101 protein-coding genes and 1 pseudogene (2 of these 102 cut by a window edge) are annotated in these 112,681 nt (G+C 70.6%); 46 read left to right on the top strand and 56 right to left on the bottom strand.

Annotated elements, in window-relative coordinates; genetic code table 11:
- A protein-coding gene (locus tag LXT12_RS18055; protein ID WP_233393677.1) for a malate synthase G crosses the window boundary here: on the bottom strand, positions 1-1,021 show its beginning. The gene continues 1,160 nt to the left of window position 1, outside the view; only the first 1,021 of its 2,181 coding nucleotides appear in the window; the start codon lies at positions 1,019-1,021; its stop codon lies off the left edge, out of view.
- A 153-nt stretch (positions 1,022-1,174) separates the two neighbouring features.
- Here LXT12_RS18055 and LXT12_RS18050 point away from each other — a divergent pair, with 153 nt between their 5' ends.
- Positions 1,175-2,083, top strand: coding sequence for a LysR family transcriptional regulator (locus LXT12_RS18050; RefSeq protein WP_233393676.1), 909 nt, complete (start codon positions 1,175-1,177; stop codon positions 2,081-2,083).
- Between the two features lie 148 nt (positions 2,084-2,231).
- Here LXT12_RS18050 and LXT12_RS18045 read toward each other — a convergent pair whose 3' ends face one another.
- The 6 genes from LXT12_RS18045 to LXT12_RS18020 all read right to left on the bottom strand — a co-directional run bounded on the left by LXT12_RS18045 (position 2,232) and on the right by LXT12_RS18020 (position 12,058).
- Complete coding sequence (locus LXT12_RS18045) at positions 2,232-3,926, bottom strand: AMP-binding protein (RefSeq protein WP_233393675.1); 1,695 nt, start codon at positions 3,924-3,926, stop codon at positions 2,232-2,234.
- A 141-nt stretch (positions 3,927-4,067) separates the two neighbouring features.
- Positions 4,068-6,833: a protein kinase domain-containing protein gene (locus LXT12_RS18040; protein ID WP_233393674.1), complete on the bottom strand. Its 2,766-nt coding sequence runs from the start codon at positions 6,831-6,833 to the stop codon at positions 4,068-4,070.
- A gap of 270 nt (positions 6,834-7,103) precedes the next feature.
- A complete protein-coding gene (locus LXT12_RS18035; protein ID WP_233393673.1) occupies positions 7,104-7,697 on the bottom strand; it encodes an ECF-type sigma factor in 594 nt (197 codons plus the stop codon).
- 5 nt (positions 7,698-7,702) lie between these two features.
- Positions 7,703-8,986: a tryptophan--tRNA ligase gene (locus LXT12_RS18030; RefSeq protein ID WP_233393672.1), complete on the bottom strand. Its 1,284-nt coding sequence runs from the start codon at positions 8,984-8,986 to the stop codon at positions 7,703-7,705.
- A gap of 38 nt (positions 8,987-9,024) precedes the next feature.
- The gene (locus tag LXT12_RS18025; protein WP_233393671.1) at positions 9,025-10,047 is read right to left on the bottom strand and encodes a LacI family DNA-binding transcriptional regulator; all 1,023 of its coding nucleotides are present in this window, start codon (positions 10,045-10,047) and stop codon (positions 9,025-9,027) included.
- A gap of 43 nt (positions 10,048-10,090) precedes the next feature.
- Entirely contained in the window at positions 10,091-12,058 is a 1,968-nt protein-coding gene (locus tag LXT12_RS18020) for a glycoside hydrolase family 3 protein (protein ID WP_233393670.1), read from the bottom strand.
- 207 nt (positions 12,059-12,265) lie between these two features.
- Between LXT12_RS18020 and LXT12_RS18015 the strand changes: the two genes are divergently transcribed.
- From LXT12_RS18015 to LXT12_RS17975, 9 genes are all read left to right on the top strand, one after another.
- Positions 12,266-15,115, top strand: a complete 2,850-nt coding sequence (locus LXT12_RS18015) for a TonB-dependent receptor (protein ID WP_233393669.1) — start codon at positions 12,266-12,268, stop codon at positions 15,113-15,115.
- Between the two features lie 6 nt (positions 15,116-15,121).
- On the top strand, positions 15,122-16,627 hold the full coding sequence (locus LXT12_RS18010; RefSeq protein ID WP_349255036.1) for a tryptophan halogenase family protein: 1,506 nt from the start codon (positions 15,122-15,124) through the stop codon (positions 16,625-16,627).
- Positions 16,624-17,970: a GH1 family beta-glucosidase gene (locus tag LXT12_RS18005; RefSeq protein ID WP_233393667.1), complete on the top strand. Its 1,347-nt coding sequence runs from the start codon at positions 16,624-16,626 to the stop codon at positions 17,968-17,970. The genes LXT12_RS18010 and LXT12_RS18005 overlap by 4 nt, the downstream gene beginning before the upstream one ends.
- Positions 17,971-18,102: 132 nt before the next feature.
- A complete protein-coding gene (locus LXT12_RS18000) occupies positions 18,103-19,332 on the top strand; it encodes an ABC transporter substrate-binding protein (protein WP_233393666.1) in 1,230 nt (409 codons plus the stop codon).
- Positions 19,332-20,207 carry a carbohydrate ABC transporter permease gene (locus LXT12_RS17995; protein ID WP_233393665.1) on the top strand — a complete coding sequence of 292 codons (876 nt, stop codon included), beginning with the start codon at positions 19,332-19,334 and terminating at the stop codon, positions 20,205-20,207. Before LXT12_RS18000 ends, LXT12_RS17995 begins: the two co-directional genes overlap by 1 nt.
- A 114-nt stretch (positions 20,208-20,321) precedes the next feature.
- On the top strand, positions 20,322-21,188 hold the full coding sequence (locus LXT12_RS17990; protein WP_233393664.1) for a carbohydrate ABC transporter permease: 867 nt from the start codon (positions 20,322-20,324) through the stop codon (positions 21,186-21,188).
- Positions 21,185-22,237, top strand: coding sequence for an ABC transporter ATP-binding protein (locus LXT12_RS17985; protein ID WP_233393663.1), 1,053 nt, complete (start codon positions 21,185-21,187; stop codon positions 22,235-22,237). Before LXT12_RS17990 ends, LXT12_RS17985 begins: the two co-directional genes overlap by 4 nt.
- The gene (locus tag LXT12_RS17980) at positions 22,234-23,739 is read left to right on the top strand and encodes a tryptophan halogenase family protein (protein ID WP_233393662.1); all 1,506 of its coding nucleotides are present in this window, start codon (positions 22,234-22,236) and stop codon (positions 23,737-23,739) included. Before LXT12_RS17985 ends, LXT12_RS17980 begins: the two co-directional genes overlap by 4 nt.
- Before the next feature lie 9 nt (positions 23,740-23,748).
- Complete coding sequence (locus LXT12_RS17975; protein WP_233393661.1) at positions 23,749-25,143, top strand: glycoside hydrolase family 30 protein; 1,395 nt, start codon at positions 23,749-23,751, stop codon at positions 25,141-25,143.
- A 21-nt stretch (positions 25,144-25,164) separates the two neighbouring features.
- Here LXT12_RS17975 and asd read toward each other — a convergent pair whose 3' ends face one another.
- Positions 25,165-26,001, bottom strand: coding sequence for an archaetidylserine decarboxylase (gene asd / locus LXT12_RS17970; RefSeq protein WP_233393660.1), 837 nt, complete (start codon positions 25,999-26,001; stop codon positions 25,165-25,167).
- A gap of 35 nt (positions 26,002-26,036) precedes the next feature.
- Here asd and trhO point away from each other — a divergent pair, with 35 nt between their 5' ends.
- The 6 genes from trhO to LXT12_RS17940 all read left to right on the top strand — a co-directional run bounded on the left by trhO (position 26,037) and on the right by LXT12_RS17940 (position 32,316).
- On the top strand, positions 26,037-26,834 hold the full coding sequence (trhO, locus tag LXT12_RS17965) for an oxygen-dependent tRNA uridine(34) hydroxylase TrhO (RefSeq protein WP_233393659.1): 798 nt from the start codon (positions 26,037-26,039) through the stop codon (positions 26,832-26,834).
- A 106-nt stretch (positions 26,835-26,940) separates the two neighbouring features.
- Positions 26,941-28,242: a UDP-N-acetylglucosamine 1-carboxyvinyltransferase gene (locus LXT12_RS17960; protein WP_233393658.1), complete on the top strand. Its 1,302-nt coding sequence runs from the start codon at positions 26,941-26,943 to the stop codon at positions 28,240-28,242.
- Between the two features lie 44 nt (positions 28,243-28,286).
- Positions 28,287-29,195: a pseudouridine synthase gene (locus tag LXT12_RS17955; RefSeq protein WP_233393657.1), complete on the top strand. Its 909-nt coding sequence runs from the start codon at positions 28,287-28,289 to the stop codon at positions 29,193-29,195.
- Positions 29,192-30,289, top strand: a complete 1,098-nt coding sequence (locus LXT12_RS17950) for a GGDEF domain-containing protein (RefSeq protein WP_233393656.1) — start codon at positions 29,192-29,194, stop codon at positions 30,287-30,289. The genes LXT12_RS17955 and LXT12_RS17950 overlap by 4 nt, the downstream gene beginning before the upstream one ends.
- Positions 30,290-30,345: 56 nt before the next feature.
- Positions 30,346-31,233: an amino acid ABC transporter substrate-binding protein gene (locus tag LXT12_RS17945; RefSeq protein WP_233393655.1), complete on the top strand. Its 888-nt coding sequence runs from the start codon at positions 30,346-30,348 to the stop codon at positions 31,231-31,233.
- 99 nt (positions 31,234-31,332) lie between these two features.
- A complete protein-coding gene (locus tag LXT12_RS17940) occupies positions 31,333-32,316 on the top strand; it encodes a GGDEF domain-containing protein (RefSeq protein WP_233393654.1) in 984 nt (327 codons plus the stop codon).
- A 153-nt stretch (positions 32,317-32,469) separates the two neighbouring features.
- On the opposite strand, the gene LXT12_RS17935 is transcribed toward LXT12_RS17940, so the two are convergent.
- Together LXT12_RS17935 and LXT12_RS17930 are read right to left on the bottom strand one after the other, a co-directional pair.
- Positions 32,470-33,288 (bottom strand): HDOD domain-containing protein, encoded by an 819-nt coding sequence (locus tag LXT12_RS17935; RefSeq protein ID WP_233393653.1) that lies wholly within the window; start codon positions 33,286-33,288, stop codon positions 32,470-32,472.
- 41 nt (positions 33,289-33,329) lie between these two features.
- Complete coding sequence (locus tag LXT12_RS17930; protein WP_233393652.1) at positions 33,330-34,091, bottom strand: sulfite exporter TauE/SafE family protein; 762 nt, start codon at positions 34,089-34,091, stop codon at positions 33,330-33,332.
- A 286-nt stretch (positions 34,092-34,377) separates the two neighbouring features.
- On the opposite strand from LXT12_RS17930, the gene LXT12_RS17925 reads away from it, so the two are divergent.
- Positions 34,378-34,995 (top strand): TetR/AcrR family transcriptional regulator, encoded by a 618-nt coding sequence (locus LXT12_RS17925; RefSeq protein ID WP_233393651.1) that lies wholly within the window; start codon positions 34,378-34,380, stop codon positions 34,993-34,995.
- An 89-nt stretch (positions 34,996-35,084) separates the two neighbouring features.
- Here LXT12_RS17925 and LXT12_RS17920 read toward each other — a convergent pair whose 3' ends face one another.
- The gene (locus LXT12_RS17920; RefSeq protein WP_233393650.1) at positions 35,085-35,699 is read right to left on the bottom strand and encodes a hypothetical protein; all 615 of its coding nucleotides are present in this window, start codon (positions 35,697-35,699) and stop codon (positions 35,085-35,087) included.
- A 58-nt stretch (positions 35,700-35,757) separates the two neighbouring features.
- The gene (locus tag LXT12_RS17915) at positions 35,758-36,789 is read right to left on the bottom strand and encodes a hypothetical protein (RefSeq protein WP_233393649.1); all 1,032 of its coding nucleotides are present in this window, start codon (positions 36,787-36,789) and stop codon (positions 35,758-35,760) included.
- Positions 36,790-37,584: 795 nt separating this feature from the next.
- Between LXT12_RS17915 and LXT12_RS17910 the strand changes: the two genes are divergently transcribed.
- Entirely contained in the window at positions 37,585-38,811 is a 1,227-nt protein-coding gene (locus LXT12_RS17910) for a TIGR03790 family protein (RefSeq protein ID WP_233393648.1), read from the top strand.
- An 80-nt stretch (positions 38,812-38,891) separates the two neighbouring features.
- Here LXT12_RS17910 and LXT12_RS17905 read toward each other — a convergent pair whose 3' ends face one another.
- From LXT12_RS17905 to LXT12_RS17895, 3 genes are all read right to left on the bottom strand, one after another.
- Positions 38,892-41,666 (bottom strand): M4 family metallopeptidase, encoded by a 2,775-nt coding sequence (locus LXT12_RS17905; RefSeq protein WP_233393647.1) that lies wholly within the window; start codon positions 41,664-41,666, stop codon positions 38,892-38,894.
- A 100-nt stretch (positions 41,667-41,766) separates the two neighbouring features.
- A complete protein-coding gene (locus LXT12_RS17900) occupies positions 41,767-42,375 on the bottom strand; it encodes a PEP-CTERM sorting domain-containing protein (RefSeq protein ID WP_233393646.1) in 609 nt (202 codons plus the stop codon).
- A gap of 297 nt (positions 42,376-42,672) precedes the next feature.
- Positions 42,673-43,419 (bottom strand): hypothetical protein, encoded by a 747-nt coding sequence (locus tag LXT12_RS17895; protein ID WP_233393645.1) that lies wholly within the window; start codon positions 43,417-43,419, stop codon positions 42,673-42,675.
- 93 nt (positions 43,420-43,512) lie between these two features.
- Between LXT12_RS17895 and LXT12_RS17890 the strand changes: the two genes are divergently transcribed.
- Complete coding sequence (locus LXT12_RS17890) at positions 43,513-44,019, top strand: CAP domain-containing protein (RefSeq protein WP_233393644.1); 507 nt, start codon at positions 43,513-43,515, stop codon at positions 44,017-44,019.
- On the opposite strand, the gene LXT12_RS17885 is transcribed toward LXT12_RS17890, so the two are convergent.
- Genes LXT12_RS17885 through LXT12_RS17870 form a run of 4 tightly spaced genes read right to left on the bottom strand, consistent with a single transcriptional unit; the run spans position 43,991 to position 47,551 of the window.
- On the bottom strand, positions 43,991-44,656 hold the full coding sequence (locus LXT12_RS17885; RefSeq protein ID WP_233393643.1) for a response regulator: 666 nt from the start codon (positions 44,654-44,656) through the stop codon (positions 43,991-43,993). The genes LXT12_RS17890 and LXT12_RS17885 overlap by 29 nt on opposite strands.
- Positions 44,647-45,867, bottom strand: a complete 1,221-nt coding sequence (locus LXT12_RS17880; protein WP_233393642.1) for a sensor histidine kinase — start codon at positions 45,865-45,867, stop codon at positions 44,647-44,649. Before LXT12_RS17880 ends, LXT12_RS17885 begins: the two co-directional genes overlap by 10 nt.
- Entirely contained in the window at positions 45,864-47,006 is a 1,143-nt protein-coding gene (mnmA, locus tag LXT12_RS17875; protein WP_233393641.1) for a tRNA 2-thiouridine(34) synthase MnmA, read from the bottom strand. The genes LXT12_RS17880 and mnmA overlap by 4 nt, the downstream gene beginning before the upstream one ends.
- A 47-nt stretch (positions 47,007-47,053) precedes the next feature.
- Positions 47,054-47,551: an NUDIX hydrolase gene (locus LXT12_RS17870; protein WP_233393640.1), complete on the bottom strand. Its 498-nt coding sequence runs from the start codon at positions 47,549-47,551 to the stop codon at positions 47,054-47,056.
- 83 nt (positions 47,552-47,634) lie between these two features.
- Here LXT12_RS17870 and LXT12_RS17865 point away from each other — a divergent pair, with 83 nt between their 5' ends.
- From LXT12_RS17865 to LXT12_RS17830, 8 genes are all read left to right on the top strand, one after another.
- Positions 47,635-48,750 carry a Re/Si-specific NAD(P)(+) transhydrogenase subunit alpha gene (locus tag LXT12_RS17865; RefSeq protein ID WP_233393639.1) on the top strand — a complete coding sequence of 372 codons (1,116 nt, stop codon included), beginning with the start codon at positions 47,635-47,637 and terminating at the stop codon, positions 48,748-48,750.
- Positions 48,751-48,752: 2 nt separating this feature from the next.
- Entirely contained in the window at positions 48,753-49,064 is a 312-nt protein-coding gene (locus tag LXT12_RS17860) for an NAD(P) transhydrogenase subunit alpha part 2 (RefSeq protein WP_233393638.1), read from the top strand.
- 117 nt (positions 49,065-49,181) lie between these two features.
- Positions 49,182-50,657 (top strand): NAD(P)(+) transhydrogenase (Re/Si-specific) subunit beta, encoded by a 1,476-nt coding sequence (locus LXT12_RS17855; protein ID WP_233393637.1) that lies wholly within the window; start codon positions 49,182-49,184, stop codon positions 50,655-50,657.
- Between the two features lie 111 nt (positions 50,658-50,768).
- Positions 50,769-51,983 (top strand): Fic family protein, encoded by a 1,215-nt coding sequence (locus tag LXT12_RS17850; protein ID WP_233393636.1) that lies wholly within the window; start codon positions 50,769-50,771, stop codon positions 51,981-51,983.
- Positions 51,984-52,053: 70 nt separating this feature from the next.
- Positions 52,054-53,727 carry a long-chain-fatty-acid--CoA ligase gene (locus LXT12_RS17845; RefSeq protein ID WP_233393635.1) on the top strand — a complete coding sequence of 558 codons (1,674 nt, stop codon included), beginning with the start codon at positions 52,054-52,056 and terminating at the stop codon, positions 53,725-53,727.
- A gap of 75 nt (positions 53,728-53,802) precedes the next feature.
- A complete protein-coding gene (locus LXT12_RS17840) occupies positions 53,803-54,330 on the top strand; it encodes a hypothetical protein (protein WP_233393634.1) in 528 nt (175 codons plus the stop codon).
- 41 nt (positions 54,331-54,371) lie between these two features.
- Positions 54,372-55,091 carry a 16S rRNA (uracil(1498)-N(3))-methyltransferase gene (locus LXT12_RS17835; RefSeq protein WP_233393633.1) on the top strand — a complete coding sequence of 240 codons (720 nt, stop codon included), beginning with the start codon at positions 54,372-54,374 and terminating at the stop codon, positions 55,089-55,091.
- Positions 55,088-56,251, top strand: a complete 1,164-nt coding sequence (locus tag LXT12_RS17830; protein WP_233393632.1) for an MFS transporter — start codon at positions 55,088-55,090, stop codon at positions 56,249-56,251. Before LXT12_RS17835 ends, LXT12_RS17830 begins: the two co-directional genes overlap by 4 nt.
- Here LXT12_RS17830 and LXT12_RS17825 read toward each other — a convergent pair.
- Together LXT12_RS17825 and LXT12_RS17820 are read right to left on the bottom strand one after the other, a co-directional pair.
- Complete coding sequence (locus tag LXT12_RS17825; protein WP_233393631.1) at positions 56,233-56,742, bottom strand: hypothetical protein; 510 nt, start codon at positions 56,740-56,742, stop codon at positions 56,233-56,235. The two genes, LXT12_RS17830 and LXT12_RS17825, sit on opposite strands and share 19 nt — an antisense overlap.
- Positions 56,732-58,012, bottom strand: a complete 1,281-nt coding sequence (locus tag LXT12_RS17820) for a THUMP domain-containing class I SAM-dependent RNA methyltransferase (protein ID WP_233393630.1) — start codon at positions 58,010-58,012, stop codon at positions 56,732-56,734. The genes LXT12_RS17825 and LXT12_RS17820 overlap by 11 nt, the downstream gene beginning before the upstream one ends.
- A gap of 145 nt (positions 58,013-58,157) precedes the next feature.
- On the opposite strand from LXT12_RS17820, the gene LXT12_RS17815 reads away from it, so the two are divergent.
- Positions 58,158-58,427 (top strand): GlsB/YeaQ/YmgE family stress response membrane protein, encoded by a 270-nt coding sequence (locus LXT12_RS17815; protein ID WP_233393629.1) that lies wholly within the window; start codon positions 58,158-58,160, stop codon positions 58,425-58,427.
- Positions 58,428-58,585: 158 nt separating this feature from the next.
- Here LXT12_RS17815 and LXT12_RS17810 read toward each other — a convergent pair whose 3' ends face one another.
- Positions 58,586-59,524, bottom strand: coding sequence for an alpha/beta fold hydrolase (locus LXT12_RS17810; RefSeq protein ID WP_233393628.1), 939 nt, complete (start codon positions 59,522-59,524; stop codon positions 58,586-58,588).
- 111 nt (positions 59,525-59,635) lie between these two features.
- Here LXT12_RS17810 and LXT12_RS17805 point away from each other — a divergent pair, with 111 nt between their 5' ends.
- Positions 59,636-60,469: an AraC family transcriptional regulator gene (locus tag LXT12_RS17805; RefSeq protein ID WP_233393627.1), complete on the top strand. Its 834-nt coding sequence runs from the start codon at positions 59,636-59,638 to the stop codon at positions 60,467-60,469.
- 6 nt (positions 60,470-60,475) lie between these two features.
- On the opposite strand, the gene LXT12_RS17800 is transcribed toward LXT12_RS17805, so the two are convergent.
- The 8 genes from LXT12_RS17800 to LXT12_RS17765 form a co-directional block, all read right to left on the bottom strand.
- On the bottom strand, positions 60,476-61,990 hold the full coding sequence (locus LXT12_RS17800) for an RNA polymerase factor sigma-54 (RefSeq protein ID WP_233393626.1): 1,515 nt from the start codon (positions 61,988-61,990) through the stop codon (positions 60,476-60,478).
- 8 nt (positions 61,991-61,998) lie between these two features.
- The gene (gene lptB, locus LXT12_RS17795; protein WP_233393625.1) at positions 61,999-62,781 is read right to left on the bottom strand and encodes an LPS export ABC transporter ATP-binding protein; all 783 of its coding nucleotides are present in this window, start codon (positions 62,779-62,781) and stop codon (positions 61,999-62,001) included.
- Entirely contained in the window at positions 62,778-63,419 is a 642-nt protein-coding gene (gene lptA, locus LXT12_RS17790) for a lipopolysaccharide transport periplasmic protein LptA (protein ID WP_233393624.1), read from the bottom strand. The genes lptB and lptA overlap by 4 nt, the downstream gene beginning before the upstream one ends.
- A gap of 21 nt (positions 63,420-63,440) precedes the next feature.
- Entirely contained in the window at positions 63,441-64,094 is a 654-nt protein-coding gene (locus LXT12_RS17785; RefSeq protein ID WP_233393623.1) for a thiol:disulfide interchange protein DsbA/DsbL, read from the bottom strand.
- The gene (locus tag LXT12_RS17780) at positions 64,091-64,744 is read right to left on the bottom strand and encodes a thiol:disulfide interchange protein DsbA/DsbL (RefSeq protein ID WP_233393622.1); all 654 of its coding nucleotides are present in this window, start codon (positions 64,742-64,744) and stop codon (positions 64,091-64,093) included. Before LXT12_RS17780 ends, LXT12_RS17785 begins: the two co-directional genes overlap by 4 nt.
- A 27-nt stretch (positions 64,745-64,771) precedes the next feature.
- A complete protein-coding gene (locus LXT12_RS17775) occupies positions 64,772-65,455 on the bottom strand; it encodes an SPOR domain-containing protein (protein ID WP_233393621.1) in 684 nt (227 codons plus the stop codon).
- Positions 65,452-67,158 (bottom strand): arginine--tRNA ligase, encoded by a 1,707-nt coding sequence (gene argS, locus LXT12_RS17770; RefSeq protein ID WP_233393620.1) that lies wholly within the window; start codon positions 67,156-67,158, stop codon positions 65,452-65,454. Before argS ends, LXT12_RS17775 begins: the two co-directional genes overlap by 4 nt.
- 64 nt (positions 67,159-67,222) lie before the next feature.
- Complete coding sequence (locus tag LXT12_RS17765; protein ID WP_233393619.1) at positions 67,223-67,618, bottom strand: VOC family protein; 396 nt, start codon at positions 67,616-67,618, stop codon at positions 67,223-67,225.
- A gap of 30 nt (positions 67,619-67,648) precedes the next feature.
- Between LXT12_RS17765 and LXT12_RS17760 the strand changes: the two genes are divergently transcribed.
- The 3 genes from LXT12_RS17760 to LXT12_RS17750 all read left to right on the top strand — a co-directional run bounded on the left by LXT12_RS17760 (position 67,649) and on the right by LXT12_RS17750 (position 69,821).
- On the top strand, positions 67,649-68,995 hold the full coding sequence (locus tag LXT12_RS17760; RefSeq protein ID WP_414708811.1) for a serine/threonine-protein kinase: 1,347 nt from the start codon (positions 67,649-67,651) through the stop codon (positions 68,993-68,995).
- Between the two features lie 94 nt (positions 68,996-69,089).
- Positions 69,090-69,392 carry a PsiF family protein gene (locus LXT12_RS17755; RefSeq protein ID WP_233393617.1) on the top strand — a complete coding sequence of 101 codons (303 nt, stop codon included), beginning with the start codon at positions 69,090-69,092 and terminating at the stop codon, positions 69,390-69,392.
- A gap of 174 nt (positions 69,393-69,566) precedes the next feature.
- A complete protein-coding gene (locus LXT12_RS17750; protein WP_233393616.1) occupies positions 69,567-69,821 on the top strand; it encodes a glycine zipper domain-containing protein in 255 nt (84 codons plus the stop codon).
- A gap of 50 nt (positions 69,822-69,871) precedes the next feature.
- On the opposite strand, the gene LXT12_RS17745 is transcribed toward LXT12_RS17750, so the two are convergent.
- The 6 genes from LXT12_RS17745 to LXT12_RS17720 all read right to left on the bottom strand — a co-directional run bounded on the left by LXT12_RS17745 (position 69,872) and on the right by LXT12_RS17720 (position 78,630).
- A complete protein-coding gene (locus LXT12_RS17745) occupies positions 69,872-72,877 on the bottom strand; it encodes a TonB-dependent receptor (protein ID WP_233393615.1) in 3,006 nt (1,001 codons plus the stop codon).
- A gap of 352 nt (positions 72,878-73,229) precedes the next feature.
- Complete coding sequence (locus LXT12_RS17740) at positions 73,230-74,189, bottom strand: peptide ABC transporter ATP-binding protein (RefSeq protein ID WP_233393614.1); 960 nt, start codon at positions 74,187-74,189, stop codon at positions 73,230-73,232.
- Positions 74,182-75,132 carry an ABC transporter ATP-binding protein gene (locus LXT12_RS17735; protein ID WP_233393613.1) on the bottom strand — a complete coding sequence of 317 codons (951 nt, stop codon included), beginning with the start codon at positions 75,130-75,132 and terminating at the stop codon, positions 74,182-74,184. The genes LXT12_RS17740 and LXT12_RS17735 overlap by 8 nt, the downstream gene beginning before the upstream one ends.
- 652 nt (positions 75,133-75,784) lie before the next feature.
- The gene (locus tag LXT12_RS17730; RefSeq protein ID WP_233393612.1) at positions 75,785-76,678 is read right to left on the bottom strand and encodes an ABC transporter permease subunit; all 894 of its coding nucleotides are present in this window, start codon (positions 76,676-76,678) and stop codon (positions 75,785-75,787) included.
- Complete coding sequence (locus tag LXT12_RS17725; RefSeq protein ID WP_233393611.1) at positions 76,675-77,688, bottom strand: ABC transporter permease; 1,014 nt, start codon at positions 77,686-77,688, stop codon at positions 76,675-76,677. The genes LXT12_RS17730 and LXT12_RS17725 overlap by 4 nt, the downstream gene beginning before the upstream one ends.
- Before the next feature lie 9 nt (positions 77,689-77,697).
- Entirely contained in the window at positions 77,698-78,630 is a 933-nt protein-coding gene (locus LXT12_RS17720) for an N-acetylmuramoyl-L-alanine amidase (RefSeq protein WP_233393610.1), read from the bottom strand.
- Between the two features lie 171 nt (positions 78,631-78,801).
- Here LXT12_RS17720 and LXT12_RS17715 point away from each other — a divergent pair, with 171 nt between their 5' ends.
- On the top strand, positions 78,802-79,503 hold the full coding sequence (locus tag LXT12_RS17715; RefSeq protein WP_233393609.1) for a creatininase family protein: 702 nt from the start codon (positions 78,802-78,804) through the stop codon (positions 79,501-79,503).
- Here the strand turns inward: LXT12_RS17715 and LXT12_RS17710 are convergent.
- The 6 genes from LXT12_RS17710 to LXT12_RS17685 form a co-directional block, all read right to left on the bottom strand.
- Positions 79,480-80,418 (bottom strand): hypothetical protein, encoded by a 939-nt coding sequence (locus LXT12_RS17710; protein WP_233393608.1) that lies wholly within the window; start codon positions 80,416-80,418, stop codon positions 79,480-79,482. The two genes, LXT12_RS17715 and LXT12_RS17710, sit on opposite strands and share 24 nt — an antisense overlap.
- Positions 80,418-81,263 carry a pectate lyase gene (locus LXT12_RS17705; RefSeq protein WP_233393607.1) on the bottom strand — a complete coding sequence of 282 codons (846 nt, stop codon included), beginning with the start codon at positions 81,261-81,263 and terminating at the stop codon, positions 80,418-80,420. Before LXT12_RS17705 ends, LXT12_RS17710 begins: the two co-directional genes overlap by 1 nt.
- 278 nt (positions 81,264-81,541) lie before the next feature.
- Entirely contained in the window at positions 81,542-82,099 is a 558-nt protein-coding gene (locus LXT12_RS17700; RefSeq protein WP_233393606.1) for a DUF2894 domain-containing protein, read from the bottom strand.
- Entirely contained in the window at positions 82,096-82,758 is a 663-nt protein-coding gene (locus tag LXT12_RS17695) for an OmpA family protein (RefSeq protein ID WP_233393605.1), read from the bottom strand. Before LXT12_RS17695 ends, LXT12_RS17700 begins: the two co-directional genes overlap by 4 nt.
- The gene (locus LXT12_RS17690) at positions 82,751-85,243 is read right to left on the bottom strand and encodes a hypothetical protein (protein ID WP_233393604.1); all 2,493 of its coding nucleotides are present in this window, start codon (positions 85,241-85,243) and stop codon (positions 82,751-82,753) included. Before LXT12_RS17690 ends, LXT12_RS17695 begins: the two co-directional genes overlap by 8 nt.
- Positions 85,240-85,929: a DUF3348 family protein gene (locus LXT12_RS17685; protein WP_233393603.1), complete on the bottom strand. Its 690-nt coding sequence runs from the start codon at positions 85,927-85,929 to the stop codon at positions 85,240-85,242. Before LXT12_RS17685 ends, LXT12_RS17690 begins: the two co-directional genes overlap by 4 nt.
- Before the next feature lie 126 nt (positions 85,930-86,055).
- Between LXT12_RS17685 and dmeF the strand changes: the two genes are divergently transcribed.
- Complete coding sequence (gene dmeF, locus LXT12_RS17680) at positions 86,056-87,012, top strand: CDF family Co(II)/Ni(II) efflux transporter DmeF (RefSeq protein ID WP_233393602.1); 957 nt, start codon at positions 86,056-86,058, stop codon at positions 87,010-87,012.
- Between the two features lie 15 nt (positions 87,013-87,027).
- On the opposite strand, the gene LXT12_RS17675 is transcribed toward dmeF, so the two are convergent.
- The 5 genes and pseudogenes from LXT12_RS17675 to LXT12_RS17655 form a co-directional block, all read right to left on the bottom strand.
- Entirely contained in the window at positions 87,028-89,136 is a 2,109-nt protein-coding gene (locus LXT12_RS17675) for a phosphocholine-specific phospholipase C (protein ID WP_233393601.1), read from the bottom strand.
- A gap of 72 nt (positions 89,137-89,208) precedes the next feature.
- Positions 89,209-90,798 (bottom strand): annotated as a pseudogene (locus tag LXT12_RS17670) (oleate hydratase).
- A gap of 111 nt (positions 90,799-90,909) precedes the next feature.
- Positions 90,910-91,167 (bottom strand): translation initiation factor IF-1, encoded by a 258-nt coding sequence (gene infA, locus LXT12_RS17665; RefSeq protein WP_233393600.1) that lies wholly within the window; start codon positions 91,165-91,167, stop codon positions 90,910-90,912.
- Positions 91,168-91,215: 48 nt separating this feature from the next.
- Complete coding sequence (locus LXT12_RS17660; protein ID WP_233393599.1) at positions 91,216-91,452, bottom strand: hypothetical protein; 237 nt, start codon at positions 91,450-91,452, stop codon at positions 91,216-91,218.
- Positions 91,453-91,489: 37 nt separating this feature from the next.
- On the bottom strand, positions 91,490-91,702 hold the full coding sequence (locus LXT12_RS17655) for a cold-shock protein (RefSeq protein ID WP_255763669.1): 213 nt from the start codon (positions 91,700-91,702) through the stop codon (positions 91,490-91,492).
- 372 nt (positions 91,703-92,074) lie between these two features.
- Here LXT12_RS17655 and LXT12_RS17650 point away from each other — a divergent pair, with 372 nt between their 5' ends.
- Positions 92,075-93,721 carry an acyl-CoA synthetase gene (locus LXT12_RS17650; RefSeq protein WP_233393598.1) on the top strand — a complete coding sequence of 549 codons (1,647 nt, stop codon included), beginning with the start codon at positions 92,075-92,077 and terminating at the stop codon, positions 93,719-93,721.
- Between the two features lie 13 nt (positions 93,722-93,734).
- On the opposite strand, the gene trhA is transcribed toward LXT12_RS17650, so the two are convergent.
- Positions 93,735-94,406 (bottom strand): PAQR family membrane homeostasis protein TrhA, encoded by a 672-nt coding sequence (gene trhA / locus LXT12_RS17645; protein ID WP_233393698.1) that lies wholly within the window; start codon positions 94,404-94,406, stop codon positions 93,735-93,737.
- 158 nt (positions 94,407-94,564) lie between these two features.
- Between trhA and LXT12_RS17640 the strand changes: the two genes are divergently transcribed.
- Together LXT12_RS17640 and LXT12_RS17635 are read left to right on the top strand one after the other, a co-directional pair.
- Positions 94,565-94,816, top strand: coding sequence for a hypothetical protein (locus LXT12_RS17640; RefSeq protein WP_233393597.1), 252 nt, complete (start codon positions 94,565-94,567; stop codon positions 94,814-94,816).
- Positions 94,817-95,074: 258 nt separating this feature from the next.
- Positions 95,075-95,635, top strand: coding sequence for a cytochrome b (locus tag LXT12_RS17635; RefSeq protein ID WP_233393596.1), 561 nt, complete (start codon positions 95,075-95,077; stop codon positions 95,633-95,635).
- A 33-nt stretch (positions 95,636-95,668) separates the two neighbouring features.
- Here the strand turns inward: LXT12_RS17635 and LXT12_RS17630 are convergent, their stop codons facing one another.
- The 6 genes from LXT12_RS17630 to pedF form a co-directional block, all read right to left on the bottom strand.
- Positions 95,669-96,802 carry a porin gene (locus LXT12_RS17630; protein ID WP_233393595.1) on the bottom strand — a complete coding sequence of 378 codons (1,134 nt, stop codon included), beginning with the start codon at positions 96,800-96,802 and terminating at the stop codon, positions 95,669-95,671.
- A 510-nt stretch (positions 96,803-97,312) separates the two neighbouring features.
- The gene (locus LXT12_RS17625; RefSeq protein WP_233393594.1) at positions 97,313-99,703 is read right to left on the bottom strand and encodes a TonB-dependent receptor; all 2,391 of its coding nucleotides are present in this window, start codon (positions 99,701-99,703) and stop codon (positions 97,313-97,315) included.
- Positions 99,704-99,828: 125 nt separating this feature from the next.
- On the bottom strand, positions 99,829-100,770 hold the full coding sequence (locus LXT12_RS17620) for a beta-propeller fold lactonase family protein (protein ID WP_233393593.1): 942 nt from the start codon (positions 100,768-100,770) through the stop codon (positions 99,829-99,831).
- 114 nt (positions 100,771-100,884) lie between these two features.
- Positions 100,885-103,005, bottom strand: coding sequence for a TonB-dependent receptor family protein (locus tag LXT12_RS17615; RefSeq protein WP_233393592.1), 2,121 nt, complete (start codon positions 103,003-103,005; stop codon positions 100,885-100,887).
- A gap of 26 nt (positions 103,006-103,031) precedes the next feature.
- The gene (locus LXT12_RS17610) at positions 103,032-103,844 is read right to left on the bottom strand and encodes a substrate-binding periplasmic protein (protein WP_233393591.1); all 813 of its coding nucleotides are present in this window, start codon (positions 103,842-103,844) and stop codon (positions 103,032-103,034) included.
- Complete coding sequence (pedF, locus tag LXT12_RS17605) at positions 103,841-104,314, bottom strand: cytochrome c-550 PedF (RefSeq protein WP_233393590.1); 474 nt, start codon at positions 104,312-104,314, stop codon at positions 103,841-103,843. The genes LXT12_RS17610 and pedF overlap by 4 nt, the downstream gene beginning before the upstream one ends.
- Positions 104,315-104,549: 235 nt before the next feature.
- On the opposite strand from pedF, the gene LXT12_RS17600 reads away from it, so the two are divergent.
- The 6 genes from LXT12_RS17600 (at position 104,550) to LXT12_RS17575 (ending at position 110,386) form a co-directional block, all read left to right on the top strand.
- A complete protein-coding gene (locus tag LXT12_RS17600; protein ID WP_233393589.1) occupies positions 104,550-106,667 on the top strand; it encodes a sigma-54-dependent Fis family transcriptional regulator in 2,118 nt (705 codons plus the stop codon).
- Positions 106,668-106,852: 185 nt separating this feature from the next.
- Positions 106,853-107,797 (top strand): pyrroloquinoline quinone biosynthesis protein PqqB, encoded by a 945-nt coding sequence (gene pqqB / locus LXT12_RS17595; RefSeq protein WP_233393588.1) that lies wholly within the window; start codon positions 106,853-106,855, stop codon positions 107,795-107,797.
- Positions 107,794-108,570: a hypothetical protein gene (locus LXT12_RS17590; protein WP_233393587.1), complete on the top strand. Its 777-nt coding sequence runs from the start codon at positions 107,794-107,796 to the stop codon at positions 108,568-108,570. Before pqqB ends, LXT12_RS17590 begins: the two co-directional genes overlap by 4 nt.
- A complete protein-coding gene (locus LXT12_RS17585) occupies positions 108,567-109,172 on the top strand; it encodes a hypothetical protein (protein WP_233393586.1) in 606 nt (201 codons plus the stop codon). Before LXT12_RS17590 ends, LXT12_RS17585 begins: the two co-directional genes overlap by 4 nt.
- Before the next feature lie 6 nt (positions 109,173-109,178).
- A complete protein-coding gene (locus tag LXT12_RS17580) occupies positions 109,179-109,670 on the top strand; it encodes a hypothetical protein (RefSeq protein ID WP_233393585.1) in 492 nt (163 codons plus the stop codon).
- Positions 109,671-109,672: 2 nt separating this feature from the next.
- Positions 109,673-110,386: a hypothetical protein gene (locus LXT12_RS17575; protein ID WP_233393584.1), complete on the top strand. Its 714-nt coding sequence runs from the start codon at positions 109,673-109,675 to the stop codon at positions 110,384-110,386.
- Positions 110,387-110,517: 131 nt separating this feature from the next.
- Here LXT12_RS17575 and LXT12_RS17570 read toward each other — a convergent pair whose 3' ends face one another.
- Both LXT12_RS17570 and LXT12_RS17565 read right to left on the bottom strand, forming a co-directional pair.
- Positions 110,518-110,949, bottom strand: coding sequence for a TA system VapC family ribonuclease toxin (locus LXT12_RS17570; RefSeq protein ID WP_233393583.1), 432 nt, complete (start codon positions 110,947-110,949; stop codon positions 110,518-110,520).
- A complete protein-coding gene (locus tag LXT12_RS17565) occupies positions 110,946-111,179 on the bottom strand; it encodes a ribbon-helix-helix protein, CopG family (RefSeq protein ID WP_233393582.1) in 234 nt (77 codons plus the stop codon). The genes LXT12_RS17570 and LXT12_RS17565 overlap by 4 nt, the downstream gene beginning before the upstream one ends.
- Before the next feature lie 340 nt (positions 111,180-111,519).
- Between LXT12_RS17565 and LXT12_RS17560 the strand changes: the two genes are divergently transcribed.
- The 3 genes from LXT12_RS17560 to LXT12_RS17550 form a co-directional block, all read left to right on the top strand.
- Positions 111,520-111,777, top strand: coding sequence for a hypothetical protein (locus tag LXT12_RS17560; RefSeq protein WP_233393581.1), 258 nt, complete (start codon positions 111,520-111,522; stop codon positions 111,775-111,777).
- Positions 111,778-111,955: 178 nt separating this feature from the next.
- Positions 111,956-112,417 carry a DUF4259 domain-containing protein gene (locus tag LXT12_RS17555; RefSeq protein ID WP_233393580.1) on the top strand — a complete coding sequence of 154 codons (462 nt, stop codon included), beginning with the start codon at positions 111,956-111,958 and terminating at the stop codon, positions 112,415-112,417.
- A 103-nt stretch (positions 112,418-112,520) separates the two neighbouring features.
- Positions 112,521-112,681, top strand: partial view of a hypothetical protein gene (locus tag LXT12_RS17550; protein ID WP_233393579.1) — the 5' end (the start) only. Its footprint extends 577 nt past the window's final position; the window shows 161 of its 738 coding nt (coding positions 1-161); its start codon is at positions 112,521-112,523; the stop codon falls past the right edge of the window.

The raw sequence follows: 112,681 nt of genomic DNA, 5'->3' as shown, positions 1-112,681 counted from the left end.
CGAACATCAGCGAGCGGCCATGCAGCGTCAGCGTGCCGCCGTCGGGCGCCGTGTAGACGCGGTCGGCGTTGAGCCGGCGCGTGAAGGTCTTGCCGCCCTTGGCGACCTCTTCCGTCAGGGTGCCGAGCTGGATGCCCAGCCAGTTGCGGTAGGCCAGCAGTTTGTCCTCGGCGTCCACGGCGGCGACGGAGTCCTCCAGGTCGAGGATGGTGGACAGGGCCGCCTCCAGCACCACGTCGGCGATGCCGGCGGCGTCGCTCTTGCCGATGGGCGTGCTGCGGTCGATGCGCACGTCCAGGTGCAGCCCGTGGTGCACGAGCAGCACACTGCTCGGTGCCGCGGCGTCGCCCTGGTAGCCGGCAAAGGCGGCCGGGTCGGCCAGGCCGGTCGTGGCGCTGGAGGCCAGCGCGACGACCAGGCGGCCCGCCTCCACGCGGTAGCCGGTGGCGTCGGCATGCGAACCGCTGGCCAGCGGCGCGGCCTGGTCCAGCACGCGGCGGGCGAAGGCGATGACCTTGGCGCCGCGCAGCGGGTTGTAGGCCCCTTCGCGGGTGGCGCCGTCGGTCTCGGGAATGGCGTCGGTGCCGTAGAGGGCGTCGTAGAGCGAGCCCCAGCGGGCGTTCGCGGCGTTCAGCGCATAACGCGCGTTCAGGATGGGCACCACCAGCTGCGGGCCAGCCTGCACGGCCAGTTCGGCGTCGACGTTGGCGGTCGTGGCCTTGGCCCCGGACGGCGCTTCGACGAGGTAGCCGATGCGGCCGAGGAAGTCTCGGTAGGCGGGCATGTCCTGGATGGGGCCGGGGTGGGCCTCGTGCCAGGCATCCAGCTCGGCCTGCAGCCGGTCGCGCTCCGCGAGCAAGGCGCGGTTGCGCGGCGCCAGCTCGTGGGCCAGGCGGCTGAAGCCGGCCCAGAAGGCCTCGCGCTCGACCCCGGTGCCGGGCAGCACCTCGGTGTCGATGAAGCGGGCGAGGTCGGCGTCGACCTGCAGGCGGTGAAGCGGCGTGCGTGGGCGGTTGGACATGGCAGTCTCCAGGAGCATGGAAGGGATTGCCGCCATCTTGCCCCCGCGCGAGGCCATGATTCGCCATCGCCGACGCAATGAATCTGTGACTGGAACGCAAAGATCCCGTTTGAAACCGCTCCCTTTGCGTCGGTGGGCCAGCACAATCCCGGCATGGACAAGCTCAAGCAGATCGAGTCCTTCATCCTCGTCGCCGCCAAGGGCAGCCTGACGGCGGCGGCCCAGGCCGAAGGCGTGGCTCCGGCCGTGATGGGCCGGCGGCTGGATGGGCTGGAAGCCCGCCTGGGCGTCAAGCTGATGCTGCGCACGACGCGCCGGCTCTCGCTCACGCCCGAGGGCCAGGCCTTCCTGGAGGACTGCCAGCGCCTCGTTGCCGCCCTGGCCGACGCCGAGGCGGCCGTCAGCGCCGGTGGGCTCAAGGCCACGGGCCACCTGCGCGTCACCGCTCCCGCGGGCTTCGGCCGCCGCCACGTGGCGCCGTTGGTGCCGGGCTTCCTGGCCGAGCATGCCGACCTCAGCCTGTCCCTCAACCTCAGCGACCGCATCGTCGACATCGTCCACGAGGGCTTCGACTGCGCCGTGCGCGTGGGCGACCTGCCCGACTCCAGCCTCGTCAGCACGCGGCTGGCCGACAACCGCCGGCTGTGCGTGGCGGCGCCGGCCTACCTCAAGCGGGCGGGCGTGCCCAGGCATCCCGACGAGCTCGGCCGCCACGCCTGCCTGACCCTCAGTTCAGAGGCCAGCCAGACGCGCGGCTGGGCCTTCCGGATCGACGGCGCCGTGCAGCACCTGCGGCCGGCCGGCCGGCTGGACTGCAGCGACGGCCAGGTGCTGCACGACTGGTGCGTTGAAGGCCTGGGCCTGGCCTGGCGCAGCACCTGGGAGGTGGAGGCCGACCTCGCTGCGGGCCGCCTGGTCAGCGTGCTGGACGAGTTCGCCGCGCCGCCCAACGGCATCTATGCCGTCTTCCCGCAGTCGCGCCACCTGCCGCTGCGCACGCGGCTGTGGGTGGAGCACCTGCGCGCCCACTACGGGCGGGCGGACTATTGGCGCGGGGGCTGACGCCGCTTCTGCGGGCCGAGCGCCGGGCCGCCCCAAGCCGGCCCGCGTGTCGCGATGTGCTCGCCGGTCGATCCGGCGAGCGTCGCGGTCCCCGCGGGGGACCGACCAGAACCGGCTGCGTTCAGCAGGCCGGGCTGGGCGAGGGGCTTCAGTCCCCGAACATCACCTTGCTGCGCTTGCCCACCCAGGCGTCGAACTTGCCTGCGTAGACCTCCTCGATGCGGTTGCGCTTGACCTTGAAGGTAGGCGTGATGAAGCCGTTGTCCACGGTCCAGGGTGTCTTCATGACGACCAGCGTGTCCAGCTGCTCGTGCGGGTCCAGCCGGGCGTTGACGTCGTCGAGGTGGCGGCCGAGTTCGGCCAGCAGGGCGGCGGAATCGCTGCCGGCCTGTTGCAGGCCCTGCGGCGACAGCATGGCGATGCCCAGGGGCTGGCCCATGTTGGCGCCGGCCACGCAGACGGCTTCGATGTAGGGATTCATGCCGAGGCGGTCCTCGATGGGCGCCGGGGCGACGTACTTGCCCTTGCTGGTCTTGAACAGATCCTTCACGCGGCCGGTGATGCGCACGCAGCCGTCGGCGTCCTGGCTGGCCTTGTCGCCGGTGCGCAGCCAGCCGTCCTCGGTGAAGGCGTCGCGAGTCTGCTCGGGTGCCTTGAAGTAACCCAGCATCACGGCAGGGCTGCGCATCTGCAGCTCGCCGGAGACGGGGTCGATGCGCACCTGCACGCCTTCGTAGGCGGGCCCGACGGTGCCGCGCTGGTTCTTGCCGGGCAGGGTGAGGTGGGAAAGGGCCAGGTTCTCGGTCATGCCGTAGCCCTCGTTGATGTGCAGCCCGAGGGCGGCGTACCACTCCAGCAGGGCCACGGGCATGGGCGCGGCGCCGCCGGCGGCGAACTTGCAGTGGTTCAGGCCCAGGGCCTTGAGCACCTTCTTGCGCACCAGGCCGCCGATGATGGGCAGGCGCAGCAGCCGGGCGAGCTTCTCCTGCGGCATCTTGGCCTGGATGCCCTGCTGGAACTTGACCCACAGCCGCGGCACCGAGAAGAAGATGGTGGGCAAGGCGCGCTGCAGGTCGGCCGCGAAGGTGTCGAGCGACTCGGCGAAGAACACGCGGATGCCCCGGGCCAGCCAGCCGTGCTCCACCAGCGTGCGCTCCACCACGTGGGCCAGCGGCAGGTAGGACAGCATGCGGTCCGAGCCGGTCATCGGGATGCGCTTGAGGCCGGCGTCCACCGCCCAGGCGAAGGCGCCGAAGCTGTGCATCACGCCCTTGGGCAGGCCCGTGGTGCCCGAGGTGTAGATCAGCGTGCAGAGCTCGTCGGCGTCGCGCACCACCTCGCCCGGCATGGGAGCCGTGCGGGCGCAGATGGCATCCCAGCCTTCGTAGTCCTGCTGCACGTCGGCGGGAGACAGCGCATAGCTCGCGCCCGGCAGCCCGGCCGGCACGCCCGGCTTCATGCCTTCCCAGCCGTCGAGCTTGCCGATGAAGATGAAGCGCGATTCGCTGTGCGCGAGGATCTGCGAGATGGTCTCGGCCGCCAGCGTCGGGTACAGCGGCACCGAGACGTAGCCGGCCATCCAGATGGCCAGATCGCTCATCAGCCACCAGGCGCAGTTCTTGGACAGGATGGCCACCTTGGCGTCCGCCGGCCAGCCTTCGGCCTGGCCCTTGGCCTTCAGGAAGGCGGCCATGCGGCGCACCTGGTCGGCCACCTGGGCCCAGGTGTAGTCCTTGACCGCGCCGCCGCCCATGGGCTGGGTCAGCGTGACCGTGGCTGCGGCCGTGCGCTCCCAGTGGTAGAGGCGTTGCAGGGCGAGCTGGTCGGTGGCGATCGTGGCCATGGGGTGGTCTCCTCGGGGGTTCTTGTTGGAGCCTGGAAGTTAACCGCACGCCCACGGCGACCCGCTCCGGGTAAACGCGCTGCGGCTAGGGGCTTGCCTCTAGTCCACTGCGTCGAGGTGCCATTTCCCCGACGCAGTGGACTAGAACCGGCCGTCCCAGGCGCCCGGTGCGGCGGGCTGTTCCAGTTCGCGGCGCAGGCCGTCCAGCGGATGCGCCGGCAGCCAGGCGGGGCGCAGCGCGTCGGCGCGGGCCAGGGCCTCGGCCACGGGCTGGCCGGCGCGGCGCAGGCTCAGCGCGAGGTCGAGCTGTGCGGCCCAGTGCGGCAGGCCCTGCGGCTGCGGGAGGCTGTCGAGGTAGGCCTCGCGACGGCGCAGCGGCTCCAGGCTGGACAGCGCCGCGCCGCGCTGGCGGGCCAGCTCGCCCTGCCATTGCGCGATCTGGCTTTGCAGCGCCGCATGGCGCTGCAGCCAGGGCTGGGCCTCCAGGTCCTGCAGCGGCGCCAGCGCGGCGCCGGCGAGATCGGGCCGCTGCAGCGCCAGGGCCGCACGCACCACCCGGCCGGTGGCCTCCACCCAGTTGGGCCCGGTCAGCAGCGGCGAAGGCCGCAGGGCCTCGGTCAGGCGCTGGACTTCGGCGGCGGCCCCCTGTGTCTGCCCGGCCAGGACGCGCGCCAGCAGGGCGGCGGCGTCCAGGGGCAGGCGCAGCCCGGGCGGATCGCCCGCATGCACGTGGGCGGCGAGGGCCTCGTGCACCGCCAGGGCCTCGCCCCACTGGCCCCGCTCGGCGAGCTGGCGGGCCAGGTCGAAGCGCATGCGCTGGGCGGTCACGTTGCCCGGGCCGAGCAGGGCCTCGGCGTCGGCGACGATGGCCTGCGCCGCCGCGGCGGTCGCCGCCGGCCGGCCCAGCCGCGCCTGCACGTTCCACAGGTGGCGGCGCAGCTGCAGCACGAAGCGCGCGCGTTGCGGGGGCGCATTGGCGATGGCCGGGCCCAGGTCCAGCATCAGCTTCTCGGCATCGGCCAGCCGCCCCTGGGCCACGCGCAGGTGATAGACGTAGGTGTTGAAGTACTGCGCGTCGAAGGAGGTCGCCGGGAAGAGCTTGAGCACCAGCGGCCAGGCCTCGGCCCGCACGCGCTCCGCGTCGTCGACGCGGCCGGCCTGGGCGTAGGCGACGATGAGCTGGTAGAGCAGCTCCAGCCGGTCGCTGAGGTCGGCGCCCTGGCGCTCCAGCGCGGCCAGCAGCGGCTCGCCGCGCGCGATGACGCCCAGGGGCGAACTCAGCGACGTGTCCAGCCGCAGGCGCAGGCGCAGCGCGCGCAGCGTGGCCGGGTCGTCGTCGCCCCAGAGGCGCTGTGTCAGCCCCACCAGCTCCTCGGCCAGGGGGATGGCGATGTCGAAGCGGTTCATGTCCGCATAGGTGTCGCCCATCACCTCCAGCACGCGGGCATGGGTGACCGGGTCGTCCGCGAAGCGCTGGGGCAGCTCGGCGCGGCTGCGCTCCAGCAGCTCCAGCACGTTGGGAATGTGGCCGCCGTGCTTGTCGGGGTTGGCGCTGGACAGCAGCTCGGTGAGAAAGCGCGTCACCGCCTCGCTCTGGCGTGCCGCGGCCTGGGCCTGGCTGCGCTGCCACAGGCTGACGGCCAGGCCCGCGGTCAGCGCCACGAACACCAGGGCGGTGCCGGCGGCCAGGGCGGCATTGCGGCGCAGCCACAGGCGCACCCGGTGCCGCCAGTCCTCCGCGCGCACGCTGACGGGGCGCTGGCTCAGCCAGTGCTCCAGGTCGTCGATGAAGGCGCCGACGGTCGCATAGCGCTCCGCGGGGTTCTTGCGCAGGGCCTTGGCGGCCACGGCCTCCAGGTCGCCGGCGGCGCGGTCGGCGTCGTGCGGGCGGCCGGGGCCGGCATCGGTCTCGGGGCCGTCGCCGCTGCCGGTGGTGCGCGTGATGCGCCTGGCCTGGCCGTGCAGTACCGCATGCTCGAGCGCGGTGCGGCTCAGGCCCCGCTTGCCGAAGGGCAGCTCGCCGCTGGCCAGCTCGTAGAGCATGACGCCGAGCGAGTAGATGTCGCTGGCCACGCCCACCGCCTCGCCGGTGATCTGCTCGGGGGCGGCATAGGCGGGCGTCAGGCGCCGGCCGGTGATCTGCGTGAGCTGGTGGTCGGCCTGGTGGCCGGAGTCGTCCAGCAGGCCGGCGATGCCGAAGTCCAGCAGCTTGGCCCGCCCTCGCTCGTCGACCATGACGTTGCCGGGCTTGAGGTCGCGGTGGACGATGAGCTGGGCATGCGCATGCTCCACGGCGCGCGCCACCTCCAGCAGCAGCTGCACGCGCTCGACGAGGCCGAGGTCGTGCTCGCGGACGTGCTCGGACAGCGTGCGGCCGGGCACGTACTCCAGCACGAGATAGGCGCGGCCGTCCTGCTCGCCGGCGTCCAGCATGCGGGCGATGCCCGGGTGGGTCAGGCGGCCGAGCAGGGCGCGCTCGCGGGCGAAGCGCGCCCCGAGGCCCGGCCCGGCGCGGTCGCCGCGCAGCAGCTTGATGGCCGCCTCGCCCTGGTAGAGGCCGTCGGCCCGCTCGGCGCGCCAGACTTGGCCCATGCCGCCTTCGCCGAGCAGTTCGGCCAGGCACCAGGCGCCCAGCCGGTCGCCAGGCTGGGGCGGTGTCGTGGCCGACAGCGTGGGCTCGCTCAGCGCGGCGACGAGGCGGGTGTTGTAGCCCGGCACGTCCACCAGCACCGTGGCGTCTTCGTCTTCCTCGGGCAGGGAGGCCAGCATGCGGGCCAGGCGCGCCGCGAGCTCGGGCGGCTGCAGGGCGGCCAGGCGCTCGGCGCGCACGGCGGCCGGCAGCTCGACCAGCTCGTCGAAGAGGGCCGACAGCTGCTGCCAGTCCGCGGCCTGCAAGCCGGGCTTCACCGGTTGTCCATGGTGCTTCGCACCGCCCGCGGCGCATGAAACGAGGGTCTTGCGGGCCGAGCGCTGGGCTGCCAAGGGCCAGAGGCCCTTGGCCTGTCGTAGGCACAAGCAGTCCGCAGGGACTGCTTGTGTCCGACTCCAGTTCGCCGAGCCGGCCCGCGCTGGCGATGTGCTTGCGGCTCGATGCCGCAAGCATCGCCGCCCCCTCGGGGGGCGGACCAGACACGCGCCGCGTTCAGCGCGCGGGGTTGGGCCGGGGGCAGTTCCATCTCAGTAAGTGGAGTTCGGCGGGTCGCCGAGCAGCTCCTGCAGCAGCGCCCTCGCCTTGAGCAGCTCGCGGTTGATGCTGCGGGTGGACAGGCCGCGGAGCTCCGCCACCTCGGCGATGGACAGGCCCGCGAAGCCCACCATCTCGATCAGCTCGTACAGGCCCGGGTCGAGGGCGCGCATGCGCTCCAGCGCCTGGTCCAGGCCGATCATGTCCACCGCCTGGCTCTGCACCGCGGCCACGTCGCTGGCGGCCGACAGCGTCACGAGGATGGCGTCGCCGCCGCGCTTGTCGCGGGTCTCGGTGCGCAGGTGGTCGATGACGACCGAGCGCAGCACGCGGCCGACGTAGGCGAAGAACTGGCCGCGCGTCTCGCCCTGCAGGCCCTGCTGGTCGGCCATACGCAGGAAGCCCTCGTGCACGAGGGCGGTGGTGTCCAGCCCCGCCACGCGGCCGTTGGGGCCGCTCTGGGCCAGCCGCACGCGGGCGACGCGCTTGATCTCCGGGTAGAGCACGGCATAGAGCTGCTGCAGCGAGGCGCCGTCGCCGCGCGCGGTGCCGGCGAGCAGTTCGGTGATGGCAGGCTGCTGGCTCATCCGCGTCACTCGTCCTGGAAGGCGGCGAGGGCCGCGGCGATGGCGGCTTCGTCGGTCTCGCGCTGCACGGGCGCACCGGCCACCAGGCCCTCGCGCTTGAGCCGCGCCACCCACTGGCCCGCTTCTCGGCCCTGGTCGAAGCCCTCGCTCTGCAGCAGCAGCTCGCCGCCGGCCGACAGCAGCTTGAAATAGAACTTGCCGTCCGCCTCGCGGTACTGCTTGAACACCGGCAGCGCGGCCTTGGCGGTCTTGGCGACGGCCGTCGCGGCGGTGGAGGTGTAGGGCCGCAGGCCCACGGCCGCGCGCAGCCGCTGCAGGAAGGGCCCGGCGATGGCGCGTGCCCGTGCAGCGCCGGCCTGCAGGATGGCTTCGAGCTGCTCCGGATGGGCCATCAGCTCGTCGTAGCGGGCGCGCATTGGGCCGATCTGCCCTTCGATCTGCGCCACCAGCTGCTGCTTGGCCTCGCCCCAGCCCAGGCCGCCGCGCAGGGCCGCACGGAAGGCCGCGCGCTGCTCGGGCGTGGCGAAGGCGTCGTAGAGGGTGACCAGGGCCTGGCCCTCGGGCTCCTTGGGTTCGCCCGGCAGGCGCGAGTCCGTCACGATGCGGGCGACGGCGTCCTTCAGCGCCTGGGCGCCGCCTTCGAAGAGCGGGATGACGTTGTCGTAGCTCTTGCTCATCTTGCGGCCGTCCAGGCCGGGCAGCAGCTCCATCTCGGCGTCCACCTGCGCCTCGGGCAGGGTGAACAGCGCCTCGCCCTGGCCGAAGAGGTGGTTGAAGCGCTGGGCGATGTCGCGCGTCATCTCGATGTGCTGGACCTGATCCTTGCCGACCGGCACCCGGTGGGCGTTGAACATCAGGATGTCCGCCGCCATCAGCACCGGGTAGCTGAACAGGCCCATGGTGACGTTGGCATCGGGCTCCTCGCCGGCGGCCACGGCCGCGTCCACCGCAGCCTTGTAGGCGTGGGCGCGATTCATCTGACCCTTGGCGGTGACGCAGTTCAGCAGCCAGGTCAGCTCGGGGATCTCGGGGATGTCGCTCTGGCGGTAGAAGGTGACGCGCTGCGGGTCCAGCCCGGCGGCCAGCCAGGTGGCGGCGATGGCGCGGCTGGAACGGGCGATGCGGTCTGGCTCGTCGCACTTGATCAGCGCGTGGAAGTCGGCCATGAAGAAGAAGCTCTCCACGCCGGGGGCGCGGCTGGCCTCGATGGCTGGGCGGATGGCGCCGACGTAATTGCCCAGGTGCAGGGTGCCGGTCGTGGTGATGCCGGTCAGGACGCGGTGAGACATGGAAGGCCGAAACAGGAAGTCCAGCCCGGATTGTGGCCTCAGCCGCGGCGTCGCGAGGGGGGTGACGTCACGGAGGCGCGCCAGGTCACCGACATGTCGAACTGGCGCGAGACCGGCAGGCCGATGTCGTAGCAGCGGTTGAGCAGCCAGTTCAGGCCGGCGAGCGTGACCTCGCGGGTGGGAACGTGCACCGAGGTGAGGCGCGGCGCGGCGAATTCGGCGCTGGGCGAGTCGTCGTAGCCCAGCACCGACACGTCGCGCGGCACCGACACCCCGCGCTCCTGGAAGTGCGACAGCAGGCCGATGGCCATCTCGTCGTTGGCGCAGAACACGGCGGTGGGCAGCCGCTTGCGCTCCAGCAGCGCGCCGGCGGCGTCCCAGCCGGCCTGGTTGGAGAAGTCGCCGGGCACGGTGGTGACCTTGGCCATGTCCAGGCCGGCGCGGGCCAGCTCGCCGGTGAAGCCGGCCAGGCGGGCGATGTTGTCGGGCGAGGTCGTCGGCCCCGAGACGATGGCGATGTCCTTGTGCTTGTGCTGCAGCAGCGCGCGGGCGGCCTGCACGCCGCCTTGCACGTGGTCGGCGGTGAAGCACTGTTCCTTGAAGCGGTCGAAATTGCGGTTGAGCACCACGACCTGGCGCTGCGCTGGGCCGAGGGCCCGGATGTCCTCGTCCTGCATGGCGTTGGACAGCACGATGAGGCCGTCGCAGTCGCGGTCCAGCAGGAAGCGCATGCCGTCGTTGGTCTCGACGCGCTCGTCCTCGATACCCTCGCCGAAGGCCACGACCATATGCAGGCCCTTGCTGCGCAGGACCAGGTCGATGACCTGCAGGATGGGCGTGTAGTAGGTGCCGCGCAGGAAGGGGATGTAGACGCCGATCAGCTTGGAGGTGCCGTTGCCCAGCGAGCGCGCGGCATGCGAGGGCCGGAACTTCAGCTGGGCGATGACCTTGCGCACGCGCTCGGCCGTGGCCGGCGCGACGGAACCGTTTCCACTGATGACGCGCGACGCGGTGCCGACACCCACGCCGGCCAGCCGCGCCACATCCTTGATCGTTGCCATTGGCCCTCTGCTTCAGACGCGGCGCATTGGAGCACAGCAGCGCTCAAAGCGGGCAGATGGGCTGGGGATCGGCGGGCTCGGGCAGGGGCTTGGCGTCGACGCGCGCCTCCTTGCCGCTCAGGCCGCCGCCCACCGGCCACCAGGGGTGGCGTTCATGGCTGCTGAACTGGCAGGGGCCGGCCGGCCAGGGAAAGGACAGCCGGCCCGTGAAGCCCGGCCAGGCCGGCTCGCCGGCGGCGGGGGCCACGAGCAGGTCGGCCATGCCCGCGCCCTCGGTGCCCGGCTGCCAGGCGGCGATGAAGGCGTCGCTGCGGTTGGCCAGGTCGTTCACGTACAGCGGCCGGCCGGAGTACAGCAGCGTGACGACCGGCTTGCCCCGCCCCGACACGCGCTGCAGCACGGCCAGGTCCCGCGGCTGGCGCCGGCTGTGGCGCAGGTTCTCGGTGATGCGCACGTCGCCCTCGCCTTCGGCATAGGGCGTCTCGGCCAGCACGGCGACGATGGCGTCGAATTGCTTCGGGTCCTGGTGGCTGGCATCGGCGTCGAAGACGACATGGTCGGCGCCCAGGCGCTGGCGCAGCGCGGCCAGCAGCGTCGTGCCCTGGGGGTAGTCGGCATTGGTGGTGTCGCGGCCCTGCCAGGTCACGCTCCAGCCGCCCGCCTGGTGGGGCAGGCTGTCGGCCGCCGCGCCGACGACCAGGACCCGCGCGCTACGCGGCAGCGGCAGCAGGCCCGGCTTGTTCTTCAGCAGCACCAGCGACTCGCGCACCGCGCGACGGGCGAGTTCGGGCGCCTGCATCGCCTCGACGGTCGGCGGCACCGCGCTCGCGGTGGCGAGGCTGAACTTCACGCGCAGGATGCGCCGCACCGCGTCGTCGATGCGGGCCATGGGAATGCGGCCCTGCTCCACGGCTCGCACCGTGTTCTCGATGAAGGGCTTCCAGTGGAAGGGCACCATGATGACGTCGATGCCGGCGTTGATGGCCGCCGGGCAGTCCTCCCGTGTGCAGCCCGGCACCTGGCCGATGCCGTCCCAGTCGCTGACGACGAGGCCGTCGAAGCCCAGCCTTTCCTTCAGCACGCCGGTCAGCAGCGTCGCGTTGCCGTGCATCTTGCCGTGCTCGACGTAGGCTGCGCTGTCGGTCCAGCTGCTGAAGGAGGCCATCACGGTGAGCACGCCGGCATCCAGGGCGCCGAGGTAGCCGGCGCCGTGCACCTGGGCCAGCTCCGACGGCGTGGCGGGGCTCACGCCCTGGTCGATGCCGCGGCGCGTGCCGCCGTCGGCGACGAAATGCTTGGCCGTGGCCAGCACGCCGCGGCCGTCCTTCAGCCCCTCCTGCAGGCCTTCCACCTCGGCCCGGCCGAGCCGGCGCACGAGGGCGGGATCGGCGCCATAGCTTTCGTAGGTGCGGCCCCAGCGCACGTCCTGCACGACAGCCAGCGTCGGGGCGAAGGCCCAGTGCAGGCCGCTGGCGCGCACGGCGCGCGCGGTGGCGCGGCTGATGTCGCGCACGAGGTCGGCGTCCCGCGTGGCGCCCAGGGCGATGTGGTGCGGGAAGAGCGTGGCCCCGCGCACGTTGTTGTGGCCGTGGACGGCGTCGGTGCCCCACAGCAGCGGGATGCCCGGCGTGGCCTGCAGGGCCGCCGCCTGGAACTGCTCGGACAGGGCGCGCCACTGCGCCGGCGTGGCAGCGCGGTCCTGCCCCGGCCAGCCGCCGCCGCCGTTGAGCACCGTGCCGATGGCGTGCTCCCGGACCTCGTCGGGCGTGATGGCGCGGATCTCCGGCTGGGTCATCTGGCCGATCTTCTGGCGCAGGGTCAGCGTCTTCAGGGCCGCCTCGACGCGCGCCTCCAGCGCCGCATCCCGAATAGTCGGGCGGGCCGGCCAGGCCTGCACGATGGAATCGGTTTCAACGGCCTGGGCCGCCGCGGTGCCGGTCAGCAGGGCCGCAGCGAGGCCGGGGCCCAGGAGCGGAAGAAGAAGCGAGGTGGGCGAGGTGGAGCGGCGCATCGTGGGGTTCCAATCGGGGCCGCGACGGTAGTGGGTGAGACAAAAAAACGTCAATCCCTGGGACCGCGTCGATTGACAAGCCACTCAGCAAGACATTAGATTTGCGCGGCGTTTGGAACCGGTTCCAATTCCATCGCCCCGGGGTCTACAAGCGGGGGCGGGAGGGCCGGCCAGGCAGCGAACAAGACGAACCAGGAGACTCACAAGATGACAGCCCATGCCTTGCGCGCCACGGTGCGCGCTTCCCGGTCCATTTCACGGAGCCGGTCGCTCCGGCTCACGCCGATCGCTACCGTCTGTGCCGGGCTCTTGAGCGTACCGCTGCTTTCGGCGGCACAGACGGCGCCGACCAAGGACGAGAAGCTGGAGACGGTGACGGTCACGGGCTTTCGGGCCAGTCTCGAATCCTCGATCAGCGCCAAGCGCCTGTCGGACTCGATCGTGGAGGCCGTTTCGGCCGAGGACATTGGCAAGCTGCCGGACGCCAGCATCGCCGATTCGATCGCGCGGCTGCCGGGTCTTGCTGCCCAACGCATCGACGGCCGGCCTTCGGCGATCTCGATCCGCGGCCTGGGTCCGGACTATTCGGTCGGCTTGCTGAATGGCCGGCAGGTGGTCAGTTCAGGTGACGGCCGCGCCGCCGAATACGACCAATTCCCGTCCGAGTTGGTCGGGCAGGTGCTGGTCTACAAGACGCCCGATGCCGCGGTGATCGGCCAAGGCCTCGCGGGCACCATCGACATCCGCCCCGTCATGCCGTTGAGCCTCGGCTCGCGCCAGATGGCCGTCGGCGCACGCATGGAGCGCAACTCCAACGGCGGCCTGTCGTCGACGGGCAAGGGCGCCAACGGCAACCGGCTGAGCTTTTCCTACATCGACCAGTTCGCCGATCGCACCGTCGGTCTGTCGCTGGGCTACGCCCACCTGGATTCGCCGGGCCAGGAGAAGAAGTACGAGGTCTGGCGCTACGGCGACTACGTCAGCAAGTGGGGCGCCGGGGCGCAGGGCGTGCCCGCCGTCGGCACGGCCGGCGATCGTGCGCAGTTCGCCCAGGGTTTCGAGACCAGCGTCACCTCCAGCAAGCAGGTGCGCGATGGCTTCATGGGCGTCCTGGAGTTCAAGCCGAACGCCAACTTCCACAGCGTGGCCGACCTCTATTACTCGAAGTTTGAGCAGGACCGCGTCGCGCATCACTGGGTCGGCGACATCGGCCTTTGGAGCAGCCCCGCCGCGGCCTTCTCCAACACCGGCACTGCCGTGGTCAATGGCAACACCCTCATCGCCAGCGGCTCGGTCGCGAACGGCCACAGCCTGGTCTACAACAAGAACTTCAAGCGCACGGACGAGATCACCTCGCTGGGCTGGAAGAACGAGCTGAAGCTGAGCGACAAGTTCAGCATCGATGGCGACATCGGCTACTCCCGTTCCGTCCGCAACGAGAACTACATCCAGTCCGTCGCGCGGCCGGTAACCAACGTGGGCTTCAGCTTCTCGGGCCTGGATGCCACGGGTCAGCAAAGTTGGTCGACCACCCAGGATCTCACGTCATCGTCGGTGGTCAAGTTGACGAATGACCCAGATTGGGCCGAGCAGCGGACGCCGCACTACCGCGACGAAATCAAGTCCCTGAAGCTGGCTGGCAAATACGCCTTGGACTGGGGTCCGCTGTCGGGGCTGGAGTTCGGCCTGGCCCACAACCAGCGCGACAAGACCGTCCAGTCCGACGCCTTCCGGTTGCAGCTGGCGAGCACGAATGTCGACATTCCCACCGCAGCCCTGCGCGGCCCGGTGTCCATCGACTTCGGCAACATCCATCAAAGCATCCTGTCCTGGGATGTGCCGAGCGTGATGGGCCTCTACACCGCCGTGGCCAAGGACCCCTGGTCGGCCAAGGACAACAAGTACGCCGTCCATGAAAAGGTCACCACGGCCTTTGCCAAGCTCGATATCGACACCAAGCTGGGCAGCGTTCCACTGCGGGGCAACGTCGGCCTCCAGGCGGTGCGCACGCAGCAGAATTCGGACGGTGTCGCCTGGAACGACGGCAGCTCCGGCGCCTCGACGGGCACCGTCATCCCGGTCAGCGGAGGCACGAGCTATACCGACTATCTCCCCAGCCTGAACCTGATCTTCAACTTCACGCCCAACCTGGTGTATCGCCTTGGCTTGGCCAAGACGATGGCCCGGCCGCGGATGGATGACATGCGCGCTGGAGCCGACCAGCCCAAGCTGGTCGCCAACTCGGTCGCGGTTGACGAGAAGTATGGTCACTGGACTGCCGGTAACGGCGGCAAGCCCGATCTGCAGCCGTGGCGCGCCCAGTCGGTGGACATGTCGATTGAGCAGTACCTCGGCAAGCGCAGCTACGTCGCGTTGGCGAGCTTCTACAAGAAGCTGAACAGCTTCGTCTACCAGCAGACGACGACGCGGGATTTCAGCGGCTTCCCGAACTACTCCAAGACGCTGGTTCCCGGCTGCTCGGCGGCCAAGCCCGATTGCAACCCCAATCTCGGCGACATCACGACGCAGGCCAACGGTGAGGGGGGCAGCGTCTACGGCTTCGAGTTCAGCACCAGCCTGGATGCCGGCTGGCTCACGCCGGCGCTCGACGGCTTCGGTATCGTGGCCAGCGAGTCGCTGACCCGCAACCGGCTGCCGAAGGACAACAACGGCAACCCGATCAACCTCGACGGTTTCTCCGGCATCGTCAACAGCCTGGCGCTGTACTACGAGAAGAACGGCATCTCGGCCCGCATCGGCCAGCGTTACCGCTCGTCTTTCACAGCCAGTACGCGCAGCGTCTTGCTCGGTACCGAAACGAACACGCAGATTGGCGCTGAAAAGCAAATCGACCTGCAACTCGGCTACGCGTTCGAGACGGGCGATCTCAAGGGCTTGTCGTTGACGCTGCAGATCAACAACCTCACCAACGCATCGGCCGTGCAGACGCGTGGGCCCGAGGTGGTTGGATCGGCGGGCAATTCCAAGGGGCTGCTGCCCTGGAAGGTCGACAACTTTGGTCGCGTGCTCCTGCTCGGGGCCTCGTACAAGTTCTAGCCTCGCGTGATCCGTCGATGCGTCATCGTTGGTGGAGGGACGGCGGGCTGGATGACTGCGGCCGCGCTGTCCAAGCATCTGCGCGGGCAGGTGGAGATCACGCTCGTCGAATCTGACGAGATTGGCATCATCGGCGTGGGGGAGGCCACCATCCCCCACATCGCCACCTTCAACGCCATGCTCGGTGTCGACGAAGACGAGTTCCTGCGGGAGACCCGCGGGACCTTCAAGCTCGGCATTGAATTTGTCGACTGGCTCGCACCGGGGGAGCGCTACATCCATGGGTTCGGCAAGCTCGGGCCTGAGCTGGATGGCTTGCCCTTCCACCACTTCTGGCTGCGCGCCCAGGCTCTGGGAGAGTCGGTGCCGCTCGCCGACTGCTCCATCAATACCGTCGCGCCTCGTGCCGCCAAGTTCATGCGACCCGAGCGCGGCATGCAGAACTCGCCGCTCAGCGAGATCGTGCATGCCTATCACTTCGATGCCGGCCTCTATGCCCGCTTCCTGCGCGGCCGCAGCGAACGCCAAGGCGTGCAGCGCATCGAAGGCAAGATCGTCGAGGTACGCCAACAGGAAGATGGCGCCATTGCTGGCGTGGTGCTGGAGGACGGGCGCTGCGTCGAGGGCGACTTCTTCGTCGACTGCTCGGGGATGCGGGCGCTGCTCATCGAGCAGACGCTGAAGACCGGCTACGAGGACTGGTCCCGCTGGCTGATGTGCGACCGGGCCGTCGCCGTGCCCAGCGAGGCCGTCGCGCCCCTGCTGCCCATCACAAGGGCCACCGCCCGGCCGGCTGGGTGGCAATGGCGCATCCCGCTCCAACACCGCATCGGCAACGGGCATGTCTACTCCAGCCGCTTCATGGACCAGGCCGAGGCCACCGCCATCCTGCTCAAGGGCCTGGATGGTGCTCCGCTGGCCGAGCCTCGCCACGTCACCTACGTGCCCGGAAGACGGCGCAAGGTATGGAGCAGGAACTGCGTCGCCATCGGCCTTGCGGCCGGTTTCTTCGAGCCCATCGAGTCTACCAACATCCACCTGATCCAGACGGCGATCTTCCGGCTGATGAATCTGTTTCCGCGCGGTGCCGACTCGGCTGCCGAGGCGGATGAGGCCAACCGCCAGGCCCGCATCGAGTACGAGCGCGTGCGCGACTTCATCGTGCTGCATTACAAGGCGACGCGGCGCGATGACTCGCCGTTCTGGCGCCAATGCCGGGACATGGACATCCCGGACAGCTTGCAGCACAAGATCGACCTCTACCGCAGCAGCGCGCGCTTCTTCCGCGACGACAACGAGCTCTTCGGTGAGCTGAGCTGGGTCCAGGTGATGGAGGGGCAGGGCATCCATGCCCAAGGCCACCACCCCTTTGTCTTGCTACGCCCCGCCGACGAAGTGCTGGCGTTCGTGCGCAATACCCGCGACGTGATCGCGCGTTGCGTGGACGTGATGCCCAGCCACGCGGACTACATCGCCGCCCATTGCGCTGCTCCCAACCTGAACTCTCGATGACCGATTCCGCCGCGCTCCGCCGCTCCGCCTTCCCCGCCGACTTCCGCTGGGGCGTCTCCACCTCCTCCTTCCAGATCGAGGGCGCAGGCCGGGAGGATGGCCGGGGCGAGTCCATCTGGGACCGCTTCTGCAGCGAGCCCGGCCGCATCCGCGATGGCTCCAACGGCCTGGTCGCCTGCGATCACTATCACCTCTGGCCGCAGGACCTCGACATGGCCAGGGCGCTGGGCGTCAACGCCTATCGTTTCTCCATCGCCTGGCCCCGCATCCTGCCCAACGGCCGCGGCCCGGTGAACGAGGCGGGCCTGGCCTTCTACGACCGGCTGGTCGACGGCATGCTGGAGCGCGGCCTCGACCCCTGGGCCACCCTTTATCACTGGGACCTCCCCCAGGCGCTGCAGGATCGCGGCGGCTGGACCTCGCGCGATACGGTCGCCGCCTTCCTCGAATACACCGACGTCGTCACCCGCCGCCTGGGTGACCGCGTCAAGCACTGGATCACGCACAACGAGCCCTGGTGCTCCTGCATGATGAGCTACTGGGAAGGCGTGCACGCCCCCGGTGGCCGCAGCCTGCCCGACGCCCTGCAGGCCTGCCACCACGTGCTCCTCTCCCACGGTCAGGCCATTCCTCTCATCCGCCGCAACTCGGCCGGTGCCGATGTGGGCATCACGCTCAGCCTGCATCCCATCGCGCCCGCGAGCAGCCGGGACGAGGACGCCGCCGCCGTGCGCCGCCACGACGGCCTGCGCAACCGCTGGTTCCTCGACCCCCTCTTCGGCCGCGGCTACCCGCAAGACACGCTGGCCTTGCTCGGCGCCGCCGCGCCCCGCGTGGAACCCGGCGACCTCGATGCCATCGCGACGGCGACCGACTTCCTCGGCGTGAACTACTACTTCCCCGAGGTCGTCAGGGACGACCCGGCCGGCGGCCCCATGGGCACCGCCCTGGTCGAGCGCGAGGGCGTCGAGCGCACGGCCTTCGGCTGGGAGGTCTCGCCGCAGGGCCTCGTCGAGCTGCTGACCCGCATCCAGCGCGACTACGCGCCCGCCGTCATCCAGCTGACGGAGAACGGCTCCACCTTCGAAGACGTGCTGACGGCCGACGGCCGCGTGCACGACGCCCAGCGCCTGTCCTATCTCCAACGCCACCTCGCCGCGCTCAAGCAGGCCATCGATGCCGGCGTGCCGGTCAAGGGCTACTTCGCCTGGAGCCTGCTGGACAACTTCGAATGGGCCGAGGGCTATCTGCGCCGCTTCGGCCTGGCCTATGTCGACTACGCGACGCAGCGGCGCATCCTCAAGGACAGCGGTCTGTGGTACGGCCGGTTCTTGAACGAATGATTAACGCGGCAAGGCCGGCGATTCCTGGGGTACATGCGGTTTCTAAATGAAAGATTACAGGGTCCTCCCTCAGGACGGAAAGCGCTTTCCCGGGTGACACTGCGCCCGCCGTCCAACAGATTCGGAGACAAGATGAAGTACGCCCGCCATGCCCTGGCCGCCGTCGCCCTCGCGGCCACGGCCCTTCCCGCCGCCGCCCAGCTCAAGGCCGAAGTCATCCACTGGTGGACCTCCGGCGGCGAGTCCGCAGCCGTCAAGACGCTAGCCGAGGCCTACCGCGCCCAGGGCGGCGTCTGGGTGGACACGGCGGTGGCGCTGGGTGAGCAGGCGCGTTCCGTGGCCATCAACCGCATCGCCGGCGGCAACCCGCCCACGGCCGCGCAGTTCAACACCACCCAGCAGTTCCGCGACATCGTCGACCAGGGCCTGCTGAACAACGTCGACGCCGTGGCCCAGCGCGACGGCTGGGACAAGTTCCTGCCCGAGACCGTGCTCCAGGCCATCAAGGTCAAGGGGCACTACTACGCCGCGCCGGTGGACATCCACAACATGGCCTGGTTCTGGTACTCCAAGGCCGCGTTCAAGAAAGCCGGCATCGCCGAGGAGCCCAAGACCTTCGACGAGCTCTTCGCCGCGCTGGACAAGCTCAAGGCCGCCGGCCTCGTGCCCCTGGCCCACGGCGGCCAGCCCTGGCAGGACGGCATCGTCTTCACCGCGACGCTGGCCCACTACGGTGGCCGCGACCTCTACCTGAAGATCTTCCGCGACCGCGACCCCAAGGCCATCATGGGCGAGGACTTCAAAAAGGTGCTGCTCGCCTTCAAGCGCCTGCAGAGCTATACCGACAAGGGCTCGCCCGGTCGCAACTGGAACGACGCCACCGCCATGCTGATCAGCGGCCGGGCCGGCGTGCAGATCATGGGCGACTGGGCCAAGGGCGAGTTCGCCCAGGCGCGCCAGGAGGCCGGCAAGGACTACGGCTGCAGCCCCGGCTTCGGTCCCCATGCCCCCTACATCATCCAGGGCGACGTGATGGTCTTCCCCAAGACCGACAAGCCCGACCAGGTCAAGGCCCAGCAACTGCTCGCCAGCGTCATCACCCAGCCGGCGACACAGGTGGCCTTCAGCATCAAGAAGGGCTCCATCCCCATCCGCACCGACGTCGACGCCAGCAAGATGGACGCCTGCGCCCAGCTCGGCATCGCCGCGATGAAGGACAAGTCGCGCCACCTCGGCAACGGCGAGATCTACATCACGCCCGACCAGAACGGCGCCCTGCAGGACGTCCTCACCGGCTACTGGAACCGCAACATCCCGGTGGAAAAGGTCCAGAAGGACATCGTCTCGGCGTTGAGGTCCTGATGAAGCGTCGCTCCCTCGCGGCCTGGACGGCACTGCTGCCCCTGGCTGTCATTGTCCTGGTCGGTTATGTCGGTACGGTGCTCTGGACGGTGCGCACGTCCATGTCCAGCTCGCGCACCTTCCCGAGCAGCGACTTCGTCGGCCTGCAGCAGTTCGAGCGCCTGCTCGACAACGAGCGCTGGCAGCACGCCATCCACAACCTGGCCGTCTACGGCGTGCTCTACATCGCCGCCGCCATGGTGCTGGGCTTCCTGCTGGCCGTCTTCATCGACCAGAAGGTGCGTGGCGAAGGCGTGCTGCGCACGGCCTTCCTCTATCCCTACGCGATGTCCTTCGTCGCCACGGGCCTGGTCTGGCAGTGGGTGCTCAACCCCGACAGCGGCCTGCAGAACGCCCTGCAGCAGATGGGCTGGACGAACTTCCAGTTCGACTGGATCGTCGACCAGGACATGGTCATCTACACCGTCGTCATCGCCGGCACCTGGCAGGGCGCGGGTCTCGTGATGGCGCTGATGCTCGCCGGCCTGCGCGGCATCGACGAGGAGATCTGGAAGGCCGCCCGCCTGGACGGCATCCCGACCTGGCGGGTCTACCTCTCCGTGGTGCTGCCGATGATGGGCCCGACGCTGGCCACCGTCTTCACGCTGCTGGCCACCGGCGTGGTCAAGGTCTTCGACACCGTCGTCGCCATGACCCAGGGCGGCCCCGGCACCGCCAGCGACGTGCCGGCCAAGTTCATCATGGACCACCTCTTCGGCCGCGCCAACCTCGCGCTCGCGTCGGCCGGCGCGGTGATGCTGCTGATCACGGTGCTGGCGCTGATCGCGCCGCTGGCCTATGCCCGCAGCCGTCAAAAGGCGCAGGGAGGCCACTGACATGAAATTCAAGCAAAGCCACAGAGGCACAGAGGCACAGAGGCAGCGGGATGAAAGTCTCTCTGTGTCTCTGTGCCTCTGTGGCCGTGTTCAGCTCTGCAGGGGTGCGCAGACATGACTCAGCCACGCAAGGCCAGCAAGACCTGGGCGCGCCTTGGCGTCTACGCCTTCCTCCTCTTCGCCGCGGCCTTCTTCCTGCTGCCGCTGTACGTGATGCTGACGACCTCCTTCAAGAGCATGGAGGAGATCCGCCTCGGCCAGATCTTCGCGCTGCCGTCGGCGCCCAGCTTCGATGCCTGGCGGGCCGCCTGGAGCGAAGCCTGCACCGGCGTCAACTGCGAAGGCGTGCGTGGCGGCTTCTGGAACTCCGTCGCCATCGCCGTGCCCTCGGTCATCCTGCCCATCCTGCTCGGCGCCCTCAACGGCTACGCGCTGTCGTGGTGGAAGCCCAAGGGCGGCGAGTGGCTCTTCGGCACGCTGATGCTCGGCGCCTTCATCCCCATCCAGGTGATGATCTACCCGCTCGTCAAGCTGGAAGCCGCCATCGGCATCTACAGCAGCCTGCCCGGCATCGTCGTCGTGCACGTCGTCTTCGCGATGCCCATCATGACCCTGCTCTTCCGCAACTACTACGCGGGCCTGCCGGGCGAGCTCTTCAAGGCGGCGCGGGTCGATGGCGGCGGCTTCTGGCGCATCTTCGTTCAGCTGGTGCTGCCGATGTCCACGCCCATGCTGATCGTCGCGGCCATCATGCAGATCACCGGCGTGTGGAACGACTACATCCTGGGCCTCACCTTCGCCGGCCGCGACAACCTGCCGATGACCGTGCAGCTCAACAACGTCATCAACACGACGACGGGCGAGCGCCTCTACAACCTCAACATGGCGGCGACCATCCTCACGTCGGCGGTGCCCCTGTTGGTCTATCTGATTTCCGGCCGCTGGTTCGTCCGCGGCATCGCAGCGGGAGCCGTCAAGTGAGTGGCGTGAACATCCAGGGCCTGAGCATCAAGTTCGGCCACAACGAAGTCATCAAGGGCCTGGACCTGCAGGTCCACGAAGGCGAATTCCTCGTGCTGCTCGGCCCCTCGGGCTGCGGCAAGTCCACACTGCTGCACAGCATCGCCGGCCTCATCGACGTGAGCGGCGGCAGCATCCACATCGGTGGGCAGGACATGACCCATGCCGAGCCCGCCGAGCGCGGCATCGGCATGGTCTTCCAGAGCTATGCCCTCTACCCGACCATGACGGTCGAGAAGAACATGAGCTTCGGCCTGCGCGTGGCCCGCGTGCCCAAGGCCGAGATCGCGCGGCGCGTCGACAAGGCCGCGCAGATGCTGCAGCTCACGCCCTTGCTCGACCGCAAGCCGGCCCAGCTCTCCGGCGGCCAGCGCCAGCGCGTGGCCATCGGCCGGGCCCTGGTGCGCGAGGCCGGCGTCTTCCTCTTCGACGAACCCCTGTCCAACCTCGACGCCAAGCTGCGCGCGGAACTGCGCCGCGAGCTCAAGCTGCTGCACCAGACCCTGGGCAGCACCATGGTCTACGTCACCCACGACCAGGTCGAGGCCATGACCCTGGCCACGCGCATCGTGGTCATGAAGAGCGGCGTCATCCAGCAGATCGGCACGCCGGCCGAGGTCTACGAGCGCCCGGCCAACCTCTTCGTCGCGGGCTTCCTCGGCGCACCGGCCATCAACCTCGTGCCGGCCCGCGTCGCCGCGGACGGCGTCTCGCTCGAAGGCGCCCTGCCGCTGCGGCTGGCCGCCGGCCGGGTGAAGCCGGGCCAGGACCTGGTGCTGGGCGTGCGGCCCGAGCACCTGCGCCTGCAGGACGACGGCCGCTGGCGCGCCACGGTGCAGCTCGTGGAGCCCATGGGCAACCACCAGGTGGTGTGGATGCAGCTGGGCGAGCAGGCCCTGTCCGTCCTCGTCCACGATGGCCGGCGCATCGCCATGGGCGACGTGCTGGGCTTCGACGTCGACGAAAGCCAGCTCGGCGTCTTCGACGCGGCGTCCGAGCAAAGGCTATGAGAGAGATCCGCCGCATCGTCATCGTGGGCGGGGGTACCGCCGGCTGGATGACCGCGGCGGCGCTGGCTTTGCGCCTGCTCGGCAAGGACGGTGAGGCGCGCTGGAGCCTGCAGCTCATCGAGTCCGACGAGATCGGCATCGTCGGCGTCGGCGAGGCCACCATTCCGCCCATCCGCAATTTCAATGCCTTCATCGGCCTGGACGAGGACGAGTTCCTGCGCGAGACCGGCGGCAGCTTCAAGCTCGGCATCGAATTCGTCGACTGGGGCGAGCGCGGCGAGCGCTACATGCATGCCTTCGGCGACGTCGGCCGGCCGCTGGACGCGCTGCCCTTCCATCAGCATTGGCTGCGCCTGGGCGCGCCCGGTTCGCTGGCGGACTATTCGCTGAACAACCAGGCCGCCCTCGCCGGCCGCTTCATGCGGCCCCGCCCCGAGATGGCCGGCTCGCCCCTGGCCGGCATCGCCTATGCCTTCCACTTCGACGCCTCGCGCTATGCCGCCCTGCTGCGCCGCCATGCCGAAGCGGCGGGCGTGCAGCGCACTGAAGGGCGCATCGCGCGGGTGGAGCGCGACGACGGCAGTGGCCACATCCGGCGCCTGGTGTTGCAGGGCGGCCAGGTGGTCGACGGCGACTTCTTCATCGACTGCTCCGGCCTGCACGCGCTGCTGATCGACAAGGCCCTGGGCGTCCCGTTCGAGGATTGGTCCCATTGGCTGCCCTGCGACCGGGCCTGGGCCGTGCCGACGGCATCGTGCGGGCCATTGCTGCCATTCACCCGGGCCACGGCGCAGGAGTCGGGGTGGCAATGGCGCATCCCGCTGCAACACCGCACCGGCAATGGCCACGTCTTCGCCAGCGCCTTCGTCGACGAAGCGACGGCACGCGAAACCCTGCTGAGCCAGCTCGAGGGCGAAGCGCTTGCCGAGCCCAGGATCATCCGCTTCCGCACCGGACGCCGCCGCGAGGCCTGGGTCGGCAACTGCGTGGCCATCGGCCTGTCCAGCGGCTTCCTGGAACCGCTGGAGTCCACCAGCATCCACCTGATCCAGAGCGCCATCCTGCGCCTGATCGAGCTCCTGCCCGACACCGAATTCGCCTCTGCCAATGCCGCCGAGTACAACCGTCAGTTCGCCGCGGAGATGGAGTCCGTGCGGGACTTCATCATCCTGCACTACAAGCTGACCCGCCGCGGCGACTCGCCGTTCTGGCGCCACTGCCGGGACATGGCCGTGCCGGAGTCGCTGTGGGCTCGCATGGACCTCTTCGCCGCCGCCGGCCATCTCGACCGCCGCGGCCAGGAGCTCTTCTCCGAGCCGAGTTGGCTGCAAGTCTTCGTCGGCCAGGGCCTGCGGCCCCGCGGCCACCATCCGCTGGCCGAGCTGAGTGCCCGCCCCCGTGCACAGGCCTTCGTGGACGACGTCCGCACGGTCGTGCGCCGCTGCGTGGAGGTCATGCCCTCGCACGCCGATTTCATCGCCGCCCACTGCGCGGCTCCGTGACCCTTCCTCATGAAGACCATCCTCCTCACCCTGACGGCCGCGCTCGCCGGCCTCGCTAACGCCGCGCCTGTGCGGGCCTTCCTGACCACGGCCGACCAGCAGCACCTGCTCGCGGCCAGCGCCGTGGCCGAGCCCGCCGCCAAGGCCGACGCCGTCATCCGCATCGACACCCGCCACCGGCACCAGCGCATCGCCGGCTTCGGCGCCTCCATCACCGAAGGCTCGGCCTGGCTGATCCGCCACGGGCTCAAGGACGCGCAGCGCGGCGCCCTGATGCGCGAGCTCTTCACCCGCGAGGACGGTGGCCTGGGCTTCGAGCTCACGCGGCTGACCATCGGCGCCTCGGACTTCTCGCGCCGCCACTACAGCCTGGACGACATGCCCTCCGGCCAGGCCGACCCCGAGTTGAAGCATTTCTCGCTCGATCCCGAGCGGGCCGACGTCGTCCCGCTGACCAGGCAGGCCCTGGCCCTCAATCCCGCCCTCCAGGTCATGGCCTCGCCCTGGAGTGCACCGGGCTGGATGAAGACGACCGACAGCCTCGTCAAGGGTCAGCTCAAGCCCGAGTTCCACGGCGCCTTCGCCCGCTACCTGGTGCGTTACGTCGACGCCATGCAGGCCGAGGGCGTGCCCATCTTCGCGCTGACGCTGCAGAACGAACCCCACTTCGAGCCCAACGACTATCCCGGCATGCGCATGCCGCCGGCCACGCGCGCGGCCGTCGTCGGCGAACACCTCGGGCCGCTGCTGAAGGCCAGGGGCCTGAAGACTCAGATCCTGGAGTGGGACCACAACTGGGACCAGGCCTGGAGCCCGCTGTCCATGCTGGCCGACGCGAAGGCGCGCCAGTACGTGTCCGGTGTCGCCTGGCATTGCTACGAGGGCGACGTGTCGGCCCAGAGCGAGGTGGCCCGGCACTTCCCCAAGCTGGACGTCTGGCTGACCGAATGCTCGGGCGGCGAGTGGAAGCCGCACTGGGCCGAGACCCTGCCCTGGATGATGCGCAACCTCGTCATCGGCGGCACTCGCAACGGCGCCCGCGGCGTGCTGATGTGGAACCTCGCGCTGGACCCGGCCTACGGCCCCCACCTCGGCGGCTGCACCGACTGCCGCGGCATGGTCACCATCGACCCCGCCACCGGCCAGGTCACCCGCAACATGGAGTACTACGCCTTCGGCCACGCCAGCCGCTTCGTGCGGCAGGGCGCCTGGCGCGTCGACTCCGAGACCGCCGCGGGCGGCAAGCCGGGCCTGGACCACGTCGCTTTCACCAACCCCGACGGCAGCACCGTGCTCATCGTCTCCAACTCGGCCGCCGCGCCGCGGCGCTTCACCGTGCAGGCGCCGGGCCGGCGCTTCGCCTACGAACTGCCCGCCAGCGGCGTGGCGACCTTCGTCTGGTGATCGCTCCCGCCGAGCGGCCGATCAGGCCGCCATCGGCTCGCCCATGCGGATGGTGCCGCCCGGCTTCCATGCCGGGTTGAACCTGAGCCCGCTCTTCTCGAACAGCATGACTACCGTGGAGCCGAGCAGGAAGCGGCCCATCTCCTCGCCCTGGGCCAAGGCCACCTGACCGGTCGGGTAGTCCCACTCGCGCACCGGACCCTTGCGCGCGATGACGCCATGCCAGACGGTGGCCATGCTGCCCACGATGGTGGCTCCCACCAGCACCAGTACCCAGCGGCCGAGGGTGTCGTTGTCGAACACGCAGACGACGCGTTCGTTGCGCGCGAACAGGCCCGGCACGCCGCGCGCCGTCGTCGGGTTGACGGAGAACAGCTCGCCCGGCACGTGCACCATGCGCACGAGGCGGCCGGCGGCGGGCATGTGGATGCGGTGGTAGTCCTTGGGGCTGAGGTAGAGGTTGGCGAAGAGGCCGTCCTCGAAGCGCGCCGCCAGCGCCGCGTCGCCCCCGACGAGGGCCGTCGTCGAGAACTTGCGGCCCTTGGCCTGGAAGACCTGGCTGCCCTCGATGCGGCCGACCTGGCTGATGGTGCCGTCCACGGGGCAGACCAGGGGCGCGTCGGCGATGGGCCTCGCGCCGGGCTTGAGGGCCCGCGTGAAGAAGTCGTTGAAGGTGGCGTAGGCGGCGATGTCGGGCTCGGCCGCCTCGGCCATGTTCACTCCGTAGCGGGCGACGAAGCGGCGGATGGTCGAGGTCGTCAGCCCGCCCAGCGGCTTGGATGCATAGCGCCCCGCCAGGCGCGTCATCGCGCCCTTGGGCATCAGGTATTGGGGCAGGACTTTGAGGCGGTCGGACATGGCTCGGCCAGTGTACGGGTCGACAATCCGCAGCCATGGCCATCGTCCACAGCTCCTTCTACCGTTTTACCCCGATGCCTGATCCGACCGGCTTCGCGGACTGGTTGCGTGAGCGCGGCGCAGCGCTCGCCCTCGGCGGCGTGGTGCTCGTCGCGGAGGAGGGGCTGAGTGCCGCCATCGCGGGCGAGGCGTCGGCCGTGCAGACCCTGGAAGCGGAACTGCAGGCGATGCCCGGCCTGGACGGCCTGCACTTCAAGCACAACGCCTGCGAGCGCCGGCCCTTCAGCCGCTTCAAGGTCTCGGTCAAGCGCGAGATCGTGGCCTTCGGCGTGCCGGGCGTGCGGGGCGATGCCACCGACAGCCACGTCAGCCCGCAGCGCTGGCGCGAGCTGCTGGACGACCCGGGCACCGTCGTCATCGACAACCGCAACAGCTTCGAGTTCAAGCTCGGGCGCTTCCGCGGCGCCGTCGACCCGGGCGTTGCCCACTTCCGTGACTTCCCGGCCTACGTGCTGGCCCGTCGCGACGAATGGCGGGACCGCACCGTGGCGATGTACTGCACCGGCGGCATCCGCTGCGAGAAGACGGCGGCGTGGATGCAGGCCCAGGGCCTGCGGGTGGCTCAGCTCGACGGCGGCATCCTGAACTACCTCGAGACCTTCCCTGACGCCGCGGTCGACTGGCAGGGCGAGTGCTACGTCTTCGACAAGCGCATCGCCATCGACGCCGCCGGGCGCGAGACGGGTACCACGGCTGAGCAGGTCTTCACCGATCCGGCCGACGCCTGGCGGCTGGCAAGGGCCAGGCGCCTGGACCCGGCCGCGGAGGATTGATGCCCCTTGCCCGGAACAAAGCTTCCGGGCCGCGATGCTTGGCTGGGGCCGCAAACGCCGACAATGCGACCGCGCGCCGCTTGCGCGCACCGCAAACTGTCATTCGATGTCTCACCTGATCGTCCACGGCGGCACGCCCCTCTCGGGCCGCATCGTCCCCTCGGCCAACAAGAACGCCGTCCTGCCCATCCTCTGCGCCACGCTGCTGACCCGGCAGCCCGTGCGCCTGCGCGGCGTGCCGGAGATCACCGACGTGAAGAAGATCGTCGAGGTCTTCCGCAAGCTCGGCTCCAAGGTGGAGCTGGACTTCAAGACCGGCATCCTCGACGTCCACCACGAGCACACGCACTTCGACCCCAACGTCGACCGCCTGCCCGAGGAGATGCGCTCTTCCATCATGCTGGTGCCCGGGCTGATGGCGCGCTTCGGCGCCGCCCGCATCGAGGACGACGTCAAGGGCTGCACCCTGGGCGCGCGCGAGATCGACCCGCACGTGGAGGTGTTCGAGCGCTTCGGCGCCCAGGTCGAGCGCCTGCCCGACGGCCTCATCCTGCGCGTGCACCGGCCGCTCACCGCCAACGCCCACTGGACGGACTACGCCTCGGTCACGACGACCGAGAACTTCGTGCTGTGCGCGGCCCTGGCTGACGGCGTGTCCACGCTGACCAACGCCGCCAGCGAGCCGCACGTGCAGGAGTTCTGCAACTTCATGTCCATGCTGGGCGCCCGGATCGAGGGCCACGGCACGTCCAAGCTGAAGATCACCGGCGTCGACGAGCTCGGCGGCGCCGACTACACCTTCACGGAAGACTTCCACGAGATCGTCACCTTCCTGGCGCTGGGCGCCATCACCGGCGGCGACGTGCAGGTCAAGAACGGTGCGCCGGAGATGTTCCCGCTGCTGGACCGCACCTTCGCCAAGTTCGGCGTACAGATCGTGCACGAGGGCGGCTGGAGCCGCTGCGTCACCAACGGCCCGCTCAAGGTGAAGGAGCCCTTCACGCGCAACATCCTGCAGAAGGTCGAAGCCGCGCCCTGGCCCTATGTGCCGGTGGACCTGCTGCCCATCTTCGTGGCGCTGGGCGTCAAGGCCGAGGGCAGCGTGATGTTCTGGAACAAGGTCTACGACGGCGCCATGGGCTGGACGAGCGAGCTGGCCAAGTTCGGCGGCCACGCCTTCCTCAGCGACCCGCATCGCATGATCACCTTCGGCGGCAAGCCGCTGAGCCCGGCCGAGGTCGAGAGCCCCTACATCATCCGCGTGGCCATCGCGCTGCTGATGGTGGCGGCCAGCATCCCGGGCAAGAGCGTGATCCGCAACGCCACGCCCATCCGCCGCGCCCACCCCAACTTCGTCGAGCACATCGGCGAGCTGGGCGCGCGCATGGAGTGGGTCGAGGGAGATTGAGGATGAAGCCCCGAGGCAACCGCCCACCCTCGCGCCGCTGAACAGTGGCTCGGCCCGCCAAGCCGGCCTTGCCGCTGCGCCAGGGCGTGGCGGCCAGCGCGGTGTTCTGCGCCGCCGGCCCGTGGCCGACGCTGACCGCCTTCCTCGCCGAGCGGCTGCCGCGCGTGGACGACTGGGCCGAGCGCGTGGCCGGGGGCGACGTGGTCGACGACGCCGGCCATCCCGTTCCCGATTCGCCCTACCGCCCCGGCCGGCGCGTCTACTACTGGCGCTACCGGGCCGACGAGCCCGTGGTGCCCTTCCTGGAGCGCATCGTCTTCCAGGACGAGCACCTGCTCGTGGCCGACAAGCCCCACTTCCTGCCCGTCACGCCGAGCGGCCTGTATGCGCGCGAGACGCTGATGGCGCGGCTGCGCCACCGCACCGGGCTGGCCGACCTCATCCCCGTGCATCGCCTGGACCGCGAGACGGCCGGCTTGGTGGTCTTCAGCGTCCGGCCGCAGGACCGCGATGCCTACCACCAGCTCTTTCGCGAACGTGTCGTCGACAAGGTCTACGACGCCGTCGCGCCGCGGGGCGAGGGGCCCTGGCCGCGCGTGGTGCGCCACCGGCTGGCGGAGCCCGAGGACGAGGGCTTCATGCAGATGCAGGTCGTCGACGGCGAGCCCAACGCCGAGACGCGCATCGACGTCGCCGAGCTGCTGCCCGGTGGCCTCGCGCGCTATGAGCTGCGGCCCCGCACCGGCGTGCGCCACCAGCTGCGCGCCCAGATGAACGCCCTGGGCCTGCCCATCGTCGGCGACCGCATCTACCCGGTGCTCCAGCCGCACGAGAACCCGCCGCGCTTCGACGCGCCACTGCAACTCGTGGCGCGCGAGATTTCGTTCACGGACCCGGTCACCGGCGCATTGCGCCGCTTTTCACGCCAGGCCGCGACAATCGCGCCGCCATGACCTCTTCCGACCCCCAAGCCCAGGTCCAGGAGCTGCGCCGACAGCTGCAGTCCCTGCTGGAGGCCGCCAAGGCCAACGAACGCAAGCTGGACCGCTTCGACGCGCTGGAGCGGCGGCTGGTCGCCGTGGGGTCGATGGAGGAGCTGGTCAACCTGCTGCTGGTGGACTGCCGGGCCGATTTCAACCTCGACGCCGCGGAACTCTGGCTGCTGGACCCGGACGAGGAGCTGCGCCGCGCCCTGCCGGCCCTGCCCATGGTCAAGGCGCCGCAGCTGCTGGACAACCACGCGCCGCTGAAGGCCCTGTTCGGCGCCGCGCGCACCACCCGCCTCGTCGGCGCGGCCGACGCGCCGCTGCTGGCCCAGGCCTTCGGCGAGGGCTCGCCGGTGCGTTCCGCGGCCCTGCTGCCCCTGATCCGCCAGGGCCTGCTGATCGGCAGCCTGCACTTCGGCTCGCGCGACCCCGAGCGCTACGACGCCGAATCGGGCACCAAGTTCCTCGACCGCCTGTCGGCCATCGCCGCCATCGCCATCGAGAGCATGCTCAACCGCGAGCGCCTGCGCCGCGCCGGCATGACGGACGGACTCACCGGCGTGCACAACCGCCGCTATTTCGACCACCGCAGCCTGATCGAATTCAGCCAGGCCGTGCGCCACCGCTACCCGCTGGCCTGCCTGTTCCTGGACATCGACCACTTCAAGGCCATCAACGACCGCCACGGCCACCCCGCAGGCGACGAAGTGCTGCGCCAGGTGGGCGGCCTCATCCAGCGCTCGCTGCGCACCGGCGACCTGGCCGCGCGCTACGGCGGCGAGGAGTTCGTCGTGCTGCTGCCGCGCACCGACCTGGCCGGTGCCTGCGAGGTGGCCGAACGCATCCGCCTGATGGTGCAGGAAGCGCCCTTCGTGACGCCCGAGGGCGGCACGTTGAGCGCGACGCTGTCGGTGGGCCTGGCCATGCTGCCGGCGCAGGCCACGAGCTTTGCCGAGCTGCTCGGCGCCGCCGACCGCGCCCTCTACGACGCCAAGCGCGGCGGGCGCAACCGCACGGTGGCCGACGAGGCCGCGGGCGACGCGGCGGCCGCTTCACCGTGACCTGTGCGCACTGATGCCGTCACGGGGCTGGCCTCACGCCTCACAATGGGCCGGCCATGAAAACCCTGCTGTCCACCCTCTGCCTCGGCCTGGCCCTGGCATGCGCGGCCCCGGCCGATGCCGGCCCGGCCCTGGAGCGCATCCAGTCCAGTGGCCGCATCGTGCTCGCCCACCGCGAGTCCTCCGTGCCGTTCAGCTACCTGCTGCCCGATGGCCGGCCCGTCGGCTATGCGATGGACCTCTGCCTGAAGCTGGCCGAGGCCGTGCGCAAGAAGCTGAAGATGAACACGCTGAACCCGCAGTTCCTGCTGGTCACGCCGGCCAACCGCATCCAGACGGTGGTGGACGGCAAGGCCGACATGGAATGCGGCTCGACGACCAACAACGCCGAGCGACGCGAGAAGGTGGCCTTCACCGTGCCCCACTACATCACCGGGGCGCGCTATCTGGTCAAGGCCGACAGCGGCATCACCGACCTGGCCCAGTTCGAGGGCCGGACCCTGGTCTCCACCAAGGGCACGACGCCGCTGACCTCCATCACCCAGGCCAACGCGGAACGGGCCCTGCACATCCGCATCGTCGAGGCGCCCGACCACGCCAAGGCCATGGAGATGCTGGCCGCCGGTCAGGCCGACGGCTTCGTCATGGACGACGTGCTGCTCTACGGCCTGGTTGCCGCGCGGCCGGATGCCGCCAAGTACCGCGTCGTCGGCAAGTTCCTGACCATCGAGCCGCTGGCCATCGTGCTGCCGAAGAACGACCCGGAACTCAAGACCATCGTCGACGACGAGATGAAGCGCCTCATCGCCAGCCACGAGGCCCAGGCCCTCTACGAGCGCTGGTTCATGAAGCCCATCCCGCCCAAGAACACGGCGCTCAACCTGCCGATGAACTACCTGCTCAAGGACTTCTGGAAGTACCCGTCCGACCAGGTTCCTTATTGAGCCGCCGCCGCGGGCCGCGGCGCCCGTCGTTCAGACAAACCCCGAGCGTCGACCCGGCGCCAACCGTGACAATTTGTGGCGCCATTGCTGTCGCCACCGATGAGACCTGATTCCCCTGACCAACCCCTGGAGCGCGTCACGCCGCGCCGGCTGGGATCGCTGCGGCTGCGGCTCACGGTCGGGGTGCCCCTGCTGACGGCCTTGATCGTCGGTCTCGTCGAGTGGGGCCACGAGGCCGCCGCATCAACCGAGGTCCTCTCGCACGCCGCCTGGCTGGTGCTGGGCCTGAGCGCGGCCCTGCTGCTGCTGGTTGAGGTGCTGATGCTGCGCCCCCTGCGCCAACTGGCGGCGGGCTGCGAGGCGATGGAGTCGGCGCCGCTGCCCCTGACGCCCGAGTTCGCGGCGCCCGCGCCGGGCCGGGCGGCCGAGCTGGATCGCATCGGGCATGCGATGCGGCGGGTGCAGGGGTCGCTGTGGCAGCAGGAGCAGGATGCCCGCGAACTGCGCCGTGAGCTGGCGCAGCAGCGGCAGCAGCTGGAGCAGGCGCGGGCCGCACTGGAAACCCACCAGCGCGAACTCGCCAACCTGGCGCGCACGGACATCCTCACCGGCATCGCCAACCAGCGCGTGTTCGAGGAAACGCTGCGGCGCGAGTTCAAACGCGCCCAGCGCCAGCGCGGCCTGCTCGCCGTCGCGGTGCTGGACCTTGATCAATTCAAGCAGTTCAACCTCACGCACGGGACGGGCGTCGGCGACCAGGCCCTGCAGCGCGTGGCGGCCCTGCTCACGGAGCGCTTCAAGCGCGACACCGACCTCGTGGCCCGCCTGGGTGGGGAGGAGTTCGCCGCCCTGCTGCCGGGCCTGGGCATGGCCGAGGCGCAAGGGGTGCTCGAATCGGTACGGGAGGAGCTGCGCGCCCTGCACCTGCCCGACGGCCGGGGCGACCTGACGCTGAGCATCGGCCTGGCCGCCGCCAGCCCGGCCCACCCCTACCTGAGCGCCCAGGCGCTGCTGCAGGCGGCCGACGAGGCGCTCTACATCGCCAAGCACGCGGGGCGGGATCGCCTCAGCCTGGCTGCTTGAGGCCCCTCGCCCAGTCTCGCGGCGCTGAACGCGCACGAGCCTGACCGGTCCCCCGGGGGGACGACGATGCTTGCGGCATTGAGCCGCAAGCACATCGCCTGCGGGCCGGCTTGGGGCGGCCCGGCGCCGCCCCGCAGTTTCAAAAGCCCGGAATCAGCGGCCGTGTTCCTGGGCGGCGAGCAACTGCTCGTTGACGCGGCGCGCGGCGCGCAGCACCAGGGTCTCGTCCAGTTGGGCCTGGGGCGCGATCTGGCTGGCCACGTCGTCGAGCTGGTCGGGGTGGTTGAGCAGGGCCCAGGCCACCGCCGAGATGGCGGCGACGCTGCGGCGGGCCAGGCTCTCGGGCATGGTCAGCGTGGACTGGATCTCGACGTGGTAGCGCACGCTCGCCACCGCCGCCGGCGCCAGGCCCCAGCTCTCGCACAGGGCGGCGCCCAGGGCGTCGTGGCTGACGCCAAAGGCCGTCTTCTCGAGCTCCACCAGGTCGGCATCGCGCGTGGCGGCGCGCAGCATGGCGGGATAGTGCGTCGGCGCGTGGCGGTACAGCACCGCCTTGCCGCATTCCTCGAACAGCCCGGCCGAATGCGCCGCCCACGGGTCCACGCCCAGCATCTGGCCCATGCGGCCCATCAGCAGGCCGCGCTGCGAGGCGCGCGACCACACGGACTCCAGCTCCGCCGCGGCCGGGAAGGCGGCGCGCAGGCCCATCTCGAAGGTGATGGCCGCGACCTCGCGCATGCCGAGGTAGGTGAGGGCCTGGTGCACCGTCTGCACCCGCCCGCGCAGGCCGTAGAGGGAGGAGTTGACGGCCTTCATCACGGCGGCGGCCAGGGCCATGTCGGTCTCGACCAGGGCGGACATGGCCTGCAGGTCGATGTCCTCGGCTGCCATCAGCAGCGAGAGCTTGACCAGGACCTCCGGCTGGGTCGGGATCTCGATGTCCAGATTGCGCAGTTGAGGATCGACGGGCATGGTGAGTGACGGCGCTTTGCGTGGAATGTCCTGATCGTAGATCAGCGGGAGAAGGCGTCCCAGGCTGTTTTGAGGATGAGGGCGCCAACGACGATCACGAAGACGCCCCGCACGAAGCCCGCGCCGTGCTTGAGGGCAAGGCGGGTGCCGAGCAGGCTGCCGGCGACATTGGTCACCGCCATGACCGCCGCGACATGCCACCAGATGTGCCCCTTGCTGACGAACAGCGCGATGGCGAACGCGTTGGTCAGCAGGTTCATGAGCTTGGCCGTGGCCGAAGCGTGCAGGAAGTCGTAACCCAGCAGCCGCACGAACAGGAAGACGAAGAAGCTGCCCGTGCCCGGGCCGAAGAAGCCGTCGTAGAAACCCACCGCCAGCGCGATGCCGGCAGCCGCGGCGGCCTCGGCCCGGCCCGTGAAGCGGGGCCGGTGCTCGCGTCCGAGATCCTTGCGCGCCAGCGTGTAGACGAGCACGGCCAGCAGCACCAGGGGCAGGGCCTTGCGCAGGCCGTCCGGGCTGACGAGGGTCAGCGCCCAGGCGCCGGCGAAGCTGCCCAGGCCGGCCAGCACGGCGGCCGGCATCAGCCGCCGCCAGGGCAGGTCCACGCGCTTGACGTATTGCAGCGTCGCCCAGCCGGTCCCCCAGACCGATGCGCCCTTGTTCGTGCCCAGCAGCGTGGCTGGCACGGCGTTCGGATAGGTGCTGAACAAGGCGGGTACGAGGATGAGGCCGCCGCCACCGGCGACGGCGTCGATGAAGCCGGCGAGCAGGGAGGCGGCAGCGACGGTGAAGAGTTCGAGCATGTCCCGGGTTCTATCAGCGCGAGCGACGCGGCGGCTCTGCCTCCGTCGGTCCGCTTGCAAGCCGGCTCATCCAGCGAGCTGCCGGTGGCGAGATGCGGTGTGCGCCGTTCCGACGGGAGGGGGGCACAAGAGAGAGGTTTTTCATTCGTTCGCGATGGGCTCAAGCGCCGATTGCCAACGCCAGGTGCGCGCTGGCAGGACGGGGTCACTTGGCAAGCAGGGCAGAATTCGGGCAATTCTGCACATGGATGTTCAATCCCTCAGGCCACGATACAGGAGGTCCGCGATGTCTGCCACATCCGCCCAGCAGCGTATCCACCGCGCCGCGCTGCAACTGTTCGCCGAGCGCGGCGTGATGCAGCTTAATGTCAGCGAGCTGGCCGAAGCGGCCGGCGTGGCCCGCGGCACGATCTACAACAACCTCAAGGAGCCGGAGGCCTTGTTTGAACGTGTAGCTGTGGAGCTCGCGTTTGAAATGGACCAGCGCGTGCAGGAATTCTTCGCGCTTGCCGCGCTTGAGGATCCCGCAGCCCGGCTGGCTTCCGGCATCCGGCTGTGGATACGGCATGCGCACATCGACCCCCATTGGGGCCGCTTCATCGCTCGCTTCTCCTTCTCGAACGCGGCGCTGCAGGCCATGTGGAACGGCCCCCCGCTGGCGGATGTGAAGAAGGGGATGGACGTAGGGCGATATGCCGTTCGACAGGAACAGCTCAGCGCTGTCGCGGCGATGGCGGCCGGCACGGTGATCGGATCGATCGTCTTGGTGCTGGAGGGCCACCGGACCTGGCGTGATGCCGGCACCGATGCCGCGGAATTGGTGCTGGCGGCATTGGGAGTGCCGCGGGAGGAGGCGCGGGCCCTCGCCACGGCGGAGTTTCCCAGCGCCATCAACGCCTTCTGACGCCGCCCTGACCTCCCCGGCGCTCCGAGATACCGGGAGCGCCTGCCGTGCCAGCCGGGCTGGCCTTGGAAGGCAGGGCGATGGACGGTTCAGAACAGATAGCTGGCACCGACGCTCGCCTGCGGTACGAGACGCGCGTGCCGACGCCAGCCGTCCAGTTCGTTCTCGAAATCCTGCTGCCCGAGCGGTGAGGACAGTGCCGGCCCCCTGGCTTGGCCGGTGACCCTGGCCCTTCCTATCGAGGCACCGAGGTCCACGAGGAGTCCCCAACCGGGCCCGGCCGGCCTATGTCCCCAGCCGATCCCGAGGTAGGGGGTGACGCAGGGGAACCGGGCCTTGATCTCAAAGCGGTCCGCGGGAGTCAGCAGGTAGAGGTTCCGGCCGACGGTGACCAGCGATCCATTACCGAGGCCGCTGAGGTCCAGACGCATGCGATTGAAGGTCACGCCGCCGCTTAGTCGAAAGCTCCATTCGGCGACAGGAAACCATTCGGCGTATAGGCCCGCCCGCACGAGCTTGGCGGTGCCCGTGTAGTCGACGCCACCGCGCTGGCCGCTGCGGTCGACGGCCAATGCCGAGACATCGGCCCGCAGCGCAATGTCGTCGGACACGGCCTGCGCGTAGCCAAGCATGACGCCGGGAAGACCGATGCCGGCGTAAAGCTCCCCCGCCTGAGCGGAGCCCAGCAGGGTCAGGGCCAGCATCGCCAGGAGATTGCGCAGGTGGCTGGATGAAGTTCGAGACATGTCGACCCCTTGATGCTCAGCCTGCGGAGGATCCCCATTGCGGGAGAGTCAACGTCCAGGAGTGGTCCGTCGTGCCGTCGTTGCCGTCGTCCACATCGATGGTGACCTGGTTGCTGGAAACCGACGTCTTCACCGTCGCCTTGGAATCCTTGGAGGTCCAACTCCCCGAGGAGGGCGTGCCGTCGCTATTGAATTCCACCCCGCCGCTGATCGCCACGGTATCGCTCAGTGTGACGTCGTTCACCGTCCCGCTAACGGTGTACCGCCCGGACAGGGACGAGGTCGTCGGCACGCTGCCGCTCCAGGTGGTCGACCAGGACAGGTCGGCATCGCTCAGCACGAGGGTCGCCGCTCGACTGTTCCAAGCCGTGACCAGCGTCAACTTGGTGGCCTTGATCTCTGCCGTGGTGGTCGTGCTGCCGTTGGAGGTCGTCTTTGTCCCCTGCAGCCGGGCGTCACCGTCCAGCGTCGTGGAGTTGCCCCCGGTCGTGGCCTTGAGCGACGTAAAGCTCATCTGCACCGCTGTGCCGGTCGTATCGGCCGACTGCACGTCCATCGCGACTGTGCCGTCGAGCTGGACTGCACCTCCCTGGACCTTGCATGCCGAGAAGACGGCTTGATAACGCTCTCCAGCGTCCAGTTGTCCGTTCAGGCGGGTGTCCAGCGTACCGCCGGAGATGGTGATGGTCGCGGTACCGCCCTGGTCACAGTTCAACGTGAAGCTCGTTGAGTCTGAGGCCGCCAGTGCGGAGCGATGGCCCGCCGTTGCCGCGTAGGCATGCGCCCCCCCTTGGGCACCTGCGACCGCGTTGTAGACCGAATCGACGGCCGAAGCCGTGGCGTGGCCGCTGAGCAGCGTCGTGGAGGACGTGGACGACGCGGAGGTCGCAGACATCGTCGTCCGCTGCGTAGCGCTGGAACTGCTTTGCGACGTTGCCGTGCCCTCCGAAGACGATCCTCCGCCGCCACAGGCGGACAGCAGGGCCAGCAACAGGGGTGCAACACTTTGGCGCGGCAGGGTGGCACAGAAAGGCGAGAGACGGTGCATGACGACGCTCCTGAGTAAAGAAGGTGCAAATTTGAACATATATGTTCAAATATGAACGATCTTGAAGTGAGCACTATTCATCAATTTCGAACGTCGCTGATCAGTTCTTCCTTTCGTGGATTCTTTATGCGTCAGGCCGCGGACGCGGACGGCCGGCGCCTGCCACGGCGAGGGGCTCGCAAGGGGATCAGGTGGGCCGGCCAGGGCTGGCCGATGCCGATGCCGATGCCGCGCAGCCGCCCGAGTGGCTGCACACGGTCAGCGCAGGCGGCTCTTCCGCTGCCACCGCGATGCTGGGGACTGGGCGAGCACCGCAACTCCTCAAGAGAGCGCAGGGCGTTGGCGGCACCCCGGCTCGAAGAGCCAAATAAAACGGCCACCAAGGGGTGCCTTGGTGGCCGGTGGGATTGTCTTCGGGGTTACGAAGCAACCAGCTTGTCTTGTCTCCTCACAACCCGCCCGGCGGCCCTGGGCAGGAGCCCGGAACCGCGTCGAGTGAAGGGAATGTATTGCCCCTCCACGGTGCATGAAACTGGGGTATGCCCGGGTTCGCTGGTTGCGAAAGGTGCCCGACAGCACCAAAAGCGTGCCGATCAGAGCCGCCGGCCGGCAGGGGAGAATCGTGGAATGCGCCCGTCCATGCCCCGGTTTTCACTCTGTGTCCTGGCCTTGCTGAGCGGCTGCGGCGGTGGTGGCGGGGGCGCCGGCTCGGCGGCGGGCGGTGGGTCAGCCACCGGCTCCACCGACGGTGGCGGCAGCGGGCAAAGCCTGACACTGTCGCTTCCGACCAACGGTTTGGGTCCGTCCGATCTCGCCGTCATCGTCGCGGAGGGGGATGCGCTCTCCGAGGCCATGGGTGCCGCCTACGTGGCGGCGCGCGGCGTACCGGCCGCCAATCTCATCCGCGTCAAGGTCAACACGGCGAGCGACACGCTGAGCGCCGCCGATTTCGCGACCCTCAAGGCCGATCTCGACGCCAGGCTCCCGGCGGGCGTCCAGGCCACGCTGCTGGCCTGGGCGGCGCCCAGCCGTGTCGTCGGGGCCTGCAGCATGGGCATCACCAGCGCCATGGCCCTGGGCTTCGACAGCCGCTACTGCAACCCGACGCCGGCCAACGGTTGCGCGTTGACGGCCGCTTCGCCGCTGTACGACAGCGAGTCGCGCCGGCCACAGTCCGAGCTGCAGCTGCGGCCGTCCATGCTGCTGGGCACGCGCACGCTGGCCGCCGCGCAAGCCCTCATCGACCGCGGCGTGGCGGCCGACGCCACGCGCCCGGCCGGCGACGGCTGGCTGGTGCGCACGACGGACACGGACCGCAGCGTGCGCTGGACCGACTTCTCGCCCCTGCCGGCCGCCTGGAGCGGCGCCCTGGCGCTGAACTACGTGGACAACAGCGCCGGCCCGGCCACGGCCGATGCGCTGTCCGGCAAGGGCAACGTGCTCTTCTACCTGACCGGCCTGGCTAGCGTGCCCAAGCTGTCGACGCTGCAGTTCCGCCCGGGCGCCCTCGCCGACAGCCTGACCTCCACGGGCGGCCTGCTGCCCGGCGCGGCGGGGCAGATGCCGGTGACCGCCTGGCTGGACGCGGGCGTGACCGCAACCTACGGCACCGTCGAGGAGCCCTGCAACTACCCGCAGAAGTTCTCGCGCGCCTCGGTCCTCGTTGACCAGTACTGGCGCGGCGCGACCGCCATCGAGGCCTACTGGAAGGCCGTGCAGTGGCCCGGGCAGGGCCTCTTCGTCGGCGAGCCGCTGGCCCAGCCCTTCCGCGACACGCCCAGCTTCGCCATCGTCGCGGGCGAATACCAGATCAGGACGCGCAGCCTGCGGCCGGGCGCCGTCTACAGCCTGCAGTACCTGCAGGGCTCGACGTGGACGACGCTGGCGACCTTCAGCGGCGTGCGCGGCCAGGCGCTGGACGGCCGCGCGCCCCTGCCGCCGGCCGCCGCCACGCGCATCCGCTGGCAAGGGCCTTGCCCGGTTGACGCCGCCGCGACCTGCACCCTGGCGCAGTCGCCCTGAGTGGTACCCATGAAAAAGGGGCGCCCGTCGAGCGCCCCTTTTCGCTGGCGGGCCCGATGGGGCCCGTGCCGGTCACGCCATCAGGGCGTGCAGCGGTAGACCATGAAGTCGTCCAGGTACCAGCCGAAGGTGCCGCCGCAGCCGTCGTTGCCCAGCTCGAAGCGCAGCTTGACCTTGTCGTTGGCCTTGGCATAGGGCGCCAGGTTCACGATCGAACGGCCCCACGACCCGCTGACGCCGCCGGCATCGCTGCCGGAGAAGCCGGGTTCGCCGGCCAGCGGGCTGGTGTTGCCCGCGGCCGCCGTGGCCATCGTCGTGTTGTACGGGTTGTAGACGAAGTCCGCCGCCTTCACGAGCTGCCAGGCGCCACCGTTGACGCTGATCTTCAGGTTGCCGCCATCCCAGCCGGCTTCCGTGGCCACCCAGTGGTCGAAGGTCAGGCGCGGCGAGCTGGCGTCGGCCGGGATGGTGATCTCCGGAGACTCCAGGCGCTGCAGGCCCGACTCGTCGCCGCCCGGGGCGCAGGTGCCGCCCTGGATGTCCTTGGCGAACATGGCATAGCCCGAGCGCTGGCCCGGCAGCCCGGTGACCACGCCCCAGTCACGTGCCGTGAAGTCCGGCGTGCCGGCATGGGTCATGACCCACTTCAGGCCACCGCGACGGCCGCCGTCGAAGTTGTCGGCGGCGATGGAGGCCACGGTGCCGCTGGGGCACAGGGCCGGCGGGTTCTTGGCCAGCAGGGGGGTGAAGTTGCACTGGCTCGGCGGTGTGCGCAGCTCGACGGCCAGGGCCATCTTGGCGACCTGGGCGCAATCGCTGGACGTGATCACCTCGCCGGAGATGGCACCGGTCTTGAGGTCGTTCAGGTTCATGCCGGTCAGGTCGCGGCAGGATTGCTCCAGCGCATCCGCATGCTCGGGGAAACCGCTGAAGGGGCCCTGGTAGATCGTCTGCGCACGGTAGTAGATGTGCGCCGCCTTGGTCAGGCCGATGCCGGTGATGATCTGGCCGTTGTAGCTGCCGCCGTCGACCAGCAGCGCATAGCCGTGGTTGGGCACGCCGGAGTTGTTGTGCACGCCGCCCCAGTCCGCGGCGCGGGTGTCGGGTCCGCAGGTGTACTGCTTGTCCGACACCTTGCCGGGGTTGCCGTAGCAGGTGGGCGTGTACATGTCGCGCAGGGCGCCGTTGAAGGCGGTGGAGTCCTCGCCCATCAGCCAGCGCACGGAGCTGTCCGTGCCGGTGCCGCCGCGGGACAGGGTCAGCGTGACGGGCGTGTTGGCGGTCAGCGCGGCCTTGATGGCCGTGCCGTCGTTCTGGCTCACCGACAGCGACGGGATCGTCGGGCCGCTGCCCGACATGTTGATCACTGCGGTGCCGCCCTGGTTGTTGCCGATGACCACGCCGATGGCACCGGCATTCTGGGCGTTCTGCACCTTGATGCTGAAGGCGCAGCTGCCGCGGTCGATGAAGGCGATCTTGCCGGCCAGCGAGTCGGCAGGCAGTGCGGCGCAGGCGGCGCTCGTCGAGCCGACCTGCACGCCCGCCAGCGTGCCGGGGACGGAGAAGGACTGCGGGCCCCAGCTCGCCCCGCCGGCATCCTTGACGCCCGCGAGGTTGGCGGGCGCCGAGATCGTCACCCGCGGCGGCAGGGCCGTGAAGGTGGTGCAGGCGCCGTTGCTGCGGGCCGTGTCGGGCGTGTCGCCGCCGCGGCCGTTGATGCGGTCGACGGTCTCGCCCCAGATGTCGGAATAGGCCTCGTTCAGGGCGCCGGGCTGCCAGTGGTAGACCAGGGCGTGCGTGTACTCGGTGTAGGCGTGGCCCCACTCGTGCGCCGTCACGTCGTCGGTCGTTGTGCCCGGGCAGAACGAGATGAAGGTGCCGTTCCAGGAGGCGTTGGGGCAGCCGTCACCGCGGTTGAAGATGGAGTCCATCGTCGCGCCGTGGCCGTCGAAGGAGTCGCGCCCGAAGGCCTTCTTGAACAGGTCGTAGATGTCGGAGGAGGCGGCGATCATGTTGTCCGCCTCGGCAACGCCGGTGGGGAAGGCCTGGCCTTCGACCCAGAACGGGTTGTTCGGGTAGTTCGGGCCCGGAGCCGGGTCGATGCCCAGGCCGTCGTAGGCACGGCGGTTCTTGGCGTGGAAGATGCCGGTGGTCTTCTGGATGATCTTGCCCGTGTGGGCATCGACGTAGACGAACTCGCGCACGTCGACGCCGTTGCCGACGACGACTTCCCAGGCCAGGTGGTTGGGGCCTTCAACGCCCTGGGCCAGGCCTTCGCGGTAGATCATCAGCGTGGGCTTGGACGCGTTGAGCTTGGCGGGCCGGCCGAGGTCGGTGACCACGCTGGTCATGGCGATGCGGGTGGCGTCCTCCGCCGAGCGCTTGGGCGTGGTGTCGACGTCGATGCCGGGCACGAAGGTGCCGTTGGCGACCACCAGGTTGTCGGAGGCGTCGTAGTGCGTCTTCACCTCGCCGCCGAACACGGGCAGGCCGCGGTAGAACTGCTTGTGGGTGATGTGCGTGCCACCCTGGCGGTCCTTGGTGATGCGGGCGGCACCGAGTTCCTCGTTGGCGTTGCTGATGCCGAACATGCCGCCGTAGTTCTTCAGGAACTGCACCGAACCGTCTTGCCGCGCGGCGTCGGTCATGGGGCGGGCGCGGCGCTGGGCGGCCATCTTGGCCACGCCGGCGGCGCGCGGCAGGCGCACGAAGCGCGCCGCGCCGGTGGCGCTGTGGACGGTCACCTCGGGCGTGGTGCCCGAGTCGGCGGCGAGGCGGTTGATGGCTTCGCTCTGGCCGCGCAGACCGGACTGGGCCTGGGCCGCGAAGGCCAGGCCGACCGCTGCGGTCAGCAATGAAAGACGCAATGAATTCCGAGTCATAAACGCTCCTGCATGCGGCGGGTAGCCGCTCAACGGGGGGAGGGGAAACCGGGGGATCGCCCCGGCCGGTCCATCAGAGGGAGTTGCGGCGGCGGCGGGCGGCGGCCAGGCCGGCCAGGGCCACGCCGGCCAGGGCCAGGCTGGCAGGCTCGGGGACGGTGCCGACCGTCAGGTTGTCCAGGGCGGCGTAGAACGACTGGTTCAGGCCGTCGCTGCCGTGGATGTTCAGCGACGTGATGGCCTCGCCGGAGATGAAGCCGCGGAAGCTGCCACCGAAGGACGCGGGCGTGAAGCTCTCGACCGTGCCATCGCTCAGGGTGAGCGTGATCATGATCGACTGGAAGGCGCCCTGGAAGTCGACGCCGAAGAAGTTGCCGCCGACGGCATAGACGTTGTTGCTGGTGAAGTCGATGGTCAGGTCGTCCATGATCTGGCTCGTCGACATCGTGTCGCCATCGGCATAGGTGTCCTGAGGCGCCGAGATCGTGTACGAGAACGCGCCACCGCTGAAGGGGACGGCGCCCGGCGGCGTGTTGCTCAGCCCGTTGAAGTTCTCCGTGTAGGCCCCCGGCAGGAGCTTGGACAGGAAGTCCGAAGAGGAGGTGTAGACGGTGGCGGCGGAGGCGGCCGTCGATAGAGCTGCGATGGCCAGCGCGGTGGCGAGGCGGTGAACGGGCTTCATTCGATTTCCTTCGTGAGGGAAAAAACAGTGAACCCAGGTTGGATTCGGGTAGCGCATCGTTCCATGACATATCTCACAACTGCACCCCTGATCCACGGGAAGGGAAAGTCACTAGCGGGCGTGCGAGGCGCCGCCATGCGCGCTCGCCACTGCGGTGGCGGGAGGGCGGCGCAGGCCGGGCGCTCTTCCGCTCAGTCGTCTAAGGTATTTGCCTGATGGCCGTGCAAGCGGAGCCTCGCTAGGCAGGCGCCGGATTGCCGCCCGGACTGACGGTCAGGCGGGGTGGCCGCCGGCGGCTCAGCGCTCGGCCTTGCCCGCGGCGCCGTCGCCAAGGCGCAGGGTCGCCTCGTAGGCGCGGCGATCCGTCGCCTTGCCGGTGACGGGTTCGGGGGTGAGGCTCAACAGGACGAGATCGAGTTCGCCGACCGGCGCCGAGCGCTGGGCGCGGGCGTCGGTGTGCAGTTCCAGCGCCTGGCGCGGGCCGCCCTCGTGCTGCCACCACAGCCGCACGGTGGCGTCGCCCGCGACGATGCATTGCTCGCCCTTGGGGCAGCGCGAGTCGGCCGTCACGCCGTCGAAGCCGATGCGCAGGCCCTGGGCGGGCAAGCGCACGGAGGCGCCCGCGCGCAGGCTGAAGGGCTTGCCGGCCTGAGCGTCAGGACCTGCCGCCCCGGCGAGCTGGCAGCGCCCAGCCACGCAGGCCGCGCCGGGGTCGGTGGCCACCGCGCAGTTGGAGCGCAGGCCGCTGGCTTCGAGCTCACGCCGCTGCGCCGCCGACTGCCGCGCCGCCAGTTCGGCCAGCGCCCGGGCGTCCGTGCCCTGGACGGACCAGGCGACATAGCCGGCCGGCCCGCCGCAGGCCTTGGCGCCCACGGCCTGGGTTCGGCACTGGCTGTCCGACGTGCAGGCCGCCGGGCCGATCAGTGCCTGCAGCTCCTTGGCGAGGCGGGCCGACTCCGGCTGGGCGGCGGTGGGCGGTGTCTGGGCGCAGCTGGCGAGGGCGGCACAGGCAAGGAGGGCAACGAGCGGTCGGGCGGGCTTCATGTCGGCATGGTGGCCGGGCTCGGGCCGCTTGGCAACAGCCAGCCTGTCACATCCCGAAAGGCCGGTCCTCGCATGGTGGCCCTAGGATGGGCCATGCGTTCTTCACTGCTGCTGTGCCTGGCCCTTGCCGCCCCGGCGTCCGTCGGCGCGGCAGAGGGCTGCACGGTGGAGCCGGAGGCGGCCGTGCGAGCCGTGAATGCGCTGCGGGCCGAGGGGCGCCGCTGTGGCCCGCGGTGGTGGCCGGCGGCGCCGGCCTTGCACTGGCAGGCGCAGCTGGCCGAGTCGACGCGCCGTTATGCCGAGGAGCTCGCGCAGCACGACCGGCTCGACCACGTCGGCGAGGGCGGCGCCACCTTGCGGACGCGGCTGCTCGAGGCCGGCTATGCCATGCGCGTGGCGGGGGAGAACCTCTCGGGCGGGCCGCAGGCGCTGGACGAGGCCCTGGCCGACTGGCTGGCCAGCCCGCCGCACTGCGAGAACCTGATGGCGCCGGACTTCGAGGAGTTCGGCTTGGCCTGCGTCGGTGGCCCGGGCCGGCTGCAGCGCTACTGGGTGCTGCAGCTGGCGGCGCCTAGATCCAACCCAGGTCGATCGCCCTGAGCACCGCCTGCGTGCGGTCGCGCACGCCCATCTTGGAGAAGATGGCCGAGCAGTGGTTCTTGATGACGCCTTCGCTGTTGCCCAGCAGGCTGGCGATCTCGGTGTTGGAGCGTCCGCTGGCCACCAGGCGCAACACCTGCAGCTCCTTGGGCGAGAGGGGGTCGGGATGGTCGGCGGCCGTGAAGGCGCGCTCGCCGCCCTTGGCCTCCATGCGGGTCGTCAGCGAGGGGCGGAGCGCCGTGCCGCCGGCGTGCACGTCGCGCAGGGCCTGCAGCAGGGTGTCGGGGCTGATGGCCTTGAGCAGGAAGCCCTTGGCGCCGGCGCGCGCCGCCTCGTCGAAGGCCGCGGTGTCGTCGAAGGTGGTGAGGAGGATGACCGGCAGGCGCAGGGCGCGCGCGGCCAGGGCGCGGATGAGGCCGACGCCGTCCAGGCGGGGCATGCGCATGTCGGAGAGGATGACGTCGGGCATGGACTCGGCCACCTCGTCGGCCGGGATGGCGGCGAGCCATTCCAGCGCCTCGGCGCCGTCGCTGGCCTCGCCGACGACCTTGAGCTCGTCGTGCAGCGCCAGCAGCCCCTTCAGGCCCTCGCGCACCAGTTGCTGGTCCTCCACCAGCAGGATCTTGATCACACCCATCGCGGACATCTCAGCTCGATTCGAAACCCCGGGCTCGTGCGCGTCACGCGCATGGTGCCCCCCAGTTCGGCCATGCGCTCCGTCATGCCGGCCAGGCCATTGCCGGCCCGGCCCTCGTGCCAGTTCGGCGCGCCCCGCCCATCATCGTCGATGCTGACGCCGACCTCATCCCCCGCTTCCCCTAGGCCGCGCAGTTCGACCCTCACCCGGCGGGCGCCGGCGTGGCGCACGCTGTTGGTCACGCCTTCCTGCACGCAACGCAGCAGGGCGTGGGCCGCGCGGGGGCCGAGGTCGCGGGCGGCGTCGTCCAGGGACAGCTCGATGCGCGTGCTGGCGATGCCTTCGGCCAAGGCCTGCAGGGCCGTGGACAGGTCGATGCGCTGGGAGCTGCGCTGCTGCGACACGGCCTCGCGCACGTCGGCCAGCAGCTGGGCGGCCACGCCCTGGGCGCGGTCCAGGGCCTGACCGGCGCCCGGCGCGTCGGCCCGCGCGAGCAGGGCGCCGCCGAGCTGCAGTTGCAGGTTCAGGGCCGTCAGGTGGTGGCCCATCAGGTCGTGCAGTTCGCGGGCGATCTGCATGCGCTCGCTGTAGCGCATCTGCTCGGCCAGCAGGTGCTCGCCGGACATCTGCTCGGCCAGCACGGCCTGCAGCCAGCGGCGCTTCTCGGCCTCGGCCGCGGCCATGCGCCCGAGGCCAAAGGCCAGGCCGTGCAGGGCCAGCATGGAGGCCAGCAGGCCGAACTGGTCGAGCCAGGCGGACTGCGACGGCGCGGCGTAGATGGCGGTGTTCAGCAGCACCTGGACGAAGGCGAAGCCCAAGGCCAGCCGTGCCGGCAGCAGCACGCCGGCCAGGGCCGTGACGAGGAAGGGCAGGCCCGGCGTGACGCTGACGGCCAGCAGGTCCACGACCAGCAACCCCGCCAGGCGCTGGTTGACGGGCACGGCCGTCTGGCCCTGGCGGGCGAGCAGGAAGATCAGCGCCACGAAGGCCAGCAGCAGCAGGACGCAGACGACGACGAGGCCGCGGTCGTTGACGTCGCCGCCGGACTGGCGCCAGATCCAGGCCGCCAGGCCGTCGTAGGGCTCGGTGCGCACGCCCAGCAGGGCCGCGCCGGCGCTGACCAGCTCCATGGCGCAGAACACCAGCGCGGCCAGCCGCAGCACGACGCCGGGCTCGGCCAGGCGGGCGAGCAGGCGGTCGAAATTCGTCATGCCAGCGCCGCGGCGATCACGCCTCCACCGAGGCAGACCTCGCCGTCGTAGACCACGGCGCTCTGGCCGGGCGTGACGGCCCACTGCGGTTCGGCGAAGCGCAGCGTCAGCCGGCCGGCGTCGAAGCCGACATCGCAGGCGGCGTCAGCCTGGCGGTAGCGCGTCTTGGCCGCCGCGGGGCCGGGCGCGGGCGCTTGGCCGGCGGTCCAGCTGAGGTCGTCGGCGACGAGGGCGGGGCTGAGCAGCAGCGGATGGTCGTGGCCCTGCACGACGATCAGGGTGTTGTTCGGGATGTCCTTGGCCGCGACGAACCAGGGCTCGTGATGGCCGCCGCCCTTCGACGCCCGGCCGGGCGTCGCCGCCGATCCCTGCGCGCCCTTGTCCTTGATGCCGCCGATGCCCAGGCCCTGGCGCTGGCCCAGCGTGTAGAAGGACAGACCGACGTGCTCGCCGAGCTTGCGGCCCCGCTCGTCCTTGATGGGCCCCGGCTGGTGGGACAGGTATTTGTTCAGGAACTCGCGGAAGGGCCGCTCGCCGATGAAGCAGATGCCGGTCGAATCCTTTTTCTTCGCGTTCGGCAGGCCGATCTCGGCGGCGATGCGGCGCACCTCGGTCTTCTCCAGGTGGCCCACCGGGAACAGCGCCTTGCTCAGCTGGGCCTGGGTCAGGCGGTGCAGGAAGTAGCTCTGGTCCTTGAGCGGGTCCAGGCCCTTGAGCAGCTGGAATTTGCCGTCCAGCTCACGCACCCGGGCGTAATGCCCGGTGGCGATCTTCTCGGCGCCCAGCCGCATGGCATGGTCGAGGAAGGCCTTGAACTTGATCTCGGCGTTGCACAGCACGTCGGGGTTGGGCGTGCGGCCGGCCTGGTATTCGTGCAGGAAGCTCTCGAAGACGCGGTCCTTGTACTCGGCCGCGAAGTTGACGTGCTCGATCTCGATGCCGAGCACGTCGGCCACCGAGGCGGCGTCCAGGAAGTCCTGGCGCGACGAGCAGTACTCGTCATCGTCGTCGTCCTCCCAGTTCTTCATGAAGATGCCGACGACCTCGTGCCCCTGCTGCTTGAGCAGATGGGCCGTCACGGCCGAGTCCACGCCGCCGGACAGGCCGACGACGACTCGATGTTTCTTGGCGGAACTCATGCCCCCGATTGTCCCGCAGGGGGTGCCGGTCCGCCGGCCGCGGGGGCTCAGGCCAGGCGCAGCGGGTCGGCCAGCGAGGCGTGCGCCTGCACGCTTTCCAGCGGCAGGGCGCGGCCGGCGGCGTGGTCCTCGATGCACTGCAGCACCAGCGGGCTGCGGTGGCGCTCGCGGCTGGCGCGCACCTCGTCCAGGCTCAGCCACAGCGTGCGCCGGATGCCGGTGTCCAGCGTGCGGCCGGGCAGGGGCTCGCCGACGTGGCCGCGGTAGGCGAAGCGCACATAGGTCACGTCCTCGCCGCGCTCCGGGCGCAGGAAGCGCGCGAGGTAGACGCCCAGCAGGGCCTCGGGCGTGAATGCGCGGGCCGTCTCCTCCAGGGCCTCGCGCACGACGGCCTGGAGGGGGCTCTCGCCCTGTTCCAGGTGCCCGGCGGGGTTGTTGAGCCTGAGGCCTTCGGGCGTCTCCTCCTCGACCAGCAGGTAGCGGCCCTCATGGGCAATCACCGCCGCGACAGTGACACTGGGACGAAAGCGGGCTGTGGCAGTCATGAAACCTCCCATCGAAATCCCGCAGTGGGCGGGAGCGGGCATTGTGTAAGCTGCCGCGCACCCCTGCTCCTGGAGGAGAACTCATGCAGATCGGCGTCCCGCGCGAGCGCGCGGCCGGAGAGACCCGCGTGGCCGTCACGCCCGAGACGGCCAAGAAGCTCAAGGCCCAGGGCCACGTGCTTCGCATCGAGACCGGTGCCGGCGTCGCGGCCAGCGTCACCGATGCGGCCTACGAGGCGGTGGGCTGCGAAATCGTCGACCACGCCGCGGCCCTGGCCTGCGAGCTGGTGCTGAAGGTGCGCGCCCCCGGCGCCGAGGAGCTGGCGCTGATGAAGCCCGGCACGGCCCTGGTGGGCATGCTCAACCCCTTCGACCGCGACGGCCTGGCCGCGATGGCCGCCGCGGGGCTCACGGGCTTCGCGCTCGAGGCCGCGCCGCGCACGACCCGCGCGCAGAGCATGGACGTGCTGTCCAGCCAGGCCAACATCGCCGGCTACAAGGCCGTGATGATCGCGGCCGACCGCTACCAGCGCTTCTTCCCGATGCTGATGACGGCCGCCGGCACCGTGAAGGCGGCCCGCGTCGTCGTGCTCGGCGTGGGCGTGGCGGGCCTGCAGGCCATCGCCACGGCCAAGCGCCTGGGCGCCGTCATCGAGGCCAGCGACGTGCGGCCCTCGGTGAAGGAGCAGGTCGAGTCGCTCGGTGCCAAGTTCATCGACGTGCCCTACGAGACCGCCGAGGAGAAGGAGGCCGCCGAGGGCGTCGGCGGTTATGCCCGGCCCATGCCGCCGAGCTGGCTGGAGCGCCAGAAGGCCGAGGTGGCCAAGCGCGTGGCCCAGGCCGACGTCGTCATCACGACGGCGCTGATCCCGGGCCGCGCGGCGCCGGTGCTCGTCACCGAGGACATGGTCAAGGCGATGAAGCCCGGCTCGGTCATCGTCGACATCGCGGCGCCCGCCGGCGGCAACTGCCCGCTGACGGAGGCCGGCCGCACGGTGACGAAGCACGGCGTCGTCATCGTCGGCGAGACCAACCTGCCGGCGCTCGTCGCGGCCGATGCCTCGGCGCTCTACGCCCGCAACGTGCTGGACTTCCTCAAGCTCGTCATCACCAAGGAGGGCACGCTCACCGTGCCGCTGGATGACGACATCGTCGCGGCCTGCCGCGTCACCCAAGACGGCCAAGTCACGAGGGCATGACCATGGAAATCGTTGACCACACCATCATCAACCTCATCATCTTCGTGCTGGCCATCTACGTGGGCTACCACGTCGTCTGGACGGTGACACCCGCGCTGCACACGCCGCTGATGGCGGTGACGAACGCCGTCTCGGCCATCGTCATCGTCGGCGCCATGATGGCCGCGGCCCTGACCGAGACACCCTTCGCCAAGGGCATGGGCGTCGCGGCGGTGGCGCTCGCGGCGGTCAACATCTTCGGCGGCTTCCTCGTCACGCGACGGATGCTGGAGATGTTCAAGAAGAAGCCCGCCAAGAAAATCGAGGAGAAGTGACATGACCTACCCAGCGGGCTTCTTTTCAGAGAAGGCTCACATGCCGCCGGCATGTGAAGCGAAGCGGGCCGGAACTCAAAAGAAGGAAAGACCGGCGGCCAAGAAGGAGGGCGCGTGATGAGCATGAACCTGGTCACGCTGCTCTACCTCGTCGCGAGCGTCTGCTTCATCCAGGCCCTCAAGGGGCTGTCCCACCCGACGACGTCCATCCGCGGCAACGTCTTCGGCATGGCCGGCATGGCCATCGCCGTGGCGACGACGGCGGCCCTCATCGTCAAGCTGGCGGGCTCGGGCACCGGGCTGCTGTGGGTGCTGCTCGGCCTCGTCGCCGGCGGCGGCTACGGCGCCTGGAAGGCCAAGACGGTGGAGATGACCAAGATGCCGGAGCTGGTCGCCTTCTTCCACAGCATGATCGGCTTGGCGGCGGTGGCCATCGCGGTCGCGGCCGTCGCGGAGCCGGCGGCCTTCGGCCTCACGCCGCCGCTGGACGCCGCGCTCGCCGCCATCCCGGCCGAGGACGGCGTGGCGCCGCGCACGCTGGCGCCCATCCCTGCGGGCAACCGGCTGGAGCTGGCCCTCGGCGCCTTCATCGGCGCGGTCACCTTCACGGGCTCCGTCATCGCCTGGGGCAAGCTCTCGGGCGGCAGCAAGTTCCGCCTCTTCCAGGGCGCGCCGGTGCAGTTCGCGGGCCAGCACCTGCTCAACCTGGTGCTCGGCGTGGCGGCCCTGGCCTTCTGCGCGATGTTCTTCGCCAGCGAGTCGGCCCTGGCCTTCGGCATCGTCGTGGCCCTGGGCCTGGTGCTGGGCGTGACCCTCATCATCCCCATCGGAGGCGCCGACATGCCGGTGGTGGTGAGCATGCTCAACAGCTACTCGGGCTGGGCGGCGGCGGGCATCGGCTTTTCGCTGAACAACCCCATGCTCATCATCGCCGGCAGCCTGGTGGGCAGTTCGGGCGCCATCCTGAGCTACATCATGTGCAAGGCCATGAACCGCTCGTTCTTCAACGTCATCCTGGGCGGGTTCGGCGGCGAGACTGGCGGGCCGGCGGCGGGGGCGGCCCAGCAGCGCAACGTGAAGAGCGGCAGCGCCGACGACGCGGCCTTCGTGCTCGGCAACGCCGAGACGGTCATCATCGTGCCGGGCTACGGCCTGGCGGTGGCGCGGGCCCAGCATGCCGTCAAGGAACTGGCCGCCAAGCTCACCGAGAAGGGCGTGACCGTCAAGTACGCCATCCACCCCGTGGCCGGCCGCATGCCCGGCCACATGAACGTGCTGCTGGCCGAGGCCGAGGTGCCCTACGACCAGGTCTTCGAGATGGAGGACATCAACGCCGAGTTCGCCCAGGCGGACGTGGCCATCATCCTCGGCGCCAACGACGTCGTGAACCCGGCGGCCCACGTGAAGGGCAGCCCCATCTACGGCATGCCCATCCTGGAGGCCCACAAGGCCAAGACCGTCATCGTCAACAAGCGCTCCATGGCAGCCGGCTACGCGGGCCTGGACAACGAGCTCTTCTACATGGACAAGACCATGATGGTCTTTGGCGACGCCAAGAAGGTGGTGGAGGACATGCTGAAGGCGGTGGAATAGGCAGACCGTTGAATAAGGCGGCAGAAACAAGGATCTTGTTAAACAAATGCGCCGTTAGATTAAACATGATGTTTAATTTGGCCCACATGTTCAAAGTTCTGAGGCTGATGCATGGCCGACCAACCCCAGCGCGCCGGTCGTTGGGTCCGGCAGTCCACCGGCTACCGTGCCTTCGTGCCGGCGCCGCTGCCGCCTGATCCGCCGCTGCTGATCGACGGCCCGCTGCAGGCCCTGCTGTCCCAGGCCGATCGCGACCTGGGGCGGCTGGATGCCCTGGCCACGCTGCTGCCCAACCCCGACCTCTTCGTCGCCATGTATGTGCGGCATGAGGCTGTGCTGTCCTCGCAGATCGAGGGCACGCAGAGCACGCTGGAAGACGTGCTGGCCTTCGAAGCGGACGCCGTCGAGGCTGGCACACCCAAGGATGTCGGAGAGGTGGTCAATTACGTGCGGGCCATGAACCACGGTCTCGCACGGCTGGCGGAGTTGCCGCTGTCCTTGCGACTGCTGCGCGAGATCCATGCGGAGCTGATGCAGGGCGTGCGCGGCAGTGACAAGTCTCCGGGCGAGTTCCGTACCAGCCAGAACTGGATCGGCGGCGTCGGCAGCAGCTTGCGCACCGCCGCCTTCATTCCACCGCCACCGCAGGAGGTCATGCCGGCCCTCGGGCAGCTCGAGCGCTTCATGCATGACAGCCGCGCCGAGCTTCCATTGCTGGTGCGCTGCGCGCTCGTGCATGCCCAGTTCGAGACCATCCATCCCTTTCTCGATGGCAACGGCCGCGTCGGGCGCCTTCTCATCACGCTGCTGCTGTGTGCTGAGGGGGCGCTCGCTCGGCCGCTGCTCTACCTCTCGCTATTCCTCAAGACACACCGCGCCGAGTACTACGACCGACTCACTGCCATCCGAAGCCAAGGTCATTGGGAACCCTGGGTCGCCTTCTTCCTGCGCGGCGTCAGCCAGACGGCCCGCGCCGCCACGCAGACCGCCCGCGACATCGTGCAGATGCGCGAAACCCACCGTGGCGCCGTCGCCAAGAACGCCCGTGCACTCGCCCTGTTGGACAGGCTGCTGGTGCAGCCCAGCGTCTCCGCGCCACGCGCCGCGCAGTGGCTGCAATGCAGCTTCCCGACTGCGCTGAAGCTGCTGACCGACTTCGAGTCGCGCGGCTGGTTGCGCGAAGTCACCGGGTTTGGACGCAACCGTCAATGGCGCTACCAACCGTATCTGGATCTCTTTCACCGCGAGGCCGTCGACGCTTCGCTGGCCGAAGCCGCCGCCCCGCAGGTGACGGGCAGCGCTTTCCAAGGTTCACCGCCAGCCTGATATCGAATCCCCTGACCTGAACCGCGTCAGCCATCGGTCAGAATCCTGCAAGCAAAAAGGAGACATGGCCATGGAGCCGATCTGGCTGAAGCATTACCCGGCCGAGGTGCCGCGCGACATCGATGTGGCGCTCTACCCCAGCCTGGTGGATCTGCTCGACACCTCGTTCAAGAAGAACGCCGCCAAGCCGGCCTACCACATGATGGGCAAGAGCGTGAGCTTCGCCCAGGTGGACGAAGCCTCGCGGGCGCTGGCGGCCTATCTGCAGGGCCTGGGCCTGGAGAAGGGCGACCGCGTCGCCCTGATGATGCCCAACCTCTTCCAGTACCCGGTCGCCGTCGCTGCCGTGCTGCGGGCCGGTTATGTGGTCGTCAACGTCAACCCGCTGTACACGCCGCGCGAGCTGGAGCACCAGCTCAAGGACTCCGGCGCCAAGGCCATCGTCATCATCGAGAACTTCGCCTCGGTGCTGCAGCAGGTCATCCAGCACGTGCCGACCAAGCACGTCATCCTCGCCGCCATGGGCGACATGCTGGGCTTCGCCAAGGGAATGATCGTCAACTATGTCGTGCGCAAGGTGAAGAAGATGGTGCCGGCCTTCGAGCTGCCCGGCGCCGTGCGCTTCAACGACGCCCTCTCCAAGGGCCGCAGCCTCACCTACAAGGCGCCCAAGCTGGGGCCGGACGACATCGCCGTGCTGCAGTACACCGGCGGCACGACGGGCGTCTCCAAGGGCGCCGTGCTGCTGCACCGCAACCTCGTCGCCAACATCCTGCAAAGCGAAGCCTGGTACCAGCCGGCGCTCAAGAAGATCCACAAGGGCGAGCAGGTCACGACGATCTGCGCGTTGCCGCTGTATCACATCTTCGGCTTCAACACGAACATGATGCTGTCCATGCACATGGGCGGCGCCAACGTGCTGATCCCCAATCCGCGCGACCTGCCGGCCGTGTTCAAGGAACTGCAGGGCCATCGCTTCCACAGCTTTCCGGCCGTCAACACCCTCTTCATGGCCATGGCCAACCACCCGGACTTCAACACCGTGGACTGGAGCCATCTCGTGATCTCGGTGGGCGGCGGCATGGCCGTGCAGCAGGCCACGGCCAAGCTTTGGCTCGAGAAGACCGGCTGCCCCATCGTCGAGGGCTACGGCCTGTCCGAGACCTCGCCCTCGGCCAGCTGCAACCCGACCGATAGCGACGCCTACAGCGGCACCATCGGCCTGCCCATGCCGCTGACCGAGCTCAAGCTGCTCGACGACGACGGCCGCGAGGTGCCGATGGGCCAGCCGGGCGAGATCGCCATCAAGGGCCCGCAGGTCATGGCCGGCTACTGGCAGCGCCCCGACGAGACGGCCAAGGTCATGACGGCCGACGGCTTCTTCCGCACGGGCGACATCGGCACCGTCGATGAACGCGGTTACTTCAAGATCGTCGACCGCAAGAAGGACATGATCCTCGTGAGCGGTTTCAACGTGTATCCGAACGAGGTCGAGGACGTCATCACCCAGATGCCCGGCGTGCTCGAGTGCGCCGCCGTCGGCGTTCCGGACGCCAAGGCCGGCGAAGCGGTGAAGGTCGTCATCGTGAAGAAAGACCCGAATATCACCGAGGCCGATGTGCGGTCCTATTGCGAAGCCAACCTGACCGGCTACAAACGCCCCAAGCTCGTGGAGTTCCGCACCGAGCTGCCCAAGACGCCGGTCGGCAAGATCCTGCGCAGGGAGTTGCGGGACAAGAGCTGAAAGCGCCTCTCTGACCCGAGCCGCGGCGGCCTGCTGGCATCCGCGGCCTGAACCCCCGACACCGTGCTCGACCTGTTGCATTCCAAAACCGACGCCGGCCGCGCCGAGATTCGCGCGCGAGCCTTGCCGTTGTCGCGGGCCGCGCGCAACCTGCTGCTCGTGCTCGACGCCACCAAGCCGGCAGGCGACTGGCTGCGCCTCGTGGCCGGTGCGACACAGGCCGACCTCGAGACGCTGCGCCAGCACGGCCTGATCGCGCCGCAAAGCGCGGGCGGCCAGCCGCTGCCCGTGGCGCCTGCCGCGGCGCCGGCGCCGGCCAGCGCTCCGGCAGCGCCATCGGCGCCTGCACCGGCGCCCGCCGCCGCGCAGGCGCCGCCGGCCGGCTCGCCGCTGCTGGACCGCGCGGCGCTCTACACCTATCTGAGCGGTGAGGCGACCAAGCTGCTCGGCCCCTTCAAGGGCTATGCCTTCGCCCTGGAGGTGGAGCGGGCCGACAGCCTCGCGGCCCTGCAGGCCCTGGCGCTGCAGCTCGTCGAGCGCGTTCAGAAGGCCAAGGGCGAGGCCGCTGCCGCCGCCGTGCGCGAGGCCCTGGGCCTGCGCTGATCTGGGACACTGGCGGCCCCGCCGCTGCCCCGCTCCCTGCCTTGCCCCGCTTCTTCGTCGATGCCCCGCTGACCGCCCCGGGCGAGATCACCCTGCCGCCGGGCGCGGCCCGCCACGTGCAGGTGCTGCGTCTGCAGCCGGGCGACGCCCTCACCCTCTTCGACGGCAGCGGCCCGGAATGGCGGGCCGAGGTGACGGCGATGGGCCGCAGCGAGGTCCGCGTGAGCCTCGTCACGGCCGAAAGTCCGCAGCGCGAACTGGCGCGCCGCGTCACGCTGGCCGTCGTCATGCCGGCCAACGACCGCATGGATTTCCTCGTCGAGAAGGCGACCGAGCTCGGCGCCGCGGTGCTGCAGCCCTTGGTGTCAGAGCGCTCGGTGCTGCGGCTGGCCGGCGAGCGTGCCGACAAGAAGCGCGCCCACTGGCAGTCCGTGGCCATTGCGGCGGCCGAACAGTCCGGTCGCACGGTGCCGATGCGTGTCGAGCCCGTCCAGCCTTTGCCGGCCTGGCTCGCCGCGCTGCCCGCGCCGGCCGGTGGCGAATGGCGCGGCCTGCTGAGCCCGCGGGCCACGGTGCCGCTGGCTGCCGCGGCGCCGGGGGCGAGCGCCGTCTTCCTCAGCGGCCCGGAGGGCGGGCTGAGCGACGCGGAGGAGGGCGCCGCCCGCGAGCGCGGCTTCGCTGCCGTCACCCTCGGTCCCCGCATCCTGCGTGCGGACACCGCACCGCTGGCCGTCCTCGCCTGGCTGGCGCTGTCGGCATGAACCGCCGGCTCGCCTGGCTGGTCCTGGCCCAGGGCCTGTTCCTGACGAACAACATCTGCTTCATGGCCATCAACGGCCTGGTGGGCCTGGCGCTGGCACCCCGGCCGTGGATGGCCACCCTGCCCATCTGCGCCTACGTGGCCGGCGGCGCGGTCATGGCCCGGCTCGTCGGGCGGCACCAGCTGCGCTTCGGACGCAGGCGGGCCTTCCAGATCGGCCTGTGCGTGGCCCTGGCCAGCTGCGCCATCGCGCTGTGGAGCGTGACCGGCGGCCACTTCTGGGGCGTGGTGCTGGCGACGCTGGTGGCCGGCTACTACAACGCCAATGCCGCCCTCTACCGCTTCGCCGCGACCGAGCTGGTCGCCGCCGACAAGCGCGAGGCGGCCATCTCCTGGGTGCTGGCCGGCGGCTGCCTCGGCGCGGTGCTCGGGCCGCTGCTGGCGCGCGAAAGCCGCAACCTGCTGACGGTGCCGTTCGCCGGTGCCTACCTGCTGCTGATGGGCGTGGCGCTCGCCGGCCTGCTGCTCATCTCGCTGATCGAATTCCCGCCGCTGCCCCGGCCGGCCGCCGGGTCGGGCGGCCGGCCGAGCGCGGAGATCGCGCGCCAGCCGGTCTTCATCGTCGCCCTGGCGGCGAGCGCGCTCGGTTACGGCGTCATGAACCTGCTCATGGCCGCCACGCCCATCGCCATGGGGCAGTGCGGCCTGCCCTTCGCCGACGCGAGCCGCGTGCTGCAGTGGCATGTGCTGGGCATGTTCGTGCCCAGCTTCTTCACCGGCCCGCTGATCCGCCGGGCCGGCGTGCTGCCGGTGATGGCGGTGGGCGTGGCGCTCAACCTCGGCTGCGTGGCATTGGCGCTCTCCGGCCAGGACCTGGAGCACTTCATGGGCGCGCTGCTGATGCTCGGCGTGGGCTGGAATTTCCTCTACATCGGCGGCACGACGCTCTTCACCCAGGCCTACCGGCCCGAGGAGAAGACGCGCGCCCAGGGGCTGCTGGACACCGGCGTCTACGCGACCATGACGCTGACCTCGTTCTCCTCCGGTGCCCTCGTCACCACGGGCGGATGGGCCTGGATGAACTGGGCCAGCCTGGTGCCCATCGGCCTGTGCGCCGCGGCCCTGGCCTGGCAGGCCGCCGCTCAGCGCCGGTCGTGCTGAAGGTATTCGGCCGCCATCTGCGCGGCCAGGCGCTCGGGCTGCAGCCGGGCCAGCGTCGCCATGGCGAGCTCGCGCTGCGTGACGAAGAGGGGTGCGCCGATGCGCAGGCCGGCGATGCGGCCGCCGTCGAACTGCGGCAGCAGGGGGTAGACGCGCAGCCTCAGCACCAGGGTGTCCTGCCCGTCGGTGAAGACGGTGGTTTCCGCCAGGGTGATGCAGCCCGCCGCGTCGGCCTGCTGCAGCAAGGCCAGGCCGGCCGACGCCGGGTCGATCTGCGCGGCCGATGCGGTCAAGGCCACGGTGCGGCGGCCGGGAGCCTCGAGCGCCTCGGCGACGGCGGCGTTGAACCGCGCGTTCAGCTCGTCCCAGTCGGGCGCGCCGGCGGCCGGCGGGTTGCGGCCCTGGCCGAACACCAGGATGCAGGGTGGCGCCGCGACGGCGCCGGCCGCGGCCGCGAGGGCCAGCAGGCCCGCCGCCAGCTCACGCCGCATCGTCTTCGCCGGCCGGCTTGCGGGCCGAGCCCTTGACGAGATCGAAGCGGAACAGCCGGCACTCGATGGGGCCGTTCCACATCGGGACGCGCCGCGATTCCTTCAGCCGCATCCGGCCGGGCAGCTTCATGTCGGGGCTCAGCATCCAGGCCGTCCAGCCGGCGGGGTTCTGGGTGTATTGCCGCTTCCAGTGCGCGGCCAGCCGCGGGAAGAAGTCGTCGCCGGCATCCCTTTGCTCGCTGCCGCCCGCGTCGCGCGTCATCGCGGCCTTGCCGCGTACTTCGATGCGTTCGCCGTAGGGCGGGTTCATGACGATGCTGCCGGGCATGCCCTCGGGCAGCGTGGGCGCCGGGCGCTCCAGGGCGTCGCCGCCGTTGAACTGGATGTACTGGGCCACGCCGGCACGCTCGGCATTGCGCCGCGCGAAGTCGACCATGCGGAAGGCCACGTCGCTGGCAAAGATGGGCACGGCCGGCGGGTGGATGCGGGCGCGCGCCGCCTGGGCCATCTCGCCCCAGGCGGCCTTCATGGGGCCGGTGGCGAAGGGCAACTGGTGCTCGAAGGCGAAGCGGCGCTGCAGGCCCGGCGCGGCGTCGCAGGCGATCAGCGCGGCCTCGATGGGGATGGTGCCCGAGCCGCAGCAGGGGTCGTGCAGGGCGCCGCCCTGTTCCGCCGTGCCGCGCCAGCCGGCCGCGGCGAGCATGGCGGCGGCCAGGGTCTCCTTCAGCGGCGCGTCGCCCTTGTCGATGCGCCAGCCGCGCTTGAACAGCGGCTCGCCCGAGGTGTCGACGTAGAGAGCCGCGCGCTCGGGGCCGAGGTGCAGCACGATGGGCAGGTCGGGGCGCTGGGTGTCCACACTGGGCCGCTCGCCGGTGTGCTCGCGGACCTGGTCGCAGACGGCGTCCTTGATGCGCAGGGCGGCGAAGTTCAGGCTCTTGAGCGGCGAGCGCTGGGCCGTCGTGTCCACGCGCAGCGTGTGCCGCGGCGTCAGCCAGTCGCGCCAGTCGACGCGGCGGGCGAGGGCGTAGAGGTCGTCCTCGTGGCGGTAGGGGCCCTCGATCAGCTCCACCAGCACCCGCTGCGCCAGCCGGCTCTCCAGGTTGATGCGCATCACGTCTTCGGCGCTGCCGAGCAGGCCGCAGCCGCCGCGCAGGGCCTGGACCTTGCTGCGCACGCCAGGCGGCAGAAAGCGCTTGAGCTCCTCCTCCAGCAGCGGCTCGACGCCGCCGGGGCAGGACACGAAGAGGGACAACTTGTTGGGCAGGCTCACGGGCGCATTGTCGCCGTGCCGGCACGCGGGGGCGCCGCGGGTCAGCTCACGCCGGCCGGGATCGCCGCTTGCCGCAGGGCGGTTGGCGGGCACGACGCCTCGGCCGCCTGCAAGCGTGTTCCTTCCCATTCAAAAGGAGATCGGTATGAACTTGATTATTTGGCTCATCGTAGGCGGGCTCATCGGCTGGGTCGCCAGCCTGGTCATGAAGACCGATGCCCAGCAGGGCGTGATCCTGAACGTGGTGGTCGGCATCGTCGGCGCCATGATCGGCGGCTGGTTCCTGGCGCCCATGCTGGGGACCGGCACGATCAACAGCAACGATTTCAGCCTCCCCGGCTTGGTCGTCTCGCTGCTCGGCGCCATCGTGCTGCTGGCCATCGTGAACCTGGTGCGCCGGGGCACGACGCGCTGATGTGAAACGGCCCCCGGCCCACCCCGCGCGCTGAACGCGGCGCGTGTCCGGCCCCAGCACTCGGCCCGCAATACGCCCGTTTCATGCGTCGTGCGTGCCGCGAACGCGGAATGCTTAACTGAGTCACCGCCGGCCGCGGCCGGCGGCGGGGCCGGGGCTCACTGGCGGATGAAGTCCAGCAGATCCTGGTTCAGGCGGTCCTTGTGGGTGTCGGTGATGCCGTGGGGGCCACCGGCGTATTCGATCAGGCGCGCGCCCTTGACGAGCCGGGCTGTCGCGCGGCCGGTCACGTCGATGGGCACGATCTGGTCGTCCGTACCGTGGATGACCAGCGTCGGCACGTCGACCTTCTTCAGGTCGTCGCGGAAGTCGGAATGGAAGAAGGCCTCGATGCTGTCGTAGGTGGCCTTGGCGCCCGCCTGCATGCCCTGCACGTAGAAGCTGTCGACGAGGCCCGCGGAGGGCTGGGCACCGGGGCGGTTGAAGCCGAAGAAGGGGCCGCTGGCGATGTCCTTGTAGAGCTGGGCGCGGTTGTCCAGCGACGCCTTGCGCAGGCTGTCGAACACGGCGGTGGGGACGCCTTCGGGGTGGGTGGGCGTGCTGCCCATGATGGGTGTCACGGCGCTCACCAGGACCAGCTTGGCCACGCGAGCCGTGCCGTGGCGGCCGATGTAGCGGGCCACCTCGCCGCCGCCGGTGGAGAAGCCCACCAGCGTCGCGCGCTTCACGCCCTTGGCGCGCAGCACGGCGTCGAGGTCGTCGGCGTACTGGTCCATGGTGTTGCCCGCCCAGGGCTGGCCCGAACGGCCATGGCCCCGGCGGTCGTGGGCGATGACGCGGTAGCCGCGCTCGGCCAGGAACTGCATCTGCGACTCCCAGCTGTCCGCGTTCAGCGGCCAGCCGTGGCTGAAGACGACGACTTGGCCGTCCGCGGGGCCCCAGTCCTTCACGTAGAGGGGCGTGCCGTCGTCAGCGGCGACGAAGGGGCTGGCGATGGCGGCAGCCGAGGCGGCGGGCGCGGCCGAAGCCGTCGTCTGGGCCGCCACGCCACCGAGGGCGATGGAAGCAGCGAGGGCGATGCGGGTGAGGGCGTTCATGGTGATCTCCATAGGGTGGCGGGGCTGTCTTGCGACAGGACGAACTGTGCCCGGCGAGTCAGTACCAGATGTGCTGTAAAGTACGTGTAACTTTGCATTTAGTACAAATCCATGGCCGACCGACTCGCCGCCCTTTTCGCGCACTTCGCCGTGCGGGCCGAGACCTTCCAGGCGGGGCCGCTGTGCGGCGTCAACAGCCTGGAACCGCAGGCGGGCCGCGGCCAACTGCATCTCGTGCGCGAGGGCGGCGTCGAGGTGCACCACGGTGCGGCCGAGCCGCTGCGCATCGGCGAGCCCAGCCTGCTGCTCTACCCGCGCCCGCTGGCGCACCGCTTCGTCACGGAAGCCGGCCAGGGCGCGCAGTTCCTCTGCGCCCACATGGCCTTCGAGGGCGGCGCCAGCCACCCCATCGCCGCGGCCCTGCCCGACTGGATCTGCCTGCCGCTGGCGGCGGTGCCGAGCTGCGAGCCGGTGCTGGCCCTGCTCTTCGCCGAAGCCCAGGCCGAGCACTGTGGGCGGCAGCTCATGCTGGACCGGCTTTTCGAGGTGCTGCTGATCTGGGTGGTGCGCGAGCTGATGGCCCAGGGCCGGGTGGACTCCGGCATGCTGGCCGGCCTGGCCCACCCGCGGCTGCGCGGCGCCCTTGTGGCCCTGCATGAGGCGCCGCAGCGCGATTGGCCGCTGGAGGCGCTGGCCGAGGCGGCCGGCATGTCCCGCACCGTCTTCGCCAACACCTTCCGCGACGTGGTGGGCTGCACGCCGGGCGCCTACCTGCAGCGCTGGCGCATCGGCCTCGTGCAGAAGGGCCTGCGCCAGGGACGGGCGCTCAAGCACATCGCGGCGGACGTGGGCTATGGCGGCGAGGCGGCGCTGTCGCGCGCCTTCCGCGCGCACACGGGGCAGTCGCCGCGGGAATGGCGCAAGGCCGCCCTGGCCGTGGGGTGAGTCCGGCTACAGCGCCTTGCGCAGATTGGCCGGGGCGATCTTCATCGCCTCGCGGTACTTGGCCACCGTGCGGCGCGCGCACTGGATGCCCTGCTCCTCCAGCATGGCGGCCAGGGCGCTGTCGGACAGGGGCTTCTTCACGTCCTCGGCGGCGACGAACTGCTTGATCAGGGCGCGCACCGCGGTACTGGACGCCTCGCCGCCGGCCTCGGTGGACAGGCCCGAGCCGAAGAAGTACTTCAGCTCGAAGGTGCCCCAGGGCGTGGCCATGTACTTGGCCGTCGTCACCCGCGAGATGGTGGACTCGTGCAGGCCGAGTTCGTCGGCGATCTCGCGCAGCACCAGGGGCTTCATCGCCAGCTCGCCATGGGTGAAGAAGCCGCGCTGGCGCTCGACGATGGCCTGGCTGACACGCAGGATGGTGTCGAAGCGCTGCTGGATGTTCTTGATGAACCAGCGCGCCTCCTGCAGCTGGCCGCCCAGCGGTGAATTGCTGATGCCGCCGCGCGTGGCCCGCAGCGCGTTGGCATAGAGCTCGTTGATGCGCAGCTTGGGCGCCACCTCGGGGTTGAGCAGCACGCGGAATTCGCGGCCCGCCTTGCGCACGATGACGTCGGGCACGATGGCCGCCGCGGCGCCGGCCGAGAAGCGCCGCCCCGGCTTGGGCTCGAGCTGGGTGATGAGGCCTTGCGCCTCGCGCAGCAGGGCCTCGTCGGCACCGGTCTCGGCCATCAGGCGGCGCATGTCGCGCCGGGCCAGCAGTTCGAGATGACCCTTGCAGATCTGGATGGCGACCGCCTGCGCGGGGCCGCAGCGGGCCGGGGACAGGGCGCGCAACTGCAGCACCAGGCACTCGGACAGGTCGCTGGCGGCGATGCCCGCCGGCTCCAGGCTCTGCAGCAGGCGCAGGGCGATGCGCAGGTGGTCCAGCAGCTCCTCGTGGGCCTCGGCGTCGTCGCCGGCCAGGGCGGTGGCAATCTCCTCCAGCGAGTCCTCGAGGTAGCCGTCCTCGTTCAGGGATTCGATGAGCACCTGCACCGCCGCGCGGTCCTCGGGCGAGAGGCTGAGGCCAGCCAGTTGCTGGATTAGGTGCTCGGCCAGCGTCGTCTCGGCGGACTCCTGGCTCTCGCGCTCGCCGTCCTCGTCGCTGCCGCCCGCGCTGCTGCTCGGCAGCTCGCGGATGCCGTCGAAGTCGTCGCGCTCGGTGCCGTTCTCCCAGTCCTCGCGCTCGGTGCCGCCGAAGTCCTCGGCGCTCAGTTCGGGCGCTTCGGCCACCTCGCCGCCGCTGTCCGACTCCCCGGCCGACGCCTCGGTGCCGCTTTCAGCCGGCGCATTGGCCGCCAGCTCGGGCGTGCTGACGGTGAATTCCTCCTCCGTCTCGAGCAGCGGGTTGCTGGCCAGCATCTGCTCGACCTCCTGGTGCAGCTCCAGCGTCGACAGCTGCAGCAGCCGGATGGACTGCTGCAACTGGGGCGTCAGCGCCAGGTGCTGGCTGAGGCGGACCTGGAGGGTCTGTTTCATGCAGACCTCTACATCCGGAAGTTTTCGCCGAGATAGACCTTGCGCACGTCGGCGTTGGCCACGATCTCGTCGGGCGTGCCTTCGGCGAGCACGGCACCCTCGCTGATGATGTAGGCGCGGTCGCAGATGCCCAGGGTCTCGCGGACGTTGTGGTCCGTGATGAGCACGCCGATGCCGCGGCTCTTCAGGAAGCCGATGATGCGCTGGATCTCCAGCACTGCGATGGGGTCCACGCCGGCGAAGGGTTCGTCCAGCAGGATGAAGCGTGGCTGCGTGGCCAGGGCGCGGGCGATCTCCACGCGCCGGCGCTCGCCGCCCGACAACGCGGGCGCCGGGCTGTCGCGCAGGCCCTCGATGGAGAGGTCGTGCAGCAGGCCGTTGAGCAGCTCGTCGATGCGGCCGCGGGACAGGGCCTTGCCGCGCTCGTCCTGCTGCAGCTCCAGCACCGCGCGGATGTTCTGCTCGACGGTGAGCTTGCGGAAGATGGAGGCTTCCTGGGGCAGGTAGCTCAGGCCGAGCCGCGCGCGGGCGTGGATGGGTAGGCGCTGCACCTCGGCCCCGTCGATGCGGATGACGCCGGCATCCGAGCGCACCAGGCCGACGATCATGTAGAAGCTGGTCGTCTTGCCCGCGCCGTTGGGGCCGAGCAGGCCCACGACCTCGCCGCAGTCGACGCGCACGTGCACGTCCTTGACGACCTTGCGCACGCCGTAGGTCTTGGCCAGCCCCTCGGCTTCGAGGCGGCTGCCGCACTCCGCGGCGGTGCGGCTCGCTTCGGTCGCGGCGTTCATGAGCCCTTGCGCGGTGGCGTGATCGTGGTGGAAGGCTGCAGGGGCAGCGCCGACGGCGCCGACGCGGCCCCCGAGGCGGGGCTTTCCGGCACTTGGCGCGGCATCAGCACCATGCGCACCCGGCCGCTGGGATTGGGCGAGGCCTGGCCGCCTTCCAGGGCAAACACCTCGGTGCGGCTGTTGTAGACGATGACGGCGCCGGTGACTTCGTCCGCCACGGTGGTGCCGCGGGTGCGGCGGACCGTGGCGTTGCCGATGAAGCGCACCGTTTCGGTCTTGGTGTCGTATTCGAGCTGGTCGGCCACACCCTCGATGGCTTCTCCGGGCAGGTCCCGCGCCTGGCGGAAGTTCACCGGACGGCCCGCCGCGCCGTGGGCGAAGGCCTGGTAGTAGCCGTCGGGGGTGGCGCGCACGTCCACCTGCTCGGCGCGCAGCGTCAGGCTGCCCTGGGTGATGATGACGTTGCCGATCAGCTCGGTGCGCTGGTTGACGGCGTCGAGCCGGCCCTGCTTGTCGGCCGTGAAGACCATGGGCTTGGCCCGGTCACCCTTTTCCGCCAGCGCGGGGCCGGCGGCGAGGGCGAGGGCGATCAGGAGGGGCAGGCGCTGGAGCATGGCGGCACGGAAGTTGCAGGCCATTCTAGGCGCGCGCCGCTCCGTTCAGCCTTTCCCGCGTGACAACTTGACCAGGAAATCCGCGACGGCAATGGCCTGCTGGCCATGCACCTGCTCGCTCTGCCCCGGCGTGCCGGCGCTGCTCGGGCTGGTGCGGTAGCGCCCGCCGATGACAAGGGCCGGGACGGTCTCGACACCGGCGAGCTCCGCCAGCTTGGGGCCCTGGGCCATCTTGGGCGCGATGGCGAAGGAGTTGAACGTCGACTTGAACTTGGCGGTGTCGACGCCCAGCCGCCCCATCAGGGCGACGATGGAGGCTTCGTCGGCCAGTTCGACGCGGTCGCGGTGGATGGCGTTGAAGATGCCGCTGTGGACCTGCGGCGTCAGGGCGTTCATGGCCTGCAGCGTGTAGAACATGCGCTGGTGCAGCTGGTGCAGCTTGGTGCCGCCCAGCGGCACGCGGCGGAAGCTCACGTCGGCGGGCAGCTGGTGCACCCAGGCCTCCAGCAGCGGGTCGAAGGCGAAGCAGTGCGGGCAGAGGTAGAAGAAGAACTCGACGACTTCGACCTTGCCCGGCTCGCCGGGCAAGGGCTGGGTCAGCCGGGCGTATTGCCGGCCTTCTACCGGGCCGCCCTGGGCGCGGGCCGAAGGCAGCCAGGCGGCCGCGGCCAGGGTCAGGGCGGCGTCGCGGCGCCTCACGTCTTGCTCCGCACGCGCTGGATGAGCTGGTCGGCCACCTGCAGGGCCTTCTGCCCGAGTTCGACCTCGCTCATGCGCTGGCCGCCGCCGGCCATGCTGGGCGAGGTCAGGAAGCGGCCGCCGATGCCGAGTGTGGGCACGCCGTCGATGCGGTAGGCCTCGGACAGCTTCTCGGCCTGCTTGCACTTGGTCACCACGCCGAAGGAGTTGTAGGCCTCCTGGTACTTGCCGGGGTCGATGCCCAGCGGGCTCAGGAACTTGGCCTGGCTCTGCGGGTCGTCCAGCGCCAGGCCCTGCTGGTGCATGGCATTGAAGATGGCCGGGCGGGTGGCGGCTTCCTTGCCCAGGGCTTCGAGCGCGTAGAACATGCGCTGGTGGATCTTGATGTTGGCGCGAAAGGCCACGTGCACCTTGCGGAAGGCCACGTCGGCCGGCAACTGGCGCGACCAGGCCTCGATGGCCGGCTCGAACACGTAGCAGTGCGGGCAGCCGTACCAGAAGAACTCGACCACCTCGATCTTGCCCGGCGTGGTGGGCAGGGCCTGGGGCAGCACCTGGAAGGTGCGGCCGTCGCCCTGGGCGAAGGCCAGGTCGGTGACTGCCGCGAGCGGCGCGGTGGCGAGCAGGGCGGAAAAATCTCGGCGCTTCATGGCGGCAGGCTTCCTTCAGGCAGGGAGTTAGCGTTGTACACGAACGAGGTTGGCCTCGAAGCCGGCCCCCTCGATCTTGCGTTGCAGGTCGTCGGCGGCGTCGCGGGTGTCCATCGGCCCCAGGCGTACGCGGTAGACGGTGCGGCCGTTCTGCTCGCGCTCCATGACCTTGGCGGTGAAGCCCTGGATGGCGAGCTTGGCCTTCTGGGTCTCGGCCTCCTCGGGCCGCGTGAAGGCGCCGGCCTGGACGTAGTAGACATAGGCGTCGCCGGCCGCCGCGGTGGTGGCGGGTGCGGGGGCCGGGGTGGGCGCGACGGCAGGCGCCTCGGCGCGGGCGGCCGGGCGTGCCGGCTGCGGCGGCGGCAGGGTGGCCGTGGCTGCGGCGCTGGCGGCGGCCACGGCCTCGCTGGCCGTCGTGGTCGGAGGCGGCGGCATGTTGACCACGCCGCTGGCGCTGCGCGCGGCGGCCTTGCCGGCCAGCGGGGCGTTCGGGTCCCAGTTCTTGTTGCGCTCGGCCTCGGCGGCGTCCTGCTCGGCCGTGCGCTGGGGCACCTTGTTCACGAATGGGATGGGCACCTTGGTGATGTAGAGGGCCACGCCCAGGGCGATGGCCAGGCCGACCAGCAGGCCGACGATGAGGCCCAGGACGAAGCCGCCTTTCTGGCCTCCCCTCGGGGTCTTGTTGCCGGCGGGTTTGGAGGCAGCAGTCATTCGGTCTCCGAAGTGTCAGGGGTGTCGCGGCTCATCTGCTCGGGGGCGCTCACGCCCAGCATGCCCAGGGCGTTGGCCAGCACCTGGCGCGTCGCGGCCAGCAGGGCGATGCGGGCGCGGCTGAGCTCGGGCGCCTGGTCGAGCACGCGCTCGGCAGCGTAGTAGGAGTGGAAGGCGCCGGCCAGGTCGCGGGCGTAGAAGGCCACGTCGTGCGGCGCCAGGCCGGCGGCCGCGCCGGCCAGCATGTCGGGGTAGGCGGCGAGCTTGAGCATCAGCGCCTCTTCCGTCGGGGCGGTCAGCAGGGCGAGGTCGGCATTGCCGACGGTGGCGAGGTCGCCGCCCCACTTGCGGATGACGGAGCAGATGCGCGCATGCGCGTACTGCACGTAGAACACCGGGTTCTCGTCGTTCTGCTTCAGGGCCAGGTCCACGTCGAAGGTGAACTCGGTGTCGGCCTTGCGGCTGATGAGGAAGAAGCGCACGGCGTCGCGGCTGGTCCAGTCGATCAGGTCGCGCAGCGTCACGTAGCTGCCGGCGCGCTTGGAGATCTTGACCTCCTGGCCGCCCTTCATCACCGTGACCATCTTGTGCAGCACGTAGTCGGGGAAGCCCTGCGGAATGCCCAGGTTCACCGCCTGCAGGCCGGCGCGCACCCGGGCGATGGTGCCGTGGTGGTCCGTGCCCTGGATGTTGATGCACTGCGTGTAGCCGCGCTCGAACTTGTTGATGTGGTAGGCCACGTCCGGCACGAAGTAGGTGTAGCCCCCCTCCTTCTTGCGCATGACCCGGTCCTTGTCGTCGCCGTAGTCGGTGGTGCGCAGCCACAGGGCGCCGTCCTGCTCGTAGGTCTTGCCGCTGTCGACGAGGCGCTGCACCGTGCGCTCGAGCTGGCCGCCGGCGTAGACACTGCTTTCCAGGAAGTAGCTGTCGAACTTGAGGCCAAAAGCCTGCAGGTCCAGGTCCTGCTCGTGGCGCAGGTAGGCCACCGCGAACTGGCGGATGCCGTCGAGGTCGTCCGCGTCGCCCGAGGCGGTGAACTCGCGGTCGTCGGCCTTCACCGTCTCCTTGCGCAGGAAGGCGTCGGCGATGTCCTGGATGTAGTCGCCGTTGTAGGCCGCCTCGGGCCACTCGGCGTCGCCGGGCTTGAAGCCCTTCAGGCGCATCTGCGTGGAGTTGGCCAGCGTGGCGATCTGCACGCCGGCGTCGTTGTAATAGAACTCGCGGGTCACGTCGTGGCCCTGGCTCTGGAAGAGCGAGCACAGGGCGTCGCCCAGGGCCGCCTGGCGGGCGTGGCCGACGTGCAGGGGCCCCGTGGGGTTGGCGGAGACGAACTCCACCATGACGTGCTTGCCCGTGGCCGGGCGGTGGCCGAAGCGGCTGCCGCCGGTGAGCACCTCGGCCACGACGGCCTGCTTGGCGGCCGGCTTGAGGCGGATGTTGATGAAGCCCGGGCCGGCGATCTCCAGGGATTCCACCCAGGTCTGGAAGGCCGGCCTGGCCTGCAGGGCCGCGATGAGCCGGGTGGCCAGTTCGCGCGGGTTGGCCTTGAGCGGCTTGGCCAGCTGCATGGCGGCGGTACAGGCGAAATCGCCATGGGCGGCCTGCTTGGGGGATTCGAAGGCGGCGACGGCTTTCGCGTCGGGGGCAATCTCGTGGAGGGAGTCGGCGAGTGCGGCGAGCAGCGCCTGCTTGGCTTGGATCATGGCGGCGATTTTAGGAGGCAGGCCTCGTGCATCCTGGAACGCATGGGCCGTCCACCGCGCTGACTCAGCCGGCCGTCGGTTCGTGACAAGCCACGCAGAGCTTGTTGCCGTCGGGATCGCGGAAGTAGGCGCCGTAGTAGTTCGCGTGGTAGTGCGGCCTCAGTCCCGGCGGGCCTTCGCAGCGTCCGCCGTGGGCCAGGGCCGTGGCGTGGGCGGCGTCCACCTGGGCGCGGGTGGCGGCCAGCAGGGCCACCATCTGGCCGTTGCCCGGCTCGTGCTCGCCCTCGAAGGGGGCTCCCACCAGCAGCAGCGGGCGCGGCCCGGGCGTGCTCTGCCAGCCGGCCCAGGGCCGCGTGGGGTCGCAGAAGCGTTCGGCGATGCCCAGGCCCGCCAGCAGCGGGCGGTAGAAGGCCAGGGCGCGATCGAAGTCACGGGTGCCGAGGTAGATGTGCGAGAACAAGGGCCGGTCCTCCATGGAGCGGCCCGTATCATGCCGCGCGTGACCGCATCCGCCGACGACCTGCCCTCCCGCATCGGCCGCTACCACGTGCTGAGGCGCCTGGGCGAGGGGGCGACCAGCGACGTCTTCCTGGCCCGCGACCCCTTCCAGGGCCAGGAAGTCGCCATCAAGCGCATGCGCGCCTGGGCGCCGCCGGCGGACGCGCCCGCCAGCGACTTCAGCAACCGCTTCTTCAGCGCCGAGGCGGCGCTCGCCGGCCGGCTCAACCACCCCAACGTCGTCGCCATCCTCGACGCCGTGGCCGAGGCGACCTCCCCCTATCTGGTCATGGAGTACGTGCCGGGCGTCACGCTCAAGCACTTCTGCCGCAGCGACCGCCTGCTGGCGCTGGACCAGATCGTCGAGCTGGGCTTCAAGTGCGCCATGGCCCTGGGCTATGTCTACCGCCAGGGCGTCATCCATCGCGACGTCAAGCCCGCCAACCTGCTGGCCGTGCTGGACGCTTCGGGGCAGGTGGTGGACGTCAAGGTGAGCGACTTCGGCTCGGCCCTGAACCTGCACGCCGACTCGACCCAGATCCATCGCGTCGGCTCCCTGGCCTACATGCCGCCGGAGCAGATCGAGGGCGGCGACGTCGACTGCCGGGCCGACATCTACGCCCTGGGCGCCGTGCTCTACCACCTGATCTGCGGACGCCCGCCCTTCGACGCGCCTCACCAGATGGCGTTGATGCACCAGATCTACCACCAGCCGCCCCTGCCGCTGATTGGCCAGCGCGAGGGTGTCAGCGAGGCCCTGGACGCCGTCGTGCAGCGCGCCCTCGCCAAGCGCCCGCAGGAGCGCTTCCCCGACTGGGACAGCTTCGCCCAGGCGCTGTCGGCCCTGGTGTCCAGCCAGCAGGTGCCGCTGAACCGGCTGGGCGAGGTGCGCGACTCCGAGCGCTTCAACCTGCTGCGTTCGCTGGAGTTCTTCGCCGACTTCGGCGACGTGCAGCTCTGGGAGGTGGTGCGGCGCGCGCGCTGGAAGCGCTATCCACTGGGCCACGCCCTCTTCAAGCGCGGCCAGGAGGGCAACAGCTTCCACATCATCGCCCAGGGGGAGGTCGAGGTCTTCCGCGAGGGGCGGCTGGTGGCGACGCTGGGCCAGGGCACCTCGGTGGGCGAGATGGCCTACCTCGCGCCCAACCCCGACCTGCGCCGCCACAGCACCGACATCAAGGTGAGCCAGGAGTGCACCACCATCTGCTTCACGCCCGAGTCGGTGATGCAGCTCAGCCCCGAGTGCCAGCACCGCTTCGACCGCGCCTTCATCCGCGTGCTGGTGCGGCGCCTGCATGCGGCCCACGAGGCCCTGCACCACCCGCGCCGCATCTTGTGAAATGCTGACAGCCGGCCTTCAGTGGCTTGGCAGCCCTCGGGGCGCGTGCTTGAATCCGGCCACCCCCCCACCACCTTCGTCGAAGGAGCCCCCGATGAAACGACTCGCCATCCTGATCGCCTGTGCCGCCGTGGCACTCGGAGCCCAGGCCACTCCCCAGCAAGACAAGATGAAGGCCTGCAACGCCGAGGCCAAGACCCAGGGCAAGAAGGGCGACGACCGCAAGGCCTTCATGAAGGAGTGCCTGTCTGCCGCCGGTGCCGCCTCCGCCCCCATGGCCGACGCTCCCAGCGCCGCCTGCGAGAAGTCCGCCGCCGACAAGAAGCTGCACGGCGCCGCCGCCAAGAGCCACATGAAGAAGTGCATGGCCGACGCGGCCTCGGCGCCCAAGTCCTGAGCCTCGCCTGACCCAATCCGACCTTCGCGTCGGACACCGGAGCCACCCCGTCGGGTGGCTCTTTCATTTCCGGTCGGCGCCGTCCGACACCCCGGCGGCCCACGCGCTGGCTCCGCGGACGGGCGCACCCGCCGAAAGTTCACTCATGCGAATTCCTCCCTGAAGGAGTCTTCCATGAGCACCCTCGACATCATTTCCAGCCCCGGCACCGCCTACTGGCGGCTGACCGCCCTGTCCCTGGTCGCCGCGGCGACGCTGGCGATGACGGGCTGCGCCGACATGTCCCGCAAGGACCGCAACACCGTCATCGGCGCCACCACCGGCGCGGTCGTTGGTGGCGTGCTGACGGGCACCACCACCGGCGCCGCGGTCGGCGCTGCGGCGGGTGGCGTGATCGGCAACCAGACCACCAAGCGCCGCCCGAACTGAACGTTGCGCTGACACCCGCGCCCTCGCGCGGGTGCCGCCCGGCCGCCCGCTCAGAACTTGTAGCGGGCCTCCAGGTAGTACTGGCGGCCCGACACGTCCAGCTTCTGCTGCTCCAGCTCGCTGTAGCGGTACTGGGCGCGGGCCGGGTTGGTCAGGTTGGTCGCGCTGAAGGCGAGCTGCAGCTGGCTGTTGATGTCGTAGTTGATCGACAGGTCCAGGTTGCTCACCGGCGCGGCCATGGTCGGCGCGGCAGGCATGGTGACGCCGTTGATGACGGTGTTGCCCTGGCTGTTCGTCGTTGGCGACGGGGCCGTCGTGCTCGACACGTACTTGCCGCGGTAGTTGTAGACCAGGCGCACGCTGAAGCTGTCGTTCTCGAAGTAGCCGCCGAGGTTCGCCGAATACTTGGACACCCCCGGCATCGGCCGGCCGTCCGCGACCTTGGTGTCGGCCACGCTCACGTTGGACTGGAAGCCGAAGCCCGCGCCGATGGGCTGCTCGTAGCTCACCTCGATGCCGCGGATGCGCGCCTTCTGCTGGCCCGTCGTCGTGATGAAGTAGGTGCGGGTCACGCCGGTGTTGGGGTCGGTCAGGTCGATGGTGGCGTCCTGCCGCACGGTGCCGGTCTTGGCGTAGCCGTCGATCATCGAGTCGAACAGGCTCACGCCCAGCAGCGCCCGCTTGGCGAAGAACCAGGACACCGACACGTCGACGTTGCGCGAGGTCATGGGCTCGAGGTTGGGATTGGGCCCCGACACCAGGCAGACGCCCGTGCTGCAGCTCGGCGTGCCGTAGGCCGCGCCGTAGAGGTTGTAGTTCTGGCGGCCGAGGGTTTCGCTGGCGCCGAAGCGGCCGACCAGGTCCTTGGCCAGCTCCACGCGCAGGTTGAGGCTGGGCAGCAGGTTGTCGAAGCGCCGGCTGGTGCGGGTCTTGTAGTACAGCGTGCCCGCCGCCGGGTTCCAGGGCGTGTTGTCGAAGTAGGGGACCGCGTCGCCCGCCGTCACGATGGCGCCCGGGTAGGCCGCGCAGGGCACCACCGGCTTGCCCGGTTCGATGCGCTGGCACTTGCCCGCCGGCACGGGATTGGGGGCCATGGCATCGACCTGGGTGCGCACCAGCCGCCAGCCGATGTTGCCTGACCACCAGCCCTTGTCGCCCTCCAGGTTCTGCATCATGAAGACGGCGCTCTGCTGCTCGCGCAGCTCGATCTCCGAGGCGACGTAGCGCTCGAACTCCGGCGTGGTCTCCTTGATGGCCTTGTCGAAGTAGCCGACGAGGAAGTCGCGCGGGAAATAGAAGCCCGTGCGCTCCCAGTTGCCGCCGCCCAGCGCGGCGCCGAAGTCGCCGGGGTAGGACACCGCCAGCGAGGGGTCGGGCGTGTCGGTCAGCGGGTTGAAGGCCGCATGCATGGCCTTGATGGTGCGGCGGAAGTCGCGGTGGTGGTCGGCATAGCGCAGGCCGAAGTTCAGCGAGCTGAAGATGCCGCTGTCCTGCGTGTACTCGCCTTCCAGCGCCAGGCTCTTCTCGCGGTCCACCGTCTTGTACTTGTTGGCCAGGCTGCGCGACACCAGCTTGTAGCCGCTGCCGTCCGGGTTGAGGGCCGGCGTCGCGCCGGTGCCCGCGCCGACGTACTTCAGGTCGGGCGCCTCGTGCACGCCGTTGAGTGCATAGGAGATGCCGGTGCCGTAGCGCGCATAGGTGAGGCCGCGGTCCATCTCCGTCGTGCCGACGCCGCGCGTGGTGCTGAACAGGCCCTTGAGCACCAGGTCCTTGGAGGCTTGCCACTTGGCGTCGAAGTCGAGGAAGCCGCTGCTGGCCGCGGCGCCGCTGCGGTAGAAGCCTTCGGAGTTGCCCACGTACTGCGGCGTCGTGCCGTCGGGGAAGACGATGTCGGCGCTCTTCAGCACCTTGAGCTTGTCGCCGTACAGCGTGGTCTCCTCGACGACGACGGGGTTCTTGATCTGGGCGTAGACGCGCTGGCCGTTGGAGTTGGTGAAGACGTTGGTCTCGCCCGTCGACCCGGCCAGGCCGCGCAGCATGCTGTTGATGGCGCCCATCGTGGCGCGGCCGAAGTTGGCGGCGTTCATCTTCGAGTAGAAGCCCGTGGCGCCCAGGTCCAGCGTGTCAGTGGGCCGCACCTGCAGCGCCAGCATGCCGCCCTTGCGGTCGCGCACGCCCTCGACGAACTCGGAGGCCAGGCTGCCCGGCAGGCGCACGCCGTTGAGGTCGGCGGCCTTGTAGCCCGAGCCGGCCAGCGAGGCGTCGGTGACGCCCAGCATGGTGGCGGTATTGATGACGTCCCAGCCGGAGTTGGCGCCGTAGCCCAGGCGCGAGACCGAGTCGCGGCGCACATAGCGCTTCTCGGCGAAGAGCTGGGTGATGAGGCCCAGGGTGTTGGCCTCGTTCTTCCAGTTCAGGCTGGCATTGAGCTGCGGGCTGCTCTTGCCGGGCAGGTCGGCATAGACGGTGCCGGCGCTGATCAGGCCGCCCAGGCGCTGGGGCTCGTCCAGCGGCTTGCGCGTCGTCACGTTGATGGTGCCGGCCAGGCCGCCGTCGGCGATGTTGGCCTGCGAGGTCTTGTAGATGGTGGCGGCGTTCAGCACCGACGAGGGCATCAGGCTCAGCGAGGTGCTGCGGCTGCTGCTGCTTTGGTCGGCGAGGTACCAGTCGCCGCCGCTGACCGTATGGCCGTTGAACAGGATGAGGCTCATGTCCGGGTTGGCGCCGCGCATGGCCACCTTCTCGGCCTCGTCGTAGTCCTTGCGCACGGCCAGGCCGACGACGCGCTGCAGCGAGTCGGCCAGGTTCTTGTCGGGCATCTTGCCCACGTCCAGCGCGGTGATGACGTCGACGTTGGCCGAGGCGTCGCGCTTCATCAGCAGCGACCGCTCGTTGGACGCGCGGATGCCGCGCACGACGACGGCCTCCAACGCCTGGGTCTTGGGGGCGGAGGCGGCCTCCGCGGGAGCGGCGGCCTGCTGGGCCAGGGCGGCGCCCTGCATCGTGAGGAGCAGGCCGGCCAGGCCGAGGCTCACCGGGGTGGGCTGGAATTTCATGGGTTGTGTCTCCGCACGTTGCTGGGTCGCAAAGATTCTTGCGACGCCGCGTGCGGCCTGCGACGGGGCCTGCCCGTGAAGTCGGCACGGCAACAACACTCTGAACATGACGGTATGTCGGCGGGCCATGTGCCGCGGTTATGCGGCGCGGGTCATCTCGGTTGTCGATTCCGCATCAGCGGCTGCTGCAACACATGAAGCGGGTATGTTGCGGGCCGAGCGCTGGGCCGCTCCCGAGCCGGCCCGCGCTGGCGATGTGATTGCGGCTCGATGCCGCAAGCATCGCCGTCCCCGCGGGGGACCGACCAGACTCGCTCGCGTTCAGCGACGCGAGGATGGGCGAGGGGCGGTTTCAGACCACGTGGCAGGCGACGAGGCGGCCGTCCACCTCGCGCAGCGCCGGCACATCCTGGCTGCAGCGCGGCACGGCCAGCGGGCAGCGCTTGTGGAAGGCGCAGCCGGTGGGCGGGTTGAGTGGGCTGGGCAGCTCGCCGTGGATGACGATGCGCTCGCGCCGGTCTGCCTGGCGCAGGGCCGGCGTGGCGCTCATCAGCGCACGGGTGTAGGGATGCAGCGGTGCGGCGAAGAGGCGCTTCATCTCGCCCATCTCCACGGCCGCGCCGAGGTACATCACCATCACCTCGTCGGCCACGTGCTCGACGACGCTGAGGTTGTGCGAGATGAAGACATAGCCCGTGCCGAACTCCTCCTGCAGGTCCATGAAGAGGTTGAGGATCTGGGCCTGGATGGACACGTCCAGGGCCGACACCGGCTCGTCGGCGACGACGATGCCGGGGTTGAGGATCATGGCCCGCGCGATGGCGATGCGCTGGCGCTGGCCGCCCGAGAACATGTGCGGGTAGCGGCGCAGGTGCTCGGGCCTGAGGCCTACCTTGGCGGCCAGCGCGGCCACGCGCTCGCGGCGTTCGGCGGCGGACAGCGGCGTGTTGATCAGCAGCGGCTCCGCCAGCGTGGTCTCGATGGTCTTGCGCGGGTTCAGCGACGCGAAGGGGTTCTGGAACACCATCTGCACCTCGCGGCGCAGGGCGTGCAGGGTGGCCTTGCCGGCGGTGGCGGCGTCGGTGCCGCGGATCTTGAGCGAGCCGCGCGTGGGCGGCTCGATGAGCGTCAGCTGCCGAGCCAGCGTGCTCTTGCCGCAGCCGGACTCGCCGACGACGGCCAGGGTCTTTTTCGGGGCCAGCGTGAAGCTGACGCCGTTGAGCGCCTTCACCGTCGCCTTGGGCTTGAAGAGGCCGCGGCTGACGCTGTAGTGCCTGGCGAGGTCGGTGGCTTCCAGGAGGAGCTCAGACATGGGCGGCAGCCTCCACCGGGTAGAAGCAGCGCACACCGGCCTCCAGCGCCGGCCGCGTGGCCACGCAGCGGTCGTGCACGCGGGGGCAGCGCGGCGCCAGCAGGCAGCCCGCGGGCCGGTCCAGCGCGCCGGGCACGATGCCGGGCAGGGCCGACAGGCGCCGCGCGCCCTTGTTGTGCTCGGGAATCGCGGCGAGCAGTGCGTTCGTGTAGGGATGGCGGGGCGCCTCGAACAGCGCGGGCACGGCACCGGTCTCGACCACCTGGCCCGCGTACATCACGGCCACCCGCTGGGCCATCTCGGCCACGACGGCGAGGTCGTGGGTGATCATGATCAGCCCCATGCCCTGCTCGCGCTGGAGCTTGAGCAGCAGCGCCATGATCTGGGCCTGGATGGTCACGTCCAGCGCGGTGGTGGGCTCGTCGGCAATGAGCAGCTTGGGGCCGCAGGCGATGGCCATGGCGATCATCACGCGCTGGTTCATGCCGCCGGAGAGCTGGTGGGGGTAGGCGTTGGCACGGTTGGCGGCGTCGGGGATCTCCACCTGCTCCAGCAGTTCGACGACGCGGCGTTTCGCCGCCGAACCTCGCAGCCCGAGGTGGGCCTTGAGGACTTCGGCGATCTGGGCGCCGACGGTGTAGCTGGGGTTGAGGCTGGTGAGGGCGTCCTGGAACACCATGGCCACGTCGCGGCCGACGAGCTGGCGGCGCTCGCGGGGCGAGAGCTTCAGCAGGTCGCGGCCTTCGAACTCGATGGCGTCGGCGGTGACCCGGCCGGGCGGGTCGACGAGGCCCATCAGGGCGAGCATGGTGACGGACTTGCCGGAGCCGGATTCGCCGACGATGCCGAGCAGTTCGCCCTTGTCCAGCGTCAGGTCGACGCCGTCGACGGCGGGGAAGGCGCCGAAGGTGACGCGCAGGTTGCGGATGGTCAGGAGGCTCATGGGAGGCACCCGGTTGCTTTTGCTGGGCGCCTTGTCGCTCGGTGCACCGTGCGGGGATTTCGCCCCCGCGGGCGACCTACTTTCTGTCCCGCCAGAAAGTAGGCAAAGAGCTCCCCCCGACCGCGCCGCCCCGCCGCTTCGCGGCGGGGTTCCCTGCGGTACTCAAGCCTTGAGGCGCCGCGCAAAACTCCCTTCGCTACGCTCCGGTCAAACAGTTGCGCGGAGTCAGTTGTTGAAGCGTGCTGCGCACGCCGCCTCAAGGCTTTCCGTTCCTCGGCGGCGCTAAAGGGGGTAAGACGAAATACCTCGGGGGCACGGTCGCTGCGATAGGCGCCCTGGCTGTTCGGCTGTTGGCAGTTCGGGCTCTCCCCTTCTAAACCGCCGAGAAGCGCAGAACTCCGAGGCGCGCGCGCAGCGCGCTTCAAGAACTGACTCAGCGCCACTGTCTGACCGTAGCGAACGCAGTGAGCGAAGGGAGTTTGGCGCTGGCCTCGGAGTTCGAGCATCGCAGGGGACCCACCCGCTGCGCGGGTGGGCGGTTTTGCAGGGGTCGTTTCTTTGCCTACGTTCTTGTCGACACAAGAAAGTAGGTTGCCCGCCGGGGCGAACTCCCGGCTGGGCTTGGGCATGAACCCAACACAACGAGCAAGCATCACGCCACCTTCTTCAACCGCGGGTCCAGCGCATCCCGCAGCCCATCGCCCATCAGGTTGATCGCCAGCACCGTCACCAGAATCGTCAGCCCCGGCAGCGTCACCACCCACGGCGCCCGCGTGATGTAGTCCCGTGCGGCGGACAGCATGGTCCCCCACTCCGGAGTCGGCGCCTGCACCCCCAGGCCCAGGAAGCCCAGGCCCGCCGTCTCCAGGATGGCCGAGGAGAACGACAGCGTCGCGTTGACGATCAACGGGGCCATGCAGTTGGGCAGTACGGTGACGAACATCAGACGCCACACGCTCGCGCCGGCCACGCGGCTGGCCGTCACGTAGTCGCGCCCGGTTTCGGCCAGGGCCGCGGCGCGCGTGAGGCGCACATAGCCCGGCAGCGCGCCGATGGCGATGGCGATCACGGTGTTGACCAGGCCCGGCCCCAGCACCGTGATGACGCAGATGGCCAGCAACAGCGCCGGCAAGGCCAGCACGATGTCCATCACGCGCATGATGGCCGGCGACAGCGAGCGCTGGAAGAAGGCCGCCAGCAGCCCCAGCAGCACGCCGGGCAGCAGGGACATCAGCACCGCCGACAGCCCGATGCCCAGCGACACCCGCCCGCCGTGCAGCAGCCGGCTCAGCATGTCGCGGCCCAGCTCGTCGGTGCCCAGCAGGAAGCGCGTGCTGCCGCCCTCGGCCCAGACGGGCGGTGTCAGCATGAAGTCGCGGTACTGCTCGATGGGATCGTGCGGCGCCAGCAGCGGCGCGAACAGTGACGCCAGCGCGATCGACGCGAAGACGACGAGGGCGGCCAGCGCCCCGCGGTTGGCCGAGAAGCCGAGCCAGAACTCACGCAGGGGGCCAGGGGGCTGGCGTTCGGTCGGCACGGCGCTCAATGGCCACCTCCGCGGATGCGCGGGTTCACCACGCCGTACAGCAGGTCCACCACCAGGTTCACGCCGATGAAGGTCAGCGCCGAGATCAGGATGCCGGCCTGCACGACGGGATAGTCGCGCCGCGCGATGGAGTCGATCAGCCATTTGCCGATGCCCGGCCAGCTGAAGATGGTTTCGGTGAGGACGGCGCCGGCGAGCAGGCTGCCGGTCTGCAGGCCCACCACCGTCAGCACCGGGATCAGCGCGTTGCGCAGCGCGTGCACGACGACCACGCGCGCCGGTGACAGGCCCTTGGCGCGCGCCGTGCGGACGTAGTCCTCGCGCAGCACCTCCAGCATGCTGGAGCGCGTCATCCGCGCCACCACCGCCAGCGTGCTGGTGCCCAGCACCAGAGCTGGCAGGATCAGGTGCATGACGGCCGACTTGAACGCACCCTCTTCGCCGCCGAGCCAGGCGTCGATGAGCATGAAGCCCGTCACCCGCTCGGGGTCGAACTCGATGCCGATGCGGCCCGACACCGGCGTCCAGCCCAGCTGCACCGAGAAGAACATGATGAGGATGAGGCCCCACCAGAACACCGGCATGGAATAGCCCACCGTGGCCAGTCCCATGACGCCCTGGTCGAGCAGCGAGCCGCGCCTGAGGGCGGCGCTCACGCCCAGCAGCAGGCCCAGTCCCACGGCGAAGATCAGCGCCGCAGTCGCCAGCTCCACGGTGGCCGGGAAGAGGGCGGCGAACTCCTTGCTGACCGGCTCGCGGCTCACCAGGCTCTGGCCCAGGTCGCCGTGCAGCAGCTTGCCCACGTAGTCGGCGTACTGCACGGGCAGGGGCTGGTCCAGACCCATGCGCTTGACCAGGGCGGCATGCGTCTCGGGGTCGAGGCGCCGCTCGCCCATCATGACCTCGATGGGGTCGCCGGGTACGAGGCGGATCAGGCCGAAGGCGACGAGGGTGATGCCGATCAGTGTCGGCACCAGCGTGGCCAGGCGTTTGAGCAGGAAGCCGAGCATCCGTGGGGCCTACCAGCGCGAGGTGTAGGGCCGCGTCTCGCCCTCAGTCGCGCCGGTCACATGCATGCCGCCGGGCGTGGAGGCCACCTCGATCAGCGCGGCCGTCTCGGCGTCGGTCGTGCCGGAGATGTCGCCTGGCCGGTACTTCATCTGGAAGGTGGAGACGACGTCCTTGGTCATCGCGTCCATCTGGCCCGAGCGCGACACGTTGTAGCCGATGCGGCCGAGCCGGTCCTGCAGCCAGGCGGCGTCGCGCGGCGCGACCTCGTGCTCCAGCGTCTTGAGCATCACCATCGGGCCGTCGGGCCAGGGGATGAGGCCGGCGTCGGCCAGCTGCTTCCAGGGGAACTGCGGCCCCGGGTCCTGCTTGCGGCCGGGGGCGATGTCGGCGTGGCCGATGATGCGCTCGGGGCGGACGTTATGGCGCTTCTGGATGTCGCGCACCAGGGCGATGACCTCGTCCACCTGGGCCTGAGGGAAGGGGGCGTAGACGCGGCCGGCCGGCGTGTCGGTGTAGCCGGGATTGACGATCTCGATGCCGATGGAGGCCGAGTTCAGGTTGGTGTTGCCGGCCCAGTAGCTGGCGCCGGCATGCCAGGCGCGGCGGTTCTCGTCGACCAGGGCGTAGCTGGCCACCGGGTTGTCGCGCACCAGGTAATGGGCCGAGACCTGGCCGCCGGTCGTCAGCACCTTCAGGGACTTCTCCCAGTCCAGCACCGTGTAGTGCAGCACGATGTAGAGGGCGCGGCTATCCTGGTTGAGCGAGGTGTAGCTGCGGTCGATGTTGGGCGGGCGCACGGCGGTGGCCGGCGGCTGCGCGCCAGGCGCCGTCGTCGGCGGCGTGGCCGTGCCGGGCACGGCCGGGGGCGTCGGTACGCTGGCGCAGGCGGCCAGCACCAGGGTGGCGACGGCGGCAAGGGCGCGGGCGAGGGAAGGCTTCATGCGTCGGAGGGGCTGGGCCGGATGCGGCATTGTTGCAGCGCACACGCGCCCCTGCCCCCGGGGCCTGCCCGCAGGGCCCATGTCGGACGGCCATGCGGGTATGAGCGCAGGTGATGGCGCCGTTTGCGTGCAACTGGCCAGAATGCCGGCCTGCCCCGCCGGGAGTGAACGATGAAGATCGCCGACATGAACTGGATGCAGGTCGAGGCCTACCTGCGGCGCGACGACCGCTGCCTGCTGCCCATCGGCTGCACCGAGCAGCATGCCTACCTCAGCCTCGCCGTGGACGCCATCCTCGCCGAGCGCGTGGCGGTGGAGGCCGCCGAGCCGCTGGGCGTGCCGGTGTTCCCGGTGCTGCCCTTCGGCATCACGCCGGGCTTCATGGCATACCCCGGCACCGTCACGCTCAAGGCCGACACGATGCTGCGCGTGGTGCAGGACCTGCTCGACAGCCTGGACCACCAGGGCTTTCGCCGCATCCTCATCGTCAACGGCCACGGCGGCAACCAGCCCGTGGCGGCCGCGGCGCTCGAATGGATGGCGGCGCACCCGCGCACCCGCGTGCGCCTGCACAACTGGTGGAACGCGCCGAAGACGATGGCGCATGTGAAGGCCGTCGACCCGCATTCCGCCCACGCCTCCTGGATGGAGAACCTGCCGTGGACGCGCCTGCCCGGCGTGGCCCAGCCCGAAGGCCGCAAGCCGCCCGTGGACTACCAGCGCTACGCCGTGCTGTCCCCCGCGGCGGCGCGCGAACTCGCGGGCGACGGCAACTTCGGCGGCGCCTACGAGCGGCCGGACGAAGACGTGCTGGCCATGTGGCGCATCGCCGTCGAGGAGACGCGCGCTTTAATCGACGGCCCCTGGGCCTGAGCGCTGCCCGTCGAGCAGCCGCTGTTGCTCCAGCACCGTCAGGCCCGGCGCCTGCGCGAGCCAGTGCGCCGTCTGCGTTGGGTCGATGTCATGCAGATGAGCCGCCAGCGTCTGCCAGGCCTGCCAGCGCTTCTCGGGCGAGGCGATGCGCGCCACCAGGGCCATCGCCTCGGCGGGCGCCTCGCGGGCCAGTTCGTCGCTGGCGGCATGCTGGGCGATCGCCGCGTCCAGCTCGGGCAGCGGGGCCATGGAGCGCAGCCAGTCGCGGGCGCTGGCGCCGTCTTGTGCCGTCCAGCGGGACAGGCCCTCATCGAGCAGGGCCTGGCGCAGCGCGCCGGGCGGCAGCTGCGTGGCGAAGACGGTGGCCGAGCGGGCGTCCTGCTGCAGCCAGCGGTCCTGCAAGGGCGCCAGGCGCGCGGCCTGGCCGGCGGTGTTCAGGGCCCAGCGGGCGGCCTGGTCGGGGGCGGTCTCGGCCCAGCGCTCCAGCAGTTGCTGGCGCAGGCGTTCGCGCATGTCCTCGGCGAGCGGCGCACGGTCCAGCGCCTGCATGGCCTGGGCGTGCAGGCGCAGCGCGGCCCAGCGGGTGAGCAGGCCGTCGTAGAGCGCCAGCGCCCGTGCCGGCCAGGTGCGGGCGAAGGCTTCGAGCGCCGGCAACGCCGCCTCGCGGTGGCGCACCAGGTCGTCCAGCAGCCGTGCCTCGGCGCCCGTGTCCGTGTCCGCGGCGGGCGCGGATGTTGCCGTGGTGGTCGTCGTGGGCGCCGCCAGCCCCATCATTTGCAGCACGGGGCTGGGCGTGCGCGGGGGAGCGTCCGCCGGCACGGCGGCCGCCGGCGCGGGCGGCTCCTCGGTGAGGGCGAGCGCGCCCCAACCGGCCGCACCCGCGGCCAACAACCAGGCCAGCGGACGCAAGGCCATCACTTGAACACGCAGGCGCGTGCGACGTTGCCGCTGCTGGTGTCCTTCACCGGCTCGTAGCCCTTGCCGGTGCCGACATAGCCTTCGCACTTGGGCTTGGAGCCGCCGTAAACGAGGTCGGTGATGGTGGCCACGTCGTACTGGCCGGCGATGCCCGACTTGCTGTCGTAGCTGCTGTTCACGCCCAGGCCTGCGACGTTGACCTGCCCCAGGCGCACGCCCGACACCGTCACCTTGCGCGCGTACTGCGTGGAGCAGTTGCCGCAGGAGCGGTAGAGCTTGCCGATGTTGTCGGCGTAGAAGTCCTGGATGACGAGGGTGCCGTCGCCGTTGTGCTGGAAGAGCTTGTCGGCCGCCTTGAAGGCCGCGCCGCCGCTGATGGTCAGCTTGCTGGTCACGCCGCTGAGCTTCTTGACGGTGGCCCCGTCTTCGCCCACGTCGGCCCAGTAGACGTTGGTGATGTTGCACTGGCCGTAGCAGTGCACGCCGTCGGCGCCGCCGGCAGCCAGGTTGGTGCCGCTGCCCAGCGAGCCGTCGCCGATGACGACGTTCTTCACCGTGGAGCCGTTGTTCAGCTTGAACATCGGGATCTGGCTTTCGCTCTGCGTGCCCTTCATGTTGGACGCCGTGCCGACGAGGCAGACCCACTTGCCGTATTTGGCGAGGCCGTCCCAGGTCGTGCCGGCGGGCACGTCGATGGTGGTGCTGACGTTGACCTTGGTGCAGGCCGGCACCGTGCGCACGCCCGGGGCGGCGGCGGCACTGCCGGCCACGGCCACAAGGGCCAGGCCAAGGACACCCTGCCAGAGGCGGTGCAGGGGGCGGTTCTTCAGAGTCGGGTTCATGGTTGGTCTCCTGTTGATGCTCTTGGATGGGCCGCCTCGTCGTGGGGCGGCGCGGCGTCAGCGCGGGTCGAGGCCGGCAGGGCTTCAACAGGAATCAGCGAGGCAGCGCGAGGGCTGCACCGCACCGTCGGCAGGGACGGTCGAGGCCTCCAGACGAGGCGGATGCGCTAAACGAAACGCATGTTCGTTTTTTTGAAACGCCATTCCAATAAGGAATCGCCTGACCCGTTTTCAGGTGGCATGGCGGCGTGCTGCAGCGCAGCAACGCCCGGGCCTGCTCAGCGGCGCCGGGGGCTGGGCGTCTTGCTGGCGGCGGACCTGGCGCCTGCCTTGCGTGCAGGTTTGTCGGCGCCGCCCTCGGCGGCCTGCAGCGGCGCCAGCGCGGCCAGCATGTCGAGCTGGGTCAGCAGCTGCTGCAGGTAGCCGGGCGACAGCGTCTGCAGCTCCTGCAGCGCGCGGGCCACCAGCACCTGGCTGTTCAACGGCCCGAGGTGCTCGGGCACGGGCGCGCTGACTTCGGCCATGCGGCGCGTGAGCCGCAGCGCGCGCCAGGTGCGTTCGTGGGCGTGCACCTGGCGCAGCTCGGTGCCGGTGGCCTGCAGTTGCGCGACGAGCTCGGCCAGCGGCCGGGGTGCGGGCGAGCTGCGCGGCGCGGCCGGCGCCGTCGTGGGCGCTTCGGCGCGCGCGATCAGCCGGGCCACGAGGCGCTCGCGCAGAGCGCCCGACTGCGCCGCCGCCCGGCGGGCAAGGCCTTCCAGCACGCGCTGACGCACCGGGTCGGCCTCGGTGCGGGCCTGCACCCAGGCGAGCGGGTCGTGCAGGGCGTCGTGGTTCACGGGGCGGACGCTGCAGTGGCTGTCGCGTGGCGCGGCCGCGGCGTGGGCGCGATCTCCACGCGCCGGTTCAGCGCGCGGCCGGCCGCGTCGTCGTTGGAAGCCACCGGCTGCTGCGGCCCGAAGGCGGCGGCAAACACGGCGTCGGGCGGCAGGCCTTCGGCCATCAGCGCGCGGGCCACGGTGAGTGCGCGTTGGGCCGACAGCTCCCAGTTGTCCGCGAACTTCGGGGCGCCCTTGCCGGTGATGAGGCCGCGGTCATCGGTGAAGCCGCTGACCATCAGGATCTCGTCGCGCTGCGCGAGGTAGGTACGCAGCGGCGTGGCCAGGCTCTTGATGAGGGCCCGGCCGTCGGCATGCAGTTGGTCGGAGCCGATGGCGAACAGCACCGCCCCGCTGATGCCGATGCGGCCTTCCACGAGCGTGATGCGGCCGTCCGCCAGCGGGCCGGCCAGCGCCCGTTCCAGCGCCTCGCGCCGCGCCTGCTCGGCCTGGCGCTGGGCCACCTCGGCCTCCAGTTTGTTGGCGAGGTCCAGCTGCCCCACGAGCGCCGCAGCCAGCACCAGCACGAAGGCGCCGAGCACGCCGGCCATCAGGTCGCCGAAGGCCGCCCAGGCGGGCGTACCGACACCTTCCTGCTCGATCTCCAGCGGCTCATCCATGGGCGGCGGCCCCCTGCAACGCGTCCAGCACCTGCTTCTGCGAGCCCAGGCAGAGGTCGATCACCTCGCGCGCCTGCGCCACGTAGTAGCCGAGCTGCTCGTCGCTGCGCGCCATCGCGCCGGCCAGGCGCTCTTCCAGTGCGGCCAGGTGCTGCACGAGGTGGGTGTTCGCACCCTCGTACTGCGCCACGGCGGCGCCGAAGCCTTCGCCCAGGCTGCCCATCTCGGCGGCGCTGGCGGCGATGGTGGTGGCTGCCTCGGCCAGGGCCTGGCCGGTGGCGCCGGCCTGTTCGGTGAGGCGCTGGCCCAGCGCCTCGAGCTGCTGGGCCGAGCGGCCCACCAGCGTGTCCACCTGCGAGGCGGCGCCGGTGATCAGCGCATCCAGCGCCGCGCGCTGCTCGCCCGCGGCCTGCTGCAGCGAGGCCAGCAGCGTCGAAACCGTCTGCATCAGCTCGGCACGTTCGGCCAGCGCCGCGCGGTCCTGCGCCTGGCTCTGCGCCAGCTGCTCGCGCAGCGCGGCAACCACCTCGACGGCGGCGCGTGGCGCCTCGCCGGCCGCCTTGAGCAGCGCGCCGGCTTCGGTCAGCGTGCTGCGGGCCTGCGCCTCGGCCTGGGCGACGAGGTCGCGCGTGTGCGTCAGCAGCCCGTCGGCGAGCTGCTGCTGCTGGGCGAGCTGCGTGGCGCCGGCCGACTGCAGCTCGCTGCGCCAGGCGGCCAGGCGCTCGGCGTCGTGGCGGGCATGGGCGGTCTGCAGCTCGCCGTGCGCCTGGGCGATGGCGGCGATGGCGGCCTGGGTCTGGTCGTTGAAGCGGGCGGTCAGCTCGGCGAGCGCCGCCTGGGCGCGCTCGCCGCTGGTGGCCAGCAGCTGTTGCGCGGCGTCGCGCTGCGCGGCCAGCAGGCGTTCGTTGGCTTCGCGCTGCTCGGTCAGGGCCTGGGCTTCGGCGCGAGCCTCGGCGCGTCGCTGGGCGTCGAGCTCGCCTTGCAGGGCGGCGTGGCGGGTCTGCGTCTCGGCGATGCGGTCCAGCAGGTCCTGCGTCTGCGTGGCAAAGCCCGTGGTCAGCTCGGTCAGGGCGTTCTGGGCGCGCGCGCCGCTGTCGGCCAACAGCTGCTGGGCGGCCTCGCGTTGTGCCGCGAGCAGGCGTTCGTTGGCGCTGCGCTCCTCGGCCAGAGCCTGGCGCTCCGCCGCCAGCGCCATGCGCTGCAGGGCCTCGTGCTCGGCCTGGGCGGCCGCGCGCTGGGCGTTCTGTTCGGCCTGCGCCGCCTGCTGGCGGGCCTGGGCGTCGGCGATGCGATCCAGCAGACCCTGGGTCTGCGCGGCATGGCGCTCGGCCGTGGCCGCGAGGGCGGCAAGCAGCGCCTGCGCCTCGGCCGCACTGCGCTCGGCCAGCCGGTCCACGGCCTGCTGGGTGGCGGCCTGGGTGGCCGAGAGCTGCTGCAGGGCGGCGTCGCGCTGCTCGGCGAAGGCGGCGGCCTGGGCGGCCAGGGCGGCCTCGCCCTGCTCGGCGATGCGCGCCGCGCCCGCCTCGAAGCGGCCCGCCACGTGGCCGAGCTGCTCGGCCACCTGCGTGCCCACGCGCTCATGCAGGGCCGAGGCCTCGCGGGCGATGCCGGCCATCACGGCCTCGGCCGCCGGCTGGATGGCCGCACCCGCCAGGCGGGCGCTCTCGGTCAGGCTCTGGCGCAGCGTGGCGTCGACGCTGGTGGCCAGCGCCGTGAAGGCCTGGTGGGTCTCGCCGTGGAACTGGCGGTTCTGCGCGGCGAGCTGGTCGCCGATGTCGCGGGCGTAGGCCTGCAGCTGGGCCACGAGTTCGAGCTGCTGCTGGCGCGCGGCTTCGGTGGCTGCCGCGCGCGCGGCCTCCTCAGCCACGGCGCGGCGGTGCGCGGCGGTGAGCGGGCGCAGGCGCGCGAGCAGGGCCACGTCCAGCCGGCCCGACACGGCGGCGCGCTCGCGGCGCGCCAGGGCCACCATCAGGCCGAGCATGGCCGAGCCCGTCACGCCGGCCACGCTCGCGCTGAAGGCCAGGCCCAGGCCCTGCACCGGGGCGCCCAGCGCGTTGCGCAGCGCGGCGAGGTCGGCCGTCTGGCCCAGGGCCGAGGCCGTGCTGCTGAGCGTGATGACCAGGCCGATGAAGGTGCCCAGCATGCCCAGCAGCACGAGGAGCCCGGCCAGGGCCGGTGCCAGCGACAGCCCCGGCAGCGCCACGCGCAGCCCTTCCAGGCGCTGCTGCACGGCCGCGCGCACGGCGGCGGGCAAGGTGTCGACCCAGGTGTCGGTCGGCTCGGCGGCCAGCGCCGTGTCCAACTCGCGGCTGGCGCGCCGGAAGGCGCTCAACTCCACCACGCCCAGCGCGTAGAAGGCCGCGATCAGCAGCGTCATCGCCAGCGCCACCGGGTGGTGTCGGCTCGCGGCCAGCGCGGCACCTGCGATGCCGGCCAGGCCGGCGACCAGGGCGAAGGGGTAGAGGGCGTTCAGGAGACGGTTCATCGGGGGCGGTCGTCGTGCAGGGCCTCGATCAGGCCCAGCACCGGTTGAAGTCGGAGATCCAGCTCGGCCCGCAGCAGGCGCTGCAGGTCGGCCCACAGGCGGCGGCGCCAGCCGCGCGCGTCGGCGGCGTGATGGGCCTCGGCGCGCCGGCCGAGCAGGGCGGCCAGGCCGGCCAGCTGGCTGCGCTCCTGGGCCGCCAGGGCGCGCTCGAAGACGGCGTCCAGCTGGGCCAGGCGGGCCAGCGGCCCCGAGGCCTCGGCCAGGCGCGGCCGCAGCCGCTCGCGCAGGGTGGCGATGCGCGCCGCCATGGCGCGCTGCTGCTGGCTGTGGTGCAGGCGGAAGGGCGCCAGCAGGTCGGCCAGGGGCACCCCCTCGGGGGCCGGCTCGACGGCGTCGCGGGCCAGCTCGGCGTCGTCGAAGCCGGCGGCGGCCTCGGCCTGCAGCCGGTCCAGCGCGGCATGGGCCCAGTCCAGGGCTTCGCGGCGCGCGGCGGCGTCGGCCGCCGTGCCCGGCGCGGTGGTCAGCACCTGGGACAGGGCGATGGCATCCGCCCAGCCCAGCCAGCCGCCCAGGCGCTCGGGCACCGGGGCGGCGGCCACCGGCGCCACGCCCCATTGCAGCAGCAGCCGCGCCAGCGGCTCGGGTGCCGCGGCGGCTGCCGGTGTCTGCGGTGGGAGGGCTTGCATGCGGGCCGAAGCGGCGCCGGGCGGCGCGCGGGGAAAAAGGGCGAGAGTTTAGTGAACCCCGATGGCCAGGCGCCGGCGGGGGCACGGCGGCCGACAATGGCGCCGTCCCCCGAACCGGCCACTTCCATGCATACCCGCGACCTCACGCCCTGGCAGCACGAGCATGTCTTCGACAGCGGCAACGCTGCCGCCGAGCGCGGCACGCGGCTGGTGATGTGGATCACGGCGGCCACCATGGCCGTGGAGATCGCCGCGGGCTGGTTCTCCAACTCCATGGCGCTGCTGGCCGATGGCCTGCACATGAGCAGCCATGCGGTGGCCATCGGCCTGAGCGCCTTCGCCTACGCCACCGCGCGCCGCCATGCCCGGGACCCTCGCTACGCCTTCGGCACTTGGAAGATCGAGGTACTGGGCGGCTTCGCGAGCGCCGTCTTCCTGCTCGTCGTCGTGGCGCTGATGCTGTACGGCTCGGTCGAGCGGCTGCTGCAGCCGGCACCCATCCACTACCCCGAGGCCCTGGCCATCGCGGTGCTGGGCCTGCTCGTGAACCTGGGCTGCGCGGCCATCCTCGGGGCGGCCCACCACCACGGGCACGGGCACGGTCATTCGCATGACCACGACCACGGGCATGCCCATGGCCACGACCTCAACCTGAAATCCGCCTACCTCCACGTCGTGGCGGATGCGGCGACGTCGGTCGCTGCCATCGCGGCCCTGGCCGGCGGCTGGTGGCTGGGCTGGGCCTGGCTGGACCCGGTCATGGGCATCGCCGGCGCCGTCATCGTCGCCGTCTGGGCCAAGGGGCTGGTGGCCGAGACCAGCAAGGTGCTGCTGGACCGCGAGATGGACCACCCCGTCGTCGACGAGATCCGCGAGGTCGTCGCCGAACGCGGCGCCGCCACCGAGACGGCCATCGCCGACCTGCACGTCTGGCGCGTGGGCCGGTCCAGCTACGCCTGCGCGCTCAGCCTGGTCACGCATGCCGAGGCGCTCACGCCCGACGAGGTGCGCGCCTGGCTGTCGGTGCACGAGGAGATCGTGCACGCGACCATCGAGATCCACCGCTGCCGGGAGCCGGACTGAGCGGCCCGGCGGCGCTCAGCCTGCTCGCGTCGCCCCGCCCTGCCAGCTGCGCAGCTGGGCCGGTCCGTGCATGGCGGGGTCGTTCACCGAGGCGCTGCCGTTCTCCGCATGGCCGGCCGCGCGGCGGTGCCAGCCGGCCAGGCCCTCGCAGCGCACCGCCCAGTCGTACCAGCGGTGCTCGGGCAAGGGCAGCACCACCCGGGCTTCGCCGCCGGCGGCCACCTCGACGTGCCGTGGCGCGGCGCCGTAGGCCAGGTCGCGCAGTTCGAAGCGGTGGAGCCGGTCGCCCGGGTTGGTCAGCAGCCAGCTCAGCGAACGGCCGTCGCGGGCGACGTCGACGTCGGCCTGCGGCGCCGTGGCGCTGGCCGGGCCCATGGCGTGGCGGTGCCAGCCGCCGGGGCCGAGCAGCCAGAGGTCGTGGTCGCCGGCGGGGCCGGCGGGCCAGTCGGCCTCGAGCTGATCGCCCGGCGCGAGCGTGTAGCGGCGTGGCAGGGCGTCCAGGCGCAGCCGGTCCATGACGTGGAGCACGACGGCCCGGCCGGCGGCATTGGCCAGCTGGAGGCGCACGCCGCCGCCCGGCGCCGCGCGCAGGCGCGCCTCGGGCCGCAGGTCCAGGGCGCGCAGCCGGCGCATGCCGCGGTGCTGCGTCGGCACCGCGGGCGTGGCCGGCGGGAGGGGCTTGACCTGCTTGGGCAGGGCACGGGCCTGGCGGGCGAGCTTCTCGACGTCGGGCAGCAGGGCCGGCGGCGGCGTGGGCTCGCTGCCGCCGAAGTCGAAGGCGGCCGTGAGGTCGCCGCAGACGGCGCGGCGCCAGGGCGTGATGTGGGGCTCGGCCACGCCGAAGCGGGCCTCCAGGAAGCGCAGCACCGAGGTGTGGTCCAGCACTTCGGAGCACACCCAGCCGCCGCGGCTCCACGGCGAGACGACGAACATCGGCACCCGCGGGCCCAGGCCCAGGGGCCGGCCGAGCAGGGCGCGGTCCTGCGCCGTCTGGTGGCGGGCGGACAGGCGTTCCTGGTATTCGCCGTCGGTGGGCACGCCGCTGGCGCCGGCCAGGCCGCCTGTGCCGTCGCGCGAGGGCACGGCCGGCGGCAGCACGTGGTCGAACCAGCCGTCGTTCTCGTCGTAGTTGATGAACAGCACGGTGCGCGCCCAGACCTCGGGGTCGGCGGTGAGGGCGTCCAGCACCTTGGCGATGTAGCTGGCGCCCTGGGCAGGGCTTGAGGTGGCGGGGTGCTCCGAGCCCTCGGCCGTGCCGATGATCCAGCTCACGGCGGGCAGCCGGCCGGCCAGCACGTCGGCACGCAGGCGGTCCAGGCCGGCATCGGCCACGCCGCGCTCGCGCAGCTGCGGGTCATGGCCGGGGCGCTGGAAATGCGCGTCGCGGAAGACCTGGAAGCTCGCCAGCGAGTTGTCGTCGAAGTTGTCGTCCAACACCTGGTAGACCTGCCATGGCACGCCCGCGGCCTGCAGCCGCTCGGCATAGGTGGTCCAGCGGTAGGTCGGGCCGCTGCCGTCGGCCGGGCCGAAGCCTTCGAGGTCGTTGAAGAGGGCCGGGCCGCCGCCCTGGCCCTGGGGGTCGACGGTGCCGGTGTTGAGGTAGTAGCGGTTGGGGTGGGTGCCGCCCTGGAAACTGCAGTGGTAGGCGTCGCAGACGGTGAAGGCCTCGGCCAGGGCGACGTGGAAGGCGATGTCCTCCAGCCCGTAGTGCGCCAGGGCGTGGTCGTGCTTGTAGGCCGGCCAGCGGCTCATGCGGCCGTGGTCCCAGGCGAGCTGGGCGTCGGGCCAGGTGTGGGGGGTGCCGTGCAGGCGCATCAGCTCGGGATGGGCGCGCGTGTCGAGGCGGAAGGGCCGCAGCGGCGCCCCGCCCTGGGCGCGCGGCTGGGTCCAGACCGTGCCGCCGCCCGGCGTGGGCAGGGGGAAGGGATCGGCGAAGCCGCGCACGCCGGGCAGGCTGCCGAAGTAGTGGTCGAAGGAGCGGTTCTCCTGCATCAGCACCACGACGTGGGCCACGTCCTTGATGGTGCCGGTGACGCGTGCGGGCGCCACGGCCTGGGCGCGCTGGATGATGCCGAGCAGGCCGGCAGCACCGGCTTGGGCGAGGAACTGGCGGCGGTGGGACATCGCGGGCGGCGCGGAATCGAAAGGGCCGTCAGTACACCACGGCGCCGCCGCGCCGGCGCCTGGGACCGGCCCTCAGCTGAAGGCCGCCGCCAGCGCCTGCAGGCCCACCTGCGGGTCGTGCAGGCCCTGGTAGATGGGCGGGATGGGCTTGTCCACGCCAAAGAGGTGGTAGACGGCATGCATGGCGCAGTGCACCGAGTATTCGACGGTGTAGACCGTGTCGTCGGGCAACTCGACGTGCTGGCCCAGGAAGGCGAAGTTGGCCGCGCCCTCGGGCAGCACGCGCGGCCGGTCCGCCGGCTTGCGCGGCGCGAACATGGCCGAGGCGTAGGGCAGCATGACGGGCGTCACGTCGGTGCTGGCCAGCGCCACCGCCCGGATGTCGCCGAAGCCCAGGTGGTACAGCAGCTCGTCGAGGATCTCGCGCCCGCCGCACTGCGACATCGGCTTGGCGACGTGGTTGCCCGGCGCGTCGATGAAGAGGCCGTAGCCTCAGGCGGTATAGGTGTCCGGCGGCATGCCGGGAAAGTGCGGCTGGTACGGCACGACGAGGGACATCAGCCAGGCCGAGTCCACGAAGGTCATCAGCGCGCCGGTGCCGGGCTGGTTGCCGCTGAACTCGACGATGCGGTCCAGCAGGGCGCGGCCGTTCATCGTGAGGGTGAACGACTCCCACTTGTTGTCGTCGACATTGAAGAAGGTGTGCGGCCGGCCGAAGTCGTCGGCCTTGCGCGCCAGCGTCTCCCACAGCGACCAGGCACCGTCGCGTCGGTCGCGGACGAGGGGCGGCGCCTCGGTGTTGCTGCCGTAGGTGGCGTCGGCGGTGATGGAGCCGAGGGTCACGAGGCAGGCGTCGCCCGCGGCCAGCTCGATGGCCTGGCCGCCCTGGGCGGTGAGCACGTGCAGCCGCGTGGCGCGGCGGCGGGCGGGGTCGGCCTGGTCGAAGTCGATGTCGGTCACGCGGTGGCCGAAGCGCACGTCCACGCCCTGGCCGAGCAGCCAGCGCTGCAGCGGCACGGCGATGGAGTCGTACTGGTTGAAGGGTGTGCGGCGCACGCCGGCCAGGGTGTGCATGCGCGGGAACTCCTGCAGGAAGCGCAGGAAATAACGCCGCAGCTCGATGGCGCTGTGCCAGTTCTGGAAGGCGAAGGTGGTGCGCCACATCTGCCAGAAATGGCTGGCGAAGAAGTGCGGCGAGAAGAGTTCGTCGATGCGCCGCGCGCCCAGCATGGCCTCGGGCGTGGCCAGCAGCCGCGTGAGTTCGGCGCGGTCATGGCCGTCCAGGCCGTAGTGCCTGGCGTCGAGGATGCGCGCGCCGCGGCCGATCAGCCGCGCATGGGCTTCGGTGCGGACCTCGTCGTTGAAGGCGGTGATCTCCTGGCGCACCGACAGCCCGGGCCGCTCCAGCGAGGGGATGCTGTCGAGCAGGTTCCACAGGCACTGGTAGACCTCCTCGCAGAGCATGCGCCCGCCGCGGGTCACGAAGCCGGGCTGCGTGGGCGAGGCGCTGCCGTCGAGGCAGCCGCCGGCAAGGCCCAGTTCTTCGAGGATGTGGATGCGCCGCCCGGGCATGCCGGCGTCGCGGATCAGGAAGGCGGCCGCGGCCATCGAGGCGATGCCGCCGCCGACGAGCCAGACGTCGGCGTTCTTGGAGTCGAGCATGGGAGGGGTGCGGCGGGCCGCCGCATGACGTTCAATCGTGACGTCACTCTAGGCAGCGGGTGGCGACCGGCACTGACCTCGGTCAAGCCGCAGCCACAAACCTCCCTGGCGTCAGCGGCGCTGGGTGGCCGGCGCCGGGCCGGTGCGGCGTTCGAGATGGCGGAAGGTGATGCGGCCCTTGCTCAGGTCGTAGGGCGACATCTCCAGCGACACGTTGTCGCCGGCCAGGATGCGGATGTGGTGCTTGCGCATCTTGCCGCCGGTGTAGGCGATCACCTCGTGTCCGTTCGTCAGCGTCACGCGAAAGCGCGAGTCGGGCAGCACTTCATGGACGACGCCTTGCATTTCGATCAGTTCTTCCTTGGCCACTTGAATCTTTCTTGGTGAGGGGGACTGGAAACGCCGCCGGAAGCGGCATCAATGGCTGCGCGCCCACACCAGGCCTTCGGCCTTGGCGTAGCGCAGCGCGGCCCGCCGGCTGTGGAACTGCGGCGTGAACTGCATGATGCGGTCCACGCTGGCCATGCCCTGGCCGGAGCGGATGGACACCGAGGCGGCGAAGCCGCCCTCGTGATGAGGCAGGCTCATCGGCGAGATCTGATAACGCCCCGACTGGATGTTGTTGTTCTTGTTGTTCATGTTCTTCTTGTTCATGGCCGGGGCACGCGGCCCCGGGGTACTGCTTGCGCGCTTAGAGCGTGCGGATGTTCGAGGCCTGCGGGCCCTTGGCGCCCTGCGTGGACTCGAACTGGACCTTGGCGCCTTCGGCCAGCGTGCGGAAGCCGCCGCCGTTCTTGATTTCGCTGTGGTGGGCGAACAGATCCTTGCCGCCGTTGTCAGGCGAGATGAAGCCGAAGCCCTTGCCGTCGTCGAACCACTTGACCGTACCGGTTTCGATGCTCATGAGATTTCCTTGGAAAGAATGGGAATGGAGAAAACCCTCCGCGGGCGACATGCCTTGGCGGAGACAGAAACACTCAAGAACACTCACCGGGAGTTGCTGAAGCGAGCCGCTCGCGAGAACGGGCCAGGGGGTGGCCGGCGGGGCTGCAGATAAGACCTTGAGGAAACGGTCTTGCGCGAATCTATGGCTCGAATGTAACACGTCGCTCGATGGCGGTGTCAGGGCGCACGAGCCTGCCCCTACGCGTGCTGGGGTTGAACGTGACGTGCGACCGCTTGTCAGCGTCGGCGTAAGCCGCCGGCCCTAGGCTGACCGCCAAGGCGCCAACGTCGGCGCCCAGCCTTCGTCCCGTCACGCGCAGGAGTCCGCCCGATGACCCGCATCAGCCCCTACCAGATCGGCCTCGACAAGAACGCCGCCAACCACGTGCCCCTGTCGCCGTTGAGTTTCCTCGGCCGCGCGGCGGCCGTCTTTCCGGACCGCGTGGCCCTCGTCCACGGCGAACTGCGCCAGACCTGGCGCGAGACCGAGGCGCGCTGCCGCCGCCTGGCCAGCGCGCTGGCGGCCCACGGCGTGGGCCCGGGCGTGACCGTGGCGGCCATGCTGCCCAACACCCCGGCCATGTTCGAGGCCCACTACGGCGTGCCCATGGCGGGCGGCGTGCTCAACACCCTCAACACCCGGCTCGACGCCGAAGCCATCGCCTTCATGCTGGAGCATGGCGAAGCACGCGTGCTGCTGGTGGACCCGGAGTTCGCCGCCGTCGTCGGCCGCGCCCTGCAGGCCGTGGAGCCGCGCCACCGGCCCCTCGTCATCGACGTGCTCGACCCCGCCGCGCCCGAGGCGCCGCGCCTGGGCAACCTGACCTACGAGGAACTGCTCGCCCAGGGCGACCCCGCCGGTGCCTGGCAGCTGCCCGCCGACGAATGGGACGCCATCGCCCTGAACTACACCTCGGGCACCACCGGCAACCCCAAGGGCGTCGTCACCCACCACCGCGGTGCCTATCTCAACGCCGCCAACAACGTCATCGCCTGGCAGCTGCCCGACCACCCCGTCTACCTGTGGACGCTGCCGATGTTCCACTGCAACGGCTGGTGCTTCCCCTGGACCATGGCCCTCGTGGGCGGCACCAGCGTCTGCCTGCGCAGGGTCGACCCGGCCCTGGTGTGGCAGCTCATCCACGAGCAGGGCGTCACCCACCTGTGCGGCGCGCCCATCGTCTACGGCATGCTCATCAACGCGCCGGCCGAGGTGCGCGGCACGCTCGGTCGTGTCGTTCGCGGCCTCATCGCCGGGGCGCCGCCGCCGGCCGCCGTCATCGAGGGCTGCGAGGCCGCGGGCATCGACATCACCCACGTCTACGGCCTCACCGAGGTCTACGGCCCGGCGGCGGTGTGCGTGAAGCAGGAGGACTGGGAGGCGCTGCCGCCCGCCGAGCGCGCGCGGCTGAACGGCCGCCAGGGCGTGAGCTATCCGCTGCAGGAAGCCGTCACCGTGCTCGACCCCGAGACCCTGCAGCCCGTGCCGGCCGACGGCGAGACCCTGGGCGAGATCTGCTTCCGCGGCAACGTCGTCATGAAGGGCTATCTCAAGAATTCGCTGGCCACCGAGGAGGCCTTCGCCGGCGGCTGGTTCCACACCGGCGACCTCGCCGTCCTGCAGCCCGACGGCTACGTCAAGATCAAGGACCGCAGCAAGGACGTCATCATCTCGGGTGGCGAGAACATCAGCTCCGTCGAAGTGGAGGACGTGCTGCACCGCCACCCCGCCGTGATGATCGCCTCCGTCGTCGCCCTGCCCGACGCCAAGTGGGGCGAGGTGCCCTGCGCCTACGTCGAGCTCAAGCCGGGCGCCACCACCACCGAGGCCGAGATCATCGAGTTCTGCCGCGGCCAGCTGGCGCGCTTCAAGTGTCCCAAGCGCGTGGTCTTCGCCGAGCTGCCCAAGACCTCGACCGGCAAGATCCAGAAGTTCGTGCTGCGTGAGCGCGCCCGGTCGGCCAGCGCCATCGAGTGAGCCGCCGCGGCCTTCAGCCGTAGGCGTACCAGAGGGCGGCGAAGAAGTGGCAGACGCTGCCGCCCAGCACGAACAGATGCCACACGAAGTGGGCGTAACGCAGCCGGTTGTCAAGCAGGAAGACGACGGCGCCGAGCGTGTAGCTCAGCCCGCCGGCCACCAGCAGGGCGAGGCCCGGGCCGGGCATGCGCTCCACCAGCGGGCCCACGGCGAACACCACCACCCAGCCCATGGCCAGGTAGAGCAGCGTCGAGACGACGGGATGGCGCAGCCGGTTGAGCAGCTTGATGGTCACGCCGAAGGCCGCCGCGGCCCAGACGGCGACCAGCAGCGTCACGCCCGGGCCCGTGTGCAGCACGCCGAGGGTGAAGGGCGTGTAGCTGCCGGCGATGAAGACATAGATGGCCGCGTGGTCCAGCCGCACCAGCCAGGCCTTGACGCGGCCGTTGGCCAGCGAGGCCGGCAGGGCGTGGTAGAGCGTGGAGATGCCGTAGAGCAGGATGGCCGTGGCCGCGAAGATGGCCGCCGCGGCCACGTCCGCCGCGGCGCCGTGGTTCATGGCGCGGATCACCAGGATGGGCAGGGCCGCGATGGCCAGCGCGGCGCCCAGGCCGTGGCTGACGGCATTGGCGATCTCCTCGCCCAGGGTCTGGGGGCGGTCGGCGGCGGGGGTGGCGGGCAACATGGTCGTCTCGAACTGCTGACGGGAGATGCGGAGCATGCCAGCTCCGCGGGTCGCCGTGACGCCGGGGTCGGCGGGAGGGGCTGCGCGATTGACCGGCGTCAAACGCGGTGCGGTGGGGCCGCCGCATGCTGGGGCCCCGCCCTCACGGAGACCGTTGCATGAATCCGTTCGCTCCCCTGCTCGCTCTGAGCGTCTCCGTGGCTCTCGCCGCCTGTGCCTCGCCACCGCAGGCGGGACATGGCGCCCCGCCCGACGGTGCCGGCAGACCGGGCCACTCCATGATGGACGAGATGTGCGCCCGCCACGCCGCCGAGCCTGGCCGCGCTGCCAGCGCGCCCGAAACGATGATGGACAGGCATTGCAAGGCCGCGGCCGACGCGCCCGCCGGTGGCGCCTCGCACGTGCATTGAGCGGGGCCGCCCGCGCCTTCAGGCCTCGGCCACCAGCTGGCGCATGACGCCTTCGTAGAGCGGCGGTCAGCAGCGGGAGGTGGCGGGTCGCGTGTTGCAGCGCGGTCATCGGGACTGGTGGCGGACGAGCCTTGCGGCCCATGGCCGGTAGCGTGTGCCGGGCCATGATGCCCGCGCGAAGCGGGACCTTGTCGTCCGTCAACTGCCGACCCAACCAGGCCCGCCAAAATCCCGACAACCCGGCTCACATCCCGCCCCATGACCGCCACCCGCTACGACCCCATCAGCCGCGCCCTGCATTGGTTGACCGCCATCGCCGTGACCGTCGCCTTCGTCCTCGGCCCGGGCGGCTTCGGGCGGATGATGCGCAAGGGCATCGACCCGGCGACGCGGCTGGACATCGTCTGGCATGAGTCCCTCGGCCTGCTGGTGCTGGCGCTGACGCTGGTGCGCCTGGTGTGGGTGGCGCTGCGGCCGGACAGGCCGCGCTTCGAGATGGCGGCGTGGATGCATCGGCTGTCGACGTTGACGCACGTCGTGCTGTGGGTCTTGATGCTGGCCTTGCCGGCCACGGCCCTGCTGGCCCTGGGCAGCGAGCACCATCCGCTGACGCTGCTGGGCGGCGTGCGGGTCGACGAGTTCCCCTTGATCGCCGGCTCGGGCCTGGGCGAGGCGGCGGACTGGGGCGACGTGCACGGCCTGCTGGGCGACGTGTTGATGTGGCTGGCCGGCCTGCACGCGGTGGCTGCGCTGTACCACCACTTCCGGCTGCGCGACGGCGTGCTGGCGGCCATGCTGCCCTGGCGGCCCCGGGGCTGAGCCGCCGCCGGTGCCGCGAGGGCCTTGCCGCTCTCAGAAGAACACGATCCCGCCCAGCGCCACGCCGTTCATCCGCGCCGACTCGCCCGCCACCGGCTTGGACGTCGTGCGGCTGATCTCGCCCACCAGGGTCAGGCTCTTGGTCAGGCCGTAGTAGAGGCCAGCCGTCACGTTGGTGTTGCTGCGCAGGTCGGTGGCGACGCCGTCCTTGAGCCGGCTCTCGCCCCAGTTCAGGCCGAGCTTGGCCTTGGGCGTGGCCTGCCAGGTGGCCTGCAGCAGCAGGTTGGTCTGCTTGCGGTTGCCGCTGTCGCCGTCGGTCAGCACACCGAGACCCTTGCCGCTCTGCACGTTGGCTGCGAAGCCCAGGGTGCGGACGGCGACGCTGCCGCCCAGCTCGACGCCGCTCATCGAGAAGCCGCCCGTGCCCTCGAACTTCTGGTGCTTGGCGCCCAGCCAGACCTTGCCGCCGCCGAAGCTGGCCGTCGCCAGGGCCTGCAGCTGGGGCTGGTTGCGGCCGATCAGGCTGCCGGCGTCGACCGGGCTCATCAGCGCCACCGTGGCGGAGAAGCCGCTGCTCGTGGGCAGGCTGTAGGCCACCTGGCCGTAGGTGCCGAGGTAGGTGTAGCCCGAGCCGATGTGGCCCAGCGTCACGCGGTTGCGCTGCGTGGCGCTGACCGGAGCGCCCGCGCCCAGCAGCGTCATGTCGCCGAGGATGGCCGACTTGCCGAACAGGCCGTAGTCGCGGCCCAGCTTGACCGTGCCCATGTCGGCGTTGCCGAAGGTGACGAAGCCCTGGCGGACGTCGACGTTGCTGTTGTTGGAGATGGCGTCGCCCGCGGCGACGGCCGCGCCGATCATCAGCGTGGCGGAGATGTCGTAGCCCTCCTGCCGGGTCTTGGCCGTGGTGGTGAGGGCATTGGGCAGCAGGCCGTTGCCGACGACGGTGCGGCCCTCGGTGCCGCCGCAGCCCAGGGCCTGGGTGGCCAGGGCCGTGCCGCCCACGGCCCGGGAGCCGCTGCAGCGGGTGTGGGTGTAGTAGGCGTTGACGATGCCGCCCAGGCTCAGGTCCCATTCGCCGGCCTTGAAGTCGGCGGCGTGGGCCGCACCGGCGGCGGCGAGGGCGAGGGTGGCGAGGCAAGCGTTGGCGCGCAGGGCGTGGTGGTTCATGTCGTCTCCAGGTGTTGTCGGTTTGGAAGCCGAGGCGCTTTGCGCAAGCGCTGTGCCAGCGCCGGCCTGGAGCGAACGAGGGCCTGGGACGTTGCGTGACGGCGCACCGCGCGCGCCCGGGCGTGCCGCGTTGGCACGCCCTTGCGGGTGGCCCCGCAGGTTCGGTGTGGCGAAGCCGCCTGCCCGAGGTGCGCCGCCCTGCAGCGGGCCTGTGGCGGCGCGGAGCAGCGGCCGAGGGCTTGTGCCTAGGGCCTGTTCACACTACGGCAGGGGTCGCGTTGCGACCAAAAGGCCCGCGAGCAAGGCGCGAAACGAAGCTTGGGTAGGCCCCAAGCGAGGCTTCGCAACGCCGCGCGCGGGCCTTTTGGTCACAACCCGAAGGGAAGGCCATCCCCCAGGGGCCACTCGGCGTTGCACCGCTTGCCCGCATATCAATGCGGGCGGCGCGCTGCGCCTTGATTGGCCCCTGGGGGATGGCCTTCGCGACCCCTGCCGTAGTGTGAACAGGCCCTAGAAGGCGATCCTGGCGCCGAGCTGTACGCTGCGCGGCGCGCCCGGGGCGAGGAAGGTCGCGTGGCGCAGCGGGCGGTCGCCGTTCGCGTTCGCGGCGAAGGGCTGGCCCTGGAAGCGGCCGGCGGCGTCGAAGCCGGTGGGCCCGAGCTGGGCGGCCGAGCTGTAGGTGCGGTCGAACAGGTTGCTCACCTGCGCGAACAGCTTCCAGCCCTTGGCGGGCTTCCAGGCCGCGTTGAGGTTCACCACGGCATAACCGGCACTTCGGCCGGGCCCGAGGTAGTAGGCGCCGTCGGGCCGGTGCCGGCCGTTCTCGTTGCCGCGCGCCGTGGCGCCGCTGGTGGCGACCGTGTCCGCGCCGAGGGACCAGGCGTCGCCCAGGTCCAGGTCGGCGTGGAGCTTGAGCAGGCGCCGCGGCACGAGGGGGATGCGGTCGCCGGGGTGGATCTCGATCCGCCCGTCCACGCCGGGCAGGCCGGCCGCCGCCGCGTCGTTGCTGCTGTTGGAGGCGCCGTTGACGACCTCGGCGGTGCGGTAGGTGGCATCCAGCAGCGTGAGGTCGGCGCCCGCCGAGAGGCCCGCGGCGGGCCGCGCGTTCAGGCTCAGCTCGACGCCCTGGCGGCGGGTGCGGCCGAAGTTCTTGAAGTAGCCGAAGCCGGCCGCGTCGTCGGCGACGAAGAGCAGGTCGTCGCGGTTGTCCGAGCGGAACACGCCCAGGCTCCAGCTCAGCGCCTGGCCGGGAGCGCCGCCGCGCAGGCCAGCCTCCAGCGTCGTCGTGACGACCTGCCTGAGCGGCGGGTCGCCGGCGAAGGCGTTGGGCAGCTTGCAGGGGTGGGCGGGGTCGGCGCAGCCCAGCTCGATGGACGAGGGCGCGCGGCTGCCCTGGTTGGCGCCGGCCCACAGCTGCAGCCCGGGAGCCGCCGCCCAGGTCAGGCCCAGGGCCGGGTTGAGGCGGCTGAAGCGCTGGTCGCCGTCCAGCGAGCCCGGGCCGCCGCCGGGGCGCAGGGCATCGCGGTTGCGCAGCCGCGTGTGGTTGTAGCGGCCGGACAGGTTGAGGTGGGTGACGGCGTCCAGGTCGAGGACGGTGCTGGCGAAGGCGCTGAGGGTGCGCGTGCGGCCCGAGAGGTCGACGCGGGTGTCGTAGGGCTCGCCGTCCAGGCTGCCGCCGCTCACGCCGTCGCCGAAGGCGCCCACGCCGGTGATGCTGCGGTCCGCATTGACATAGCCCAGCTCGGAGCCCTGGGTGAAGTGGCTGCGGCTGAAGTCGGCCGAGGCGCCGACGAGGGACTGGCTCTGGATGCCGAACAGCGGCCCGTCGTAGCCCAGCTGCAGGGCCAGGCCCTGGTCGCCCTGGCGCGTGAGGGTGCGGCGCAGCACGCCGTTGCAGGCCTCGGCCGGCTCGTCCTGCAGCAGGGCCTGGGCGATGCAGCGCCGTTGCGGGAAGGGCGTGTTGGCGGCGTCCTCGCCGGCATCGGGCTGGTAGAGCGACTGGCCGAGGGCGTCGTCGTTGAGGTCGCCGTTGAAGGTGCGGGTGTGGATGAGGCGCGCATGCGCGTTGCCGCTGAGCGTCCAGCGTGCGCCGAGCGACCGCGACAGCGCCAGGCCGAGCAGCAGCGAGCGGTTGCGGGTGACGTCGGGCCGGGTGTAGACGCTGGCACGGTCCTGCTCGAGCTGGGTCTGCTCCTGCAGGCCGTTGCCGTGCAGGCGCGTGGCGGCGAGGGCGGCGGTGAGGGCGAGGTCGGTGGTGCCGTCGCGCCGGCCCAGCTTGGCCAGGAGCTGGCTCACGCCCGAGGGCGAGTCCGCGCGCCAGCCGGCCTCGTGCAGGCGGTGGCCGGTGACGTACCAGTGGTTGCCGCCGGCACTGCTGCCGCCGTGCTCGAACTCCACCGCCACCCGCCCGTGGGAGCCGGCCAGCAGCTGTATCGAAGTGCCCGGGTGGCTGGCGCCGTCCTTGGTCTGCAGCGTCAGCGCGCCGCCCAGGGTGTTGAGGCCGAACAGCGGGTTGGAGCCCGGGTCCAGCGTGAGCCGGGCGATGGCGGCCTTGGGAATCAGGTCCCAGCTGACCACGTCGCCGAAGGGCTGGTTCAGGCGCACGCCGTCCAGATAGACCGACAGGCCCTGCTGCGAGCCGAGCAGGGGCGAGGCCGTGAAGCCGCGGAAGTTCAGGTCCGGCTGCCAGGGGTTGCCCTGCACCTCGTTGAGGTGGACGCTGGCCAGGCGCCGGTTCAGGAAGCTGCCCAGGTCCAGGGCCTGGCTGCGCTCCAGGTCGGCCGCGCTCGCGGTCTGCACGCGGGCGGGCACCCGCTCGGCCGCCACGTCCACGCCGGCGACCGGCGACAGGCCAACGATCTCGACGCGGTCGAGCTGGACCTGCGTACCGGCCGTGGCCACGGCGAAAGGCAAACAGAGCCACAGAGGCGCAGAGGCACAGAGGGTCCGGTCCAGTGCGGGCATCCGGAGGCCTCTGTGCCTCTGTGTCTCTGTGGCTGTGTTCATCGATCGTCGCGCCGGTGCGTTCACCGGATCACCACGCCCCAAGGCAGCTTGCCCACGGCCACGTCGGCCACGCGCTGCAGGGTCTCGGTGTCGATGACGGAGACGGCGCCCGAGCGCCCGCAGGCCACGTAGAGCTTGCGGCCGTCGGGCGTCAGGGCCATGTTCCAGGGCCGCTGCCCGACCGGGATGGTGGCGACCAGGGCCATGCGCTCCACGTCCAGCACCGAGACGCTGGCGTCGCCGCCGTTGGAGATGAAGACGCGCCGGCCGTCGGGATGCACGCTGATGCCGTTGCTCTTGGGTCCGGCCATGAGCTTGTCGCGCACCGTGAAGCTCGGCGTGTCGATGACGTAGATCTCGCTGGACATCTCGGCCGCCACGTAGGCGCGCCGCCCGTCCGGCGAGAAGCCGATGCCGCGCGGCCGGGCGCCGACGGGGATCTGCGCGACCTGGGCGCGCTTGGCCACGTCGATGACGTCCACGGCGCTGCCCTCCTCGGCGCTCACCAGCACCCAGCGCCCGTCCGGGCTGAAGACGGCGTGCTCGGGGTTCTTGCCTTTCACCTTGACGGCGAAGCTGCGGGCCAGGGTGCGCGTGTCGACGAAGACGATCTCGTTGCTCTCCTCGACCGCCGCCACCACCCACAGCCCGTCGGGCGACTGGCCCAGGCCTTCGGGTGACTCGCCGAGCGGGATCTCGCCGGCCTGGCGGCGCGTGGCCAGGTCCAGCACGACGAGGCGGTTGCCGGGCTGGTCGCTCACGTAGGCGCGGCGGCCGTCGGGGCTCACGACGGCGCCGCGCGGCTTGGCGCCGGCCGGCAGCTCGTAGAGCACCGCGTCGGTCTCGGTGTCGATGACGCTCAGCGTGCCCGAGCCCTCGTTGGACACATAGGCCAGCGGGCCGGCGTGGGCGGCCGAGATGGCGGCGGTGAGCAGGGTCAGGACGGGAAGGAGACGGGACATCGTGCTTCTCCTGGGTCGTTGGAAATGCAACCACGGAGGCACAGAGGCACGGAGAAGAGCGCTCTGCATTTCCTCTGTGTCTCTGTGGCTCTGTGGTTGCCTTTTGTCTTGGCTTCAGAAGCGGTAGTTGGCGGTGGCGCTCGCCAGCCAGGTGCGGCCGGGCGCCGGCTCGAAGAAGCGGCCGTTGCCGTCGTTGACGATGACGGAGCCGGCGTAGCGGCGGCCGGCCAGGTTGTCCACGCGCAGCAGGGCGCCGAGGTCCCAGGCACCGAGCACGAGCTGATAGCCGGCGAAGGCGGCGGCGGTGGCATAGCCCGGGGCGGCATCGCTGTTGAGGTCGTTGACCCAGACCTTGCCGAGCGCCCGCGCCTCCAGGCCGGCCCGCCAGCCTCCGCCCGGTTGCCAGGTCAGGGCGCCATAGGCCGAGGTGCGTGCGACGCCGGGGATGCGGCTGCCGGCGGCGACGGGCTGGTTGGCCGCCGCGCAGGGCGTGGCCGTGCAGGTCAGGAAGGCGTCGCGGTAGCGGGCGTCGAGCCAGGTCGCGGCGACCTCGGCCTGCAGGGACGGCGCCAGCGGCCAGCGGCCCGAGGCCTCCAGCCCGCGGCGCCGCGTGGCGCCGGCGTTCTGGTAGGTGGCCCGGCCGCCCTGGTTGGTCTGGGTGACGATCTCGTGGGCCGTGGTGGTCTGGAAAACGGCGAGCGTGAACTCGCCGCCGGCCAGGCGCGCCTTCGCGCCCGCCTCGACGCTGTGGCTGAGCGAGGGCTGCAGCCCGAAGTTCAGCCCCGTGCCGCCGCTGGCCCGGTAGGCCAGCTCGTTGAGCGTGGGCGTCTCGAAGCCGCGGCCGGCGGTGGCGTACAGGCGCAGGGCGTCGCTGGCGGCCCAGCTGGCGCCCAGCACCGGCAGCGTGGCGGCATAGCGCGTGCTGCCGCTGTCGTCCGGGTTGGTCTTGGTGACGTAGGCGTCGGTGGAGCTGAAGTCGACCCGGCTGCGGCGCACACCGGCGCTGAGCCGCCAGGCCGGCGTGGGCTGCCATTCGGCCTGGAGGTAAGGGTCGGCGTTGGAGACGCGGTTGGTCTCGTCGCGGCGCAGCGCCCCCTGCACGCCCAGTTGGATGGCAGGCCCGGCGCCGATGAAGTTCTGGTAGCCCAGGCGGTGTTCGCGCAGCTGGTCAGCCGCCAGGCCGGCGACGATGCTGGCGCCGGCGCCCTTCCAGCGCCAGCGCAGGTCGGCGCCTTCGTAGTCGCGCGCCAGGTCGATGACGCCGCCAGGGTGCAGGCTGCCCTGGCTGTTGGACGGGATGGACTGGAACTGGGTCGTCGCGCGATGGCCGTGGTAGACCATCACGCGGAGCTGGTTGGCGGCGTCGATGCCGTGCTCCAGCACCAGGCCGCCCTGGGCCTGCTGCATGGTCTTGCGGGTGTCGTAGCTCAGCGCCACCGGGTCCACGCCGCGCGGGTCGGCCTGCCACTGCGCGCGGGTCAGGCCGAGAGGGTCCTGCGCCTCGGGCAGCTCGACGCTGTTGGCCACCAGGGTCAGCTGCGTCGCCTGGCCCAGCTTCCAGTTCAACCGCGCATTGGCCAGACGCCGTTCGGCCTGGCTGTGCTGGCGGTAGCCGTCGGTCTCGAAGCGGCTGGCGCCCACGGTGTAGGCGAAGCCGCCCTCGCGCCCGCGGCTGGAGGCCGCCACGCGCCGGAGGCCATCGCTGCCGAAGGCGACGCCGGCTTCCGCGCGGGGCGGGCCGTCGGGCGTCTCGGAGTGCACGCTGAGCACGCCGCCGGAGGAGTTGCCGTACAGGGCCGAGAAGGGCCCGCGCAGCACCTCGACGCGGCCCACGGTGCCGATCTCGACGTTGGTGATCTGGCCCTGGCCGTCGGGCAGGGTGGCGGGGATGTCGTCGACGTACAGGCGCACGCCGCGGATGCCGAAGGCCGAGCGGGCGCCGAAGCCGCGCACCGAGATCTGCACGTCCTGGGCGTAGTTCTGGCGGTCGCGCGCCAGCAGGCCGGGCACGCCGCCCAGGCCCTCCGAGAGGTTGACCTGGGCGCGGCCGGCGCGCAGGGCCTCGCCGTCGATGCGGTCGATGGAGGCCGGCAGGTCGAAGGCCGCGGCCTCGGTGCGGGTGGCGGTGACGACGACGGCGTCGAGCACGGTGGGCGCGGCGCCGGCCGAAGCGGCGGCGGCAGCGGCCAGCGCGAGGACGGTCCTTCGCGCGGTGGGCGCGAATGGCTGGGTCATGGGAGTCTCCAGATCGGGCGGTCAGCTCAGGCAGGGCGCCAGGCAACCTTGTACTTGGCAAAAATCTCGCCCACGCGGCCCGCCTTCGTCAGGCGGTCGAGGGCCTGCTGCAAGGCCTCGGCGAGGTCGGTGGCGTCGCGCTTGACGGCCAGGCCGGCGGCCCAGCCGTCGCGCGGCGCGCGTGGCGAGGGCAGGGGCTCGATGCGGAAGGCGGCGTCGCCGGCGAGCACGCTCTCCAGCTCCGAGGCCAGGCCGGCCGCGGCCACCACCTCGCCGCGCTGCAGGGCGCGCGCCGCCTCGCAGCCGTCCTTGTACTGGGTGGACAGCTGCTCGCGGTAGGCGCCGCCGTCGGCGCCGATCATCAGCCAACCCGCCAGCGTCTGGCCGGCCACGGCGACGCGGCCCCCGCCGAGCTGCGACAGGCCGTCCAGCACGGGCAGCTCCTGCAGCCGCCGCGCCAGCACCACGTGCTCGCGGTAGTAGGGCGCGAAGATGCGCGCCTGCGGCGTGGCCTCGATCAGCGGGCGGTCCACCGGCACGTGCATCAGCACGTCGGCGGGGCCGTAGCCGAGGTAGTGGCCTTTCCAGACCATGTTGCGCAGGTCGTCGGCCATGTTCTCGTCGGCATTGAAGGGCAGCGGCGAGAACTTCACGCCCAGCGCCTCGGCCAGGGCCTGGCCGAGCTCGACGTCGATGCCACGGCCCTTGACGTGGAAGGGCGGCATGTCCTCGTACAGGCCGACGACGAGGTGGCCGCGCTCGCGCACCTGGGCCAGGGTGGTGGCGGCGGTGCCGGCCAGCGCCACCGCGCCGAAGGCGAGCAGCTCGCGGCGCCTCACAGCGGCTTCTCCCGGCGGGTCTCGAGGTAGGACTTGACCGCCCACATGGCTTCCTGCGTGAACACGCCCTCGAAGGGCGGCATATAGACGGCGCCGTTGCGGCTGCGGCCGTGGCGCACGGTGTTGAGGAAGTAGTCGTCGTTCTCCTTCACGCAGGCGGCCTTCCTGGCCTCGTCCTTGAGCGTGGCGCAGTCGTTGTCCAGGCGGCGCAGGTCGGGCGCGATGCCGCCGGAGACTGCCTCCAGGCCGTGGCAGCGGGCGCAGTTCTGGTTGAAGGCCGAACTGCCTATCTTGATGGCAGCCTCGTTGCCCCGGAAGGGGTTCTCGGGCCGCCAGCCTTCGCCGAGCTGGGGCAGGCTGGACGTGTCCACGGCTTGGGGCGTCACGTCGCCGTGGGCCCAGGCCTGCACGGTCACCAGGACGGCCGCGAGGCAGAGTCCGCCGGCCAGGGCGAGGGGGTGGAATTTCATGGCTGTCTCCGTCGTTGTCGAAATCCGTGGGGCCGCTGTCGGCCATGCCCCGGAGACTGCAAGTGACATGCCAGGACCGGATTGCTCCAAGCTGACACAGTGGCGTCCTCGCCGCTTGCGCGCGGTCAATGGACAGGCGGTGCGCTTTGGGACACCATGCCCGCCAGAGCACGAGCGTGGCACCGACCGCGCAATCCCGGAGACAAGCCTGTAGAGGCAGGCGAAGGAAGCCTCAATGCCCATCGAGACCGAAGCCCCAGGCGGCCCGGCGCCCTTGGCGCCACCGCGTCAGGCCTTCATCGAGCGCAGCCACCAGCGCAGCGAAGCCCTGGGCCTGAAGCGCCACGAGAAATGCGGCCTGGACCCGCTCATTCGCAGCGACCTCAACCTCGCCCGCGAACGCAACCATCGCCTGTACACCCACGCCGCGCCGGTGATGCAGCTGCTCTACGAGCAGATCGTCAACACCGAAAGCATGATCGTGCTGACCGACGCCCAGGGCACCATCCTGCACGCCGTCGGCGACGACAGCTTCCTGGCGCGCGCCCACCGCGTGGCCCTGGCGCCCGGCGAGAACTGGGCCGAGCACGCCAAGGGCACGAACGCCATCGGCACGGCGCTGTTCGAGGAGGCACCGACCCTCGTCCATGGCGGCGAGCACTTCATGCACGCCAACAGCTTCCTGACCTGCTCGGCCGCGCCCATCTTCGACCCGCGCGGCAACATGCTCGGCGTGCTGGACGTGACCGGCGACCACCGCGGCTACCACCAGCACACCATGGGCCTGGTGCGCATGTCGGCCCGCATGATCGAGAACCACTGGCTCTCGGACGACTACAACAACCGCCTGCGCCTGCACTTCCACAGCCGGCCCGAGTTCATCGGTACCCTGCTCGAAGGCATCCTCGTCGTCTCGCCCGAGGGCCGGCTGCTGGGCGCCAACCGCGCGGCGCTGGACCAGCTCGGCATGAGCGGGGCCGAGCTGCGCTCGCGCAGCCTCTCCAGCCTCTTCGGCACCACGCCGGCCGCGGTGTACGACCATTTCCGCATGCCCCTGTCGCCGCCGATGCAGCTGTGCCTGCCGACGGGGCAGTCCTTCTTCGTCAGCGCCCGCTTCGACTGGCCCTCGCGGCCCGTGGTGGCCGGCCTGCGCGGGCGCGACGACCTGGGTGACGTGGGCGACGTGGCGGACGCCACGCCCACACGCGCCGCGCCCATGCAGGAGGCCGCCTGGGGCGGTGACCCCGCCGGGCGCGTTGCCGACGATGCCGAGGCCGGCGGCGGCCTGCGCTTTTCCGGCCTGCAATACCTGCGCACCGGCGACCCGCAGCTGGAGACCGTCATCCAGAAGGTCAGGCGCGTGCTGGACCGCGGCATCCCGCTGCTCATCCTCGGCGAGACGGGGACCGGCAAGGAGCTGCTGGCCCGCGCCGTGCACCACGACTCCAACCGCTCGCGCCAGCCCTTCGTGGCCGTCAACTGCGCGTCCATCCCCGAGAGCCTGATCGAGGCCGAACTCTTCGGTTACGAGGAGGGCGCCTTCACCGGCGCGCGGCGCAAGGGCGCGCCGGGGCGGCTGGTGCAGGCCAACGGCGGCACGCTCTTCCTCGACGAGATCGGCGACATGCCGCTGCCGCTGCAGGCCCGGCTGCTGCGCGCCCTGCAGGAGCGCAGCGTCACGCCGCTGGGCAGCACCAAGTCCATCGCGGTGGACATCGCCGTCATCGGCGCCACCCACCGCAACCTGCGCGACATGATCGCCGCCCAGAGCTTCCGCGAGGACCTGTACTACCGCCTCAACGGCCTGGCGCTGCGGCTGCCGGCGCTGCGCGAGCGCACCGACCTCGAGGCCATCGTGCGCCGCATCCTGCAGGCCGAGCGGCCCCAGGACCCGCCCGAGCTCAGCCCCCAGGTGCTGGCCATGTTCCGGCGCTATTCGTGGCCGGGCAACATCCGCCAGCTGGCCAACGTGCTGCGCACGGCGGCCGTGATGTCGGCGGGCGAGCGCTTCGTCACGGCGGCCCACCTGTCGGACGACTTCCTCGAGGACATCCAGCGCAGCATCGGCGGCCTCACCCCGGCGCCGGGCCCCGCGCCCCTTCCGGCGGCCTTCCCGGCGCCGGCGCCGCTGCCGCCGGCCTGGAGCGCGCCCGAGGTGGCGCCCGCGCCGCCCGTGGCCTTCGCTGTGGCGGAGCCCGCCGCGGCGCGCACCCTCGGCCAGGCCGAGATCGACATGATCCGAGCCACGCTGGACGCGGTGGGCGGCAACATCTCGCTGGCCTCCAAGCAGCTGGGCATCAGCCGCAACACCATCTATCGCAAGCTGCGCTGGAACCCGCCCGGCGACGCCTGAGCGTTGTGCCGGGGCCTCAGGGCCGGCCCGGGACTTTCCCGGGGGTGAACGCCCCCGGGCCTGTCTCGAAGTGGAGCAAAACCCCCGATTGACGGCGGCTTCGCGCAAGGCACGGGTCTTGCACTCCTGGGGGCATCGACCCGATCCCCTGCTCCCATGTCCCTGTCATCCCTGCGGGGCTTCGCATGAAGCTCCTCGTGCTCGGCTCCGGCGCGGGCGGCGGCTTCCCGCTGTGGAACTGCCACTGCCGGCTGTGCAGCGCCTGGCGCCGCGGCGACCTCGACGCCAGCGCGCGCACGCAAAGCTCCATCGCCATCTCCCAGGACGGCCGGCCCGGCGAGGGCTGGCTGCTCATCAACGCCTCGCCCGACCTGCCGCAGCAGATCCGCGACACGCCGGCCCTGCAGCCCGCCCATGACGGCCTGCCTGGCGACCCGCCCATCCGCGCCGTCGTGCTGCTGGACTCGCGGCTGCACCACGTCGCCGGGCTGCTGAGCCTGCGCGAGAGCCGCGAGCTGGAGGTCTATGCCACGCCGCTGGTGTTCGAGGACCTCACCTCCGAGCTGCCGCTGCTGCACGTGCTGGAGAGTTACTGCCGGGTGCGCTGGCGCATGCTGCCCATCGCCGGCGAGGCCCGCAGCGCCAGCTTCGAGATCCCGGGCTTTCCGGCCCTGAGCTTCGCCGCCTTGGCCGTGCCGGCGCGGGCGCCACGGCATGCGAGGCTGCGCGGCGAGGCGGCCGGCGAGTGCATCGCCCTGCAGGTGCGCGACCTGCGCAGCGGGCGCTGCCTCTTCCTGTCGCCCGCGCTCGCCAGCGTGGGCGAGGACGAGATGGCCTGGATGCAGCAGGCCGACTGCGTCGTCGTCGACGGCAGCTTCTGGTCGGAGCACGGCATGCAGGAGGCCGGCGTCGGCGCCCTCAGCGCCACCGACAAGGGCCACCTGCCGCAGAGCCGCGACGGCGGGCGCCCCGGAATGATCGAGGTGCTGCAGGCCAGCGGCGCGCCGCGCAAGGTGCTCACCCACATCCACCACAGCAACCCCATCCTCGACCGCGGGGGATGGGAGCGCCGCGAGCTGGCCGCGCAAGGCATCGAGGTCGCGCACGACGGCATGGAGATCGAACTGTGAACGCACCGACCCTGCCCCCTGCCGCGTCGCGCCGCCCGGCCGAACCGTTATGGCTGGAGTGGCTGACGCTGTGCGGCGGCCTGGCCTTCTGCACCTGGCTGCTGGGCGTGCGCGGCGTCTGGGCCCTACTGCTCGGGGCCGACCCCACCGGGCTGACCCTGATCATCATCGCCGTCTTCCTGTGCTCCACGCTGTGGTGCGGCCAGCGCTCGCGCGAGCTGCAGCGCCAGCGCCTGCTGCTGGCCCAGCCGCTGCAGGCCCGCATCGGCGAGCGCAACTGGGCGGCCGACTACGAAGCAGCCCTGCGCTGCGACGCCGGCACCGCCGCCGACCTGCTGGTGGAGCTCAGCCACGGGCCGCACGGCACGGCCTGGTGGGTCAACGGCATCCAGCTCAAGCTCGGGCTGCTGGGCAAGGTCATCGGCTTCTCGATGCTGGCGCTGGCCATCGGCCGCATGCAGAGCTTCGACCCGGCGCAGTCGCAGGAGCTGCTGCGCAGCCTGACGGCCGGCCTGGGCGTGGCCCTGCTGACGACCATGGTCGGGCTGGTGGGCAACATCCTGCTCGGCCTGCAGCTGACGCGGCTGGACCGCTTCGCCGACGCGCTGGTGGCCGACATCCAAAGGACCGCGCTGCCCCTCGTCCAAGGCGAGCCTTGGCCGGTCCCCCGAGGGGACGGCGATGCTTGCGGCGTCGAGCCGCAAGCACATCGCCAGTGCGGGCCGGCTCGGGAGCGGCCCAGCGCTCGGCCCGCGGGAGCGGACCCCGTATGAGGAGGCGCCGCAGCTCGCGGGAGGCGGAGGTCGACCCCTTCTACGACATGCTGTTCAACCTGCTGATCGGCTTCGTCTTCTGCTTCATCGTCGCGCTGCTGGCCATGAACCCGCGTGCCACCAAGGCGGGCGACGTGCCCTCCAAGGCCGAGTACCTCATCAACGTGGCCTGGCCCGACAACAGCCCCGACGACATCGACACCTGGGTGCAGGACCCCGGCGGCAACCTGGTGTGGTTCCGCCAGCGCGAAGCCGGGCTCATGTACCTGGACCGCGACGACCGCGGCGAGGGCAATGCGTCCACCATCATCAACGGCCAGAAGATCCAGAGCCCCTTCCGCCAGGAGGTGGTGACCATCCGCGGCATCGTGCCGGGCGAGTTCGTCGTCAACGCCCAGTACTACCAGTCCCACGACGGCCAGCCGGTGCCGGTGACCGTGACGGTCATCAAGGTCAACCCGCGGGCCGACGTCGTCTTCTACGGCACCGTCCAGCTCGCCCGCCAGGGCGACGAGGCCACCGCCGTGCGCTTCACGCTGCAGCCCGACGGCAGCGTCGTCAACGTCAACACCCTGCCCAAGAGCCTGATGCAAAGGCCCTGAATCGACATGACCCTGCCCATCATCCTGAGCTTTGCCGCACTGCTGCTGCTGTGCCTTCTCGCCCTGCTGCAATCGCGCTGGCCGGCCTGGCTGCGCGGCCTGCTCGTCGTGGCGGTGAGCGGCTTCTACTTCTATGCCGAGGGCGCCATCCACACGCTGTGGGGCTGGCCCGGCGGCGACCCCCTGCCCGAGCGCTTCGTGCTGCTGGCCGCCGTCATCGAGGAGCCCGGCCCCAAGCGCGACGGTGCCCTCTACGTGTGGGTCAACGCGGTGGAGGACGGCAAGCCCGCCCCGCAGCCGCGCGCCTACCAGCTGCCCTACAGCAAGGACCTGCACGGCCTGCTGAACGAGGGCCTGAAGAAGGTGCGCAACGGCATCAGCCAGCTCGGCACCGCCGAAGCCAAGCCGCGCAAGGGCCTGTCCTGGCTGCGGCCGGGCAGCGACGAACAGCAGGTCAAGCTGCGCGACATGCCCCTCCCTCAACTTCCCGAGAAATGAACATGCGCGCGCGCATCCTGTCTGCCTCCCTCTTGCTCGTGCTCGCGGGTTGCGGGCGCTCGCCCGGCACGGGGAGCGAGGCGTGGTTCCCGCTCGAGGCCGGCCACCGCTGGACCTACACCGTCACCACGCGCAGCGGCGCCGACGCCTCCGAGCGCGAGACGCTGACGCTGCGCACCCTCGGCCGCGAGACCCTGGTGCTGGACGACCAGCCGGCCTGGGTGAGGCGCAGCGACAGCGGCATCAACTACTGGCTGCGCGCCGACGCCAGCGGCATCGTGCGCGTGGCCAGCAAGAGCGACATGCAGGCCGAGCCGGTGGCCGATGGCAAGGACCGCTTCGTGCTGAAGGCGCCGTTCGCGGTGGGCACGCAATGGCAGGCGCCGACGACGGCCTATCTGCTGATGCGCACGGCGGAGTACCCGCGCGAGATCAAGCACAGCCATCCCCGCATCCCGATGACCTACGAGATCGAGGCGGTGGCGGATGCCGTGCAGGTGCCGGCGGGCCGCTTCTCGCCCTGCCTGCGCGTGCGCGGCAGCGCGACGGTGAAGATCTTCGTCGACCCCATCAGCGGCTACCGCGACCAGCCGCTGACCACGGTGGAGTGGTACTGCCGCGGCGTCGGCCTCGTGAAGCTGGAACGCAACGAGCCGTCCACCTCGCCGATGCTGGTGGGCGGCTCGCGGACGATGGAGTTGGAGAGCTGGCAGTGATGCCGGGGCGGGGGGCTGGAACTGCCGAGGCGAAAGATGGAGAACACCCCAACCTACCGCACTGGCCGGCCTTGCAGCGCCTGCCGTAGCGGGTTGGGGTTGAGCGAGTGATTGGGCATCAGCGCTCGGCGTTACAGCAGTGCGAGCGCGGTTTTCCCTTCGGCGACTACTTCCGTGGCCAACTTCTGGTCCATGGTCGCGAGCTTGCCCTTGTTCGCCCTCGCGAGCGCCAGCAGGTAGCTATCAGTCACGCGGCTGTGGCTCGATAGCAGTGTTGAATCGACCAAGTTGCTCTCCACGAGGCTGACGCTGTCGGGCCAGAACGCATGGCCTGGTAAGTCGCGAATGGCAGACAAGGCACTTGCAACTGCGCTCGGCGGGCCAGGACAGTTCGGGTACTTGGGATGGCCAACGATCCGGAGCAGCCCGTTCTCGGTGATGGGGCAGGTGGCAAACGCCTTGTGCCCAACTCGCCCAAACCACTCATGGACTTGATCGTGTTGGACGTGCGCCGGGTCGATGAGCGCAATGAGCACATTCACATCAAGCAGATAGCGAATCACGGCTGCTCGTCGCGGAGTTGGTTCACGAGTTCCAGCGTTACGGGCACGGCCGCCTTGCGACTCGGCAGCAGCGGTATCCCGTTGCGTTCCGTCTTGCTACCTCGCGTGCTGCGAGCCAACCCTTGGCGCGCGAGTGCCGAGATCACCTCTCCCACGCTCTTGTGCTCTCGCTCCGCGAGGTGCTTGGCCGCAGCCAAGATGTCGTCGTCAATGGCAAGAGTCGTCCGCACGGCATCCCTCCAAGGGCTTGGTGATGCTCGGCATCATACATCACGCATCAAGGCAGGAGATGGTTCGGGACGGCTGCACTACCTCTCTGATGCCTAGACAAGATGGCTTCGTGATGTCGGGCCATGGGCAGGAATCTAGCTCGGTAGGTTGGAGTGCGCCCGAGAATCCCAACATCACGGTCGACCGGATTCGTTGGGGTTCACGATATTCACCCCAACCTACCTCGCTGAAGGCGCCGTTCGCGGTGGGCACGCAATGGCAGGCGCCGACGACGGCCTATCTGCTGATGCGCACGGCGGAGTACCCGCGCGAGATCAAGCACAGCCATCCCGCATCCCGATGACCTACGAGATCGAGGCGGTGGCGGATGCCGTGCAGGTGCCCGCGGGCCGCTTCTCGCCCTGCCTGCGCGTGCGCGGCAGCGCGACGGTGAAGATCTTCGTCGACCCCATCAGCGGCTACCGCGACCAGCCGCTGACCACGGTGGAGTGGTACTGCCGCGGCGTCGGCCTCGTGAAGCTGGAACGCAACGAGCCGTCCACCTCGCCGATGCTGGTGGGGGGCTCGCGGACGTTGGAGTTGGAAAGCTGGCAGTGATGCCGCGGAACAAGGTGCTAGATTCCTTGCCCATGGCGCGACTCCTTGCTCACCTGCAACGCCCCGGCAGACCGACTGGGGGTGCCCGGGTGTAGCTCTACGGGATTCGCTCCGGCAACCTACCGCATCGCAGGGGTCGGGCCGCCCGACGTCACGAAGCCATCTTGTATAGCCACGCATGAACCGTCGCGATCTTTTGCTTCTCGCCGCAACATCGACATTCCTTCCGCACGTCCGAGCAGGCGCGTGGGAGTCGGATAGCTTCAGCAACGATGATGCGATGGACTGGGCCAGTCAATGTGCTGGTTCCAACGGTCCAGAGTTCATTTTGGTCACGCTCAACGCGGCGCTAACCGATGGGTATCTCGAAGCTCCGGAGTGCTCGATGGCCGTTGCAGCAGCAGAGGTTGTTGCGGCATCGAAAGGCAAGCCGTCAAGATTTCTGCCGAAGGAACTGTCGTCTTGGCTGGAGCGGCAACAAAAGGCCGAAATCGCAAAGATCGCTCCTGTCGCGGTGAAGGCAGTGTCACGCGTTTTGAACGGTCCCAAGTCCGAGCTTCGGGAGCTGTGGCAAGAGAACAGGAAGGCATTCCCAGCGTGGAGCGGCCACATGCAAAGCCTGATTGCGAGGCTGAAATGATGGCTAACCCCCCCCGCTGCATCGGACGGCTGCGCCGTCCGCTGAGATCGGCGTTAGGTGCCATATAAGGTCCACATCAATGCGAAGCCACGTAAAGCCGCTCTTGGCACTCGCCCTCTCGCTGTTAACTACGGCTTCGTCGGCTGAGCCCGGTACGCCGATCATGTACCGCACGGCAAGCTACGCAATAGCGCGGTCAACGCAATCTAGCGCTGAACTCAGCAATGTCGAGTGGGCGTACCCGGTCATGGTTGGCTCGAAGCT

The organism is Pelomonas caseinilytica (genome assembly GCF_021353235.1).
Classification (GTDB): Bacteria; Pseudomonadota; Gammaproteobacteria; order Burkholderiales; family Burkholderiaceae_C; genus Pelomonas; species Pelomonas caseinilytica.
The sequence above is the reverse complement of the archived record's forward strand: the minus strand, read 5'-3'. Positions and strand labels throughout refer to the sequence as shown.

Bases quoted from the DNA above. Each gene is read 5' to 3' on its own strand.
- LXT12_RS17855 (WP_233393637.1), top strand. From the start codon at position 49,182: ATGAGCATGAACCTGGTCACGCTGCTCTACCTCGTCGCGAGCGTCTGC.
- LXT12_RS18030 (WP_233393672.1), bottom strand. From the start codon at position 8,986: ATGTCTCACCGCGTCCTGACCGGCATCACCACGACCGGCACCCTGCAC.
- LXT12_RS17715 (WP_233393609.1), top strand. From the start codon at position 78,802: ATGAAGATCGCCGACATGAACTGGATGCAGGTCGAGGCCTACCTGCGG.
- LXT12_RS17920 (WP_233393650.1), bottom strand. From the start codon at position 35,699: ATGCTGGCCCTGACCCTGCTGGGCTCCGCTCAGGCGGGGGAGCTTTAC.
- LXT12_RS18045 (WP_233393675.1), bottom strand. From the start codon at position 3,926: ATGGCCACGATCGCCACCGACCAGCTCGCCCTGCAACGCCTCTACCAC.
- LXT12_RS17640 (WP_233393597.1), top strand. From the start codon at position 94,565: ATGAATCCGTTCGCTCCCCTGCTCGCTCTGAGCGTCTCCGTGGCTCTC.
- LXT12_RS17895 (WP_233393645.1), bottom strand. From the start codon at position 43,419: ATGAAGCCCGCCCGACCGCTCGTTGCCCTCCTTGCCTGTGCCGCCCTC.
- LXT12_RS17865 (WP_233393639.1), top strand. From the start codon at position 47,635: ATGCAGATCGGCGTCCCGCGCGAGCGCGCGGCCGGAGAGACCCGCGTG.
- LXT12_RS17750 (WP_233393616.1), top strand. From the start codon at position 69,567: ATGAGCACCCTCGACATCATTTCCAGCCCCGGCACCGCCTACTGGCGG.
- LXT12_RS18015 (WP_233393669.1), top strand. From the start codon at position 12,266: ATGACAGCCCATGCCTTGCGCGCCACGGTGCGCGCTTCCCGGTCCATT.
- LXT12_RS17600 (WP_233393589.1), top strand. From the start codon at position 104,550: ATGCCCATCGAGACCGAAGCCCCAGGCGGCCCGGCGCCCTTGGCGCCA.
- LXT12_RS17925 (WP_233393651.1), top strand. From the start codon at position 34,378: ATGTCTGCCACATCCGCCCAGCAGCGTATCCACCGCGCCGCGCTGCAA.
- LXT12_RS18025 (WP_233393671.1), bottom strand. From the start codon at position 10,047: ATGGCAACGATCAAGGATGTGGCGCGGCTGGCCGGCGTGGGTGTCGGC.
- LXT12_RS17780 (WP_233393622.1), bottom strand. From the start codon at position 64,744: ATGAAGCGCCGAGATTTTTCCGCCCTGCTCGCCACCGCGCCGCTCGCG.
- LXT12_RS18035 (WP_233393673.1), bottom strand. From the start codon at position 7,697: ATGAGCCAGCAGCCTGCCATCACCGAACTGCTCGCCGGCACCGCGCGC.
- LXT12_RS17830 (WP_233393632.1), top strand. From the start codon at position 55,088: ATGAACCGCCGGCTCGCCTGGCTGGTCCTGGCCCAGGGCCTGTTCCTG.
- LXT12_RS17810 (WP_233393628.1), bottom strand. From the start codon at position 59,524: ATGAACGCCCTCACCCGCATCGCCCTCGCTGCTTCCATCGCCCTCGGT.
- LXT12_RS17930 (WP_233393652.1), bottom strand. From the start codon at position 34,091: ATGCTCGAACTCTTCACCGTCGCTGCCGCCTCCCTGCTCGCCGGCTTC.
- LXT12_RS17935 (WP_233393653.1), bottom strand. From the start codon at position 33,288: ATGCCCGTCGATCCTCAACTGCGCAATCTGGACATCGAGATCCCGACC.
- LXT12_RS17950 (WP_233393656.1), top strand. From the start codon at position 29,192: ATGACCTCTTCCGACCCCCAAGCCCAGGTCCAGGAGCTGCGCCGACAG.
- LXT12_RS17850 (WP_233393636.1), top strand. From the start codon at position 50,769: ATGGCCGACCAACCCCAGCGCGCCGGTCGTTGGGTCCGGCAGTCCACC.
- LXT12_RS17655 (WP_255763669.1), bottom strand. From the start codon at position 91,702: ATGAGCATCGAAACCGGTACGGTCAAGTGGTTCGACGACGGCAAGGGC.
- LXT12_RS17915 (WP_233393649.1), bottom strand. From the start codon at position 36,789: ATGCACCGTCTCTCGCCTTTCTGTGCCACCCTGCCGCGCCAAAGTGTT.
- LXT12_RS17815 (WP_233393629.1), top strand. From the start codon at position 58,158: ATGAACTTGATTATTTGGCTCATCGTAGGCGGGCTCATCGGCTGGGTC.
- mnmA (WP_233393641.1), bottom strand. From the start codon at position 47,006: ATGAGTTCCGCCAAGAAACATCGAGTCGTCGTCGGCCTGTCCGGCGGC.
- LXT12_RS17660 (WP_233393599.1), bottom strand. From the start codon at position 91,452: ATGAACAAGAAGAACATGAACAACAAGAACAACAACATCCAGTCGGGG.
- LXT12_RS17685 (WP_233393603.1), bottom strand. From the start codon at position 85,929: ATGCAAGCCCTCCCACCGCAGACACCGGCAGCCGCCGCGGCACCCGAG.
- LXT12_RS18050 (WP_233393676.1), top strand. From the start codon at position 1,175: ATGGACAAGCTCAAGCAGATCGAGTCCTTCATCCTCGTCGCCGCCAAG.
- LXT12_RS18005 (WP_233393667.1), top strand. From the start codon at position 16,624: ATGACCGATTCCGCCGCGCTCCGCCGCTCCGCCTTCCCCGCCGACTTC.
- argS (WP_233393620.1), bottom strand. From the start codon at position 67,158: ATGATCCAAGCCAAGCAGGCGCTGCTCGCCGCACTCGCCGACTCCCTC.
- LXT12_RS17585 (WP_233393586.1), top strand. From the start codon at position 108,567: ATGAGGAGGCGCCGCAGCTCGCGGGAGGCGGAGGTCGACCCCTTCTAC.
- LXT12_RS17775 (WP_233393621.1), bottom strand. From the start codon at position 65,455: ATGACTGCTGCCTCCAAACCCGCCGGCAACAAGACCCCGAGGGGAGGC.
- LXT12_RS17860 (WP_233393638.1), top strand. From the start codon at position 48,753: ATGGAAATCGTTGACCACACCATCATCAACCTCATCATCTTCGTGCTG.
- LXT12_RS17960 (WP_233393658.1), top strand. From the start codon at position 26,941: ATGTCTCACCTGATCGTCCACGGCGGCACGCCCCTCTCGGGCCGCATC.
- LXT12_RS17900 (WP_233393646.1), bottom strand. From the start codon at position 42,375: ATGAAGCCCGTTCACCGCCTCGCCACCGCGCTGGCCATCGCAGCTCTA.
- LXT12_RS17990 (WP_233393664.1), top strand. From the start codon at position 20,322: ATGACTCAGCCACGCAAGGCCAGCAAGACCTGGGCGCGCCTTGGCGTC.
- LXT12_RS17720 (WP_233393610.1), bottom strand. From the start codon at position 78,630: ATGAAGCCTTCCCTCGCCCGCGCCCTTGCCGCCGTCGCCACCCTGGTG.
- LXT12_RS17760 (WP_414708811.1), top strand. From the start codon at position 67,649: ATGCCGCGCGTGACCGCATCCGCCGACGACCTGCCCTCCCGCATCGGC.
- LXT12_RS17995 (WP_233393665.1), top strand. From the start codon at position 19,332: ATGAAGCGTCGCTCCCTCGCGGCCTGGACGGCACTGCTGCCCCTGGCT.
- asd (WP_233393660.1), bottom strand. From the start codon at position 26,001: ATGTCCGACCGCCTCAAAGTCCTGCCCCAATACCTGATGCCCAAGGGC.
- lptA (WP_233393624.1), bottom strand. From the start codon at position 63,419: ATGGCCTGCAACTTCCGTGCCGCCATGCTCCAGCGCCTGCCCCTCCTG.
- LXT12_RS17940 (WP_233393654.1), top strand. From the start codon at position 31,333: ATGAGACCTGATTCCCCTGACCAACCCCTGGAGCGCGTCACGCCGCGC.
- LXT12_RS18020 (WP_233393670.1), bottom strand. From the start codon at position 12,058: ATGCGCCGCTCCACCTCGCCCACCTCGCTTCTTCTTCCGCTCCTGGGC.
- dmeF (WP_233393602.1), top strand. From the start codon at position 86,056: ATGCATACCCGCGACCTCACGCCCTGGCAGCACGAGCATGTCTTCGAC.
- LXT12_RS17800 (WP_233393626.1), bottom strand. From the start codon at position 61,990: ATGAAACAGACCCTCCAGGTCCGCCTCAGCCAGCACCTGGCGCTGACG.
- LXT12_RS17980 (WP_233393662.1), top strand. From the start codon at position 22,234: ATGAGAGAGATCCGCCGCATCGTCATCGTGGGCGGGGGTACCGCCGGC.
- LXT12_RS17740 (WP_233393614.1), bottom strand. From the start codon at position 74,189: ATGTCTGAGCTCCTCCTGGAAGCCACCGACCTCGCCAGGCACTACAGC.
- LXT12_RS17575 (WP_233393584.1), top strand. From the start codon at position 109,673: ATGCGCGCGCGCATCCTGTCTGCCTCCCTCTTGCTCGTGCTCGCGGGT.
- LXT12_RS17710 (WP_233393608.1), bottom strand. From the start codon at position 80,418: ATGGCCTTGCGTCCGCTGGCCTGGTTGTTGGCCGCGGGTGCGGCCGGT.
- LXT12_RS17755 (WP_233393617.1), top strand. From the start codon at position 69,090: ATGAAACGACTCGCCATCCTGATCGCCTGTGCCGCCGTGGCACTCGGA.
- pedF (WP_233393590.1), bottom strand. From the start codon at position 104,314: ATGAAATTCCACCCCCTCGCCCTGGCCGGCGGACTCTGCCTCGCGGCC.
- LXT12_RS17745 (WP_233393615.1), bottom strand. From the start codon at position 72,877: ATGAAATTCCAGCCCACCCCGGTGAGCCTCGGCCTGGCCGGCCTGCTC.
- LXT12_RS17705 (WP_233393607.1), bottom strand. From the start codon at position 81,263: ATGAACCCGACTCTGAAGAACCGCCCCCTGCACCGCCTCTGGCAGGGT.
- LXT12_RS17695 (WP_233393605.1), bottom strand. From the start codon at position 82,758: ATGGATGAGCCGCTGGAGATCGAGCAGGAAGGTGTCGGTACGCCCGCC.
- LXT12_RS18000 (WP_233393666.1), top strand. From the start codon at position 18,103: ATGAAGTACGCCCGCCATGCCCTGGCCGCCGTCGCCCTCGCGGCCACG.
- LXT12_RS17825 (WP_233393631.1), bottom strand. From the start codon at position 56,742: ATGCGGCGTGAGCTGGCGGCGGGCCTGCTGGCCCTCGCGGCCGCGGCC.
- LXT12_RS17580 (WP_233393585.1), top strand. From the start codon at position 109,179: ATGACCCTGCCCATCATCCTGAGCTTTGCCGCACTGCTGCTGCTGTGC.
- LXT12_RS17560 (WP_233393581.1), top strand. From the start codon at position 111,520: ATGACCTACGAGATCGAGGCGGTGGCGGATGCCGTGCAGGTGCCCGCG.
- lptB (WP_233393625.1), bottom strand. From the start codon at position 62,781: ATGAACGCCGCGACCGAAGCGAGCCGCACCGCCGCGGAGTGCGGCAGC.
- LXT12_RS17620 (WP_233393593.1), bottom strand. From the start codon at position 100,770: ATGTCCCGTCTCCTTCCCGTCCTGACCCTGCTCACCGCCGCCATCTCG.
- LXT12_RS17945 (WP_233393655.1), top strand. From the start codon at position 30,346: ATGAAAACCCTGCTGTCCACCCTCTGCCTCGGCCTGGCCCTGGCATGC.
- LXT12_RS17630 (WP_233393595.1), bottom strand. From the start codon at position 96,802: ATGAACCACCACGCCCTGCGCGCCAACGCTTGCCTCGCCACCCTCGCC.
- trhA (WP_233393698.1), bottom strand. From the start codon at position 94,406: ATGTTGCCCGCCACCCCCGCCGCCGACCGCCCCCAGACCCTGGGCGAG.
- LXT12_RS17805 (WP_233393627.1), top strand. From the start codon at position 59,636: ATGGCCGACCGACTCGCCGCCCTTTTCGCGCACTTCGCCGTGCGGGCC.
- LXT12_RS17555 (WP_233393580.1), top strand. From the start codon at position 111,956: ATGAACCGTCGCGATCTTTTGCTTCTCGCCGCAACATCGACATTCCTT.
- trhO (WP_233393659.1), top strand. From the start codon at position 26,037: ATGGCCATCGTCCACAGCTCCTTCTACCGTTTTACCCCGATGCCTGAT.
- LXT12_RS17870 (WP_233393640.1), bottom strand. From the start codon at position 47,551: ATGACTGCCACAGCCCGCTTTCGTCCCAGTGTCACTGTCGCGGCGGTG.
- LXT12_RS17880 (WP_233393642.1), bottom strand. From the start codon at position 45,867: ATGACGAATTTCGACCGCCTGCTCGCCCGCCTGGCCGAGCCCGGCGTC.
- LXT12_RS17885 (WP_233393643.1), bottom strand. From the start codon at position 44,656: ATGGGTGTGATCAAGATCCTGCTGGTGGAGGACCAGCAACTGGTGCGC.
- LXT12_RS17725 (WP_233393611.1), bottom strand. From the start codon at position 77,688: ATGCTCGGCTTCCTGCTCAAACGCCTGGCCACGCTGGTGCCGACACTG.
- LXT12_RS17735 (WP_233393613.1), bottom strand. From the start codon at position 75,132: ATGAGCCTCCTGACCATCCGCAACCTGCGCGTCACCTTCGGCGCCTTC.
- LXT12_RS17690 (WP_233393604.1), bottom strand. From the start codon at position 85,243: ATGAACCGTCTCCTGAACGCCCTCTACCCCTTCGCCCTGGTCGCCGGC.
- pqqB (WP_233393588.1), top strand. From the start codon at position 106,853: ATGAAGCTCCTCGTGCTCGGCTCCGGCGCGGGCGGCGGCTTCCCGCTG.
- LXT12_RS17675 (WP_233393601.1), bottom strand. From the start codon at position 89,136: ATGTCCCACCGCCGCCAGTTCCTCGCCCAAGCCGGTGCTGCCGGCCTG.
- LXT12_RS17615 (WP_233393592.1), bottom strand. From the start codon at position 103,005: ATGACCCAGCCATTCGCGCCCACCGCGCGAAGGACCGTCCTCGCGCTG.
- LXT12_RS17845 (WP_233393635.1), top strand. From the start codon at position 52,054: ATGGAGCCGATCTGGCTGAAGCATTACCCGGCCGAGGTGCCGCGCGAC.
- LXT12_RS17635 (WP_233393596.1), top strand. From the start codon at position 95,075: ATGACCGCCACCCGCTACGACCCCATCAGCCGCGCCCTGCATTGGTTG.
- LXT12_RS17975 (WP_233393661.1), top strand. From the start codon at position 23,749: ATGAAGACCATCCTCCTCACCCTGACGGCCGCGCTCGCCGGCCTCGCT.
- LXT12_RS17650 (WP_233393598.1), top strand. From the start codon at position 92,075: ATGACCCGCATCAGCCCCTACCAGATCGGCCTCGACAAGAACGCCGCC.
- LXT12_RS17890 (WP_233393644.1), top strand. From the start codon at position 43,513: ATGCGTTCTTCACTGCTGCTGTGCCTGGCCCTTGCCGCCCCGGCGTCC.